Annotated in this window: 104 protein-coding genes and 3 tRNA genes (1 of these 107 running past the window's edge); 54 read left to right on the forward strand and 53 right to left on the reverse strand. The window is 64.4% G+C overall.

Annotated features, from left to right (window positions below; all coding sequences use genetic code 11):
* Both ggt and ACUJ47_RS10090 read right to left on the reverse strand, forming a co-directional pair.
* On the reverse strand, window positions 1–748 hold the beginning of the coding sequence (gene ggt, locus ACUJ47_RS10085) for a gamma-glutamyltransferase (protein ID WP_445538271.1). 989 nt of this gene lie to the left of the window's left edge; the window shows 748 of its 1,737 coding nt (coding positions 1–748); its start codon is at window positions 746–748; the stop codon falls past the left edge of the window.
* A 10-nt stretch (window positions 749–758) separates the two neighbouring features.
* Window positions 759–1,799: a quinone-dependent dihydroorotate dehydrogenase gene (locus ACUJ47_RS10090; RefSeq protein ID WP_445538272.1), complete on the reverse strand. Its 1,041-nt coding sequence runs from the start codon at window positions 1,797–1,799 to the stop codon at window positions 759–761.
* A 617-nt stretch (window positions 1,800–2,416) separates the two neighbouring features.
* On the opposite strand from ACUJ47_RS10090, the gene ACUJ47_RS10095 reads away from it, so the two are divergent.
* The 10 genes from ACUJ47_RS10095 (at window position 2,417) to ACUJ47_RS10140 (ending at window position 9,661) form a co-directional block, all read left to right on the forward strand.
* Window positions 2,417–3,331 (forward strand): helix-turn-helix domain-containing protein, encoded by a 915-nt coding sequence (locus tag ACUJ47_RS10095; RefSeq protein ID WP_445538273.1) that lies wholly within the window; start codon window positions 2,417–2,419, stop codon window positions 3,329–3,331.
* Window positions 3,332–3,435: 104 nt separating this feature from the next.
* Window positions 3,436–3,846: an SUF system Fe-S cluster assembly regulator gene (locus ACUJ47_RS10100; protein ID WP_445538274.1), complete on the forward strand. Its 411-nt coding sequence runs from the start codon at window positions 3,436–3,438 to the stop codon at window positions 3,844–3,846.
* A 14-nt stretch (window positions 3,847–3,860) separates the two neighbouring features.
* Entirely contained in the window at window positions 3,861–5,354 is a 1,494-nt protein-coding gene (sufB, locus tag ACUJ47_RS10105) for a Fe-S cluster assembly protein SufB (protein WP_445538884.1), read from the forward strand.
* Window positions 5,351–5,872: an endonuclease domain-containing protein gene (locus ACUJ47_RS10110; protein ID WP_445538275.1), complete on the forward strand. Its 522-nt coding sequence runs from the start codon at window positions 5,351–5,353 to the stop codon at window positions 5,870–5,872. The genes sufB and ACUJ47_RS10110 overlap by 4 nt, the downstream gene beginning before the upstream one ends.
* Window positions 5,869–6,063: a hypothetical protein gene (locus tag ACUJ47_RS10115; protein ID WP_445538276.1), complete on the forward strand. Its 195-nt coding sequence runs from the start codon at window positions 5,869–5,871 to the stop codon at window positions 6,061–6,063. Before ACUJ47_RS10110 ends, ACUJ47_RS10115 begins: the two co-directional genes overlap by 4 nt.
* Before the next feature lie 32 nt (window positions 6,064–6,095).
* The gene (sufC, locus tag ACUJ47_RS10120) at window positions 6,096–6,839 is read left to right on the forward strand and encodes a Fe-S cluster assembly ATPase SufC (RefSeq protein WP_445538277.1); all 744 of its coding nucleotides are present in this window, start codon (window positions 6,096–6,098) and stop codon (window positions 6,837–6,839) included.
* Complete coding sequence (locus tag ACUJ47_RS10125) at window positions 6,836–7,585, forward strand: SufD family Fe-S cluster assembly protein (RefSeq protein WP_445538278.1); 750 nt, start codon at window positions 6,836–6,838, stop codon at window positions 7,583–7,585. The genes sufC and ACUJ47_RS10125 overlap by 4 nt, the downstream gene beginning before the upstream one ends.
* A gap of 5 nt (window positions 7,586–7,590) precedes the next feature.
* A complete protein-coding gene (locus ACUJ47_RS10130; RefSeq protein ID WP_445538885.1) occupies window positions 7,591–8,808 on the forward strand; it encodes a cysteine desulfurase in 1,218 nt (405 codons plus the stop codon).
* Window positions 8,805–9,305: an SUF system Fe-S cluster assembly protein gene (locus ACUJ47_RS10135; RefSeq protein ID WP_354144896.1), complete on the forward strand. Its 501-nt coding sequence runs from the start codon at window positions 8,805–8,807 to the stop codon at window positions 9,303–9,305. The genes ACUJ47_RS10130 and ACUJ47_RS10135 overlap by 4 nt, the downstream gene beginning before the upstream one ends.
* On the forward strand, window positions 9,305–9,661 hold the full coding sequence (locus ACUJ47_RS10140) for a HesB/IscA family protein (RefSeq protein ID WP_445538279.1): 357 nt from the start codon (window positions 9,305–9,307) through the stop codon (window positions 9,659–9,661). The genes ACUJ47_RS10135 and ACUJ47_RS10140 overlap by 1 nt, the downstream gene beginning before the upstream one ends.
* 28 nt (window positions 9,662–9,689) lie before the next feature.
* On the opposite strand, the gene ACUJ47_RS10145 is transcribed toward ACUJ47_RS10140, so the two are convergent.
* Window positions 9,690–10,631 (reverse strand): hypothetical protein, encoded by a 942-nt coding sequence (locus tag ACUJ47_RS10145; RefSeq protein WP_445538280.1) that lies wholly within the window; start codon window positions 10,629–10,631, stop codon window positions 9,690–9,692.
* Window positions 10,632–10,712: 81 nt separating this feature from the next.
* Entirely contained in the window at window positions 10,713–11,162 is a 450-nt protein-coding gene (locus tag ACUJ47_RS10150; RefSeq protein ID WP_445538281.1) for a hypothetical protein, read from the reverse strand.
* A 126-nt stretch (window positions 11,163–11,288) separates the two neighbouring features.
* Between ACUJ47_RS10150 and ACUJ47_RS10155 the strand changes: the two genes are divergently transcribed.
* Window positions 11,289–12,284 (forward strand): adenosine kinase, encoded by a 996-nt coding sequence (locus tag ACUJ47_RS10155; protein WP_445538282.1) that lies wholly within the window; start codon window positions 11,289–11,291, stop codon window positions 12,282–12,284.
* 6 nt (window positions 12,285–12,290) lie between these two features.
* On the opposite strand, the gene ACUJ47_RS10160 is transcribed toward ACUJ47_RS10155, so the two are convergent.
* The 3 genes from ACUJ47_RS10160 to purD all read right to left on the reverse strand — a co-directional run bounded on the left by ACUJ47_RS10160 (window position 12,291) and on the right by purD (window position 14,924).
* Window positions 12,291–13,109: a hypothetical protein gene (locus ACUJ47_RS10160; RefSeq protein WP_445538283.1), complete on the reverse strand. Its 819-nt coding sequence runs from the start codon at window positions 13,107–13,109 to the stop codon at window positions 12,291–12,293.
* Window positions 13,110–13,188: 79 nt separating this feature from the next.
* A complete protein-coding gene (locus tag ACUJ47_RS10165; RefSeq protein WP_445538284.1) occupies window positions 13,189–13,560 on the reverse strand; it encodes a c-type cytochrome in 372 nt (123 codons plus the stop codon).
* Window positions 13,561–13,643: 83 nt separating this feature from the next.
* Window positions 13,644–14,924 carry a phosphoribosylamine--glycine ligase gene (gene purD, locus ACUJ47_RS10170; RefSeq protein ID WP_445538285.1) on the reverse strand — a complete coding sequence of 427 codons (1,281 nt, stop codon included), beginning with the start codon at window positions 14,922–14,924 and terminating at the stop codon, window positions 13,644–13,646.
* Between purD and xseA the strand changes: the two genes are divergently transcribed.
* The 3 genes from xseA to ACUJ47_RS10185 are packed head-to-tail and all read left to right on the forward strand — an operon-like array spanning window position 14,923 to window position 17,543.
* On the forward strand, window positions 14,923–16,386 hold the full coding sequence (gene xseA / locus ACUJ47_RS10175; RefSeq protein WP_445538286.1) for an exodeoxyribonuclease VII large subunit: 1,464 nt from the start codon (window positions 14,923–14,925) through the stop codon (window positions 16,384–16,386). The two genes, purD and xseA, sit on opposite strands and share 2 nt — an antisense overlap.
* A 36-nt stretch (window positions 16,387–16,422) precedes the next feature.
* Complete coding sequence (locus ACUJ47_RS10180) at window positions 16,423–16,626, forward strand: DUF2093 domain-containing protein (protein WP_445538287.1); 204 nt, start codon at window positions 16,423–16,425, stop codon at window positions 16,624–16,626.
* A complete protein-coding gene (locus ACUJ47_RS10185) occupies window positions 16,623–17,543 on the forward strand; it encodes a M23 family metallopeptidase (RefSeq protein ID WP_445538288.1) in 921 nt (306 codons plus the stop codon). The genes ACUJ47_RS10180 and ACUJ47_RS10185 overlap by 4 nt, the downstream gene beginning before the upstream one ends.
* A 143-nt stretch (window positions 17,544–17,686) precedes the next feature.
* On the opposite strand, the gene rpmB is transcribed toward ACUJ47_RS10185, so the two are convergent.
* The gene (gene rpmB, locus ACUJ47_RS10190; RefSeq protein ID WP_354144907.1) at window positions 17,687–17,974 is read right to left on the reverse strand and encodes a 50S ribosomal protein L28; all 288 of its coding nucleotides are present in this window, start codon (window positions 17,972–17,974) and stop codon (window positions 17,687–17,689) included.
* Between the two features lie 148 nt (window positions 17,975–18,122).
* Here rpmB and ACUJ47_RS10195 point away from each other — a divergent pair, with 148 nt between their 5' ends.
* Window positions 18,123–18,578, forward strand: a complete 456-nt coding sequence (locus ACUJ47_RS10195; protein ID WP_445538289.1) for a nucleoside deaminase — start codon at window positions 18,123–18,125, stop codon at window positions 18,576–18,578.
* A gap of 351 nt (window positions 18,579–18,929) precedes the next feature.
* Here the strand turns inward: ACUJ47_RS10195 and ACUJ47_RS10200 are convergent, their stop codons facing one another.
* The 5 genes from ACUJ47_RS10200 to ACUJ47_RS10220 all read right to left on the reverse strand — a co-directional run bounded on the left by ACUJ47_RS10200 (window position 18,930) and on the right by ACUJ47_RS10220 (window position 22,980).
* Complete coding sequence (locus tag ACUJ47_RS10200; RefSeq protein WP_445538290.1) at window positions 18,930–19,226, reverse strand: DUF6966 domain-containing protein; 297 nt, start codon at window positions 19,224–19,226, stop codon at window positions 18,930–18,932.
* A gap of 56 nt (window positions 19,227–19,282) precedes the next feature.
* The gene (locus tag ACUJ47_RS10205) at window positions 19,283–19,972 is read right to left on the reverse strand and encodes a ribonuclease T2 family protein (protein WP_445538291.1); all 690 of its coding nucleotides are present in this window, start codon (window positions 19,970–19,972) and stop codon (window positions 19,283–19,285) included.
* A gap of 47 nt (window positions 19,973–20,019) precedes the next feature.
* Window positions 20,020–20,880: a carboxylating nicotinate-nucleotide diphosphorylase gene (gene nadC, locus ACUJ47_RS10210; RefSeq protein WP_445538292.1), complete on the reverse strand. Its 861-nt coding sequence runs from the start codon at window positions 20,878–20,880 to the stop codon at window positions 20,020–20,022.
* 85 nt (window positions 20,881–20,965) lie between these two features.
* Window positions 20,966–21,763, reverse strand: a complete 798-nt coding sequence (locus tag ACUJ47_RS10215; protein WP_445538293.1) for a LytR/AlgR family response regulator transcription factor — start codon at window positions 21,761–21,763, stop codon at window positions 20,966–20,968.
* On the reverse strand, window positions 21,760–22,980 hold the full coding sequence (locus tag ACUJ47_RS10220; protein WP_445538294.1) for a sensor histidine kinase: 1,221 nt from the start codon (window positions 22,978–22,980) through the stop codon (window positions 21,760–21,762). The genes ACUJ47_RS10215 and ACUJ47_RS10220 overlap by 4 nt, the downstream gene beginning before the upstream one ends.
* Window positions 22,981–23,075: 95 nt before the next feature.
* Here ACUJ47_RS10220 and ACUJ47_RS10225 point away from each other — a divergent pair, with 95 nt between their 5' ends.
* Window positions 23,076–23,672 carry an HD domain-containing protein gene (locus tag ACUJ47_RS10225; RefSeq protein WP_445538295.1) on the forward strand — a complete coding sequence of 199 codons (597 nt, stop codon included), beginning with the start codon at window positions 23,076–23,078 and terminating at the stop codon, window positions 23,670–23,672.
* 3 nt (window positions 23,673–23,675) lie between these two features.
* Here the strand turns inward: ACUJ47_RS10225 and ACUJ47_RS10230 are convergent, their stop codons facing one another.
* The 9 genes from ACUJ47_RS10230 to ACUJ47_RS10270 form a co-directional block, all read right to left on the reverse strand.
* Window positions 23,676–24,659, reverse strand: coding sequence for a hypothetical protein (locus tag ACUJ47_RS10230; protein WP_445538296.1), 984 nt, complete (start codon window positions 24,657–24,659; stop codon window positions 23,676–23,678).
* Window positions 24,659–25,360 (reverse strand): DsbA family protein, encoded by a 702-nt coding sequence (locus ACUJ47_RS10235; protein ID WP_445538297.1) that lies wholly within the window; start codon window positions 25,358–25,360, stop codon window positions 24,659–24,661. Before ACUJ47_RS10235 ends, ACUJ47_RS10230 begins: the two co-directional genes overlap by 1 nt.
* Window positions 25,361–25,377: 17 nt before the next feature.
* On the reverse strand, window positions 25,378–26,733 hold the full coding sequence (locus ACUJ47_RS10240; protein WP_445538298.1) for a M48 family metalloprotease: 1,356 nt from the start codon (window positions 26,731–26,733) through the stop codon (window positions 25,378–25,380).
* A 12-nt stretch (window positions 26,734–26,745) separates the two neighbouring features.
* A complete protein-coding gene (locus ACUJ47_RS10245) occupies window positions 26,746–27,660 on the reverse strand; it encodes an alpha/beta hydrolase (RefSeq protein ID WP_445538299.1) in 915 nt (304 codons plus the stop codon).
* A 95-nt stretch (window positions 27,661–27,755) separates the two neighbouring features.
* The gene (locus ACUJ47_RS10250) at window positions 27,756–29,519 is read right to left on the reverse strand and encodes a PAS domain-containing protein (RefSeq protein WP_445538300.1); all 1,764 of its coding nucleotides are present in this window, start codon (window positions 29,517–29,519) and stop codon (window positions 27,756–27,758) included.
* Window positions 29,520–29,654: 135 nt separating this feature from the next.
* Window positions 29,655–30,101, reverse strand: coding sequence for a DUF2141 domain-containing protein (locus tag ACUJ47_RS10255; RefSeq protein WP_445538301.1), 447 nt, complete (start codon window positions 30,099–30,101; stop codon window positions 29,655–29,657).
* Entirely contained in the window at window positions 30,098–30,817 is a 720-nt protein-coding gene (locus tag ACUJ47_RS10260) for a sterol desaturase family protein (RefSeq protein ID WP_445538302.1), read from the reverse strand. Before ACUJ47_RS10260 ends, ACUJ47_RS10255 begins: the two co-directional genes overlap by 4 nt.
* A 49-nt stretch (window positions 30,818–30,866) precedes the next feature.
* Window positions 30,867–31,370: an MmcB family DNA repair protein gene (locus tag ACUJ47_RS10265; protein WP_445538303.1), complete on the reverse strand. Its 504-nt coding sequence runs from the start codon at window positions 31,368–31,370 to the stop codon at window positions 30,867–30,869.
* A gap of 38 nt (window positions 31,371–31,408) precedes the next feature.
* Window positions 31,409–31,810: a hypothetical protein gene (locus ACUJ47_RS10270; protein ID WP_445538304.1), complete on the reverse strand. Its 402-nt coding sequence runs from the start codon at window positions 31,808–31,810 to the stop codon at window positions 31,409–31,411.
* 151 nt (window positions 31,811–31,961) lie between these two features.
* Here ACUJ47_RS10270 and ACUJ47_RS10275 point away from each other — a divergent pair.
* Together ACUJ47_RS10275 and ACUJ47_RS10280 are read left to right on the forward strand one after the other, a co-directional pair.
* Window positions 31,962–32,038: transfer RNA gene (locus ACUJ47_RS10275), tRNA-Arg, on the forward strand.
* A 189-nt stretch (window positions 32,039–32,227) separates the two neighbouring features.
* The gene (locus tag ACUJ47_RS10280) at window positions 32,228–33,070 is read left to right on the forward strand and encodes a phytanoyl-CoA dioxygenase family protein (protein WP_445538305.1); all 843 of its coding nucleotides are present in this window, start codon (window positions 32,228–32,230) and stop codon (window positions 33,068–33,070) included.
* Window positions 33,071–33,194: 124 nt separating this feature from the next.
* On the opposite strand, the gene ACUJ47_RS10285 is transcribed toward ACUJ47_RS10280, so the two are convergent.
* The 5 genes from ACUJ47_RS10285 to ACUJ47_RS10305 all read right to left on the reverse strand — a co-directional run bounded on the left by ACUJ47_RS10285 (window position 33,195) and on the right by ACUJ47_RS10305 (window position 36,740).
* Window positions 33,195–33,899: an HGGxSTG domain-containing protein gene (locus ACUJ47_RS10285; RefSeq protein WP_445538306.1), complete on the reverse strand. Its 705-nt coding sequence runs from the start codon at window positions 33,897–33,899 to the stop codon at window positions 33,195–33,197.
* Between the two features lie 91 nt (window positions 33,900–33,990).
* Complete coding sequence (locus ACUJ47_RS10290) at window positions 33,991–34,578, reverse strand: hypothetical protein (RefSeq protein WP_445538307.1); 588 nt, start codon at window positions 34,576–34,578, stop codon at window positions 33,991–33,993.
* 226 nt (window positions 34,579–34,804) lie between these two features.
* Window positions 34,805–34,993, reverse strand: a complete 189-nt coding sequence (locus tag ACUJ47_RS10295; RefSeq protein ID WP_445538308.1) for a helix-turn-helix domain-containing protein — start codon at window positions 34,991–34,993, stop codon at window positions 34,805–34,807.
* A 587-nt stretch (window positions 34,994–35,580) separates the two neighbouring features.
* Window positions 35,581–36,483, reverse strand: a complete 903-nt coding sequence (locus ACUJ47_RS10300; protein ID WP_445538309.1) for a tyrosine-type recombinase/integrase — start codon at window positions 36,481–36,483, stop codon at window positions 35,581–35,583.
* Window positions 36,484–36,491: 8 nt separating this feature from the next.
* Window positions 36,492–36,740, reverse strand: coding sequence for a hypothetical protein (locus tag ACUJ47_RS10305; protein ID WP_445538310.1), 249 nt, complete (start codon window positions 36,738–36,740; stop codon window positions 36,492–36,494).
* An 80-nt stretch (window positions 36,741–36,820) separates the two neighbouring features.
* Between ACUJ47_RS10305 and ACUJ47_RS10310 the strand changes: the two genes are divergently transcribed.
* Window positions 36,821–36,937: transfer RNA gene (locus ACUJ47_RS10310), tRNA-Arg, on the forward strand.
* A gap of 37 nt (window positions 36,938–36,974) precedes the next feature.
* Here ACUJ47_RS10310 and ACUJ47_RS10315 read toward each other — a convergent pair.
* Complete coding sequence (locus ACUJ47_RS10315; protein ID WP_445538311.1) at window positions 36,975–38,498, reverse strand: tryptophan halogenase family protein; 1,524 nt, start codon at window positions 38,496–38,498, stop codon at window positions 36,975–36,977.
* Between the two features lie 268 nt (window positions 38,499–38,766).
* Between ACUJ47_RS10315 and ACUJ47_RS10320 the strand changes: the two genes are divergently transcribed.
* The 6 genes from ACUJ47_RS10320 to ACUJ47_RS10345 all read left to right on the forward strand — a co-directional run bounded on the left by ACUJ47_RS10320 (window position 38,767) and on the right by ACUJ47_RS10345 (window position 49,149).
* Window positions 38,767–41,889, forward strand: a complete 3,123-nt coding sequence (locus ACUJ47_RS10320) for a TonB-dependent receptor (protein WP_445538312.1) — start codon at window positions 38,767–38,769, stop codon at window positions 41,887–41,889.
* Between the two features lie 136 nt (window positions 41,890–42,025).
* Complete coding sequence (locus tag ACUJ47_RS10325) at window positions 42,026–42,994, forward strand: glycoside hydrolase family 16 protein (protein ID WP_445538313.1); 969 nt, start codon at window positions 42,026–42,028, stop codon at window positions 42,992–42,994.
* Between the two features lie 3 nt (window positions 42,995–42,997).
* A complete protein-coding gene (locus tag ACUJ47_RS10330; RefSeq protein ID WP_445538314.1) occupies window positions 42,998–44,062 on the forward strand; it encodes a LacI family DNA-binding transcriptional regulator in 1,065 nt (354 codons plus the stop codon).
* Window positions 44,052–45,254, forward strand: coding sequence for an MFS transporter (locus ACUJ47_RS10335; RefSeq protein WP_445538315.1), 1,203 nt, complete (start codon window positions 44,052–44,054; stop codon window positions 45,252–45,254). Before ACUJ47_RS10330 ends, ACUJ47_RS10335 begins: the two co-directional genes overlap by 11 nt.
* 111 nt (window positions 45,255–45,365) lie before the next feature.
* On the forward strand, window positions 45,366–47,747 hold the full coding sequence (locus ACUJ47_RS10340; protein WP_445538316.1) for a glycoside hydrolase family 3 N-terminal domain-containing protein: 2,382 nt from the start codon (window positions 45,366–45,368) through the stop codon (window positions 47,745–47,747).
* 112 nt (window positions 47,748–47,859) lie between these two features.
* Entirely contained in the window at window positions 47,860–49,149 is a 1,290-nt protein-coding gene (locus ACUJ47_RS10345; RefSeq protein WP_445538317.1) for a sugar MFS transporter, read from the forward strand.
* Window positions 49,150–49,252: 103 nt separating this feature from the next.
* Here the strand turns inward: ACUJ47_RS10345 and ACUJ47_RS10350 are convergent, their stop codons facing one another.
* Window positions 49,253–50,464: a M20 metallopeptidase family protein gene (locus ACUJ47_RS10350; RefSeq protein ID WP_445538318.1), complete on the reverse strand. Its 1,212-nt coding sequence runs from the start codon at window positions 50,462–50,464 to the stop codon at window positions 49,253–49,255.
* A gap of 151 nt (window positions 50,465–50,615) precedes the next feature.
* Here ACUJ47_RS10350 and ACUJ47_RS10355 point away from each other — a divergent pair, with 151 nt between their 5' ends.
* Together ACUJ47_RS10355 and ACUJ47_RS10360 are read left to right on the forward strand one after the other, a co-directional pair.
* A complete protein-coding gene (locus ACUJ47_RS10355) occupies window positions 50,616–51,653 on the forward strand; it encodes a diacylglycerol/lipid kinase family protein (protein WP_445538319.1) in 1,038 nt (345 codons plus the stop codon).
* Complete coding sequence (locus ACUJ47_RS10360) at window positions 51,653–52,546, forward strand: hypothetical protein (protein WP_445538320.1); 894 nt, start codon at window positions 51,653–51,655, stop codon at window positions 52,544–52,546. The genes ACUJ47_RS10355 and ACUJ47_RS10360 overlap by 1 nt, the downstream gene beginning before the upstream one ends.
* 25 nt (window positions 52,547–52,571) lie before the next feature.
* On the opposite strand, the gene ACUJ47_RS10365 is transcribed toward ACUJ47_RS10360, so the two are convergent.
* Window positions 52,572–53,075 (reverse strand): DUF2141 domain-containing protein, encoded by a 504-nt coding sequence (locus ACUJ47_RS10365; RefSeq protein ID WP_445538321.1) that lies wholly within the window; start codon window positions 53,073–53,075, stop codon window positions 52,572–52,574.
* A 255-nt stretch (window positions 53,076–53,330) separates the two neighbouring features.
* On the opposite strand from ACUJ47_RS10365, the gene rpe reads away from it, so the two are divergent.
* From rpe to purH, 3 genes are read left to right on the forward strand one after another with little or no spacing between them, the layout of a single operon-like run.
* Window positions 53,331–53,993 (forward strand): ribulose-phosphate 3-epimerase, encoded by a 663-nt coding sequence (gene rpe, locus ACUJ47_RS10370; RefSeq protein WP_354143574.1) that lies wholly within the window; start codon window positions 53,331–53,333, stop codon window positions 53,991–53,993.
* The gene (locus ACUJ47_RS10375; RefSeq protein WP_445538322.1) at window positions 53,993–55,867 is read left to right on the forward strand and encodes a heparinase II/III family protein; all 1,875 of its coding nucleotides are present in this window, start codon (window positions 53,993–53,995) and stop codon (window positions 55,865–55,867) included. The genes rpe and ACUJ47_RS10375 overlap by 1 nt, the downstream gene beginning before the upstream one ends.
* A gap of 7 nt (window positions 55,868–55,874) precedes the next feature.
* Window positions 55,875–57,464, forward strand: coding sequence for a bifunctional phosphoribosylaminoimidazolecarboxamide formyltransferase/IMP cyclohydrolase (purH, locus tag ACUJ47_RS10380; protein WP_445538323.1), 1,590 nt, complete (start codon window positions 55,875–55,877; stop codon window positions 57,462–57,464).
* Window positions 57,465–57,606: 142 nt separating this feature from the next.
* On the opposite strand, the gene ACUJ47_RS10385 is transcribed toward purH, so the two are convergent.
* Window positions 57,607–59,175: a phytoene desaturase family protein gene (locus ACUJ47_RS10385; RefSeq protein WP_445538324.1), complete on the reverse strand. Its 1,569-nt coding sequence runs from the start codon at window positions 59,173–59,175 to the stop codon at window positions 57,607–57,609.
* A gap of 133 nt (window positions 59,176–59,308) precedes the next feature.
* Between ACUJ47_RS10385 and ACUJ47_RS10390 the strand changes: the two genes are divergently transcribed.
* From ACUJ47_RS10390 to ACUJ47_RS10410, 5 genes are all read left to right on the forward strand, one after another.
* Window positions 59,309–59,479 (forward strand): hypothetical protein, encoded by a 171-nt coding sequence (locus ACUJ47_RS10390; protein ID WP_445538325.1) that lies wholly within the window; start codon window positions 59,309–59,311, stop codon window positions 59,477–59,479.
* Complete coding sequence (msrA, locus tag ACUJ47_RS10395; protein WP_445538326.1) at window positions 59,479–60,165, forward strand: peptide-methionine (S)-S-oxide reductase MsrA; 687 nt, start codon at window positions 59,479–59,481, stop codon at window positions 60,163–60,165. Before ACUJ47_RS10390 ends, msrA begins: the two co-directional genes overlap by 1 nt.
* Before the next feature lie 56 nt (window positions 60,166–60,221).
* Complete coding sequence (locus ACUJ47_RS10400) at window positions 60,222–60,689, forward strand: Fur family transcriptional regulator (RefSeq protein ID WP_445538886.1); 468 nt, start codon at window positions 60,222–60,224, stop codon at window positions 60,687–60,689.
* Between the two features lie 67 nt (window positions 60,690–60,756).
* Window positions 60,757–62,679, forward strand: a complete 1,923-nt coding sequence (gene dxs, locus ACUJ47_RS10405) for a 1-deoxy-D-xylulose-5-phosphate synthase (protein ID WP_445538327.1) — start codon at window positions 60,757–60,759, stop codon at window positions 62,677–62,679.
* Between the two features lie 3 nt (window positions 62,680–62,682).
* Entirely contained in the window at window positions 62,683–63,480 is a 798-nt protein-coding gene (locus tag ACUJ47_RS10410; RefSeq protein WP_445538328.1) for a crotonase/enoyl-CoA hydratase family protein, read from the forward strand.
* A 9-nt stretch (window positions 63,481–63,489) separates the two neighbouring features.
* On the opposite strand, the gene ACUJ47_RS10415 is transcribed toward ACUJ47_RS10410, so the two are convergent.
* The 5 genes from ACUJ47_RS10415 to ACUJ47_RS10435 form a co-directional block, all read right to left on the reverse strand.
* Entirely contained in the window at window positions 63,490–64,470 is a 981-nt protein-coding gene (locus tag ACUJ47_RS10415) for an MlaA family lipoprotein (protein ID WP_445538329.1), read from the reverse strand.
* 173 nt (window positions 64,471–64,643) lie between these two features.
* Window positions 64,644–65,318 (reverse strand): NnrU family protein, encoded by a 675-nt coding sequence (locus ACUJ47_RS10420; protein ID WP_445538330.1) that lies wholly within the window; start codon window positions 65,316–65,318, stop codon window positions 64,644–64,646.
* A 77-nt stretch (window positions 65,319–65,395) separates the two neighbouring features.
* The gene (locus ACUJ47_RS10425; protein WP_445538331.1) at window positions 65,396–66,685 is read right to left on the reverse strand and encodes an amidohydrolase family protein; all 1,290 of its coding nucleotides are present in this window, start codon (window positions 66,683–66,685) and stop codon (window positions 65,396–65,398) included.
* Window positions 66,682–68,073 carry an amidohydrolase gene (locus ACUJ47_RS10430; RefSeq protein WP_445538332.1) on the reverse strand — a complete coding sequence of 464 codons (1,392 nt, stop codon included), beginning with the start codon at window positions 68,071–68,073 and terminating at the stop codon, window positions 66,682–66,684. Before ACUJ47_RS10430 ends, ACUJ47_RS10425 begins: the two co-directional genes overlap by 4 nt.
* A 72-nt stretch (window positions 68,074–68,145) precedes the next feature.
* Entirely contained in the window at window positions 68,146–69,648 is a 1,503-nt protein-coding gene (locus ACUJ47_RS10435) for a peptide MFS transporter (RefSeq protein ID WP_445538887.1), read from the reverse strand.
* A 336-nt stretch (window positions 69,649–69,984) separates the two neighbouring features.
* On the opposite strand from ACUJ47_RS10435, the gene ACUJ47_RS10440 reads away from it, so the two are divergent.
* From ACUJ47_RS10440 to ACUJ47_RS10475, 8 genes are all read left to right on the forward strand, one after another.
* Window positions 69,985–70,323 carry a GntR family transcriptional regulator gene (locus ACUJ47_RS10440; RefSeq protein WP_445538333.1) on the forward strand — a complete coding sequence of 113 codons (339 nt, stop codon included), beginning with the start codon at window positions 69,985–69,987 and terminating at the stop codon, window positions 70,321–70,323.
* A gap of 215 nt (window positions 70,324–70,538) precedes the next feature.
* On the forward strand, window positions 70,539–70,820 hold the full coding sequence (locus tag ACUJ47_RS10445; protein WP_445538334.1) for an integration host factor subunit beta: 282 nt from the start codon (window positions 70,539–70,541) through the stop codon (window positions 70,818–70,820).
* 103 nt (window positions 70,821–70,923) lie between these two features.
* Window positions 70,924–71,006: transfer RNA gene (locus ACUJ47_RS10450), tRNA-Leu, on the forward strand.
* Window positions 71,007–71,157: 151 nt separating this feature from the next.
* Window positions 71,158–71,754, forward strand: coding sequence for a PilZ domain-containing protein (locus ACUJ47_RS10455; RefSeq protein ID WP_445538335.1), 597 nt, complete (start codon window positions 71,158–71,160; stop codon window positions 71,752–71,754).
* Window positions 71,755–71,850: 96 nt separating this feature from the next.
* Window positions 71,851–73,437, forward strand: coding sequence for an NAD(P)/FAD-dependent oxidoreductase (locus ACUJ47_RS10460; RefSeq protein WP_445538336.1), 1,587 nt, complete (start codon window positions 71,851–71,853; stop codon window positions 73,435–73,437).
* Between the two features lie 10 nt (window positions 73,438–73,447).
* Window positions 73,448–73,882, forward strand: coding sequence for a GtrA family protein (locus tag ACUJ47_RS10465; protein ID WP_445538337.1), 435 nt, complete (start codon window positions 73,448–73,450; stop codon window positions 73,880–73,882).
* A 96-nt stretch (window positions 73,883–73,978) separates the two neighbouring features.
* Window positions 73,979–74,392, forward strand: coding sequence for a GtrA family protein (locus tag ACUJ47_RS10470; protein ID WP_445538338.1), 414 nt, complete (start codon window positions 73,979–73,981; stop codon window positions 74,390–74,392).
* Window positions 74,392–76,236 carry a hypothetical protein gene (locus ACUJ47_RS10475; RefSeq protein ID WP_445538339.1) on the forward strand — a complete coding sequence of 615 codons (1,845 nt, stop codon included), beginning with the start codon at window positions 74,392–74,394 and terminating at the stop codon, window positions 76,234–76,236. The genes ACUJ47_RS10470 and ACUJ47_RS10475 overlap by 1 nt, the downstream gene beginning before the upstream one ends.
* Here the strand turns inward: ACUJ47_RS10475 and msrB are convergent.
* The 4 genes from msrB to ACUJ47_RS10495 form a co-directional block, all read right to left on the reverse strand.
* On the reverse strand, window positions 76,202–76,699 hold the full coding sequence (msrB, locus tag ACUJ47_RS10480) for a peptide-methionine (R)-S-oxide reductase MsrB (protein ID WP_445538340.1): 498 nt from the start codon (window positions 76,697–76,699) through the stop codon (window positions 76,202–76,204). The two genes, ACUJ47_RS10475 and msrB, sit on opposite strands and share 35 nt — an antisense overlap.
* A 68-nt stretch (window positions 76,700–76,767) precedes the next feature.
* Window positions 76,768–78,102, reverse strand: a complete 1,335-nt coding sequence (locus tag ACUJ47_RS10485; RefSeq protein WP_445538341.1) for a cytochrome P450 — start codon at window positions 78,100–78,102, stop codon at window positions 76,768–76,770.
* Between the two features lie 98 nt (window positions 78,103–78,200).
* A complete protein-coding gene (locus tag ACUJ47_RS10490) occupies window positions 78,201–79,484 on the reverse strand; it encodes an ABC transporter permease (RefSeq protein ID WP_445538342.1) in 1,284 nt (427 codons plus the stop codon).
* Entirely contained in the window at window positions 79,481–80,476 is a 996-nt protein-coding gene (locus ACUJ47_RS10495; protein ID WP_445538888.1) for an ABC transporter ATP-binding protein, read from the reverse strand. Before ACUJ47_RS10495 ends, ACUJ47_RS10490 begins: the two co-directional genes overlap by 4 nt.
* A 65-nt stretch (window positions 80,477–80,541) precedes the next feature.
* On the opposite strand from ACUJ47_RS10495, the gene queG reads away from it, so the two are divergent.
* Window positions 80,542–81,603 (forward strand): tRNA epoxyqueuosine(34) reductase QueG, encoded by a 1,062-nt coding sequence (queG, locus tag ACUJ47_RS10500; protein ID WP_445538343.1) that lies wholly within the window; start codon window positions 80,542–80,544, stop codon window positions 81,601–81,603.
* Here the strand turns inward: queG and ACUJ47_RS10505 are convergent.
* From ACUJ47_RS10505 to ACUJ47_RS10525, 5 genes are all read right to left on the reverse strand, one after another.
* Entirely contained in the window at window positions 81,587–82,816 is a 1,230-nt protein-coding gene (locus ACUJ47_RS10505; protein WP_445538344.1) for an NAD(P)/FAD-dependent oxidoreductase, read from the reverse strand. The genes queG and ACUJ47_RS10505 overlap by 17 nt on opposite strands.
* 59 nt (window positions 82,817–82,875) lie before the next feature.
* A complete protein-coding gene (locus ACUJ47_RS10510) occupies window positions 82,876–87,588 on the reverse strand; it encodes an NAD-glutamate dehydrogenase (RefSeq protein WP_445538345.1) in 4,713 nt (1,570 codons plus the stop codon).
* Window positions 87,589–87,769: 181 nt separating this feature from the next.
* Window positions 87,770–88,753, reverse strand: a complete 984-nt coding sequence (locus tag ACUJ47_RS10515; RefSeq protein WP_445538346.1) for an LLM class flavin-dependent oxidoreductase — start codon at window positions 88,751–88,753, stop codon at window positions 87,770–87,772.
* Window positions 88,750–89,604 carry a tetratricopeptide repeat protein gene (locus ACUJ47_RS10520; RefSeq protein WP_445538347.1) on the reverse strand — a complete coding sequence of 285 codons (855 nt, stop codon included), beginning with the start codon at window positions 89,602–89,604 and terminating at the stop codon, window positions 88,750–88,752. The genes ACUJ47_RS10515 and ACUJ47_RS10520 overlap by 4 nt, the downstream gene beginning before the upstream one ends.
* A gap of 12 nt (window positions 89,605–89,616) precedes the next feature.
* Window positions 89,617–90,351 carry an alpha/beta fold hydrolase gene (locus ACUJ47_RS10525; protein ID WP_445538348.1) on the reverse strand — a complete coding sequence of 245 codons (735 nt, stop codon included), beginning with the start codon at window positions 90,349–90,351 and terminating at the stop codon, window positions 89,617–89,619.
* 95 nt (window positions 90,352–90,446) lie between these two features.
* Here ACUJ47_RS10525 and ACUJ47_RS10530 point away from each other — a divergent pair, with 95 nt between their 5' ends.
* The 3 genes from ACUJ47_RS10530 to ACUJ47_RS10540 all read left to right on the forward strand — a co-directional run bounded on the left by ACUJ47_RS10530 (window position 90,447) and on the right by ACUJ47_RS10540 (window position 95,152).
* Window positions 90,447–92,111 carry an alkaline phosphatase D family protein gene (locus ACUJ47_RS10530; RefSeq protein ID WP_445538349.1) on the forward strand — a complete coding sequence of 555 codons (1,665 nt, stop codon included), beginning with the start codon at window positions 90,447–90,449 and terminating at the stop codon, window positions 92,109–92,111.
* A 286-nt stretch (window positions 92,112–92,397) separates the two neighbouring features.
* Window positions 92,398–94,401, forward strand: coding sequence for a threonine--tRNA ligase (gene thrS / locus ACUJ47_RS10535; RefSeq protein ID WP_445538350.1), 2,004 nt, complete (start codon window positions 92,398–92,400; stop codon window positions 94,399–94,401).
* 7 nt (window positions 94,402–94,408) lie between these two features.
* Window positions 94,409–95,152: a TSUP family transporter gene (locus ACUJ47_RS10540; RefSeq protein ID WP_445538351.1), complete on the forward strand. Its 744-nt coding sequence runs from the start codon at window positions 94,409–94,411 to the stop codon at window positions 95,150–95,152.
* A gap of 4 nt (window positions 95,153–95,156) precedes the next feature.
* On the opposite strand, the gene ACUJ47_RS10545 is transcribed toward ACUJ47_RS10540, so the two are convergent.
* The 3 genes from ACUJ47_RS10545 to ACUJ47_RS10555 are packed head-to-tail and all read right to left on the reverse strand — an operon-like array spanning window position 95,157 to window position 98,034.
* Window positions 95,157–95,297, reverse strand: a complete 141-nt coding sequence (locus ACUJ47_RS10545) for a hypothetical protein (RefSeq protein WP_354143602.1) — start codon at window positions 95,295–95,297, stop codon at window positions 95,157–95,159.
* Window positions 95,298–95,332: 35 nt separating this feature from the next.
* Window positions 95,333–96,313, reverse strand: coding sequence for an agmatine deiminase family protein (locus ACUJ47_RS10550; RefSeq protein ID WP_445538352.1), 981 nt, complete (start codon window positions 96,311–96,313; stop codon window positions 95,333–95,335).
* 32 nt (window positions 96,314–96,345) lie between these two features.
* Window positions 96,346–98,034 carry a M28 family metallopeptidase gene (locus ACUJ47_RS10555; protein WP_445538353.1) on the reverse strand — a complete coding sequence of 563 codons (1,689 nt, stop codon included), beginning with the start codon at window positions 98,032–98,034 and terminating at the stop codon, window positions 96,346–96,348.
* 110 nt (window positions 98,035–98,144) lie between these two features.
* Between ACUJ47_RS10555 and glnE the strand changes: the two genes are divergently transcribed.
* The 6 genes from glnE (at window position 98,145) to ACUJ47_RS10585 (ending at window position 105,982) form a co-directional block, all read left to right on the forward strand.
* On the forward strand, window positions 98,145–100,841 hold the full coding sequence (gene glnE, locus ACUJ47_RS10560) for a bifunctional [glutamate--ammonia ligase]-adenylyl-L-tyrosine phosphorylase/[glutamate--ammonia-ligase] adenylyltransferase (protein ID WP_445538354.1): 2,697 nt from the start codon (window positions 98,145–98,147) through the stop codon (window positions 100,839–100,841).
* Window positions 100,838–101,311, forward strand: a complete 474-nt coding sequence (locus ACUJ47_RS10565; RefSeq protein ID WP_445538355.1) for a peroxiredoxin — start codon at window positions 100,838–100,840, stop codon at window positions 101,309–101,311. The genes glnE and ACUJ47_RS10565 overlap by 4 nt, the downstream gene beginning before the upstream one ends.
* A gap of 22 nt (window positions 101,312–101,333) precedes the next feature.
* Window positions 101,334–102,125, forward strand: coding sequence for a ferritin-like domain-containing protein (locus tag ACUJ47_RS10570; RefSeq protein ID WP_445538356.1), 792 nt, complete (start codon window positions 101,334–101,336; stop codon window positions 102,123–102,125).
* Window positions 102,126–102,265: 140 nt separating this feature from the next.
* Window positions 102,266–102,967 (forward strand): M23 family metallopeptidase, encoded by a 702-nt coding sequence (locus ACUJ47_RS10575; protein WP_445538357.1) that lies wholly within the window; start codon window positions 102,266–102,268, stop codon window positions 102,965–102,967.
* A gap of 167 nt (window positions 102,968–103,134) precedes the next feature.
* Window positions 103,135–104,685 carry an acyl-CoA synthetase gene (locus ACUJ47_RS10580; RefSeq protein ID WP_445538358.1) on the forward strand — a complete coding sequence of 517 codons (1,551 nt, stop codon included), beginning with the start codon at window positions 103,135–103,137 and terminating at the stop codon, window positions 104,683–104,685.
* Window position 104,686: 1 nt separating this feature from the next.
* Window positions 104,687–105,982 (forward strand): cytochrome P450, encoded by a 1,296-nt coding sequence (locus tag ACUJ47_RS10585; protein WP_445538359.1) that lies wholly within the window; start codon window positions 104,687–104,689, stop codon window positions 105,980–105,982.
* Here the strand turns inward: ACUJ47_RS10585 and galU are convergent.
* Complete coding sequence (galU, locus tag ACUJ47_RS10590; RefSeq protein ID WP_445538360.1) at window positions 105,979–106,857, reverse strand: UTP--glucose-1-phosphate uridylyltransferase GalU; 879 nt, start codon at window positions 106,855–106,857, stop codon at window positions 105,979–105,981. The genes ACUJ47_RS10585 and galU overlap by 4 nt on opposite strands.
* Before the next feature lie 101 nt (window positions 106,858–106,958).
* Here galU and murA point away from each other — a divergent pair, with 101 nt between their 5' ends.
* Entirely contained in the window at window positions 106,959–108,242 is a 1,284-nt protein-coding gene (murA, locus tag ACUJ47_RS10595; protein ID WP_445538361.1) for a UDP-N-acetylglucosamine 1-carboxyvinyltransferase, read from the forward strand.
* Between the two features lie 132 nt (window positions 108,243–108,374).
* Here murA and ACUJ47_RS10600 read toward each other — a convergent pair whose 3' ends face one another.
* The 4 genes from ACUJ47_RS10600 to ACUJ47_RS10615 form a co-directional block, all read right to left on the reverse strand.
* On the reverse strand, window positions 108,375–108,620 hold the full coding sequence (locus tag ACUJ47_RS10600) for a ribbon-helix-helix domain-containing protein (protein ID WP_445538362.1): 246 nt from the start codon (window positions 108,618–108,620) through the stop codon (window positions 108,375–108,377).
* A 164-nt stretch (window positions 108,621–108,784) separates the two neighbouring features.
* Window positions 108,785–110,209, reverse strand: coding sequence for a peptide MFS transporter (locus ACUJ47_RS10605; RefSeq protein ID WP_445538363.1), 1,425 nt, complete (start codon window positions 110,207–110,209; stop codon window positions 108,785–108,787).
* A gap of 133 nt (window positions 110,210–110,342) precedes the next feature.
* Complete coding sequence (gene phbB, locus ACUJ47_RS10610; RefSeq protein WP_445538364.1) at window positions 110,343–111,065, reverse strand: acetoacetyl-CoA reductase; 723 nt, start codon at window positions 111,063–111,065, stop codon at window positions 110,343–110,345.
* Window positions 111,066–111,307: 242 nt separating this feature from the next.
* Entirely contained in the window at window positions 111,308–112,060 is a 753-nt protein-coding gene (locus tag ACUJ47_RS10615) for a hypothetical protein (protein WP_445538365.1), read from the reverse strand.
* Window positions 112,061–112,464: the final 404 nt, after the last annotated feature.

Here is a 112,464-nt window from a genome sequence, read left to right on the forward strand (position 1 = left end):
CTTCGGTAACGAGCTTCTCGCCCATGTCCGCGAGATAGAATGCGTCAGGGCCTTCGCTGGCAATCCGTTCGAATGTCTTCGCCAGCTGCTCGTTTTTGACCAGGCTCCCGGCAGGAAGGACCTTTCCGTCGGCGCCGAAATAGAGCTCCCGTGCGGCTTCGGTGAAGCCCGAACGCCCGGGGCGGGCGCCCAACGCGTTATAGAGGCGGTTGTTGATCTGGAACCCGTCGCGCGCCAGGGCTATCGCGGGTTCGAACAGCTTGGCCCAAGGCAGCTTGCCATGTTCATGGTGCGCCATTGCCGCCATGCGGATATTGCCCGGCACACCCACGCTGAGGCCGCTCTCAACCGATTCCTCGAAGCTCGGCAAAGATCCGTCCGCGCGGAGGAACCAGTCAGGGCTTGCGCCCGACGGCGCTGTCTCGCGACCGTCGTAAGACGTGACATCGCCATCGGCTGCACCGTGCACAAGGAAGCCGCCGCCCCCGATCCCCGAGCTTTGCGGCTCGACCACGGTCAGCGCCAGCATTACTGCGATTGCCGCATCGGTGGCATTGCCGCCAGCTGCCAGCATTGCTTCGCCTGCTGCTTGCGCGCGCGGATCGGCGGCGCTCACCACGCCATGGGCCGATTGCGGCGCAGCGCTCTCGGCAATGGCGGGGGTTGAGGCGGTGGTGGCGCAGCCCGACAGGGCAAGGCCGAATATCAGCGGAGCGGCGATCAATCGCGCGATGGGCTTGGCGTGCATGCCCGCTGGATTATTCGCTTCCGACGGCTTCGGCAATGCTCGCGAAGCCTTCGCGCCGCATCAGCCGTTCAAGTCCGCGCACGATGCGCGCGCCCAGCCCCGGTCCTTCATAGACCATTGCGCTGTAGATCTGGACCAGGCTGGCCCCGGCCTTGATCCGCTCCCACGCGTCTTCGGGACTGGCGATCCCGCCCACGCCAACCAGCGGGATCGCGCCGCCGGTCGCCTTGCGGAAATCGCGCACACGCTGGAGCGCGAGCGGACGCAGCGGCGCGCCGGAGAGCCCGCCCGTCTCGCCCGCATGGCGCGAACGGAGCGCCGGGCGTGAAATGGTGGTGTTGGAGACGATCAGCGCACCGAGCCGCTTATCGAGCGCAATCCGCGCAATGGCATCGATGTCGGCGGGTTCGAGGTCGGGGGCGACCTTGAGGAACACCGGCGGCGCACCCTCGGGCATGGCCTCGTCGCGCGCGGCCAGAACGGCGTCGAGCAGCGCAGTAAGCGCCGCCTCATCCTGCAGCGCACGCAGGCCGGGTGTGTTGGGGCTGGAGATGTTGACCGCAAGATAGCTGGCATGCGGCGCCATCAGCCGCGTCATCAGTGCGTAATCGGCGATTCGGTCGGCAGAATCCTTGTTCGCCCCGATATTGATGCCGAGCACACCCGGGCGGCCTTTGCGCCGGGCCAGTCGCTCAAGCGCGGCTTTGGCGCCGCCATTGTTGAAACCCATGCGATTGATCACTGCGTGGTCTTCCGAAAGGCGGAACAGGCGCGGCTTGGGATTGCCCGCTTGGGGGAGGGGCGTGATCGAGCCCACTTCAGCGAAACCGAAGCCCAGGCCGAGCAGCGCGTCGGGCACTTCGGCATCCTTGTCGAACCCGGCAGCGACACCGACCGGGTTGGGAAATGTGATTCCGGCGACCTTTGTAGCGAGCAAGCCGGGTTTGGCAGACGCAAGGCGTGGCATTATCTTCAGGCCTTCGATCGCGATTCGATGAGCCGCTTCCGACTCGAGGGCAAAAAGTGCAGGGCGAAGCAGGCTGAAGATCATTGCGCAGTGCCTATGGCAAGCGCGCGCCGTGCTGTCGAGCCACAGCATTCCTTTACGGCTTTAGTTAATTATTTCAATTCAATGACGAAGAAATTCGTGATTCAAATCAACTCTTGTCGTTTGCATACAATTCGCGTGGCGTTGAATCGGTTAGTTGGGATCTGCGACCCGAAGGGCTCGGAGCAGCGATGCGAAGAGTTCCTCAACTTCAAAGGCGGTCCCGGAAGGGGCCGCCTTTTTTTCGTTGGTGGGGCTTGATGGATCGGGTGATCGAGGCCACGGGTGTAGTGCCTACAGGACATGGCTGCCCCGCGTTCACGCCACGCAAACTGTTCTAAATCGATTTTGTCGCCCCTCCTTTCGAGCTGAGCGATTACATCGCGACGCACGATGATTTCCTCTGCGACGAGTCGGACATTCGTGAGTTCCAGCCTGCAGCACCTCTGCTTTGGCAGTGCCTTTCCATGCGATTGGCACAGCGACAGCGCCATCTATCCTGATGCCGACCCCCGATTGGAAGGCGCAGCTGGCCGAAGCCCTCTATGACCAGTCGCCTGTGACACTCGCCGATCGAATTGCAAAGAATGCGAGCTTCCCTGTCGACCGCGAGGCGACTAGTGTCGCTGCGTATGGTGGGGGGGCAGCCATTCAGTTTTGAGTTCGTACCGGCTCCGGCCGACCTGTCGCCATACCTGAATTCGCTCTACATCCTGCGGATCGGCCCGCATCGCATCGAAGAGGTCCTTCCCGCCTATTCGGGCCAGCTGATGCTGGCGAGTTCGGGCCAGGGGCGGATGGATTTCGGGGGCGGCTTTGTCGAAGCGCCCGAGGATGTGTTTTTCACCGGCCCGCTCACAGCCGCGCGCCCGTTCGCCATCGACGGGCCCGCGCTGGTGCTCGGCGCTTCGTTCACTTTCCATGGCTGGGCGGCACTAACCCGCCTGCCGACGGTCCAGAACAGCGACCGCTTCCTGACCGCCGAACAGGGGCTTGGCGGCCCTGCGGGGGGAGATACGCATTCCCTGACCAGGCGTGTGCGGAAGGGCGAGATCGACGCGCAGGCGGCGCTCGATGAACTCGCGGCAATCCTGCGCATGGCGATCAAACCGCTGCCCGCTGGCCATGCCGACCTGATTCAGGCGACTTATGACTGGCTCAGCAGCAGCCTGAACCCCGAACCCGAGAAGCTTTACGCGTCGCTGCCGCTTTCGGAGCGGCAGGTGCAGCGGCTTGTCAAACGGTTCTTCGGCCTCGCGCCTTCGCGCCTGCGTCGGCGCTATCGCGCGATCCGCGCAGCGACATTGCTGGCCGATCCCGAACTCAGCGACGCGCGGCGGCTCGAAGTGCTCCAGTCCTTCTATGACCAGGCGCATATGATCCGCGAGATCCGCGAATTCACCGGGCGCACGCCGCGGCTGCTCGCCAGCGGGAAGGATGCTGTGGGGGTCGAGACGCTCGGGCCGCAGGGCTATGGCGTGGTCGAACTGTTCGCGGGCGAAGAGGCGGAACAGCTCGGCAAGGAGCCCGGCTAGGCTCGTTTGAGAGTGACTCGCAACAGGCGATTCGCATTGAAACCTCGCATTCGCGCCCCTAACTGCAAATCGGAACGAATCAGTCCGATTTGAGCTGGAGTGCCATGCGCCTGTCCAATCTTGCCGATTATGCCGTCGTCACGATGGGTGCGGCCGCGCGCCATTGCGGCGGCGGACGCACTTCGGCGACCGAGCTGGCGGAAGAGACCGGCCTGCCGCTGCCGACGGTGCAGAAGCTCGTCAGCGTCCTTGGTAAGGCCGGGCTGCTGCGCAGCGTACGCGGCGCGGGCGGCGGGCTGCAGCTGGCGCGTCCGGCAGCCGCGATCACCGTGGCGGATATCGTCGAGGCGGTGGAGGGGCCGATCGCGCTCACGCAATGCGTCGAAGGGCAGGATTGCGCAGTCGACCACGCCTGTTCGGTCAAGCCGCACTGGCCGGTGATCAACCAGGCCCTGCGCGACGCGCTGGCGGGGATTCCGCTGACGCAGCTCGTGGTGCAGCGAGAAGCGGCATGAGCGAGAACGCCAGCATGCATGACACCGGAGTCCAGGACGCCGAGGTGCAAGACCGGGAAGCGCGCGAAGCCGCGGCCAAGGCCGCCGAGTATGAGCACGGCTGGTCGGCGGACATCGAGACCGAGTTCGCCGAAAAGGGCCTGACCGAGGATACGGTCCGCTTCATCAGCGCGAAGAAGAACGAGCCCGAATGGATGCTCGAATGGCGGCTCAAGGCGTTCCGCCTGTGGCAGACCATGGAAGAACCCGATTGGGCCAAGCTCGGCTATCCTGCGATCGATTACCAGGACGCCTATTATTACGCCGCACCCAAGAAGAAGGTGCAGCTCGAATCGCTCGACGAGCTCGATCCCGAAATCAAGGCGGTTTACGACAAGTTGGGCATCCCCGTTGCGGAGCAGGAAGTGCTCGCCGGGGTGAAGGGCGCTCGCAAGGTCGCGGTCGATGCCGTGTTCGACAGCGTCAGCGTTGCGACGACGTTCCGCGAAGAGCTGAAAAAGGCGGGCGTCATCTTCCTGTCGATCAGCGAAGCGATCCGCGAACACCCGGAACTGGTGAAGAAATGGCTCGGCAAGGTCGTGCCGCAGCATGACAATTTCTTCGCTACGCTCAATCGCGCGGTCTTTTCGGACGGCACTTTCGTCTATGTGCCCGAGGGGGTGCGCTGCCCGATGGAGCTCAGCACCTATTTCCGCATCAATGCCGAGAATACCGGCCAGTTTGAGCGCACGCTGATCGTGGCGGCGAAGGGCAGCTACGTCTCCTACCTCGAAGGCTGCACCGCACCGATGCGTGACGAGAACCAGCTCCACGCCGCCGTGGTCGAGCTGGTCGCGCTTGAGGATGCCGAGATCAAATATTCGACCGTGCAGAACTGGTATCCGGGCGATGCGCAGGGCAAGGGCGGGATCTACAATTTCGTTACCAAGCGCGGGCTGTGCCAGGGCGCGCGGTCCAAGATCAGCTGGACCCAGGTCGAAACCGGCAGCGCGGTGACGTGGAAATATCCCAGCTGCGTGCTCAACGGCGAAAACAGCGCGGGCGAATTCTACTCGGTCGCGGTGACCAACAATTTCCAGCAGGCCGATACCGGCACCAAGATGATTCACAATGGGAAGAACACCCGCTCCACGATCATCTCCAAGGGCATTTCGGCGGGCAAGAGCAACAACACCTATCGCGGGCTGGTGCGCGTCGCCGCCAATGCCGATGGGGTGCGCAATTTCACCCAATGCGACAGCCTGCTGCTGGGCGACCAGTGCGGGGCGCACACCGTGCCCTATATCGAGGTCAAGAACCCCTCGGCCCAGATCGAGCACGAGGCGACGACGAGCAAGATCAGCGACGACCAGCTGTTCTACGCCATGCAACGCGGCTTGCCCCAGGAAGAGGCGGTGGCGCTGATCGTCAACGGTTTCGCCAAGGAAGTGTTGAAGGAATTGCCGATGGAATTCGCGGTCGAAGCGCAGAAGCTGCTGGCGATCTCGCTGGAAGGGAGCGTGGGGTGACCGAAAAGAAAACCCTCAAGCTTCGTGATCCGTCCGAGGCTCCCACCGAAACCCCAGCGCTCAAAAAAAAGGGCCGCGGCTGGGAAATCTCCGAAAAGCGGCTTGATGCGCTGCACGAGCAGGCGCGCGAGATGCGCCGCCATTCCTCCGTGGCGCACAAGGCGCTGGCGGAGCGTTTCGCCAAGGCGGACATGGGGCGCTACAAGTTTACTCGCCACGCAGTGATCGGTTCGGCCATTGTCGATTTCGGCTGCCACAATCTCGGCATGGCCATCGCCATCGACGAAGTGGGTGCGAACGAGGCTATCGCCAAGCGCCGCGACAAGAGCCTCGAAGCGGTCGGCATCCGCGTGATGCGCATCAAGGCGCAGGACATTCTCGAAAACATGGATGCGGTGCTGCAGCGGATCACCGCCGGGATGCGCATGCGCATCGGCGACAAGCAGGAGGCGCGCCGCGCGCATCAGGCAAGCTCGCGTCCGCGCCACCCCGCCGCCCGTAAGGGAGAGGCGCAATGATGCCCACAATCAACGATCTCATGGCGCCCGACATGCAGAAGATCATGCTGTTCGTGGTGCCCGCCATCGCGCTCGTCGCCGGCCTCACCATGAACCTAAGCCGTGGTTTCTCGACCCTGGGCGTGGTGTTCTTGGTCGTGTGCGGGCTGGCCGCGCTCTATTTCCTGCCACAGTTTCTCGAGCTTTTTTGAGCCTTCGGGCCGACGGATGATGACCCGCTGACATGTTGACAATCGACAACCTCCATGCCGAGATCGACGGCAAGCAAATCCTCAAGGGCCTCTCGCTCACAGTGAACGCGGGCGAGGTGCACGCGATCATGGGCCCCAATGGCGCGGGCAAGTCCACGCTGGCCTATGTGCTGGGCGGCAGGCCGGGTTACGAAGTGACCGCGGGCTCGGTCGAATTCGCGGGCGAGGATTTGCTCGAACTCGAACCCTATGAGCGCGCCGCCGCGGGCCTGTTCCTCGGTTTCCAATATCCGGTCGAAATCCCCGGCGTGTCCAATGTCCAGTTCCTGCGCGAAGCGCTCAACGCCCAGCGCAAGGCGCGCGGCGAAGAACCGCTTTCGGGCGGCGATTTCCTCAAGCTGGCGAAGGAAAAGGCCGGGCTGCTGCGGCTCGACATGGACATGCTCAAGCGCAATGTGAATGTCGGCTTTTCAGGCGGCGAGAAGAAGCGCGCTGAAATGGTCCAGATGGGCATCCTCGATCCGAAATTCGCCGTGCTCGACGAAACCGACAGCGGGCTCGATATCGATGCGCTGCGGATCGTGGGCGAAGGCATCAATGCAATCATGCGCAAGCCCGACAAGGGCGTGCTGCTGATCACGCACTACCAGCGCCTGCTCGATTACGTGAAGCCCGATGTGGTGCATGTGATGGTCGCGGGCCGGATCGTGAAGTCGGGCGGCCCCGAACTTGCGCTCCAACTCGAACAGGAAGGCTACGAAGCGGTCGCGGCATGAGCAAACTGGCAACCCTTCCGACCACACGAGACGAGGATTGGCGCTATGCCGATTCCGGCTGGCTCGCTGCGGCCGATGCCGAGGCGCTGGCCCACTGGGAGGAAATTGCCGTTCCCGCAGGCGAAACGCTGGTCGAAACGCGCCTTGCCGGCGAAGGGGTTGCGCGGCTGCGCGTTGCCGTGGGCCGCGATGCCCGCTTCGAACTCTACGCGATCAATGCCGCCGGGCCATATGCCCGCCTCGAAGTCGAAGTGACGCTGGAAGAAGGCGCGCATTTCGAGTTCGGCGGAGTGACTATCGGCGGCGGCGACAACCGGCAGGAATTCGTCACCCGCACGATCCACGCGCATCCGGGTGCGACCTCGAACCAGGTCGTGCGCGCGGTGCAATGGGGCCATGCGACGGGCAATTTCCTTGGCCGGATCGAAGTGGTCCGCCACGCGCAGAAGACCGACGCGGCGCAGAATTTCCGCGCGATCCTGCTCGAAAAGGGCGCTTCGGCCAATGCCAAGCCCGAGCTCGAAATCTTCGCTGACGACGTCAAATGCGCGCATGGCGCGGCGATCGGCCAGCTCGACCAGCAGGCGGCCTATTATATGGCGGCGCGCGGGATTCCGCCCGAAGTGGCACGCAAGCTGCTGGTGCAGGCCTTCATCGGCGATGCCTTTGTCGCCATGGCCGACGAAGCGCAGGCCGAAGCCATGCTCGAACGCGCGCTGGCGAAGCTCGACGAGGCGGCGCTGTGAACGAGCTGTCGACCTTGGCGCGGCTTGGCGATGTGCGGGCGCAGTTCCCCGGGATGGTGACGGGCGAGGGCAAGCCCTGGCACTATCTCGACACTGCCGCGACCGCGCAGAAGCCGCGCGTAGTGATCGATGCGATGGCGCGCGCATTGGGCGAGGATTACGCCACGGTCCATCGCGGGGTCTATGCCCGCTCGGCCGAAATGACGCTCGCCTATGAAGGTGCGCGGCGGCGTGTGGCGGAGTTCATTGGCGGCAGCGAGGACGAAATCGTCTTCACGCGCGGCGCGACCGAAGCGATCAACCTCGTCGCGGCGACCTGGGGCATGGAGAACATCGGGCCAAGCGACCGCATCCTGCTTTCCACGCTCGAGCATCATTCGAACATCGTGCCGTGGCAGATGCTGGCCGAGCGGACCGGCGCGCAGATAGATATTTGCCCGCTCACCGCCGATGGCTGCATCGATCTCGACGCGGCGCAAGCCATGCTGACAGAGCGGCACAAGCTCGTCGCGCTGGCGCATGTCTCGAATGTGCTCGGCTCGGTGCTCGATGCGAAACGCGCTGCCGCTCTGGCCCACGGCGTTGGCGCAAAGCTGCTGCTTGACGGCTGCCAGGCCGCACCGCGGCTCAAGGTCGATGTTTCGGCGATCGGCTGCGATTTCTACGTGTTCAGCGCCCACAAGCTCTATGGCCCCACCGGCATCGGCGCGCTGTGGGCACGGAGCGAGATCCTTGCCGCCATGCCGCCCTATCAGGGCGGCGGTTCGATGATCGACCGCGTGACTTTCGAGAAGACCACCTATGCCCCGCCGCCGCAGCGCTTCGAGGCGGGTACTCCGGCAATCGCTGAAGCCATCGCGCTGCATGCCGCCGTGGATTTCATCGAAGCCATAGGGCTCGACAATGTTCACGCCCACGAACGCGCGCTGGTAGCGAGGCTGCGCGAAGAGCTCGGCGCGATGAACGACATCACCCTGTTCGGCCCGGCCGACAGCGCGGGAATCGTCAGTTTTGCGCTAGACGGGGTTCATCCACACGATCTGGGCACGATATTGGATGAAGCGGATGTGGCGATCCGCGCCGGGCATCACTGCGCGCAGCCGCTGATGGACCATCTGGGCGTGCCGGCGACCGCGCGCGCCAGTTTCGGGATCTATTCGGATGAAAGCGATATTGCGGCGCTGCTCGAAGGCATCGCCCGCACGCGGAGGATATTCGCATGAACAAACCGGCCGAGGAAAAGCAGTTCGTGGCCGCACCAGCGCCCAATGAAGAGGTGGTCAAGCCTCCCCGTGCGCGCGTGGAAGACGCGGTCGATAACGACGAGACGCCTGCCGAGAAGCTTGAGCGCAAGCGCGATTACCTCGAGGGGTTCCTGCAGAAGAAGCCCGAGAATCTCGGCGCGGGCGAACCGGGCGGCGAGCTTTACGAAGCGGTGGTGGCCGCGCTCAAGGAAATCTACGATCCGGAAATCCCGGTGAACATCTACGATCTCGGGCTGATCTACGGGGTCGAGATCACCGACGAAGCCGATGCGATCATCACCATGACGCTCACCACCCCGCATTGCCCGGTGGCCGAAAGCATGCCGGGCGAAGTCGAGCTGCGCGCCTCCAGCGTGCCCGGCATTCGCGATGCGGAAGTGAGCCTGGTGTGGGACCCGCCATGGGGCCCCGACAAGATGAGCGACGAGGCGCGGCTCGAACTGGGGATGTTGTGATGACCGAAACCAAGATCCGCCAGATCCCGGCTGCCGTAAAGCTTACCGCTGCCGCCGAGGCGCGGATTGCCGAGCTGATGTCCAAGGCGCCCGAGGGCGCGATCGGCGTGAAACTGTCGACTCCGCGCCGCGGCTGTTCGGGCCTCGCCTATTCGGTCGACTACGTCACTGAGGAAGCGAAGTTCGACGAGAAGATCGAGACGCCGGGCGGAACATTCTACATCGACGGCGCCAGCGTGCTCTATCTCGTCGGCTCGACCATGGACTGGGTCGAGGACGATTTCACCGCGGGCTTCGTGTTCGAGAATCCCAATGCCAAGGGCGCCTGCGGCTGCGGCGAGAGTTTTATCGTCTGACCGTCGCCTGCCTCGGAGGTTCGCGTTCTCAACCTTCGTCGATAATCCGGGCCAGCAGGGCGCGCTCGAGATCGTCGACCTCGCCATCGGCGCCGATCATCTTCTCGAGCCATTCCTGCTCGAAATCCTCGACCAGGTTTCCGGCGGCGGCCGCTTCGACATAGCTCTGGCCCTTGTCGTTCTTGCCGAAGACCTTGCCGAAATGGTTGCGCGCCTGCGGCACTTCGCGCGCCATCGCGCCAAAGAAGCGGCCGACGCGGGCGCGGTTGTCAGCGACGAAGCTTTCGAGTTCCTTCACCCGCTCATGGCTGAGTTGGGCGTTCTGGAGCTGGAACCCCTTGAGGTAGTTGGCCACGCCATCGACGAAGAGCTCGTCCCACAGCGGCGAGTTCTCATCCTGCAGGGTTGCATCCTTCAGGCGGAACAGCAGCTCGGCATCCTTGCGGGTGACTGCTGCCGGGCCGTGCCCCCCGCTGGCGAAGATCACGCGGCGCAGGATGCGGCATTCGGCAGCGCTGATATGCGTGGCCGAAAGCTCGCCACCGCAGCGCGTGGGGCCGAAGCCGGTCATGATCTCGCGTTCGACCTGGCGCAGCACGTAATCCTTGAAGAATTCGGGCACATTCTGCGCGCGTTCGATCACGCGGACGAGCAGTTCGAGCTCGGCCATGCTGTCGACCTTGCCGTCGTCATCGATGGCTCCGATCAGCCAGCGCGCCTCGTCATCGCTGCACATGCCCCTGGGCTCGCTGCCGTTGAGCACAAACTCGCCGATCGCTTCGACGAAGAAATCGACCCATTCGGTCGAAGGCTGCTTCAGCGCGCGATTGATCGCGAAGATCGCTTCGGCTTCCTCGCGATAGATCTTTCCGTCGCCCCAACCCAGCTGGCGCAGCGAGAACAGCTCCTCGGCGCTCACTTGGCCGTCATCGGCGACGCGGCGGGCCAGATCGGCAAACTGGATGCTCATGATGCACTGATCCCCTGAATTTCCATGGGGACCGCTATCGCAGAACAGGCTTAAGACGGGGTTACCGCCGAAATCCGGCGATCATCCGCCTCCGAGCGCGGCAACACAGGCTGCGCGATCGACATTGCGACCGTCGCTGGCGCGGCGCGCCTCGACATGGGTGGCGACGGGAGCTGCGCCGGGCTGCATCGGGTAGAGGAACACGTCGAGCACGCAGGGTTCGCCCGCGAATTGCAGCTTGCGCGCATCGCCCTCCAGCACGTCGAGGCGCGGTTTGCCAAAGCGCCGCTCCAGCTGGGCTGCGCCTGCTCCGATGACATTCTCGAGTCCGGGCAGGCGCATCACTTGCGGCACGATGAAGCCTGAAGTTGGCGGCGCAGGATTGCTCGGCGGCACGCGCACTGCAGGCGGCGCGGTAGTGACGGGCCCCGGACGCGGCTGGCTTACTGGCGGCGGGCTGCCGGCGGAAACGCAGGCGACCAGCAGAGGTAGCGGAGCGAGCGAAATGAGGAGTTTGCGCAGATCGGGCATGGCGCCGTTTCCTAGCGATCTCGCGCCAAGTCAACGCCTGCGCGACAATCCGCCCTTGGCGCGCGCGCTGCGGGGCGCTAGGCGGCGCGGACTGCAATAGTTTCGGCAACAGAATCAGGAATTCGCGTGACCAAGCCCCGTTATGACGTGATCGCCATCGGCAATGCCATTGTCGATGTGATGTCCCCCGCCTCCGACGAACTGATCGAAGAACTGCAGCTCAATCGCGGCGGGATGACTTTGGTCGATGCCGAGCGGGCCAAGGAGCTTTACGACGCGATGGGGCCGGCGCGCGAGATTTCGGGCGGATCGGCGGCCAATACGCTGGCGGGTCTCTCGGCGCTCGGCGCGCAATGCGCCTTCATCGGCCAGGTCGCGGACGACCAGCTGGGCGAGGTCTTCGCGCATGACATCCGCGCGGTGGGCATCGATTTCGACGTTGCCCCGCGCGAGGGAAACCCTCCTACGGCGCGTTGCCTGATCTTCGTCACCCCCGATGCACAGCGCACGATGAACACTTTCCTCGGCGCGAGCCAGTTCCTGCCGCCATCGGCGCTCGATGCCGAAGCGGTGGCAGCGGCCAGGGTGCTCTATCTTGAAGGTTACCTGTGGGATCCGGAAGAACCACGCGCCGCGATGCGCCGCGCGATCGAGGCGGCGCGTGCCGCCGGGCGCGAGGTGGCCTTCACCCTGTCCGAAGTGTTCGTGATCGATCGCCATGGCGACGATTTCCGCGCACTGATCGAGGATGGGCTGATCGACATCTTGTTCGCCAATCACCTTGAGCTGTTCGCGTTGACGGGCGCCGATACGATTGAAGACGGTATCGCCGCGCTTCACGGCAAGGTGCCGACGCTGGTGGTTACCCGCAGCGCCGACGGTGCCGTTGCGATCCGCAATGGCGAGCGTGCCGAAGTCGACGCGGAACCGATCGACGAAGTGGTCGACACCACCGGCGCGGGCGACCTCTTTGCTGCCGGCTTCCTCTATGGCCACGTCAATGGCGAGCCGCTCGAGCGGTGCCTGCGGCGCGGCGCGATTGCCGCAGCCGAAATCATCTCGCATTATGGCGCGCGGACCGAGGTCGACCTCAGGGCGCTGATGGACGAAAAGCTCGGCTAAATCCGCTCAGGCGGTTGCCGCAGCTCTCTTGGCTGGAACGCCCCCTGCGCGCCAGCCAAGCCATCCTGCCAGCCCGCCCGCAGCGATCCCTGCAATTGCAGTCGCGCCGAGTGGGATCTGCGCATAGGCGCCGAAAAGCGCGCCGAATTGCGGTATGAAGGGCGCGTTCCACATCACCACCGCCTGCAGCGCCATGAAGAAGGATGCGACCAGCCATGGCGCGCCATTCTTGCGGTCCATGAAATAGAGCGTCATCGCAAAGACGACCGCCATCCCGTCGGAAATGACGATCGTATCCTGCACCGTGTGCAGGCCTCCGCTCCCGATGACGTTCATCCATGGGAACAGGCTGTCCATCACCCGGCTAAAGGGCGATTCGAACAGGATCAGCGGGGTTGCCAGCATATATCCGGCGTGCAGCTTGATATTCCGGCGGTTCTTGAGCGCCTGGTAGAACAGTGTGAGATAGGCCGCGATCGCGATCACCATGCCGATCCCGAAAGCCGGGCCATTGTGCAGGATGAACTCGCTTTCGCCTTTGACATAGCGCTGCGCCGAGACGTCGATGATCATCACGAAGCCAAGGATCAGGAAAGGGAACAAAGCGAAGCTGGCCCGGCCCATCTGCTTGTGGAAGGCGTTGGATCGACGATGGATCGCGACGCTCTGGATGATCAGCAGCAGCAGCCAGGTGGTCGAACTGATCGCGTGGACATGGAATGCCAGCGGAACATTTGCGATCGGCGACCAGTAGCTGGCCCAGAAACCGACCAGGATGACCAGCAAGACAAAGCCGACGTAATAGTGGCCATGGCGATAAGGCATCGAGAAATCCCCCCTCGATGCGACCCTGCAGGCGATGTATCACAAAGCGTGTGCGCGAGCCAAACCGGCTTTTCGGCGTTTAGTCCGGCACCCGTTTGTAGCCTTCGCTGCGCAGAGTGAGGATATAGTCGGCAATCTCTTCCACTTGCGGCTGGTCGAGATCGAAATCCATCACTTCGGGATAATTATGCGCATCGGTGAGCCAGGTGACCAGCGTTGCGCGGGTCAGGCCTTCGCGATTGGCGATGTCGGCAAAGGGCGGAGATTGGGGGTTGGGCGAAAGGCCCGGAGCCTCGACCGCGTGGCACCCGCCACAGGCGGCCTGCACGAAGGCTAGCCGGTGATGCTCGGCCTCGCTGGCCGGCGCAGGCGGCGGGGCACTTTCGACGCTGCTCGCGCCATAGGCCTGCTGGCACGCCGTGGCCGCCAGCAGGATGAGAACAGGGATCATTTTCCGCCGCATATGCCTAACCTCGCTTCTCGCGCATTCGAGCATGCCCCGCACCACGGGGCATTGACCGCGATCAACCCGTCCTAACTACGCTCGCGCTCGACTTCGCGCCAGCCGATGTCGCGGCGGCAGAAACCCGAAGGAAAGTCGATTGCATCGACCGCGCGATAGGCTGCTGCCTGCGCTTCGGTAACATTGCGGCCGCGAGCGGTCACATTGAGCACGCGCCCGCCATTGGAGATCAGTTGCCCGTCTTTCAGCGCGGTGCCTGCGTGGAACACCTTGGCGCCTTCCGATTCCGCGTCGTCGAGGTCGATCGTGCCACCCTTCTCGGGCGTGCCGGGATAGCCCTTGGCCGCCATCACCACGGTGAGCGCAGTCGCGGTGTCAAACTTCGGAGAGCCGCTGCCCAGCTGGTCGAGCTCGCCGCGCGCGCAAAGCCACATGATCCACGCCAGATCGTCGTCCAGCCGCATCATCAGCACCTGGCATTCGGGATCGCCGAAGCGGGCGTTGTATTCGATCAGCTTGGGCCCATCGGCGGTCAGCATCAACCCGGCATAGAGAACGCCAGAATAGGGCATGCCTTCGGCCGCCATGGTGCGCACGGTCGGCTCGATGATCTCGCGCATGGCGCGCGCCTGCAGCTCCGCGGTCAGCACCGGCGCGGGCGAATAGGCCCCCATGCCGCCAGTGTTGGGGCCGGTGTCGCCGTCGCCCACGCGCTTGTGATCCTGAGCAGTGCCGAAGGGCACGATCGCGCTGCCATCGGTGAGCGCGAAGAAGCTCGCTTCCTCGCCGGTCAGGAATTCCTCGATCACCACTTCCGCGCCCGCTGCACCGAAAGTGCCGCCAAACATGTCTTCCAGCGCCGCTTCGGCTTCCGACCATGTCTCGGCGATCACCACGCCCTTGCCTGCGGCCAGCCCGTCAGCCTTGAGCACATAGGGCGGGTCGAAACGGTCGAGCGCTTCCAGTGCCTGCTTGAGCGAGCTGGTGCGGACATAGCCCGCCGTGGGGATCCCTGCGCGTTCGCACAAATCCTTGGTGAAGCCCTTGCTGCCTTCGAGTTGCGCGGCATCCTTGGATGGGCCGAACACAGGGATGCCCTCAGTGCGCAGGCTGTCGCCCAGCCCGGCGACCAGCGGCGCTTCCGGTCCCACCACCACCAGCGCGATTTCATGGGCCTTGCAGAAAGCGATGACTGCACCGTGGTCCGTCGCGTCGAGCGCGACCAGCTCTGCTTCCTCGGCGATCCCGGGATTTCCGGGCGCGGCATGCAGCTTTGTGCAGCTCGGGGATTGCGCCAGCTTCCAGGCCAGCGCATGTTCCCTGCCGCCCGAGCCCAGAAGAAGGATGTTCATGACCGCCCCCGATGAGAGTGAAGAAGATGGCGGGCTGGTAGCGCGCAATCGGCAAGGCGACAACGCTGCGCCGCTCTCGATCACCGAGATTTCGAACATGCTGAAGCGCGTGGTGGAAGATCGCTTCGGCTTTGTGCGGCTGCGCGGCGAGCTGTCGGGGGTCAAGCGCGCGGCATCGGGCCATCTCTATCTGGCGCTCAAGGACGAGAATGCCGTGCTCGACGGGGTGATGTGGCGCGGCAGCGCCCAGCGCCTGCAATTCTCGCCCGAAGACGGGATCGAAGTGATCGCCACCGGAAAGCTCACGACTTATCCCGGGCGCTCGAAATACCAGATCGTGATCGACAGCCTGGAAATCGCGGGCGAAGGCGCGCTGCTCGCGCTGCTCGAGAAGACCAAGGCCAAGCTCGAGGCCGAAGGGCTGTTCGCGCGGGAACGCAAGCGCCCACTCCCGTTCCTCCCGCGGGTGATCGGGGTGGTCACTTCTCCCACCGGATCGGTGATCCGCGACATATTGCACCGCCTGGCTGACCGTTTTCCTTTGCATGTGCTGGTCTGGCCTGTGCTGGTGCAGGGGCAGGGCGCTGCGGAGCAGGTCGCCAACGCATTGCGCGGCTTCTCCGCGCTCGGCCGCGGAGGGCCGGTCCCGCGTCCGGACGTGGTGATCGTCGCGCGCGGGGGCGGATCGATCGAAGACCTGTGGAGCTTCAACGAGGAGGTCGTGGTCCGCGCCATCGCGGAGTGCTCGATCCCGGTAATCTCGGCGGTGGGGCATGAAACCGACACGACGCTGGCGGACTATGCCGCCGATCGCCGCGCACCCACTCCCACAGCTGCAGCGGAAATCGCCGTGCCGGTGCGTGCGGACCTGGTCGCCACGGTGGCCGACCTCGCCAATCGCCAGCGGCGGGCGGTGCTGCGCCCGGTCGAGCTGGGGCGCGAACGGCTGGAGGCACGGGTGCGGCGCATGCCGCGGCTCGACCAGCTGCTGCAGCCGCATTCCCAAAGGCTCGACGAGCTCGGCGAACGCTTGCGCCGAGGATTGATGGACCGCGCGGGCCGTGGGCGCGAGCAATTGGCGGGCACTTCGGCGCGGCTTTCGCCCGCGCTCCTGCGGCGCAGTGCGGGGGATGCGCAGCGCCAGCTCGAACGCGTGCGGCTGGTGCCCGAGCTGGTCACTCGCCCGATAGAGCGCAAGCGCGAGGCGCTCGGCGCGCTTGCCCGGCTCGCGCAGCAATTCCACCCCGAGGAACCGCTGCGGCGCGGCTATGCGATTGTGCGCGATGCCAATGACAAGGCGCTGACCAGCCGCGCGCTCGCCGCGAAAGAAGCCGCGCTGGTGCTGCAATTCGCGGACGGGCGGCTCGATGTGGTTCCGGCAGACGCTCCACCTCCCCCGCCGCGCAAGCCGGCGCGCAAGCCCGCAGCGGATTCGCCCCGTCAGGACGATCTCTTCGGTTAATTGCCCGTTCGGCAAGCACTTGCTAAAGGCTAGCCCATGCTGATGTCGTCAAGCGATGGAGAGGCCAAGCTCTATTTCGGGCCGAGCACGTTCAGGGTGCTGCGCGGCGGCAAGTTCGTGCGCTGCGCGGTGAGCGGCGAGCCGATTGCGCTCGAAGAGCTGCGCTATTGGAGCGCCGAACTGCAAGAGGCCTATGCCTCTTGCGAAATCGCGACGCGGCGGCTGCTAGGGCAACGATGAGCGGCGCGCGTTCAGCCCGCCTGGCTCCGCCGGTGGCGGCGCTGGCGCTGCTTGCGGCATGTGGCGACGATCCAGAGATCAAGGAAGCGCCGCGCCAACTCCCTACGCTCGCGCTTGCCAGCATGGCCATGGACGCGCTGCCTTCCAGCGACAACGCCGAACCGCAGCAGCTGAGCTATCGCGGCGAAATGACCCAGGGCGGCTGGATCACCGGGCAGGCCATGGCGGGCACACGGTCGCTGCGGCTGGGCGAGACCGAAGTGCAGCTGGCGCCCGACGGCAGCTTTTTCGCCGCCTTCGATCGCGACGCGGCGGGTGAAGCGGTATTGTCGGGCGAACTGGCCGATGGCTCGCGCTTCAGCGAGGTGCTGGCGGTTTCGCCGCGGGCCTGGAACATCGAACACGTCAATGTCGCGCGCCGACCCGGCGGCGCGGCGAGCGAGGCCTTCCTTGCCCGCCGCATGCCCGAGCTTGAGGCCATTGCCGCGGCGCGCGCGCAAGAGACCGGCGCGCAGGGCTGGCGGCAAAGCTTCCGCTGGCCGGTGAAGGGGCGGATCTCGGGGCGCTTCGGCTCGCAGCGGGTCTATCGCGGAGAGCCGGGCAGCTACCACTCCGGGCTCGACATCGCACCGGGCGCAGGCACGCCATTCGTCGCTCCGGCCGATGGCGTGGTGGTGCTGGCGGTGGATGATTTCTCGCTCGAAGGCAAATTGCTGATCATCGACCACGGGCAGGGGCTCAACAGCGCCTTCCTTCATGCTTCGCAACTGATGGTGAAGCTGGGAGACCGTGTCACGCAAGGCCAGCATATCGGCAATGTCGGGGCGAGCGGGCGGGCAACCGGCCCGCATCTGCACTGGAGCCTGAAGTGGCACGACGCGCGGCTCGATCCGCTGTTGTTTGTCAGCCCAGAGTAGCTTTGGCGACGATCCGGTCATCGCGATGCGATGACCTGCGCCCGGTTCCGGCCTAGGACGCAAGTCCTGACACTAGACGCAAAAAAGCGCGCGAGTTTCCCCGCACGCCCATTGCTTTGAACCATGCCCTTGCGGGCAGGGAATCAGGCGGCTTCGCCGGCCTTCTTCAGCTCGCGCTTCACCTTCAGCGCATTGGCCGAAAGCTTTTCGTCGCTGGTCTTGAGCAGCCAGTTGTCGAGCCCGCCATTGTGCTCGACCGAGCGCAGGCCATGGGTCGACACGCGGAACTTGAAGCTGCGGCCCAGCTTTTCGCTCAGCAGGGTGACGTTCTGCAGGTTCGGCAGGAACACCCGCTTGGTCTTGTTGTTGGCGTGGCTCACATTGTGGCCCACCTGGCGGCCCTTGCCGGTCAGTTCGCAAATGCGCGACATGATATCTCTCGTTCGTTCAAAGTGGAGGGCAGCCGATTCGACGGCCCGCAATTCGCCGGGATTTCCCGAAAGGCCGCGCGCATAGCGGCGACCTGCCGAATCGTCAAGCAAAGTTGCGGCTTTGCCCGAGTGCGGCTAGCGCGCGGATATGACGAAGTGGCCGATCCCGCATGCGATGCAGCTGGCGCTCGACGCCGCGCGCGTTGCGGCGGCGGAAGGCGAGGTGCCGATCGGCGCGGTGGTGACCCGCGGTGACGAGGTGCTTGCCGTCGCCGCCAACCGCACCCGCACCCCGCCCGACCCTACCGGCCATGCCGAGATCGTGGCGCTGCGCGAAGCGGCGGCGAAGCTGGGCAGCGAGCGGCTGATCGGCTGCGACCTCTATGTCACGCTGGAGCCTTGCGCCATGTGCGCGGGGGCGATCAGCCACGCGCGGATCGCGCGGCTCTACTATGCGGCACCCGATCCCAAGGGCGGCGCGGTGGAGCACGGTGCGCTTGTGTTCGAGCAGAAGCAGTGCCTGCACAAGCCAGAGGTCTATGTCGGCATGGGCGAAAGCGAAGCGGCCGAATTGCTGCGCGATTTCTTCAAGGCGCGGCGGTGAATCGAGTTGTTCAGCCTGCGTGACGGCGCGCTGAACGATGCGACACATGCGACATAGTCCTGAAAGAGAAAAACCTTCCCCGCATGTGACCGCGAGGGCTGGTTTTGGGGCGATACGACGATGGCAAAGAGCCCGTCTCTCTTGCCAGAACGCAGCCAAGTAGGAAAATCGGATTGTCCGGTGACGATTCAGAACTCGTCATTCCCGCGGTTGCGAAGCACAGCCGGAGGCTGAACGCGGGAACCCACGAGCGATAACCGACGGCAGGCTTATGGATTCCCGCGTTCGCGGGAATGACGAGGGGAGGGCTCGCCCACTGATTTCCGCTAGCGAGCCAATTGCGGACGTCCTTCAGCCTATCTCGTGTCGCAAATTATTTGCGAGGTCCCATGCCTTTGACCTGAGTGCGTCCAATTTATCATTCTCGACCATAAGCTTGGCGTCGTCGCGGCTTAGAACCAAATCGTTCAACGAACCCATCCCACCGAAGAAGCCGAGAAAGCGTTGGAGACCGCGCGCGTCAGATCTCGAAACCTCATCTGCCGCTCTCCGCACCTGATCTGCCCAAGGAGCATCAAAATCCTCCAAGTGGCACTGCAATGCCCGCAACGCGTCTAGAAATGCTTGAACGTCGGGGTGTAACTCCATCCAGTCGCTCTAGCAGTCAAACGTCCGCTTTCCACCCAAAAGCGGACTGCTTCTCCCTACAACCCGCGCCAGATCTTTGCGGGTGCGCTGTCTTTCGGCCCGAACTGCGCGCGGTCGCATTTTGTCGGCATGAAGTCCTTGCCGAAGCAGAGCCGCAATTCCTCCAGCCAGCCGCGTGAATTGAGCTTCACGCCGACCATTTCGGGCTGCCAGTGCCTGCCGTTCGCATCGGAGAATGCGCGGCGGATATCACCCGCGGTCAGGCCGTCCTGCCGCGAAAGCCGGTCGTAATCGGGGAGGCGCAAGCTCTCCCACAGGACGCGCGTGATGCGGAAATAGGGCTCCGGCCGCGCGGCCATGCAGCTGCCGTGCTTGGCCCATTGCCGCGCCATCAGCGCGGGTGATGGCATCATGCAGAGGTTGCGGCGTGCCTCGACCGGGCTGACGGCGAGCGCGGTGCGGCACCATTGCGGCCAGGTGCCGTGTCCCTCTGGCCAGAGCCCGTGCACCACCAGCCCGAACCGCCCGTTGCGGCCCGAACATTGCAGGCGCTGGCGCGCATCCATCTCGCGCGCCTTGCAGAATTCGGGGCTCCAGCTGAGCGCCAGCGTATAGCCGGTGACGGGCAGGCGCCGCTCGGGCGCTTCGGGCGCGACCTGCGGCACGCTGACGCTTTGCGGCATGCGGCATTGATAGGCCTGGGCCTGCGCGTCGGACGGAACAAGTAGGGCAAGTGCTAGCAACACGCCGCCCCCTCGGAGGCAATTGCGCCAGCAATTGGCCGCGAGAGAATTCACAACGGCGTGAAGTCCAGCCCGATATCGGCGGCGGGCGCGCTTTGCGTCAGCCGCCCGACGGACACGTAATTCACCCCGCTCGCCGCCTTGGCCTTGATCGTGTCGAGATTGATCCCGCCCGATGCCTCGGTCGGGACGCGCCCGTTCACGATCCCCACCGCCTCGCGCAGCGTTTCGGCGGACATATTGTCGAGCAGCAGGCGGGTCGCCCCGGCTGCAAGCGCCGGTTCGATCTGGTCGAGCCGGTCGACTTCGCAGATGATCTCGGTCACGCCTGCTGCGACCGCGCGCCGCACGGCTTCGCCGACCGAGCCGGCAACCAGCACATGGTTGTCCTTGATCATCGCCGCATCCCACAGCCCCATGCGGTGATTGCTGCCGCCGCCCATGCGCACCGCGTATTTCTCGAGCATGCGCAGGCCGGGGATGGTCTTGCGCGTGTCGAGCAGCGTGCAGTGGGGATTGTCCATCGCATCGACATAGGTGCGCACCAGTGTGGCGATGCCGGAGAGGTGCTGCACGGTGTTGAGCGCGCTGCGCTCCGCAGTCAGCATGGCGCGGGCATTACCGCTGAGGCGCATCAGGTCTGTCCCGGGGCCGACCTGCGCACCCTCTTCGACCAGCAGTTCGATTTCCATCGCCGGGTCGAGCGCACGGAAGAAGGCTTCGGCAATCGGCAGCCCCGCGACCATGATCGCGTCGCGGCTGTCCATCACGCCCGAAAAGCGCGCATCGGCCGGGATCACGCTTTCGGATGTGACGTCATGCCCGCCGCCGGGCAGGCCCGTTCCAAGGTCTTCGGCCAGCGTGGCGCGCACGAATGCGGCGAGGTCGAAACCGGGGAGTTGAAATGCCATTCTTGCTCCGTTCGGGCTGAGCCTGTCGAAGCCCCGTCTTTCATTTCAGGAAAAGCAGCCCTTCGACAAGCTCAGGGCGAACGGCTCAGTGCACAAACCTAGCCACCACGTCGCGATAGCTGCGGCTCACTTTCACTTCGGCCCCGCTCTCAAGCACCAGGAAGCATTCGCCATTGGTGTGCGGGCGCACCTGGCGCACGAGGTTGAGGTTGACGATCCAGCTGCGATGCACGCGCTGGAACACGCGCGGATCGAGCCTTCGCTCGAGATCCTTCATCGTCTCGCGCAGGATCAGCGAATTGTCCGCAGTGTAGATGCACATATAGTCGCCGGCCGCTTCGATCCGTTCGATCGTGTCGACATCGACGCGGAAAATCTGGCCGCGATCCTTCACATTGATGAGCTTTTCGAAACGGTCGCTCGCTTCGCCATCGGCGGCGGAGAATTCCTCGGCCTTGTCCGGCGCGACTTGCGCCAGCACGGTCATAAGCTTGTCGGCTTCCTCGGCGGACTTCTTTTCCGCCAGCCGCTGGCGCACGCGTTCGATCGTGTCGGCCAGCTTGTCGGGATCGACCGGTTTCATCAGGTAGTTGACCGCATTGGCCTCGAACGCGCGGATCGCATGTTCCTCATAGGCGGTGACGAACACGAACAGCGGCGGCTCGATCTCCATCACGCCCTTGACGACGCCGAAGCCGTCGAATCCCGGCATCTGGATGTCGAGGAACACCAGGTCGGGCTTCTCGGTCTTGATCGTGCGGATCGCTTCGCGCCCGTTCGAGCAGGTGGCGATCACTTCGATGTCCTCGAACGGTTCAAGCCGGAGCTGCAGGCCCTGGATGGCCAGTTTCTCGTCATCGACCAGGATGGTGCGGATAGTCATGCGTTGGGTTCCATGCTGCGCCCGCGTGCAAGGCTTGCGGCGGGCGTCTGTTTGGCCGGCAATGCCGACTGGGTGGGGGGTGCCGCTTCGGGATCGGGCGTTTCGGCCGTTGCTGTCTCGTAAGGGATTTCGATCAGCACGGTGAAGCCGCCGCCCGCGCCGGAGCGGGTTTCGAACCGGTGGTTGGGGCCATAGGCTTGCGCCAGCCGGTTGCGGATATTGGCGAGGCCGACCCCGGTCGACATCGGCTGGCCGGGGGCGCCGTGCGAGCGCAGCATGTCTCCCTGCCGCGGCCCTGCCAGGCCGGGCCCGGTATCCTCGACCTTGATCTGCAGGCGGTGCCCCCGCACGCGGGCGCTGAGCGAAATGCGCGCACCCTCTTCCTGCGGCGAGACGGCGTATTTGACTGCATTCTCCACCAGCGGCTGGAGCAGCATCGAAGGCAGCAGCGCGTCGCGCGCCGCGTCGTCGATCTTGAAATCGGTCCTGAGCCGTTCTTCGAACCGCATCCGCTCGATATCGAGATAGAGCTGCAGCGTTTCAACCTCCTGCGCCAGGGTCACCTGGCTGCCGGGCTCCATGATCAGCGTGTGGCGCAGGAAGGCGGACAGGCGCGAGAGCATGGCATTAGCCGGTTCGGTTTGCTTCAGCAGCACCAGCGTGCTGATCGAATTCAGCGTGTTGAACAGGAAATGCGGGTTGAGCTGGTAACGCAGCATGGCCAGCTGCGCGCTGGTCGCCTGCGCTTCGAGCCGTTCGAGCCGGTCGGCCTGTTCCTCCACGGTGAGGAAGTAGTTGATCGCGTAATAGAGCGCGCTCCAGCCGCCCAGCAGCGTCAGCGGGATGTAGCTGAGGCCGATGAAGCGCTGCGCGAAGGTGGTTTCGCGGATCCCCGCGTAATAGATGCCCTGCACCCAGGCGTCGATCGAGGCATAGATCGTCACCGCCACCACCAGCGCCAGCACGGTAGCGGTCCAGGTCACCAGCGGCTGCTTGCTGATCAACTGGCGATAGATCACCGACAGCACCAGGCTGATCGAGAAGCCGGTGATGGTCGCCACGAGAATCACCGCGACCAGGTCCCACGGCTGGCCATTGGCGATTGCCGCGCTTGCGCGCAGCAGGAACGCGCCCCCCCAGCCGGCGAGCTGGAGGTTCCAGAATGCCCGATTCTTGTTTGCGAAGAAGGGCGTAGGGCGGAAAGGCAACATGGCCATTGCCAATCCCTTAGCCGATTTGAGCGGCAGGGTGCAGTTTGTTTTGCCGCCTGCCGTCGCGCGGGTTACACTGTCCGTCTGCAAGGAGAGGTACGATGGCCACTTTGGAACATCCGGGCGAACACGCCAAATTCACCGCCATGACCGAAGGCACTGCCGAGGATTGGGCGATCATCGGGCGCGAATACCGGGATTTCGCGAAGGGCGTCGCCGATCGTGTGCTCGACCATCTCAAGCTGCTCAAGGGCGATTTCGGTGGCTTCCCGGTGTGCCGGCTCGAACATTCGCTGCAGACGGCCACGCGCGCACACCGCGACGGGCGCGACGAGCGCTATGTGGTGATGGCGCTGCTGCACGACATTGGCGACACGCTGGGCACCTACAACCACCCCGATGTGGCTGCGGCGATCATCAAGCCCTTCGTGCCAGAGGAATATCACTGGATCTGCGAGAAGCACGGCGCGTTCCAGGGCTATTACTATTTCCACCTCGTCGGCATGGATCGCGATATCCGCGAGCAGTATCGCGGCCATCCGCATTTCGAAGCCTGCGCGCATTTCTGCGAGAAATACGACCAGGCCGCGTTCGACCCCAGTTACGACAGCGCGCCGCTGAGTTTCTTCGAGCCGATGGTGCGCCGGGTGATGGAGCGGCCGATGAATTCGATGTACGCCAATATCACCGAGGATTGACGCCTAGCTTGCGGGCGCGATCTCGCGGCGGAAGTGCGCGCGCCAGTCGGCAATGCCTTCACCGCGCCACAGCTGCCGGACCAGCGCCGTTTCGGCCTCGATCGCTTCGGCGCGCTCGTCCCACCCGTCATGGCTGCGCTTGCGCAGGATGCCGCCCGAATGGCGCGGGCCCCACAACTGCATGAAGCGCATGGCGGCGCCGGGATCGTAACCGGCATTGGCGAGCAGCCACGGCATCATCCGGTCGGCCTCGCGCTCGGTCAACCGGATGTTCCCCTGCCTGCGGCCTTCGCCATCGAGCCAGGCGCGATGCCTCAGCAGATTGTGCGCGAGTTCATGCGCGATTGCGGCGGCCAGTTCGTCTTCGGCATAATCGAAGCCGGGAAAATCGCGGTCGATGATCACGCGCGTTCCCTCCGCGACTGCGCGCTTGCCGCTGCCGCCCAGCTCGAAGCGCGAGGCGCAGGCCATCACCGGAGCGAGCGTGACCGGCGCGCCGCCAATGGGCGTCACGGTGACGGACCCGTTCTCCACCAGTCGCGCGTCGATCAGATCGTGCGCGCGGACCGTTCGCCGCCAGTCGCGCGAACCGCTTGTCTCCCAGTGATTGGGTTCGACCTCGTCGATCGCCGCGATCTCGCTGCCCGGAGCCAGTCCCGCCGCAGCTGCCGGCGAGTCCGATGCCACCGTCAGCAACGCGAAATCGTGCGTGAGGCCAAGCAGCAGGCGCATCGCGGCGGGGTCGCCATAGCTCGCCATGTCGTGCAGCTGCAGGCCGACCGCGGGGATCGCCTTGTCGCAGAAGGGAGCGTTGGCGGTCGCGAGTTTCCAGCCGATGTCTTGCAGCCGCCCTTCGAGCGCTTGCCGTTCGGAGAAGATTTGCAGCGCCTTGGCCGACCCGACCTGCTGTGCCGCAGCCCCGGGCGGCGCGGCGAAGGCCAGCGCCATTGCCGAAGCGATCAAGGCCAGGCTGCACCTGCCAGCCATCAGCTGTCGCCCGGCTCAAGCGCCTCCTTGAGCGCGCCAAATCCCACTGCGCCTTCGAAGGCGCGATCCTTCGTCACCCAGCTGGGCGTGCCCGAAAAGCCGAGTTGCCCGGCCAGCGCATGGTTGCGTGCCAGTTCCTGCGCCACTTCGTCCGAGGCGGCGTCGGCGCGCGCGCGCTCAAGGTCGAGCCCGGCTTCGCGCGCGGCGGCCTCGACGCTTTCGGGCGAGACAGGGCCAAGCCGGAACATGGCGTCATGGAAGGCGGCGTATTTGCCCTGTTTCGCGGCGGCGAGCGCCATTTGCGAAGCGACTTCGCTGCCCTGGAAGATCGACCATTCGCGAACCACGATCTTCACTTCGGGGTCTGATTCGACCAGCCGGTGCACGTCGGCCTGGCTCATCGCGCAATAGGGGCAATTGTAGTCGGTGAACTCGACCAGCACTTTCGAGCCGTCGGGATTGCCCAGCACCGCGCCGGGGAACGGCGTCATGACCTGCGCGGAAATGCCCGCCAGCCGGTCCTTCGCCTGCTGCGACTGATAGGCTTCGGCCATCTGCGGCAGGATATCGGGATTGGCGAGGAGGTAGTTCTTGGTGCGCGCATCGCCCAGGCCCGAATAGGACCAGAGCGCGGCTCCGGCGAAGCCAAACAGCAGCGCCAGCGCGGCGGTGCGAAGCGAAGTCTTGAAATTGTCGGTCATTCTGCCCCCGTTTGAACTCACTTTCGGTCGCGTATGCGCTCAAGCTCGGCGCGTGCCTGCAATGCGATATCCTGCGCGCGGATCCAGTCGGGCGTGCCGCGCTCCAACCCCATTTCGGCGGCCTGCGCGCTGCGCAGCGCCTCGGGATAGCGGCGGCTCATCACCTGCTGTTCGGCGCTGGCGAGCCGCGCCCGCGGCATGTCGCCGCGCGCGGCATAGACCACGCCGAGCTGGTACCATGCAAAGGGATTGAGCCGGTCGCGCGCGACGGCGGCCTTGAGCACTTTTTCGGCTTCCTCGAAGCGCGACGGGTCTTCGGTCGCGATCAGCGCATGGCCGAACATGGCGGCGATCAGTGGCTGGCTGCCGCTGTTGTCGGTGGCCTTGCGCAGATAGGGCAGCGCGCCTTGCGGGTCGCCCGATTCGAGCCGCACCTGCCCGGCCAGCTCGAGGAAATAGGGGTTTTCCGGATCGGTCGCGAGCAGGCCCTCGGCCTCTTTCATCGCGTCATCGATCAGCGCGCTCTTGTGATAGGCATAGGCGCGGGCATAGCGCGCGGGGACACTGGTGTCGTATTTGGGATAGGCCGAGAGCGTCTTTTGCGGCTCGGCCAAATAGCCGTAGAGCTTGGCCTTTACCCGCTCGAAGCGCGCCTGCAGCCGGGGATCGTCGGGCGCATTCCATGCCGGGTCGACGATATAGGCCTCGCGCAATCGCGCGATGCGATCACCCGAAAGCGGGTGAGTGCGGGTGAAGGCGGCATCGTCATCCTGGCTCACGCCATAACGGAATTCGAGGCTCTGCAATTTGCCGAAGAAAGCCAGCGATCCGCGTCCCGAAATGCCCGCCTTGGACAGATATTCGACGCCTGCCGCGTCGGCGGAGGATTCCTGCACCCGGCTGAAGGCGAGGAACTTGCCCAGCGCCGCACGCTGCCCGGCCTGCATGATGCCGATGGCGGCGTCGCCTGCCCCGGCTAGCGCCGCGCCCACGCCCAGCAGCAAGCTGAGGATCGAGATATTGCTGGCCGCAGCCATGCCTTCGTCGAAGCGCACGATATGGCCGCCGGTGATGTGGCCCAGCTCGTGTGCGATCACGCCTTGCACTTCATTGGCGGTGTCGGCCGCGTTGATCAGCCCGCTGTGGATGTAGACGGCCTGCCCCCCGGCAACGAAGGCGTTGATGGTGGGGTCGTTGATCAGGATGATGTCGACATTGCCCGGCTCGAGCCCGGCGGCCTTAACCAGCGGCGCGGCCATGTCGTTGAGCAGCGCTTCGGTCTCCGCATCGCGCAGTACCGATTGCGCGGCAGCGGGATGGACCGACAGCAGCAGCGCGGCGATGAAAGCGACGAAATGGCAGAACAGGCGCATGTTGATGACGAGCTAGCCGATTTCGTCCTGAACCGGAACTGAAGCCCGCACGGATCGTGCGAATTCCACCATGTCTTTCAGCACCGGGCGCTTGCTGCGCCACGGGCTGGCGAGCGAAACCAGCACATCGGTGTGGTCCATCCCCGGATAGATGCGGGTGGCGGCGCTTGTGCCAAGCGCTTCAAGCGCTGCGGCGAGCACATGGCTGTTGCGCGGGCGCACAACCGTGTCCTTGTCGCCATGCAGCAGCAGCATTGGCGGCGCGCCGGGGTGCACGAAACGGATCGGCTGGGTCGTCTCGCCATCGGGAACATGGCCGAAGGCGTTGCGCGCGGACTCATTGGTGAAGGGGAAGAAATCATACGGCCCGGCAAGGCCGATCACCCCGGCGATGGCATCGGGCGCCAGCCCTTCGCGCGCCAGCCATTGCCGGTCGAGCGCGCTCATCACAACATTATAGGCGCCCGCCGAATGGCCCGCGAGCACGATCCGGTCCGGATCGCCACCCAGCCGCGCGATATTTGCGCGGGTCCAGCCGATTGCGCTGGCGGTATCCTCGAGCATGGCGGGGAACACGCCTTCGGGATGGAGGCGGTATCCGGCGGTCACCACCACGAAGCCTTCGGGCGCGAAGGCGCGGCCGATAAATCCGTAATCTGCGGGGTTGCCGCTGTTCCACCCGCCGCCGTGGAGGAAAAGCAGGACAGGTTTCGGTTCGGATGAGGCGGCAGCGATGCCGTAAACGTCGAGCACTTGCCTGCCGCCCTGGCCGAAGCGCGCCTGTTCGAGCAGCGCCACTTCGCGCGAGCCCCCGGCAATCCGGTCGACCCGGTCGAGCACCGCCGCGCCGTTGATGCGGATCGCGATCAGCAGCGCAATGGCAAGCGCGAACGCGAACGCCAGCAGTGTTCCAAGGATCCAGATCATCGCGCGCCTTGCCCGAACAGACATTGGCGCGCCCTATCGCGCACCGGCACGGCTGGCCAGTGCGAAGTGTCGGAACTTTGAGGTGCGGCGGCTGTCTAGCCGAGCAGCTTGCGCGCGGCGCGTTCGATCAGCGGGATGTCCTGCTCGACTTCGCCCAGCACCACGATCTCGCCATCTTCGGTCCGGCGGATCATCACCAGCGCGAATTCGCCGCCCTCGGGCTCGAGCTCGCTGAAGTCCTGCGGTTCGAGTTCGCGCAGCTTCTTCGCCAGCGCTTCGCGCACGCCGTCTTCGGCTTCGACTTCCTTGCCGGCCTGTTCGCGGCGCCATTTACGCTCGGCATTGACCACGCCCTTGAGGCCGCCCTCGGCCTCGCAGAGATAGCTCGACAGCGCGCCATGCGCGATGCCGACGCGGTGCGCATAGCTGAGCGCCGCGGCATATTCGGTGAGGCGGGTCTTGTCGTAATCGGCGCCGAATACGAGCTTGACCACCGGCGTCATCGGCGCGCGTTCCTGCGCCGCGATGCCGCATTCGTCGAGCAGTTCGGCATAGTCCTCGGGCGATTCCTGCGCCGCGAGCGAGAAGTCATAGGCCTGGCCGACTGCGGCATAGAGCGAATGGCGGCTGCGATCCTCGCTGTTGCGGGCGCTTTCGGCGGCTTCGCGCGCGGCGGCGAGATAGTCGTAAAGGCCGGCATCGGCGGGCAGTTCGGCGACGAATTCCTCTTCGTCCTCACCATCCGCTTCGACGTCGCCGCTATCCGCGCCATTGTCCGCGCCGTTCTCGGCCTGCTCGCTCCATGAGTAGCTGGCGGGCGCTTCCTCGAGCGAGCTGTCGTCGCTTTCCGCCTCTTCGTTCCACGAGAAGTTGGCGGGCGCCGTATCGAAGGCGCTGCTATCATAGCCGATCTCGCCCGAGGTTTCGGGCAGCGGCGGCAATGCCGCGAGTTCGTCAAGGTCGAGCGACAGCGCCTTCTTGGTCGGCGGCGCGATATGGTCGGTGAGCGAAGCGAAATCGTAATTCGCTTCCTCTTCTTCCTCATCCTCGTAATCGACGTCGAGGCCATATTGGCCGAAATCGGGCTCGGGGAGTTCGAAGACGTCTTCGTCCTCTTCGTCGCCGAACTGGCCGAACTGGCCGATGTCGCTGACATTGCTGGCTTCGCCCACGCTCTCCGGCGCTTCGGAATCGTCGGCGCTCGGGCCATCGGCCCACTCGGTCACGGGGTCGCTGTCTCGCATGGCCGGTTCGTCTTCCTCGGTTTCGAGAGCCTGGTCGATTTCGAGCAGCAGCTCGTCGGCGGCGGCCTGGTCGGCCATCTCCTTCCAGTTGATCACACCATAGATGAAATCGATCGTGTCATTGTCGGAGGAATAGGGCAGCAGGATGCCGCGATAGAGGATCGTCACGCCGCGCTGGTTCACGAATTCGGCTTCGAAGCCGATCGGGGCCTGGTTGGCGAGGATCTGCAGATAATGGTCGGTGATGCGGCTCAGCAGCGAGCGGCTGGGCACGTCCGACAGCTTGTCGATCTGCCCTTCGGCGCCGCATTCGGCGGCCAGCTGGTCGCCCAGGAACTGGATCGCCGGGTCTTCGATCCCGGTCGAGAAGTCGAGCAGCACGCTATAGGGGCCGAAATCGGTCAGGTTTTCCGGATCGAGTTCTTCGATCGAAGGGAAGTTGCGTTCGCCCAGCAGGCTCGCCCAGTGATTATAAGCGCGCACCTGCATGCGGCGCTCGTCCTGGCCGATCGCTGCCGGCGGCAGGTCGCGAGCGATATCCTCGTCGGCGAGGTCGAAATCAGTCGAGACGTCGGTAAAGTCCGGCGTATCGAAGCTGCCGCGCAAGCTATCCATGGCCCAATCATGCTCCTGACTAGTGAGTCAGCCATGGGTTTTGGCGCGACATGGTAAACTTACCGTTAAGTTGCGCAGAAAAGCATGATGTCGCGGTTTATCGGCGGCGTGACGTCACGCCGATGGCGGTCCGCCTCAGAGCATGTAGCGCATGCGGATCGTCAGCGTGGCCGCATCCCCGGCATAGTCGAAAGCGGCGTCATCGAACTTGGGCGGACCCATCTGCACTTTCGCATCGCGCGAGAAGCCGAAGCCTTCCTTGGGCATCATTCCCAACGCGCGGTCGGCCTTGCCATTGTCGTTCTCGTCATGGAGCAAGGCCACGGCATAGCGGCCCGGCTTGACGCCGCTGAACAGCAGCTCGACCCTGGTGCCCGCAGGAACCACCACCCGATGCGAGGCCGGATCCTCGCGGCATCGGGGGAAGACCTTCGCATTGGTGGTCATGCAGGCGCGGACCACGCCCTTGGCCGAGCGCAGGTCAGTTACAGTGATGGCGACTTCGCCCGGCTTGGGCGGCGTGGCCCCCACCAGCAAGGCGGCAGAAGCGGCGGCAAGGCCGAGAGCGGCGACAGGTTTCATCCGAATTTCTCCGTCAGTCCGCGATCGGTGCCGCACGCGCGGTCCCAGAAGCGGAAATAGAGGCCGTAATTGCAGCGATATTCCTCGTGATGGCGCTCGTGATGGCTCGCGGTGATCAGCCAATTGCCAAGCCGCGAGTGGACCAGCCGGCGCGGAAACATCTCCCAACCCATATGGTTGGTGACGCCCATCACCGTCATGATCGCCAGCACCAGCGCCAGCACGCCCAGATGGATCGGCACCACGAACACCAGCGCGGGGATCACCACGGCGCCGGTGATCGCCTCGAGCGGGTGGAAGCTCATGGCGGTCCATGCCGTTGGCGGGCGGCTGGCGTGATGGACGGCATGCGCCAGCCGGAACAGCCGCGGCACATGCATCCAGCGGTGGGTCCAGTAGAACCATGTGTCGTGCGCGAAGAGATAGATGAACAGCGAAAGCGGCAGGTACCACAGGGGGTAGGCGCCAATGTCGCTGTAGATTCGCGTCCATCCAAGGTTCTGCCAGGCCCAGGCCACCAGCCCTGCGGGCACGCCATAGATCGCCGCCGAGGCGAGCGACCAGCCGATCTCGCGGCGGATCTGCGTGCCCAGCGCTGCGTATTGGCCGGGGCGCTTGCGCCCGGTGAGCCAGGCGAAGAACCCGCTGCTGATGAAATAGCGCAAGGCGACGATCGCAGTCATCGACAGCGCGGCAATGGCGAGTGCGAGCAGCATGGTGGCGTTCTAGCCGCGCCGATCGCAAATTGCGACGGGTTCGAGGAGTCTATTGCGCGCCGGACAGCTTCGCGCAGAGCGGATCGATCAGCCCGGCGTGGCGGCGCAGCGCCGCGCGGGCGAGCCGCTGCAGCTCCTTATTCCGCCGCGCGGCGTTGAGCGGCTGCAGCGGTGCCGGGCGCAAGATCTCGGCATCATAACCGTCGGCCACGATCACGCCGCAGCAATCGGGGCGGAATGCCTCTCCTTCGAGCGGGGCGCGATCGAGCGAGGGGGGCAGCGCCCAGAAGAACCGGTCGCAGAAATCGAGATATTCGCCCCATTTCGCGTCGCCCAGCAAATCGCTGCGTGCGACCTTTATCTCCACGATCACGATCTGCCCCTTGGCATCGACTCCCATCAAATCGGCGCGGCGGCCGTTGCGCAGCGGCATTTCAGTGAGGCACCAGATGTCGTTGCGCGCGAACAGCCGCCCCACGCCGCGCGCGACCGCAGCCGCGTCATGCACTGTCGATGGTGGCGAATCGGGATTGGCGATCAGGGGTGTCGGCATCCAGCCAGACTGGAACAGATCACGAACGCGGTCAAGCGTCAGGCGGCGACCGGCGGATTCGCAGTTTCGGCTTCCGTTTCAACTTCGGTTTCGGGCGCAAGGCTGAGCAGCGCCGTGCGCAGGGCATGGAATTCGCGCCAAAGCGCCAGCGCCGGCGCGGTGGTGTCCTGCCCCCGGGCCAGGATCGTGCGCAGCGCGATTAGGCCCGGCTGGAGGATCGCGTCGAGATCGGCGATGCCGTCGCTGGCGAGCACAAGCCGCGCTCCGCCCCTGGCCTCGATCCGGGCGGGGAAGCCTTCAAGCCCGGAATCGAACGGCTCTGGCGCGAGTGCGGCCATGGTGCCGATTTCCTGCCCGGCGGCGTGCAATGCCTGCCAACGCGCGGCGAGCACCTCGGCGCGGGCGGTTGGAGTCGTTTCGGTGTTGGCGATTCCCGACATGGTCCTGCCGGATTAGCGGGCCAGAATTGCCAAATCCCTAATGCGCGGGGCTGCTGCGTTAACCGCGAGGCGCAAGGGCGCGCGATTTTCGGCTGGCAGGCGGGACAGCGCTTTGCTAAGCGCGCCGCTCGCTTGTCGCTGACGGCGCCACGCACCCGTAGCTCAGCTGGATAGAGCGCTGCCCTCCGAAGGCAGAGGTCACAGGTTCGAATCCTGTCGGGTGCGCCAATACTTCAAATATTTAGAGTTCTTCCGCGCGCGCCGTATGGAATGCGTACAGAAAACTTGGTTGTTGCTTTCAAGACTTGCCCGGAAACTCGCGTCTGATCCTCAATTACAGTTGCAGCAGGTAATCCATTGTTTTCAGAATAATCCGCAGTTGCTAACGGGGCCGCGTGGAAATAAATGGGAGCCCACATGGAAGCAGCTACTCTGTCAAATCTCGCCGACCAATTCGCTCGCGATGGCTATGTCGTGATCAATGTTCCAGAGGCGCTCCCTCTGACAGATCGAATCACAGCCCAGCTCGCTGGTCGATTCGACGATCAGCACCGCATCGAGAACGCATGGCGAATGTGCGAAACTGTAAGAGAGCTGGCGACGTTGCCAGTCGTGCTCGAAACGCTCGCTGCACTTTACGGGCGCCCCGCTTTCCCCTTTCAGACGCTAAACTTCGACCGCGGGACGGAACAGTTAGCGCATAGCGATACGATCCATTTCGACAGCAACCCGAAAGGCTACATGGCTGGTGTTTGGTTCGCACTAGAGGACATCGACGCGAACAACGGGCCCCTGCGCTACTACCCCGGCTCGCACAAATTGCCGCAAAAGACCTTGGTAGATTTTGGCGTTGAACGTCTTGAGGGTCGCAATCCGTACGTTCTCTATCAGACTCACTATGAGCCCGGCATTGCTCAAGTAATTGAGGACAATGGCTTGGTCTCTGAGGACGCTCACATAAAGAAGGGACAAGCCCTGATCTGGGCTGCGAACTTGCTACATGGTGGCTCTGCGATCTCTGATCCGGCGCGAACGCGACATAGTCAGGTCACACATTACTACTTCGAAGGGTGCTCTTATCACACGCCTCTCCTCGCGGACGGCGGAATCTATCGGCGTTACCCTGTAGACATTCGGACGGGACATAACATTGGCGGCATTGAAGACGGGAAACCGCTTCGAGTGCCGCTTGTTCAGCAAGCAAAAAGCGCTGCCAAGCGCATCTTGCGCTCAGGAACGACCTATGACCGAGTTCGCTGACAAAAGGACCGTTGCATCGAACATGGCCAGCTTCTGATCTTTCTTGCTGCAGCAGTTCGATTGAAAACTAAAGGCATCTAATCAGCGGCACTCGAACAATCCCTCAGGTGGCGTGCCATCACCTTCACCTCGTTGGATCGCCCACCGTGCTTCCATGCGTTGCGATTGCCCCTAGGCGCCCCGGATTTACGCCGCCGTGCATTCGACAGCGTCTTAGCCCCTTCACGGCTGGAGATTGACACACTGACCCCTTCCGGGAACGGGGTGCTGACGCGAGGTTCTTCGGTTGCATGGGATTGATCGTCGCATTTTCCATTTCGGGGGCCCCGGCCATGATGATGGATATGATCGGCAATGACTGCCTGCCCCCTTCATTGACGTGGACGTGCCGCACTGTTTGCATTCGACCGTGTACCAGCCGCTCCAACGCCTCGATTGTCGCTCGACTTTGCGCCTGCGCCTTGCGCGCCAAACGTAGGTAGGTTTCGACAGCACCCAGGCTTTCGCCGAGGTTGAGTGCGGCGCGTCGGGTCAATTCCGTGAACAGGCCGTGCAAAGCGAAAGCTTGGCTGACCAGCATCTCGCGCTGCTTTCCGAGATCGCCGCGCTTGGCGGCCTCTGCCTCACGCCAAATCGAATCCGAGAATGCGAGCATTGACTGCGGTCCCCATTCGCCACGATTCAGCAACTCCACGATCGGGGCCGTGCTGTTGCTGGGAGGCAGGAGAACGCTCGCTAGTTCCTTTTCGCGATCGGTCGCAGTCGGCAATTCGTCCCTCTTATGGCCGCGCGATTTCTTCCGACTTCCATTCATGATTTTGGCTCGCATCGATGTGCAGGGTTCGATCACCCCATGGTGACAGCTGTATGTGTGGCGATTTCCGAAACGCGGAGAGCGTTTGCAACCCGGCAGTTCCCCGTTAAGGCGGTATGGGATTCCCATACTGCTTGCCGCCTCCCGGTGGCGAGAAGTCCCCCAGCGTTTCGGAATCCAGAACAGGGTATTGATTGCGGTCTCGCGCCTTACGGTAGGTCTTGAGCGATCGCAGTCCGCGCTCCATGCGCTTTCGCTCCGGGGTGCCGGGTGCAGGTTCCTTGTCGCAATAGTCATGCGTCGCGAGTTTTCGTCCGGGGCCATTTCCAAATGCCAGTCGCCAGCAACGGGCCCTCGAAGTGCTCGACGATCCGCCGCGAAAAGCGGAATCCACGGTCATCTCGATGAAACCCAGCGCCTGCAAGTCGTCGAATTCCCGGCTTGCCGCAGTGAGATCGGCCACCCCCATTCTAGCGGCAGCGTCGCGCATGCTCAGATAGAGGCTGCCGTTGTTCTCGCCGTTGTAAATCGAGATCAACTCCAAAAGCAGGGACCGGGCATTGGGCGAGAGTGATTGGCACGCGTTGCCAAACTGGACCCCTTGCGGCAGGCGCGAGAAGCGTCCGGTGTGTCCCTCGCTCCGCCCGGTCGCGTTGACCCGTCGCTTTTTGGCCTTCCGCCTAGTGACCATCATTCGAATCACGGTTGGAAGGGGATTCGGAGGAGTGCCGTTTGCTCGCAACCGCGGCTGCCTCGGCCCGTTGAGCGAGATGATCAACTCCGATATGGAGCGCGATCAGCGGACGAATTCCTTGCGGCGAGTGCAGCCGATCGGTATCCGGATTGCGGACCAGGCCTCCAAAGCTATTCCGCGATGCCCGCGCCTTGCCCGCGCGGGTTTCGCATATCTCGGCCATGGCTCATCCCTCCGCAGCGAAGGCGGGCAGGTTTGCCAGATACGATTCCAGGTCGGCAAAGCAGATCAGCGTTCTTCGTCCGGCCTTGAGGGCCGCGAGATCACCGCGCTTCAGGGCTTCGTACAGAGCGCTGCGCGATAGTCCGGAAGCTCTCACGGCATCCGGTATCGTTACTGCTATCGGTGTCTGCATGGGAATGTGTCCCGCAAGGTCCGTGCGGGATTGCCTGGACGTTGCGAGTCACTCTTTGATCGGCTGGAGCGAGAGCAACCGGGTAAGAATTTTGGGAAATCCAGCCGCCGAAAGAATCAGGATTCGTGAAATCCCCAAAGTGCGTCGTCCAACTCTCTTGCTATCTCGGCTGCCCGTTCATCTTCTCTGACGCGCTTTCGAAGTCGACGTTCATACCGTTCATCGCCACCCTTAGCAGGGTATCCCACATGCTTGGCCGCAACGCCCGCCAAAGTCAGTCTTTTGAGTTTGGGACCTCTTTTGCGCGAATAGACTCGTTCGTGACAGCGCCGCATAGCTTCATCAGCGCCTACGCCATATAAAATCGCTCTCGCCGCCTCTACGGGCATAGCCGCCAGCTGCTCGTTCGTTGGAAATTCCCCGGCCCACAGAACTAGCGGCAGGCATGGGGGTGACTGCACCCATAAAATTTTCGAAGCTAGCCACCACGCCATCGCCCGGCAGTGGTGCCTTGAAAGCGGAACGGCCAGCGATCCCACCTTGGTCACACGCAAGTCAAACCTAAGGGAGCGATCCGTTTGGACCTCTCAAAGCGCCAGCTCTCCCAGTGCTTTTAGTGCCGCATCACTAGCAAGAAGCCCGTAGTGGCGCTCGATCATTTCCGCGCTGGTTCCCGAAATCTGGGCGATTGTGAGTAGTGGAAGCCCAGCACTCACGAGGTCGGCAATCGTGCTGTGACGAAGCGTGTAAGCCGTGGTACCGCTCGGGAGGCCAGCCGCCTTCACCGCCGCCGCAATCGGAAGTTTCCACGTGTTCCTATCCCACCGCTTGCCATTGTTGCGCCGAAACAGCAGCGCGGCAGGCAGCTTGTCATTCACATTCTTAGTGAACAAGCTCGCGGCTTCGGCTGGCAACTGGATGCGCCGAGGCTTGCCGGTTTTGTCCTTTCCTACGGTGAGCTCCGCTGTGCGCTTGTCGAAGTCGGCAGCCGAGAGCGCTGCCATCGCGCCGAGGCGTAGCGGCAATAAACAGAGCGCCCGCACGAAAGGCACGGCTTCCTCTCCAGTTTCCTCCAGCAACTTTCGCCGTTGGTCACGGTCTAGATAAAGAGTCCTTCGTCCGTTCGCGTTCGGATTGGCTTTCAGCGCCTCTTGCCACGCGGCCTCGCTATTTCGTGCACCGGGCGAAAGCACCTTAGGTAGTGCCGCGCGCAATACGGCCATATCGCGATTGACGGTGGAAGCGGCGCGTTCGCGGTGAGTCGCCTCACCCCCCTTCCTGCGGCTCACCAGCGCGGGCAACCGCTCCAGCCGCTCGCGCCATTCTTTCAAGTGACGACGGCGTAGCTTGGCCAGCTTCACCTCCCCGAGCGGGTCCGAATAGACATAGCGCTCGAAGCGGCTTTCAACCTCGGGACGGCTCTTGCCGTATTCGCGGCAAGCGTCGGCAATAGTCTCGATCCTCGCGCGAACCTCTCCGCCCGTTTCCACCAGCTCGGCTATGCTCTCTGCCTCTTTTTGGCGGCGGCGAATATCTCATTGCCGGGGAGGGAGCCAAAATCGCCAAGTGCTTTCACGCGATATTTGCCCGCGTCTTCGTCGTACGCGCGGGCGATCCACGTTCCCTTTCCGCCGCGCTTGGAAGGTCGGAACCCGAGAAAACATCCTGTGCGGAGCCGCTGCCAATGCGGCTCCCGCCGGGGCTTGAGCCGTTCTCGCTCGCCGACTTTGCTCAGGTCCAAAGCCATTTAAAAACGCCTCCAACCATCCCGTACGGAATGCGTACGGAATGCGTATGGAATACATGTGAGGACGGATCGGGACTACTGCAAACGAAAAACGGCGGAATTACGAGGGCTTCATCGTCCGAGCATATCCATGATTGCCGTCATTTCCTGCCCTCCGAAGGCAGAGGTCACAGGTTCGAATCCTGTCGGGTGCGCCAAGGGGAGCGTCTCGCGAGGGGCGCTCCCCTTGGCGTATCAGGCGATAGCGCGCGCCGGGCAGTAACGCTTCAAATAGTCGCCATGCCCGGGCATGTGCTGGACGACGAAGCGGATCGACTTCTCCATCTCGTCGAGTTCCTTGCGGGTCGAAACCTCTTCTAGCGTGTCGGCCACGGCATTGTGCCCGCCCATCACGATCCCCTGGCCCATCATCACCGCTGCCCAGCTAGTTTCGGTGAACAGCTCGTCATCCTCGCGGAAGATCTGGCCGTTCATGCGGAACAGTTCGAGTTTCTCGGTCAGCGTGTCGGGCACGCTCATGGTGCGGCAGTAGTTCCAGAACTTCGAATCGTCGCGGCTGGTGGCGTTGTAATGCAGGATCAGGAAATCCCGGATCCGCGCATATTCCTTGGCCGTCAGCCGGTTGAAAGCATCTTCCTGCGCCTGGGTCACGCCATCGAGCGACAGCAGCGAAACCAGCTTGTTGATCCCGGTGTTGATGAGGTGGATCGATGTCGATTCGAGCGGTTCCATGAAGCCCGCCGACAGGCCGAGCGCGACGACATTCCTGTTCCAGAACTTCTTGCGCCGCCCGGTCACGAAGCGCAGGTGATTGGGATCGGCGGTGGGCTTGCCCGCGATATTGCTGACGAGGATGTCATGTGCCTCGTCGGCCGACATGAAGGCGTCGCAATAGACGTGGCCATTGCCGTTGCGGTGCTGCAGCGGCACTTGCCATTGCCAGCCCGCCGAATGAGCGGTTGCGCGAGTGTAAGGCGGCGGGGGGCTGCCATCGTCGCGGTTGCAGGGCAGCGCCACTGCGCGGTTGCAAGGCAGCCAATGCGTCCAGTCTTCATAGCCGGTCTGGAGTGCCTGCTCGATCAGGAGCCCGCGAAAGCCCGAGCAATCGATGAACAATTCGCCTTCGAGCTCGCCGCCATTCTCCAGCTGGACCGAAGTGACGAAACCGCTTTCGCCATCGAGCCGCACGTCGTTGATCCGGCCTTCGTGGCGCACAACGCCGCGCGCTTCGGCATATTTGCGCAGGAACTGCGCATAGCGCCCTGCATCGAGATGATAGGCGTAATTGACCGGCGGCAGGTCGTCGCGCGCGTAATCCTGCGTGCGCGCGAACTTGCCGAAATGCGCGGCCATGGTTTCGAGGTTGAAAACCTGGATCGGGCGGTTGTCGCCCGCTTCGCGGAACTTATGCCAGACGTGATGGAAGGAGATCCCGCCCATTTCGTAGCCATAGGCGCCGAAGGGGTGGATATAGCTGTCGCCCTGCTTGCCCCAATTTACGAACTGGATGCCCAGCTTGAAGCTGCCTTGCGAAGCGGCCAGCATCTCGCGCTCGTCCACTTCGAGCAGGCGGTTGAAATCGACGAAAGGCGGAATGGTTGCCTCGCCTACGCCGACCGTGCCGATCGCTTCGGATTCGACCAGGGCGATGTCGAGCTGGCGACCCGTCTTGAGGCGCGAGAGCACCGCGGCCGCCATCCAGCCTGCCGTGCCACCTCCCACAATGACGATCTTCTTGATTGGCTTCTTTTGCGTCATCCTGCGCCTCTCTTCGCATGCCAGCCCATTGAACGCCAGTGGCAGCGGTGCCACGCTTTGCAGCGAAACCGAGGGCGGTAATGTGAACGTTCATTTTTATTCTTGTGAACGTTACCATTATGCGTTATGCCTGCTTCTCACAAGGGCAAAACAAAGCTGTTTGCCGTGATCCGGGGAGGATAACTTGTCTCGTACCAACTCTAACGCTTCGGCGCGTGCGCGCCGTTTTCTCGCGCTTAGCACTGCTTCCAGCATCGCTCTGTCCGCCATGATCGCTGCGCCGGCGATGGCGCAGGACGCTGACGCAGAGGAGCAGCCGGCGGAGGAAGAAACCGCCATCGTCGTTACCGGTTTCCGCGCTTCGCTCGAGAATGCACAGAACATCAAGCGCAATGCCGATACCTTCGTCGATGCGATCACCGCCGAGGATATCGGCGCCCTGCCCGACCGCTCGGTGGCGGAATCGCTCCAGCGCGTTCCCGGCGTCAACATCGGCCGCTTCGAAAAGACCACCGACCCGGACCGTTTCTCGGTTGAGGGCACCGGGGTGATCATTCGCGGCCTGCCTTTCGTGCGCTCGGAATTGAACGGCCGCGACATCTTCTCGGCAACCGGTGGGCGCGAACTGAGCTTCAATGACGTTTCGCCCGAGCTGCTTGGCCGGGTCGAAGTGTTCAAGAATGTCACTGCCGATATGGTCGATGGCGGCATTGCCGGTACGGTCAATCTCGTCACGCGCAAGCCGCTCGACTCCGATGGCTTCAAGATCGCGGGCTCGATCGGCGGCAATTACGGCGATCTCGCCGAAGAATGGTCGCCCGAATTTTCGGTGCTCGGCTCGGGCACGGTCGAAACCGATGGCGGCAGGCTCGGGTTCCAGCTGGGCTATGCCAAGTCGGAGCTGGTCAGCCGCACCGATGCCTCGCAGCTGACCGACCCCTGCTACCGCGCCGCTTCGCTCGATACGACCTGTATCCGTGTGCGCGATGTAGGTTCGGGCGGCTTCGGTGACCAGAACTTCGATGACACCAACTTCCCGCCGGCTGGCACGGTGATCTCGCCGAAGGGCGCTGGCGTACGCACCACCCGGCTTGAGCGCGACCGAGAAGCATGGTCGGCCGTGCTCCAGTATGAAGATCCCACCGGCGATTTCCGCGCGACTTTCGAATGGCTGCGCTCCAATACGCAGTTCTTCACCGACGAGCACGCGATGCTGGCTCTGGTCAACAATGATGCCGGCTTCCCGGTCCAGGCCGCTGGAAGCACATGGACGTTCGATCAGAACGGCATCTTCCAGACCGGCGTGCTGACGCAGTCGACCGGCGATTCGGGCTTCTCACCGTGGGGCGGTCTGCCGCTTGAGCTGCTCCGGTTCCAGCGCCAGACTGGCGCGACGACCGAAGACTTCTCGTTCGACGTGGAATGGAACATCACCGACCGCTTGCGCGCAAATTTTGAAGCGCAGCACATCTCGTCCGACCTGCGGCAGGATTCGATCATCGGTGCAATGGCGTCGTTCGCCGATGTCAGCATCGATGCCACGGGCAAGCTGCCCAAGGTGCAGTTCCTGGCTCCGGCCGGCGCACCGGCGAATTTCTACAGCGATCCGGACTACACCTATTTCTGGTTCCTGCTGGACAGCCAGGCGCGCAACGATGGCGAGCTCGACAGTCTTCGTGCCGATTTCGAATATGACATAAGCGACGATGGCTTCTTCAAAAGCGCCCGTTTCGGTGCACGCTGGTCCGATCGCAATCGCGTGACCCGTGACAGCAACTTCGGCAATTGGGGTACGCTTGGCGCACCCTGGACCGGGCGCGGCGGCAATTGGAACTGCGGCGACTACCAGGCCTATGGCTGCGGCGGCGCCTACGCCAAGGACTTCACTGACGCTTCGAAGTACCGCAATCCGTTCGCGGATGGCTTCCAGCGCGGCAATGTGCCGACTCCGATCGAGGCCGGTGGCGCCTTCTTCTATGGCGGCGACAACTTCATCGGCGAATATCTGAACGGCACCACCGCCGCCCAGGGCGCAGCGATTACCGCATGGTCGTTCCCTGACCGGCTGGGCGAAGCATGGGAGCCGATCACCGATCGCCTGAATGCCGACGGCACTCCGTGCGATCCCTTCTGCACCGCCGAAATCTCCGACGTGACGGAGAAGACCAAGGCTGCCTATGCCCGAGTCGATTTCGGGCATGACTTCAGCAATGGCTGGGCGCTCGAAGGCAATTTCGGCCTCCGCTATGTCGATACGACGGTCAAGAGCGGCGGTGTCATCACCCTGCCCAACCCGGATCGCTTCGATGCGACCGATGCTGGCGGCAATGGCGATGGCATTGTCCAGGTGTCTGAAATTGAATTGGCTTGCGCGAATGTCGTGGTTGGCCAGCAGGCCCCCGGTTTCTGCTCGCTCTCCTCGGCGCGACTGGCGGAATTCGCGGCCGCGCATACCGGCGAAGTGATCATCGATGATCGCGACATCACCTTCGATCATTGGCTGCCAAGCTTCAACGCCAAGCTCGACGTGGGTGATGGCTTGCTGTTCCGCGTGGCCGTGTCGAAGGGCATTTCCCGCCCGGATCTCTCGCTGTTCCGTGCGGGCGGTACGATCGCGGATAACACGACCGACCTGCGTTCCGAAGGCACGCTTGAGACTGGCCCGCTGTTCCAGCTTTTCACCGGCAACCGCAACGTTCGCGCGGTCCGGTCATGGAATTACGACATTTCGGCCGAATGGTATTTCGATGCGGTTGGCTCGGTCACGGTGTCAGCCTTCCTGAAGGACCTGAAGGGCATCGTCAGCTCCGGCGTCAATGTGGTCGACTATCCGTCCGCGAATGGCAACATTCCGGTAGAGGTCAACGGCCCGAGCAACGAGCTGGGCGGCACACTCAAGGGCGTCGAGGTCACCTACCAGCAGACCTATGACTTCCTGCCCGGGCTGCTCAGTGGGCTCGGCACTCAGCTGACCTACACCTATGTCGATGCGGGGGACTTCTCCAATCCGGACCTGATCGGCAACCGCGGTTCGTTCGCTTCGATCCAGCCGCTGCAGGGCGTCTCGAAGCACACCGTCAATGCCACCGTGTTCTATGAAAAGGGACCGCTGGCGATGAGGGCTGCCTACAACTGGCGCTCAGACTTCCTGATCACTCCGCGAGACGACATCTTCCCGTTCTCGCCGATCTGGCAGGAATCGACAGGCCAGCTTGACGCGTCGATCTTCTATGCGGTCACCGACCAGATCAAACTGGGCGTGCAGGGCGTGAACCTGCTCGACGAAGTGACCCAGACAACGCAGGTGGTGGATTTCGACGGGACGCGGATCACACGCTCGGCGTTCCGCAACGATCGCCGCTTCACCTTCATGGCGCGTTTCGACTTCTAAGCAATGCCTTGAGGCTGCAAACCGAGCGGGCCCCTGCCTTTGGGCGGGGGCCCGCTTCGGCATTGTGGCCTACGCGATTGGCCCGTGAACGGATTGTGCCTTGCCCTGCCGCTTCTCGTCGGGCCAATTGGGGAGGATGAATATGAAGAAATTCGCTTTGCTGCCGCTCGGTGCGATGCTGCTTGCCTCTTGCGCGGCATCGGCGGTCGAACCCGGCACCACACAAGACGCCGGTTGGGAGCTTGCCTGGTCGGACGAATTCGACGGGTCCGAAATCGACCGCACCAAATGGGACTTCGATGTCGATTGCTGGGGCGGCGGCAATGACGAGCGCCAATGCTATACCGACAGCCCGCGCAACGCGGCGATCGAGGATGGCAAGCTGGTCATCACTGCCCGCAAGGAACGCAGCGAAGGGCTTGCGTTCCCGCCTGCGATCGCCGCACAGCCCGGAAATGCGCAGGCGACCAAGGTCCAGCCGTTCAGCAGCGCGCGGCTGGTAACGCGCGGCAAGGCCGCCTGGAAATACGGCAAGATCGAAGTGCGCGCGAAACTGCCGCAGGGGCAGGGGACATGGCCCGCGATCTGGATGCTTCCGGAAGACAATGCCTATGGCGGCTGGGCGCGCTCGGGCGAAATCGACATCCTCGAAGCGGTCAATCTCGGCGTCCCATGCGAGGGTTGCGAAAGCGGGCGCGAGGACACGATCCTGGGCACATTGCATTTCGGCGGCGGCTGGCCGGACAACAAGCTGGCGAGCACCGAGATCAGCTATCCCCCCATGCTCGACGGCGGATTTCACACCTTCGGCGTGATCTGGGCGGAGGGCAGCTTCACCTGGACGGTCGACGGCAAGCCCTTTGCCAGTCGCACTGCCGACGAATGGTTCACCACGGAAAGCGACGATCCCAACGCTCCGTTCGACCAGCGCTTTCACCTGATCCTCAACCTCGCCATCGGCGGCGGGCTGGCCGAAAGGCGCGGCCTTGGCGGCGTTTCCGATGCGGGTTTTCCCAAGCGGATGGAAATCGATTGGGTTCGCGTCTGGCAATGCTCGGAAGATAAGGCTACCGGCAAGGCCTGTATCCGGGACGGGGATCAGTAGACTATGGCGCGCAGGCGGCAGGCAGTTACCATTCGGCACGTAGCCGAGGATGCGGGGGTTTCCCTGCAAACGGTCAGCCGCGTCATCAATAATGAGCCCAATGTCCGCCCCGCGATGAAGGAGCGGGTGCAGGAAGCGATCGACCGGTTGGGCTATGTTCCTTCGATCGCGGCGCAGCGGATGAGCGGATCGCGCTCCTACCTCATCCTTGCACTCAACGATCGCGAACGCACGATCGAGGACTGGAAATCGCGCCAGGGCACCGACTGGGTCGACCAGATGTTGCTCGGCGGCATGCTCAAATGCGCCGAGCATGGCTATCGCATGATCTTCGAACTGGTCGACACGCATAACGACCATGTCGAGCGCGAGCTAAAGGCGGCGATTGCCGCGCTCCAGCCCGACGGGATCATCCTGACCCCGCCGCACTCGGACAATCCGCTGATCACGGGCCTGCTCGCGGCGCAAAAGATCCCCTTCGCGCGGATCGGTTCGCGCGAGCCCGGCCCGGGCCTGCCGATGACGATGGATGACGAAGGGGCGGCCCGTCTCGCGACCCGTCGCCTGATCGAACTGGGCCACAAGCGTATCGGATTCATTGCCGGACCAACCGACTACCACATTGCCGACTGGCGCATCGACGGATGGCGCAGCGCGATGGAAGGGGCGGGCCTTGCCACCGAAGACCTGTGCGAGCGCGGCGATTTCGGTTTCGCCAGCGGCCTTGCAGCTGCGCGCAAGCTGCTCGACCTTGCCGACCGGCCCACAGCCATCATCGCTTCAAGCGACCAGATGGCCACGGCGACGCTTGAGATCGCGCGCGAGCGGGGCCTGCGCATCCCAGACGACCTTTCCCTGATCAGTTTCGACAACACGCCCATCGTGCGCTTCACCGAGCCGCCGCTGGCGGCCATCGATCAGCCGATCGCCGCTACGATTTCGCGCGCGGTCGAGTTGCTGATCCAGGCCGCGAGCGGCGAGCCGATGCCGAGCGAGCCGGTCAATGTCGCCGCCGCCTTTGTCGAACGCGCTTCGATCGGACCGGCGCCGGGAACGAATGACGCCTGACGCTTCGCCGCCAGCGCCCCAGCCGCTGTGGTTCATCCTGCTGCTGGCGCTTGCCGCCGCTGGCGGAGCGGTCGCCTATGTCCCTTTCCTGACCGTGCTGCTGCCGGTGCGCATTGCCGACCTGACCGGCAGCGACGATATAGCGGCGCTTTCCTATGCGACCTTCGCCGGGGCAATCGTGGCCAGCTTTGCCAATATCGGCTTCGGCTGGCTCAGCGACCGCAGCGGCAGCCGCCCGGGGTGGATCGCGGCGGGGCTGCTGCTTTCGAGCGTGCTGCTGGTGGCGGTTCGATACGCCGACAGCGTCACCGAATTGATCCTCGTGATCATGGCCTGGCAGCTTTGCCTCAACATGATGCTTGGTCCGCTCGCGGCCTGGGCCGGGGACTGCGTGCCCGACGAGCAAAAGGGGCTGCTCGGCGGATTGTTCGCCTTCGCTCCTGCGCTCGGTGCGCTTTCGGCGGCACTGGTCACGACGCCCGGATTTTTCGGGAATGATGCGCGCCTGGTTGTGGTGGCGATGCTGGTGGTCGCGATGGTCGCCCCGGTCCTGATCGTGGGGCGGGGCCATGAATTGCCGCGACTGATGCAGCCGACAGCTCCCGTCGTTGGCGAACCGGTCGAACCGTGGCGCTCGCGCTCAGCTGTCGCCCGCATGTGGCTGGCGCGGTTGCTGGTGCAGATTGCCGAAGCCGCGCTGTTCGCCTTCCTGCTGTTCTGGCTGCGCTCGCACGCGCCCGGCTATGGCGAGAACGACGCGGCGCGGCTCTTTAGCACGGTGCTGGTCGTGGCGGTGCCGCTGGCGCTGGTCGCCGGGCGATGGTCCGACCGGGTGCGCCGGCCGATGCTGCCGCTGGCTGTCAGCGCAGGCACATCTGCAGCGGGGCTGGCAATGATGGCGCTCGCGCCGAGCCTCGAATTCGCCATCGCGGGCTATATGCTGTTCGGCGTCGCTTCGATGCTGTTCCTGGCGCTGCATTCGAGCCAGACCTTGCGGGTCCTGCCGCGGCCGCAAACGCGCGGGCGCGATCTCGGCCTGTTCAACCTCACCAATACCGTTCCTTCGATGATCATTCCGTGGCTTACGCTCTCGATGGTGCCGCTCTTCGGCTTTGCCGGGCTGTTCTGGGTGCTGGCGGCGCTTTGCGCCTTGGCCTCGCTGCTGGTCGCTGCAATCGCACGGCCGATCTAGCCATCTGATTTTGCGCCAATCGTTCATCGGCACTTGCCATTGAGAACGTTCTCATTTAACGTTCCCATAAATGGGATGGGGTGAGTTCATCCTTCGGGAGGGGATGTTTCGATGCGATTTGGTGCACTGGTTCTTGCGGGCGCACTCGGCTTGGGTGGCTGCACGACAGCGCTGGACACACTGGCAGAGCCTGCCCGGCCCGCGCCGCTTTCCACCGCGTCCGCTGAAGATGCGCAAGTCGCCGATTTGCTTGCGCGGATGAGCCTTGAGCGCAAGGTCGCCCAGCTCATCCAGCCGCAGATCAATTCCTTCACCGCCAAGGACATGGAGCGTTATCGCTTCGGCAGCTACCTCAATGGCGGCAATGGCGGGCCCTATGGCGACGAGTTCGCCCCGGCTTCGGAATGGCTCCGGCTGGCCGACGAGATGTGGGAAGCATCGGCAAAGCCGCTTCCCGGCAATGAGCCCGTCATTCCCACCATGTGGGGCACCGATGCGGTGCACGGCCACACCAATGTGGTCCAGGCCACGATCTTCCCGCACAACATCGGGCTGGGCGCGACGCATGATCCCGATGTCGTGCGGCAGATCGGCGCCGCCACCGCGACCGAGATCGAAGTGACCGGGATCGACTGGAACTTCTCGCCCACGGTCGCCGTGGCGCGCGATGACCGCTGGGGCCGCACTTACGAAAGCTATTCCGAAGACCCCCAGCTCGTGGCCCGCATGGGCGCGGCCCTGGTCGAAGGGTTGCAGGGCCGCAAGGGCGCAGGCGACTTCCTCGGCAGCGGAAGGGTAATCGCCACCGCCAAGCATTTCTTCGGTGATGGCGGGACCGAGCAGGGCGTCGACCAGGGCGAAGTCAATGGCGACATCGGCCAGCTCAAGGCGATCCATGCCGTGCCGTACCCCGCTGCAATCGACGCTGGCGTCGAAGCGGTCATGGCCAGTTTCAATTCGATCAATGGCGTGAAGATGCATGGCAACAAGCCGTTGCTCACCGACGTCCTGCGCGAGGAAATGGGTTTTGACGGGCTGGTCGTCGGCGACTGGAACGGGCACGGCCAGATCGCGGGCTGCACCGTTACCGATTGCCCGCAGGCGCTGCTCGCCGGGCTCGATATCTACATGGTGCCTGACGACTGGAAGGGGCTGCTCGAAAGCCTGGTCGCGCAGGTGAAGGACGGAACGATCCCGATGGCACGGCTCGACGAAGCGGTCGGGCGCGTATTGCGGGTGAAGCTGCGTGCCGGGATCATCGGCCCGGCAGCGGTCAAGCCCTCGGCCCGGCCGAACGCAGGGGACATGGGCAAGCTTGGCTCTGCCGAGCACCGCGCCATCGCGCGCGAAGCCGTCGCCAAGTCGCAGGTGATCCTCAAGAACAATGGCGTTTTGCCGCTGAAGCAGGGCGCTTCGATCCTCGTGGCCGGGCGCGCAGCAGACAGTATTGCGCAGGCCGCAGGCGGCTGGACGCTGACCTGGCAGGGCGGTCGCGAGCTGACCAATGACTATTTCCCCGGCGCGACGTCCATCTTTGCGGGGATTGCACAGGCGGCAGCCGAAACCGGTGGAACTGCCTTGCTTTCAGAGGATGGCAGCCTCCAGTCCCGCCCCGACGTCGCGATCGTGGTGTTCGGCGAACAGCCCTATGCCGAGTTCGCGGGCGACCGGAAGAACCTCCTGTTCGACGACGAAGAGGGGCTGGAGCTGCTGCGCAAGTTCAAGGCCGAAGGCATTCCCGCGGTCGCAGTGTTCCTCTCGGGTCGCCCCTTGTGGATGAACCGCGAGCTCAATGCCGCCGATGCTTTCGTCGCTTCATGGCTGCCGGGCAGCGAAGGGGCGGGCGTGGCAGATGTGCTGTTCGGCAAGCGCGAAGCGACCGGGCGGCTTTCGTTCAGTTGGCCCGCGCAATGCACCGGCACGCCGGTCAATGGCGCGGATGGCGCACTGTTCCGCCTTGGATACGGCCTCTCGCTGTCCGATCGCGGCGGGTTCTCGCAGCTTGACGAAAGCTGCGCGTTGCAGAACGGCGCCGCGGCCACCGATTGGTATGGCAACGGCAGGCTTGCCGCCGGGATTGTCGCCAAGGCGGGAGGTGTCGAACTGCCAAACCTGCGCGGCCAGGGCGGCGGCATAACCGCGCGCGGCATCGACAAGGATCGCCAGGAGGATGCCCGCGAAATCGCATTCGAGCCGGGTGCCGAGCTTACCATCGCGCAGGATGGCGAAGGAGTGGGCGGCTTCCGCATACTCTATGCGATTGCCGAGCGTCCGCGCGCGCCCGTCACGCTGAAGATCGGCGAAACTGCAATCGACATCACCAGCCAGCTTGCCCATGCCGAAGGCAAAGACTGGCGCGAGATGGTGATCACCGCGACATGCGCTCCAGGCCTGGGCGACGGCATCACGATCGCCTCTGAAGGCGCCGTGAGTTTGAGCGTGGCAGCGATTGCGCGGCAGGACATGCCCGAAGGGACCGAGTGTTCGTTCTGAACAGGGAAACAGCGGTGCATTCGTATACAGGTAGACTGCGGCACCGGCGCCGCTAGTTTGCCGGACCAATAGATCAAGGCCGGCAACGAGCGGCCTTTGGGGGAGAATCTGAATGGCATTGGTACCTGACGTCGCGTCGAGTACGGATCCGGTTCCTGTCGAGGAACACGGCACTCCGATCGACGCGCCCGGCCTCAACTACTTCGTCTTCGGCCTGTTCTTCATCTTCGGCGGGATCACTTCGCTCAACGACGTGATCATCCCCAAGCTGAAAGAGCTGTTCACGCTGAGCTTCTTCGAAGCGAGCCTCGTCCAGTTCTGCTTCTTCATCGCCTATGCGGTGGTGGGCATTCCGGGCGCACGTTTCGTGAAGAAGATCGGATATATGCGCGGGGCAGTGGCCGGGCTGCTGACGATGCTGGTGGGTTGCCTGCTGTTCATTCCGGCGAGCCAGTCGGCCGTGTTCGGCGTGTTCCTGTTCGCCTATTTCATCCTCGCGACCGGCGTTGTGCTGGTCCAGATCGTGGCCAATCCGCTGATCAGCCTGCTCGGCCCGGTCAAGACGACCCACAGCCGCTTGACCTTCGCGCAGGCGTTCAACTCGCTGGGCACCACGATCTTCCCCTTCTTCGGGTCGATCCTCATCCTCGGCAGCCTTGCCTCCATCACTGCTGCCGAGCTGTCCGGGGCCGAACTCGACGCCTATCGCACCGCCGAAACGCAAGCGATCGTCAATGGCTACCTTGGCTTGGCCGCCGCGCTGGCGGTGGTCGCCGGGGTGGTGTGGATGTTCCGCAACCGGCTCAAGGGCGAACGGCATGAGGAAACCAGCTTCAGCGAAGGGCTGACTCTGCTCAAGCGCCCGCGCTTCGGCTACGGCGCGGCGTGCATCTTCCTCTATGTCGGGGCAGAAGTGGCGATCGGCAGCTTCATCGTGAACTATCTGATGCAGGCCGAGGTGCTCAACATTCCCGAGCAGGAAGCGGGCAAGCTCATTTCGATCTACTGGGGCGGCGCGCTGGTGGGCCGGTTCATCGGTTCGGGCCTCTTGCGCATAGTCAGCCCCGGCCTGTTGCTGGCGACCGTTGCCACAGGCGCAATCACGCTGATCGCAATTTCGGCCAATTCGACCGGTGAGCTGGCGGGCTATTCGCTGCTGGCGGTGGGCCTGATGAACTCGATCATGTTCCCCACAATCTTCTCGCTCGCTTGCGAGAAGCTGGGGCCGCGCGCCGCCGACGGATCGGGCATCATCAATGTCGCGATTGCAGGCGGCGCAGTGATCCCCGCGATCTATGGCGCACTTGCCGATGCCACCAGCCTTGCAACTGCACTGGCTTTGCCGGCATTGTGCTATGCGATCATCGCTGGATTCGGGATATTCGCCCGCAGGCCGGCCTGATGATTTCTCCGGCCTGCGCTTCGGGGGGAGCGCAGGCACCCTCGACCGGGGCTGCCCAAGGGCGGCCCCGGTTTTTGTTTGTCTGCGCAAATTGGCTTGGGGCTTAGCCCTCCCAGCCGCTCTCTAGGAATTTGAGCGCGCAGCCCGCCAGCATCGCGGTCCCTTTCGGCAGCGCCTTCTCGTCGACATGCATGCGCGGCGAATGGATCGCGCAGCACTGCCGCCAATCCTCGCCTTCATTGGCGACGCCCAGGAAGAACATCGCGCCGGGCACTTTCTCCAGCACGTAGGAGAAATCTTCCGCCCCCATGATCGGGTCGGCAAGGTCGCGCCAGCCAGCCTCGCCGCCGATCTCGGTCGCCACCGATTTGCCCAATGCCACTGCGCGCTGGTCGCAGATCGTCACCGGGAATCCCCGGTTCACGGTGCATTCGGCGGTGAGGCCATGTGCACGCGCGACATGATCGGAAGTTTCGCGCAGCAGCGCTTCGGCCTTTTGCCGGTGTTCGGGGCTGAGAGTGCGGATCGTGCCCGCCAGCATCACATCGTCGGGGATGACGTTGAACGCAGTCCCCGCATGAACCTGCGTCACGGTGACAACCACCGCGCTCGCGGCATTGAAGCGGCGCGTCACCATCGCCTGGATCGCGCCAACCAGCGCCGCCGCGCCGGGGATCGGATCGACGCAATCATGCGGCATCGAGGCATGGCCGCCCTGCCCGCTGAGCGTGATGGTGAACTGGTCCGCCGCCGCCAGCAGCGGCCCTGCGCGCCCGGCCAGCACGCCAAAGGGCGCGTTCGGCATGATGTGCAGCGCAAAGGCGGCATCGGGCAGCGGATCGATCAGCCCGTCCTCGAGCATGAAGCGCGCGCCGTGATAGCCCTCTTCGCCCGGCTGGAACATGAAGTCGATCGTGCCCGCGATCTCGTCGCGTCGCTCGCACAAAAGCCGCGCCGCGCCCGCCAGCATGGCGGTGTGCGTGTCATGGCCGCAGGCGTGCATCCGGCCTTCGATGGTCGATGCGAAGTCGAGATTGGTTTTCTCGTCCATCGGCAGCGCATCCATGTCGCCGCGCAGCAAAACGCGGCGGCGCTGTCCGTCGCTGGGCTTGCCGCCTTCGAGCGTGGCCACCTGCCCGGTGGTGGAAGGGCCTTCGCGCCATGTCAGCGGCAAGTCCGCCAGCGCCGCCCTAACCTTGGCCATGGTCTTCGGCGTATGCAGGCCCAGTTCGGGTTCGGCGTGGATGGCGCGGCGCAGGGCGACGATGCCGTCGCTGAGGCCGCGGGCGGAATCGAGCAGGTTTTCGGTCAGCATGCGCGCAATCTATCTGATCGCGGCGTATTGAACAGAGATTTCACACCGCAGCGGCAGCGGTGCAGCCGGGTCACTTGGGGCCTGCGAAATCCCCCGCATTCCAAGAAAACCCTAGTGGTCCCCACCCGTTTGGCGTTAAAGGCCGAGCGCGATGGCCAATCCGATCCATGAATTCGCCAATTTGCCGCGCAAGCGGGCGGAAGGCGCGCCTGCCTGGCGCGAACGCGCCGCCGCGCGCGGCGAAGGCGCGGCACCCACGGTGGGCCTGATCTACAATCCGCGCAGCCACCGCAACAAGGGGCAGGACCTCGACAGCCGCGTGGCGCCCGATGTGATCGTGGCGCAGCCGGGCGACCGCTCGCAATTGCCCGAAGCGCTCGCCCGGCTGGCAGAACGCGGGATCGACCTGCTGGTGATCAATGGCGGCGACGGCACCGTGCGCGACGTGCTGACCTGCGGCGATGCGATTTTCGGTGACGACTGGCCCGCGATCGCGGTTTTGCCCAAGGGCAAGACCAATGCCTTGACGGTCGATCTCGACGCACCCGGCGACTGGACGCTGCAAGGCGCGATCGATGCCTTCGAGAATGGTCGCCGCATCCTGCGCAGCCCGATCGCCATCACTCCGCTCGACCAGCCCGGCAATCGCGCGCTTGGCTTTATCCTTGGCGCGGGCGCTTTCACCATCGGCACGCGCGCCGGGCAAAGCGCGCACCGGCTGGGCGCATTCAACAGCCTGGCAGTTGGCGTCACGACGCTTTGGGGCGTGTTGCAGACCGTTTTCGGCACGCGCCGCAACCCGTGGCGCAGCGGCGTGCGGATGGAGCTGCTGCTGGGCCAGGCGCGCGCGCCGTTCCAGCACAGCGGCAAGGGCGATGCGGCGCGGCGCCAGTTCCTGCTGGCTTCGACGCTCGAGCGCCTGCCGGCCCGGCTCAAGCCCTTCGGTGCCTTGCGCAAGGGGCTCAAGCTCGCGGTACTCGACCAGCTCGACCGGCGCACCACGCTGCTCGTGCCGATTGTGATGATGGGCTGGACCAATCCCGGGCTGCGCGATCGCGGGTTCCACCAGGTCAGCGCGGCACAGTTCGAGATGGAGCTGGACGACCAGTTCATCCTCGACGGCGAGGCCTTTCCGGCCGGCCGCTACCGCATCGAGCCGGGGCCCGAGCTCGAATTCGTCGCTCCCTGATGGGCGCGCTCGCTGCGCGCATTGCCGAGCGTTGTGCCATGCCGGTCGATCCGGCGGTGGCCGATTTCGCTGAGCGGCTGGCGCAGGAAAGCGGCGCGCTGGCGGTGCTGTTTTACGGTTCGAACCTGCGCACCGGATCGCGCGAAGGCGTGCTCGACTATTACGTACTGCTGCCAGGGGCGCAGCGTGAGAAGGTCTGGCCGCGGGTAAGCTATCGCGAATGGGAGCATGGTGGCGAAGTGCTGCGCGCCAAGATCGCGACCATGGCGCTGGCGACCTTTGGCGAAGCGGCACGCGGCGAATTGATCGACACGACGATCTGGGCGCGCTTCGTCCAACCCTGCGCGCTGGTGTGGCAGCAGGACGAGCAGTCAGCGCAAGCCGTGCTGGGCGCACTGGCCGATGCAGCGCAAACGGCGGCACGGCTGGCGGTTGCGCTTGGTCCCGATCGCGGCACTGCCGAAGACTATTGGCGGGCGCTGTTCCGGGCCACTTACCAAGCCGAATTCCGCGTCGAGCAGCCGGGGCGCGAAGACAGCATCCTGACGGTCAATGCCGCGCATTTCGATGGGCTGTTGCCGCTGGCGCTCGAAGCGCAAGGGATCGGCTTCGCGCAGGATGGCCCGGCGCTCACTCCTGAGATGGCGGCGAGCGAGCGCAGCAGGATCGGAGGCTGGTGGCGCAAGCGGCGGCGGCTGGGCAAGCCGCTCAACATCCTGCGGCTGGTGAAGGCGAGCACCACCTTCGATGGCGCGGCGCGTTATGCCGCGTGGAAGATCGAGCGCCACACCGGGGTGCCGGTGGAGCTGACGCCATGGCGCGAGAAGCACCCCGTGCTCGCAGCGCCGGGCGTGCTGTGGCGCGTGTGGCGGGCGCAGAAGCAGGAGCGCTGACGCGCTTCAACCGGCCCAGACCAGCTTACAGATACTTCATGTTGATGGTGATCGAAGTGACCCCGGGGCCCACTTCGAACGCGGTCTTCCTGTAGCTCGGCTTGCCGAGATTGAAGATGTTGATCGAGGGATTGTTCGACATGCCCCCGCCATCCTTGCTGATATCGGTCTTGCCATTGCCATTGGCATCGTGCCGCACCGCGATGCCATAGGTGCCCGCCTGCGGCACGGGCAGGCAGAAGGTCATCGTGCCCGCGCGCGCCGGGGTTTCGATGCGGTTGATCCACTTGCCCTTCTCGAGCCATTCGGCCTTGGTGCCGCGATAGCTTTGCACCCGCACAAGGCCTTCGGCGGCCTTGACCCCGTGCACGGTCACCCGCACCGCAGGCCCGCCGCCGGGCGCGCATTTGCGCATGTCATTGGTGATTTCCTGGCGATAGTCGACCGCGCTTTCGGCGGCCTGCGCCCAGCCGGCCGCGCCCAGCGGGGCAAGCGCCAGGCTGGCAAGCACTGCGCTTGTCTTCGCCATTTCCGATCGCATAATCATCTTCGCTCCGGTGAGCCCCTTACGGCCGCCATATAGGCGGCACTGGAAATTCGGCCAAGCAATTGCACGAGAGGGGCTGAATTGCCGCTGAATTGCGCTGTCGGCTTGGCTTAATGCGCGCCGCCTGCTGCTTGGGGTGCGGCGGCGCTCTGCGCGTGTGGAAAAGGAAGGCGCGCCGCTTGTGATGAGGGCGCGCGCTTCGTTACTGGAGGAATTCGCGCGATCCGGAAGCACACCATGGCGGCACCGCTCATTTCACCTTCGATCCTCTCGGCCGATTTTGCCCGGCTGGGCGAGGAAGTGCGCGCGATCGACGCTGCGGGTGCTGACTGGATCCATGTCGACGTGATGGACGGGCATTATGTGCCCAATATCACCATCGGCCCGATGGTGGTGAAGGCGCTCAGGCCGCACAGCGCCAAGGTGTTTGACGTCCATTTGATGATCTCGCCGGTCGATCCCTACCTTGAAGAATTCGCGGAGGCGGGGGCGGACATCATCACGATCCACCCCGAGGCCGGGCCGCATGCGCATCGCACGGTGCAGGCGATCAAGGCGCTGGGCAAGAAGGCGGGCATTTCGCTCAACCCCTCGACTCCGGTCGAAGTGCTCGATTACCTGATCGGGGATATCGACCTGGTGCTGGTGATGAGCGTCAATCCCGGCTTCGGCGGGCAGAGCTTCATCCATTCGCAGCTGGACAAGATCCGCCGCGTGCGCGCGATGATCGACGCCAGCGGTCGCGACATTCACCTCGAAGTCGATGGCGGGGTTAATGCCGAAACGGCCAAGCTATGCGTCGAGGCGGGGGCCGATGTGCTGGTCGCGGGCTCGGCCACCTTCAAGGGCGGGCCCGATCACTACGCAGCCAATATCGCCGCGCTGAAGGGGCTTGGCTGATGGACGCGCTGCTCTCTGGCCAAAGCGAGCACAAGCCCGAAGAAGATTTGTTCGGCGAGATTCACGCGGATGCGCCCGCGCTGCCGCTGAAGCGCGGCGACGCGCAACCGGTTGCGAGGGTAACGGACGAGGCTGCAGCCCCGCCGGTGACTGAAGCGCGCGCGCTGGTGCTGAGCGATTTCGTGCCGCCCAAGGCCGATTTTACCGAGAAGCTGGTGCGCTTTGCCTATCGCCTCGGTGTAGGCGGGGCGACGCTGACCGCGCCGTTCCGCAAGCCTGCGCGCCCGCGGTTGCTGGCGACGGTCGAGAGCCCCCTTGCGGGCGACCGTACGGCGGGAATGGCGCTGCGTGCGGGCCATTTCCTCATCCACGGCGCCAAGGCGCCGATCGGTGAAGTCGATTATGCTTCGTCCTCGCGCATGGCTCCGCCGTTCGAGCGGGTGATCCATGGCTTTGCGTGGCTGCGCGACCTTGCCGCTGCGGGCCAGCGCGAGCAATGCATCGACACAGCCGAGCGGATCACAAGGCTGTGGCTCGACGCCAATCCGAAGCCGGGCAAATGCGCCGCCTGGCAGGTCGAACACGCGGCGCATCGCCTGATCGCATGGCTGGTCCATGCGCCGCTGGTGCTGTCGGGCCAGAACGAGAAATTGCGCCCGCGCCTGCTGGCAGCGATCGACGACACTGCGCGCTGGCTCGATCGCGAAGTCCGCCGCGCGCCCGACCCCTTGAGCGAGGTTCTCGGCTGGGGCGCGATCACCGCCGCCGGGCTGCTGATGCCGCAGGGCAAGCCGCGCCGCCTCTTTGGCGAGGCGGGCCTGATCGCAGCGCTGGGCGATTTCGTCGGCGAAGATGGCGGCGCGCTCTCTCGCAGCCCGATGGCGCAGATGGATGCGATCGCCATGCTGACCGACCTAGAGGCCTGCTACAAGGCGACCGGGCGCGACCTTCCGACATCTCTCGGCCTGATGCGCGAATTGCTGGTGCCGCCGCTTCTGGCGATGCGCCATGGCGATGGTGGCTTGGGCAGCTGGCAGGGCAATGGCGCGACGCGGGCCGACCGGCTGGCCGCGCTAGTCGATGCCAGCGGCGTGCGGACGCGCCCGCTCAAGGACGTGCGGCACTGGGGCTATCACCGGCTGGCAGGCGGCAAGGCCGTGGTGCAGATCGATGCCGCGCCGCCGCCGCGTGCGCGCCACGCGCGCTGGGGCTGCGCATCGACACTGGCCTTCGAAATGTCGGACGGGCCGCACCGGCTGATCGTCAATTGCGGCGGCGCCGCGTTGGCCGGCGGGCAAGTTCCCGCGCGGATCGAGCAGGGGCTGCGCGCCACGGCGGCGCATTCGGCACTGGTGCTCGACAATGCCAATTCCACTGCGGTTCTGCTGGGCGGCAAGCTCGGCAAGGGAGTGGAGCAGGTCGAGGTCGAACGCGGCGAGATCGCGCGCGCCAGCGGCGAAGTCCAGCGGATCGAAGCCAGCCATGATGGCTATCTCGCGCGCTATGGGCTGATCCATCGCCGCATACTGATGCTGCGCGGTGACGGCACCGAATTGCTCGGCGAAGACATACTGCTTCCGCCCGCGAAGAAGGGGCAGCGCGGCAAGGTCGGCTTTGCGATCCGCTTCCATCTCGGGCGCGGGGTCGAGGCACGGCTGGCCGAAGACCGGCGCGGCGCCAGCCTGGTGCTGCCCGATGGGGGCTTGTGGCAATTCCGGCTTGGCGGCAATGACGCCGGCGCTGGAGTCGAGATCGAGGACAGCATGTGGGTCGACGGCGACGGGCGGCCGCATGCGATCGAGCAATTGGTGATCCAGGGCATGGCATCGCGCGGCGGGGGTCAATTCTCCTGGCTGCTCAAGAAAATGGGGTGACTTCGCGGTGAGCGACATCGAAATCAAGCGGGCACTGCTGTCAGTGTCCGACAAGAGCGGATTGGTGGAACTGGGCCGGGCGCTGGCCGCGCGCGGAGTGGAGCTGGTTTCGACTGGCGGCACAGCCAAGGCGTTGCGCGATGCGGGGCTGGAGGTGCGCGACATTTCGGACCTCACCGGCTTTCCCGAGATGATGGACGGGCGGGTCAAGACGCTCCATCCCAAGGTGCATGGCGGCTTGCTGGCAGTGCGCGACAACCCGGAACACGCCGAGGCGATGGCGGAGCACGATATCGGTGCGATCGACCTGGTGGTGGTGAACCTCTATCCCTTTGAAGCGACCGTGATGCGCGGCGCGACGCGCGACGAGATCATCGAGAATATCGATATCGGCGGGCCCAGCATGGTTCGTTCCTCCGCAAAAAATCACCAATTCGTCACGATCGTGACCGACCCTGCCGACTATGCCGAACTGCTGGGCGAGCTCGATGCGCATGGCGGCGCGACCTCGTTCGATTTCCGCCGCAAATGCGCGGCCAAGGCCTTCGCCGCCACCGCATCCTATGACAGCATGATCAGCCAGTGGTTCGCCTTTGCCGACCAGCAGCAGCTGTTCCCCGACATGCTGGCGATCAACGGGCGTTCGCCGGTGATCCTGCGCTATGGCGAGAACCCGCACCAGCAGGCCGCGCTCTACACCCCAGTCGGGCCGCATGGCCGCGGGATCGCGCAGGCCGAGCAGCTGCAGGGCAAGGAGCTGAGCTACAACAATTACAACGATGCTGATGCCGCGCTCGAGCTGGTTGCCGAGTTCGGCGGCGGCGATCCGGCTGTAGTGATCGTCAAGCACGCCAACCCCTGCGGCGTGGCGCAGGCGGCAACGCTCAGCGAAGCATGGGAAGCGGCGCTGCAATGCGACAGCGTGTCCGCCTTTGGCGGGATCGTGGCGGTCAACCGGGAACTTGACGGCGCGACAGCGGAGGAGATCGCGAAGATCTTTACTGAAGTGGTGATCGCCCCTTCAGTGAGCGACGAGGCGCGCGAGGTCTTCGCCAAGAAGAAGAACCTGCGGCTGCTGACCGTGGGCGACCTGCCCAATCCGCGGCGCGGCGGGTTGCTGGTCAAGCCGATCACCGGCGGCTTGCTGGTGCAGACGCGCGACAATGGCGCGATCACCGAAGCCGATCTCAAGGTCGTGACCGAGCGCGCGCCGACGCAGCAGGAACTGAAGGATTGCATGTTTGCATGGATCGTGGCGCGGCATGTGAAGTCGAACGCGATCGTCTATGCGAAGGATGGCGCAACCGCAGGCATTGGCGCGGGGCAAATGAATCGCCGCGACAGCTCGCGCATCGCTGCGATGAAGGCTGCCGAAGCCGCCGAGACCTATGGCTGGAGCGCGCCGCGCACCGTAGGCAGCGCGGTTGCGTCCGACGCCTTCTTCCCCTTCGCCGATGGCTTGCTGGCCGCTGCGGAAGCGGGCGCGACGGCGGTGATCCAGCCGGGTGGCTCAATCCGCGACGACGAAGTGATCGCAGCAGCCGACGAGGCCGGGCTGGCGATGGTCTTCACCGGGATGCGGCATTTCCGGCATTAATTCTGTCCTACCGCTTCGCCACTTGAGGGTGTGACATTTTTCGAGCGCGCCTCCGCGTGCTCGTCCTCGGTGCTGTTTCTCGCTGCGCTCGAGCACCTGCGGGCGCCCGGTCGGGCTTGCGGCGCTTCGCGCCGTTACAGCACTATTTCGCCCAGAACCTGCGCGATTTCAGGATCGCATGAGCTGCGTTGTGGCCGGGTGCGCCGGTCACCCCGCCGCCCGGATGCGTGCCCGCGCCGCATAGCCACAGCCCTTCGAGCGGGGTGCGATAGCTGCCCGCGCCCAGCGCCGGGCGCGCGGCCCACAGCTGGTCGAGGCTCATCCTTCCGTGGAAGATGTCGCCGCGCCACAGGCCGAACTTGGCTTCGAGCGCGCGCGGCGTGTGGATTTGCCGATGCAGCACCAGCTCGCGGAACCCGGGGGCGTGATATTCGATCACGTCAAACACCGCTTCCACCGCAGCGGCCTCCTGCTCCTCGGGCATGTCCGGATCGACATGCTGGCAGAACAGGCTCGCGACATGCTGTCCTTCGGGCGCAAGGCTGTCATCCACCAGGCTCGGGATCAGCATCTCGACGATTGGCTTGGCGCTGAAGCCCTGCGATCGCGCATCGAGCCAGGCGCGGTCCATGTAATCGAGCGATGGCGCCATGATGATGCCCGAGCGCAAATGCGCGTCGCCTTCGGGCGCATGGCGGAAGCGCGGCAGGCCGCTCAGCGCGACATTCATGCGCAGGCTTCCCGAACCGCCGCGATAGCCGTCCATCGCGCGCGCGAAATCTTCGGGTAGCGCGCTGCGCGGCACCAGCCGGTCGAACAGTGGCTTGGGTCCCATGTTCGAAATGACCCGCCTGGAGCGCAGCTCTTCCTCATTCGCCAGCCGCACGCCCACCGCCTTGCCATGCTCGACGAGTACTCCGCTCACCGGCGCCCCGGTGCGAATCTCGACGCCTTGCTCGCGCGCGGCAGCAGCCATCATCTGCGTGATCGCGCCCATTCCGCCAATCACGTGGCCCCACGCGCCCTTCTTGCCGTTCACTTCGCCGAACACATGGTGCAGCAGCACATAGGCGCTGCCCGGCTCGTCGGGCGAGGCATAATGGCCGACACAGGCATCGAAGCCGAACGCCGCCTTGACCGGCTCGCTCTCGAACCAGTCGTCGAGCACTTCGCGCGCCGAGCGGGTGAACAATTGTAGCACTTGCCGCTGGCGCTCGACGCTCAGTCGGGCGAGGCCGCGCGCCTGCATGGCCGCATCCACCAGCGAACGCAGCCCGCCCTTGGGATCGGGCGGAGCCTTGAGCGCAAGCCCGCGCAGCACCTCGGCGGCATCTTCGAGCATGTCGAAATAATCGGACAGGCGCTCGGCATCGGATTTCGAGAAGCGCGCGACTTGTGCTTGTGAAGCCTCAAGCCCGCCGCCCATCAGCAAATAGTCGCCTTCGAGCGGGAGATAGTTCGACACCGGCCGCTCGATCACGCGGTATCCGCGTTCGGGCAGCCGCATGTCCGCGATCACCTTGGGCTGGAGCAGGCTGACGGTGTAGCTCGCGGTAGAATTGCTGAAGCCGGGCGCGAATTCCTCGGTCACGGCCGCGCCGCCCAGCACGTCGCGCGCTTCGCATACGGTCACTTTGAGCCCGGCCCGGGCGAGGTAGAAAGCGCAGGTGAGGCCGTTGTGCCCACCGCCGATAATCACTGCATCGATCATTCTGTCAGGCTGTAAACACATCCTGCCGCAGCGCGAATAGACTTTTGCTGTAAACCGTGTTCACCGCGCCTCAATCAATCGGAGCTAACAAGACTCCGACGACAAAATGATTCGATTCACGAGCAACCAAGCCATGCGCCTCTTCAAACCTGACCTCTATCGCAGCTTCGGCATCGGCTTCGGCATCGGTGCGCTTCTGGTCGGCGCAAGCATTGCTCCGCATTTCGAAGCCGATCTCGCCACGCCGGCCAAGGCCGCGACGGCGGACACCCAGGCAGAAGGCGTTTTCGCCCCTACCCCCTGATGAATATTCGTTTCGCTCTCTTGGCTGCTGCCGGTGCATTGGCGCTGAGCGGCTGCCAGGTCGCGTCCGCAGCGGGCGAGAAAGTGGTCGAAGCGCCGGAGGCGAGCGTGAAGGCGCAGGAGCCGGACAAGCTGCGGGTCGCGATATTCGCGGGCGGGTGCTTCTGGGGCGTCGAAGGTGTATTCAGCCATGTGAAGGGCGTGAAAGCGGCGGTCTCGGGCTTCCACGGGGGCACGGCGGCGACCGCGAGTTACGACAAGATCTCCACCGGGCTGACCGACCATGCCGAAGCGGTGCGGATCGTCTATGACCCGCGCGAAGTGCGCTATGACGAGCTGCTGCAGATCCTGTTCTCGGTGGTGGCCGACCCAACGCTTAAGAACCGGCAGGGCCCCGATGTCGGCACGCAATATCGCAGCGCGATCGTTCCGATGAACAAGGAGCAGGCGCGGGTAGCGCGCGCCTATCTCAAGCAGCTCGGCGCCTCGGGGTTGTGGGACAAGCCGGTGGCGACCAGGATCGAACCCTATCGCGCGTTCTACGAGGCTGAGGACTACCACCAGGATTTCATGGCCCGCAATCCGCGCCACGGCTACATCGTGCGGTGGGACAAGCCCAAGGTCGAAGCGCTCGCCCGGCTCTTTCCCGAGCATTATCGCAGCAGCTTCCTGCGCGACCACAGCTAGTTTTTAGCGAAGCTGCAGGAGTGGCGCTCGCCGTGCAGCGCGCCTATATGGGCGGCATGGCCAGACACGATCACGCACATCACGAACATTCGGGCATGGACCTTGTCGGCGCGGCGCGTTCCGCGCTTACCGCGGCGGGCGAACAATGGACCGGCATGCGCGAAGCGGTTTTTGCCGAGCTGGCGCGGCACGATTGCCCCGTCTCAGCCTATGACATTGCCGACAATCTCTCGCGCAGCCGCGGCAAGAGAGTGGCGCCCAACAGCGTCTATCGCATCCTCGACCTGTTCGTGACGAACAACCTTGCGTTGCGGGTCGAAAGCGCCAACGCCTTCCTCGCCAACACCCACCCCGGATGCGAGCACGACTGTATTTTCCTGGTCTGCGACGAGTGCGGAGAGGCGACCCATGTCGACGATGACGACGTGTCGCGCCGGGTGCGCGAACTGGCCAAGGCACGCGGTTTCCAGGCGCGCCGCCCGGTGATCGAAATCCGCGGCGTCTGCGCCGGTTGCCAGGCCTGAATCTCCGCCTGCTGGACGGCCAAGCCTTGATCGACACTTCCCCAATTCGCGTGTAAGCCCCTGATCCATGAGTCAATCACCGAATACTCCACTGCTAGATACGGTTGCCTACCCCGCGGACCTGCGCAAGCTCGACAAATCCGAGCTGCGCCAGCTTGCCGATGAGCTGCGGGCCGAAACGATCGATGCCGTCGGCACCACCGGCGGGCATCTGGGCTCGGGGCTGGGCGTGGTCGAGCTGACCGTGGCGATCCACTATGTGTTCAACACGCCTGAAGACAGGCTGGTGTGGGACGTGGGCCACCAGTGCTATCCTCACAAGATCATCACCGGCCGGCGCGACCGCATTCGCACCTTGCGCCAGGGTGGCGGCCTGTCGGGCTTCACCAAGCGCGCCGAAAGCGAATACGATCCCTTCGGCGCGGCGCACAGTTCGACTTCGATCTCGGCTGCGTTGGGCTTTGCCGTCGCGAACAAGCTCAACGACAAGCCCGGCCGCGGAATCGCAGTGATCGGCGACGGCGCGATGAGCGCCGGCATGGCCTATGAAGCGATGAACAATGCCGAACAGGCGGGCAATCGCCTTATCGTGATCCTCAACGACAATGACATGTCGATCGCACCGCCGGTGGGCGGGCTTTCGGCCTATCTCGCGCGGATGGTTTCCTCGAGCGAGTATCTCGGGCTGCGCCACCTCGCATCGCGCATTTCGCGCAAGCTCAGCCGCCGCGTCCATCACGGGCTGGAAAAGGCCGAGGAATATGCGCGCGGTATGGTGACCGGCGGCACGCTGTTCGAAGAGCTGGGCTTCTATTACGTCGGCCCGATCGACGGGCACAATCTCGATCACCTGATACCGGTGCTGGAGAACGTGCGCGATTCCGACCAAGGGCCTGTGCTGGTCCATGTCGTGACGCAGAAGGGCAAGGGCTATGCCCCGGCCGAAAACAGCGCCGACAAGTACCATGGCGTCGCCAAGTTCGACGTGATCACCGGCGAACAGAAGAAGAGTGCGGGCGGGCCACCGGCCTACCAGAACGTGTTCGGCGAGACGCTTGCCAAGCTGGCGGAGGCCGACGAAAGGATCTGCGCGATCACCGCCGCCATGCCTTCGGGCACCGGGGTCGATCGCTTTGCCAAGGCGCACCCTGAACGCAGTTTCGACGTCGGCATCGCCGAACAGCACGGTGTGACTTTCGCAGCGGGCCTCGCCGCGCAGGGCATGCGGCCTTTCGCGGCGATCTACTCCACTTTCCTCCAGCGCGCCTATGACCAGGTGGTGCATGACGTTGCGATCCAGAACCTGCCGGTCCGCTTTGCGATCGACCGCGCCGGGCTGGTCGGGGCCGATGGTTGCACCCATGCGGGCGCGTTCGACATCGCCTATCTCGCCACGCTACCCAACATGGTGGTGATGGCCGCTGCGGACGAGGCCGAGCTCGTCCACATGACCTATACCGCCGCCGAATATGACGACGGCCCGATTGCTTTCCGTTATCCGCGCGGCAATGGCGTGGGCGTGCCGCTGCCCGAGGTTCCGCAGAAGCTGGAAATCGGCAAGGGGCGCGTGGTGCGCGAAGGTTCCAAGGTGGCGATCCTGTCGCTCGGCACGCGGCTGGCCGAAGCGCTCAAGGCGGCAGACCAGCTCGAAGCCAAGGGCCTGCCGAGTACCGTTGCCGACATGCGCTTCGCCAAGCCGCTCGATACCGAGCTGATCGAACGCCTGATGCGCAGCCACGAAGTGGTGGTTACGGTCGAGGAAGGCGCGATCGGCGGGCTCGGCGCGCATGTGCTGACCTTCGCTTCGGACGAAGGGCTGACCGATGCCGGGCTGAAGGTGCGCACCATGCGCTTGCCCGACATCTTCCAGGACCATGACGATCCTCAGCGGCAATATGACGAAGCGGGGCTCAACGCGCCCGATATCGTCGCGACGGTACTGCGGGCACTGCGGCATAATTCGGCGGGCGTCGAGGAAGCGCGGGCTTAAGGAGTGGCCCTCCTCCAGATCGAAACCGCCGGTCACGTCACCACCCTCACGATCGACCGTGCTGAGATCATGAACCCGCTCGGGCAGGCGGGCGATGGTGACGAATTCACCGCCGCCTGCGATGCGATCAATCGCGATCTCAATGTGCGCTGTGTGATCCTCACCGGCGCGGGGCGAGCTTTTAGCGCGGGCGGTGACATCAAGGCGATGAAATCGCGCAGCGGCAGCTTCGGCGGCACTCCGCCGGGCATTTCGGACAGCTATCGCGACAATATCCATCGCATGCTCCGCGCGCTCTATGGCCTGCGCGTGCCGCTGATTTCGGCGGTCAACGGGCCCGCGATCGGGCTTGGCTGTGATGTCGCCTGCCTGGGCGATCTTCGCATCGCGTCGGACAAGGCAAAATTTGGTGTCACCTTCCTCAAGCTCGGCCTCATCCCCGGCGACGGCGGCACATGGATCCTGCCGCGCATCATCGGCGAAGCGCGCGCGGCAGAGCTGTTCTACACCGGCGACGTGATCGACGCGGCAATTGCGCTCGACTGGGGTCTCGTCAGCCGGGTGGTGCCGCACGAGGCGCTGATGGACGAGGCGCGGGCGCTCGCGGCCAAGGTCGCCGCCATGCCGCCGCATGCGCTGCGCCACGCCAAGAATTTGATGCGGCAGGGGCGCGAGGTGAGTTACGATACCGCGCTCGAACTCGCCGCAAATGCGCAGGCGCTGATGCATTTGACCGAAGACCACATGGAAGGGGTCGACGCGTTGATCGAGAAGCGCGCGCCCGATTTCAAAGGCAAATAGCCCGGCAGATCAGCTCTCGGGCAGAGGCTGCACCACTTCTTTGCTGATGTAGACGATCGCCGGCGGTTCAGGCTCGGGCACAGTTTCGGGCTCCACCTGCTCGACCGGCTCGGCGGTGATCGTTTCGACTGTCTCGGCAAGCACCCCTTCGGGAAGCGGCGGGCCAGCCATGATCGCTTCGATGCTGCAATCGCGCGGCGGCGGGCGGTTCTTAAGCGCGGCGATATCGGCTTCGCGCTGGCACAGATATGTCTCGCGCATCGCATAATAGGGATCGTCGCTGGTGTTGATCTGCGTGATCTGGTCGTCGAACTTGATCCGGTATTCGAGCGAATTCACCGTGAAGGCGGGGATCGCGTAATAGGGCGTGTTGAAGGGCTTGCCGACTGCAAAGGGCAGGATCGACTGGTCGATCCCGGTGCCGATAAGGTCGCGCAGCGTGGTCGCGCCTACCAGCGGCACCACCAGGAACGGCCCCGGCCCGACCCCGTAATAGCCCAGCGTATTGCCGAATCCGTTGCGGCGATAAGGCAGCTTGAACGGTTCCTTCTTCGCGACATCGAACAGTCCACCCACCCCGACGGTAGTGTTGATCGCGAAGCGGCCGACAGTCTCAACGGCCTTGCCCGGCTTGAGCTGCAGCAGGAAGTTGAGCGCGTTGACCGGCTCCATCAGGTTGCGAAAGAAATTCCGCAGGCCCTTGCGCACCGGACCCGGCAGGTCTTCCTCGTAGACCTCGGCAATCGGCGCGACCACGGCCTGGTCCACCTTCTGCGTAATTTCGAAGGTTGCAGCGTTGACGTTCTCAAGCGGGTCCTTGAGTGGATTCCGTGCCTCGGCGCTGACAACGATGACATTGCCCTGGGTCGGGTCCCCGGCTTCCGCCTGGGGCTCGGCTGTGACGGGCTGCTCCTCAGGCGGAACCTCCTGTGCTGCCTGCACCAAAACCGGCTGCGGGCCAGTGAACGCAAGCGGGGCCGATGAAGCCATCAGGGCCGCGGATGCGAGCGAAAATACCATGCTTCACCTTTCTGCCCCTGGCCGCCTCTCTGTAGGCTATTGGCCGCTAAGACAAATAAAAGGTTAGCATCCAGTGCCCGAATACGATTGCCCGTGGCGCAGCGGTGACACCTTGCCCCTAGTGAAGCCACCTCTCCCGAAGGTCAGAACCAGCGCCAGATGCCGCCTTCGATGCCGCCCAGCGGGCCGTGCGCCCAACTGATCGCCAGCCACAGGCCCAGCCCGATCGCCCACCACAGCAGGCCGACCGAAAGCAGCTTGCCCGGCTTCGGCCAATAGCTGGTGTGGCTCTCCCAGCTGGCCCAGGCATCGCCCATCTGCTCGCGTTTCTTGCGGTCCTGCAGATGCGCGCCGACCAGCGCGAGTATGCCCATCGCCAGCGCGGTAATCACTCCGCGCCAGCTCCACCACAGCACGATGTGCGAAAGCGCCCACAGGCCGAAACCCCACATCATGGGATGCCGGGTGACTAGGAAAACACCTTTGGGTTCGGCCATTGCCTGCGTGGCGGCGGCAGGCGTCGGCAGTGCGGGATTGCCCGCCATCGATCCGGCGAACAGCACCATTGCCGGAAGGGTCAGGGCGGTTGCGACGATCCATCCCGCCTCGCCAGAGCCGCCCAGGTCGCCCGCCGGAGCCTTGGTGAAGGCGGCATAGACCCAATAGAGCGTGGCGAAGCTGACCAGCGTGTAGGCGAGGCTGAAGCCGCCTTCGCGCAGCAGCTTCACCATCGGCGCGCGCAGCGGGTGCGACATCGCGAAATGCGAACCGACAAAGGCCACATTTGCTGCGACCACTTCAACCAAGGCATTGTCCATGACCAATTCCCCCTTGCAGGGAATTGGTCACATGGAGCCGCAAAAGGCAAGCCGGCGCTGCCGGCTCGCCGTGGATGCTACCAGTCGAAGGCTTTGGGCAGGTCGCTCTCGTCGAGGTCGCGATAGCGGTCGCGCAGGCGAGTGCGATGGTTGTCGAGCGGCTGCTCGACCCCATCGATAAACACCCGCACGGCCGCGCTCGACACTTCGAGCGGATCGCCGCTCCAGATCACCACATCGCCCACCGCGCCCGGCTTGAGCACGCCGATCTTGCCGCCCATGCCAACCGCTTCGGCAGGCCGCGAGCTGATCGTGGCGAGCGCCTCGCCCCAGCTCAGCCCGGCAGCGCCCGGCATGCGCCCAAGCGCAACCAGATTACCCGCGTGCTGCTTCAGATGGTCGGTGAAGCGGATCGAATCCGCATTGATCGACACATTGACCCCGGCGGCGCGCATGCGGCCGATATTGCTCTGGGTGGCGGCGATCTGTTCGAACCGTTCGGGCAGGTCCTGCAGGCTTTCGGCCATCACCGGAATGCCCGAGGCGGCCAGCTCCTGCGCCACCAGCCAGCCTTCGGTCGCGCCAACCAGCACCAGGCGCAGCCGCGGGAATTCCTTGCCCAGCGCGATCACGGTGCGGATGTCGGACGCGCGATGCGCCTCGATGAAGAGCTGCTGCGTGCCCGCGACGACGGGGGTCAGCGCTTCGGCATCGGCGCGGGTGAGGAGGTTGCCGTCTCCGCTCCAGCGCCCGGCGGCGAAATCCTGAGCTTCGCGAAGTGCGTTGCGCAGCTCTGCATGGCTTGCCTTGCGGCTGCCGCCGGCGATCCGCGCGCCACTTTCAGACAGCGTCACCATCTGGAACGCTTTTGACTTCGTGATCGGCGAAGGGTCATCGCCCAGGTCGATCACTGCGCCCTGTCCCGCGAAGATCGAGTTCGACGCACCACCAGAGACCACCGCGCGGGTGATGCCATTGGCGCGCCCGACCTTGACGTGCTGCGAGGCAGGATTGATCGCGGGCATCACGTCGAGCGCGGCGTTGAAACGCGCCCGGCTTGCGCTGGTGTCATTGCTCGATTCGACGCCGTTCACGTCAACCAGGCCAAGCGTGGTGACGGCCGCGACCAGCCCGGGCGTGACCCAGAGGCCGGTCCCGTCGATCATCGGGAGCGAAGGATCGGGGCGCACTTCGGCGCCAACAGAAGCGATCTTGCCGCCGCGCACCACCACGGTGGCGTTGGCGACCGGTGCGCTGCCGTCACCGGTGGCGACAGTTGCATTGGTGATCGCAAAGTCCTGCGCCGCTGCGGGAGCGGCGATTGCGATGGCTGCAACACTGGCTGCGAGAAGCGAATCGCGGATCATTTCACGTCTCCTTCGCCTTGCTGGCCTAGCTCGAAGTCGCTCACCGGGCGTCGTTTCGGATCATCCGCATCGAACAGCAGTGCGCCATCGACCCACACCTTTTCGGGCCGCGAATAGACGCTCAGCGGGTCGCCGTTCCAAAGCACCACGTCGCCCATCTTGCCGGGTTCAAGGCTGCCGGTCATCGAATCGATCCCCATCGCCTTGGCGGCGTTGAGGGTGAACCAGCCGACCACTTGCCCGTCAGGGATGGCGATGCCCATGCGGGCACCCGCCGCCTGTGCCTTGGCGGCTTCCTGATTCAGGCGCTGGATGCCGTTTTCGTCGTCTGAATGGATCACCACACAGGCGCCTGCCTGCTGCAGCAGCGCGGCGTTCTCGGGAATCCCGTCATAGCTTTCCATCTTGAAGCCGTACCAATCGGCCCAGACCGCCGAACAGGCCCCGTTCTCGCGCAGGAGATCGCCGATCTTGTAGCTTTCGACCGCGTGATGGAATGCGGTGACGCGGTATCCCATCTCCTTGGCCATATCCATCACCAGCGCCATTTCATCGGCGCGGTAGCAGTGGTTGTGGACCAGGATCTCGCCTTCGAGCACGCCCTGCAGCGTTTCCTTGGCAAGGTCGCGCTTCTTCTTGTCATCCTTGGCATAGGCCTTGGCGTCGAGCCAGGTCTGGCGGTTGACCGCGAAATTGCCCATCCGCGTGGAAGGCATGCGGTTGCGCGAGCCATAGACACGCTTGGGATTCTCGCCGCAAGCCATCTTCATGCCATAGGGCGCGCCGGGGAACTTCATCCCCTGCACCGTGCGGCTGGGCACGTTCTTGAGCGTGACCGAGCGCCCGCCGACAAGGTTGGCCGAGCCGGGCAGGATCTGCAGCGAAGTGACGCCGCCATTGGCGAGTGCGCGAGTGAAGCCCGGATCCTGCGGCCACACCGAATGTTCGGCCCAGACATCGGGCGTGCTGGGCGAAGTCGCTTCATTGCCGTCCGAATGCGCGGGCACCGACGGGGTCGGATAGTCGCCAAGGTGCGAGTGAATGTCGATCACGCCAGGCGTCACGAACTTGCCGCGCGCGTCGATCACCGCATAACCCGACGTGTCGAGCCCCGCTCCCACCGCTTCGACCTTGCCGCCGCGCAGCAGCACGGTGGCATTGTCGAGCTGCGCCCCGGTTCCGTCGAACACTGTCGCGCCGACCAGCGCGGTGGGCGTGCCGGGGTAGGGGTGATAGGTGGAGGGGTAAGGATTCTTGTCGAATCCGGGCGAGACCGGCTTCGACGCGGAGGCTGGCTCCGCGCCGGATTCGGCCCCTGATGTTGTAGCGCAGGCGGCGAGCGCGAGTGCGCTCCCGAGGCCTGCGAGTGCGCGCGTCACACGTGGCATGTGCGTCCCCTTGAAGATTGCGACCAGGTTGAAGGAGCCCGGCGTACCGGGCTCCGCATTGCATTCATACTATCAGGATGAAGGGCGCGAAGTGGGGTGAACCCCGGCTTCCTGCGCTTCGAGGCCCGCTTCCGCAGCGCCTTCCAGCGTGTCGTCCCTCAGCGTGTCGAGGTGCATCAGCTTCTTGATCAGCGGGCTGATCACGATCACTGCCACGCCTACGCCAACCGTGATCCAGCCAATCTGGCTATAGACCGCGAGCACGGTTTCCTTCGCTGCGCCTTCGCCCGACGCCGCTTCCGAACCAGTCGCCGCCGCGATCAGCCCGGCCACGAAATTGCCGGTTGCCGAAGCGAAGAACCAGGTGCCCATGATGAGCGAGGCCATATGCGCGGGAGCCAATCGGTTCATCGCCGACAGGCCGACCGGGCTGAGGCAGAGCTCGCCCGTGGTGTGCAGCAGGTAGATCAGGAAGATGAAGATGACCGGGGTCATGTTCTCCATCCCGACCGTGTTGGCGCCCAGCACCAGCACGAGGAAGCCCGCGCCCAGCTGGATCAGCGCCAGGCCGAACTTGGCCGGGGTTGAGGGTTCGAGCCCCTTCTTGCCGAGCCAGGTCCAAAGGCCCGCGAACAGCGGGGCCAGCATGATGATGTAGATCGGGTTGATCGACTGGAAGATCGAAGCCGAAACGCCCTGCCGGTCGACATAGCGATCGGTGAACAGGTTAAGCGAAGAACCAGCCTGTTCGAACAGCGCCCAGAACAGGACCGAACCGATGATCAGGAACATTGCGGCAAAGATACGGTCGCGGTCGTGCCCGCCGATCTTGATCGCCTCCCAGATCACGAAAGCGACCAGCGCTGCGCCGAACACGCCGAGGATGGCCCCGACAACCGCCTGATTCTGCACCAGCCACCAGGTCACGGCCACTGCGGCGAAGCCCACGAGGTAGAGGAACCATTCGAACTTCATGCCCATGAACGGCGCTGCAAGCTTTTCGGGCACGGCGCTTTCGCCCTTGCCCAGCAGCAGCGGCTTGAAGACGATGAAGACGATCAGGCCGAGCAGCATGCCGATGCCTGCCGCGCCGAAGCCATAGGCCCAGCCATAGGTCTGGCCGAGATAGCCGGCGATGATCGTGCCGACTGCAGCGCCGACGTTAATCCCCATGTAGAAGATGGTGTAGGCGCCGTCGCGGCGGATGTCGGTGCGCGGGTAGAGCTGGCCCACGATCACCGAGATATTGGCCTTGAGGAAGCCCGAGCCGACGATGATGAAGGCCAGCGCGGCCCAGAAGACATCGATCATCGGGTTGTTCTGGCCCAGCGTGCCTTCGCCTTCGAAAGCCATCAGGAAGTGGCCGATCGTTAGCAGGACCGCGCCGAACAGCACCGCCTTGCGCTGCCCGAGATATTTGTCCGCGAGATATCCACCGAGCACCGGCGCGATATAGACCAGCGCCGTATATGCGCCGTAGATGACCGAGGCCTTCTCGTCATTGTAAAGCCAGTGCTGCGTCAGGTAGAAAATCAGCAGCGCGCGCATGCCGTAGTAGGAGAAACGCTCCCACATTTCGGCGAAGAACAGCACGAACAGTCCCTTGGGGTGCCCGGCGAATTCCGCTTTCGACGATGTAACGATGGTTGCGCCGCCGATCAGCAGCAGCAGCAGGAACGACGCCGCAATGGCGACGATGATTTCTTCAAGCGACACGAAGGCCCTCCCCGATAGTCCATTAAGGCAGCGCGCGGCGTGCCTCCCCTTCGGGCGGCACCCTAACGCCTCAATCGCTCATGTGAAGCCTTAGTTGCAGGCGAAACCACCTCTGGGAATGTCGTTCGTCGAAAGACCGGGAACTTGACGCGCATGGCTGTATTATGGCACTGAAGCACTTATCGCGAGGGAATCATGAGCCAGAACCGACCCGTTTACCTGAAACTGCGCGATCAGATCGCCGCCGCCATCATCGAAGGGCGCTATGCCGAAGGCGAGATGCTTCCGTCGGTGCGTGCGTTGGCAGCCGAGGAAGGCGCCAACCCGCTGACCGTCGCCAAGGCCTACCAGCAGTTCCAGAACGACGGGCTGGTCGAAGTCCAGCGCGGCGTGGGCATGTATGTGGTCGCGGGCGCCGCCGACCGGTTGCGCAATCGGGAGCGGGACAGCTTCCTTCGCAACGAATGGCCCGAAATCCGGGCCCGGATGGAACGTCTCGGAATCGACCTGGCTGAGCTCGTCGAGGAAGCCTGAATATTCGGCGGCTCGCTCCAGTCGCCTGCTGAAATTCCAAACGCCTATTGAAAAAGCAGAAAATCGCCTGCCGACCTTGCGACCGCGCCTCTTATCTGGCACGATAACAATGGGGGTCGGAGCTGCTTTCGGGTCGGAGCAGTGCCGTCAGGATTGCCACAGGATAGGCTCGCCGGTCTTCTTGATCGGCGATGGCACGCAGGCGGGAGGTGCACATGATCAGATCCGAATTGCTGCAGGCGCTTCACAGGGACAATCCCGAGTTGCGCGCGGAAGAAGTCGAGCAGGTGGTCGACATCTTCTTCGAGGAGATCGCCGAGCGACTAGCCGAAGGCGGAAGGGTGGAGCTGCGCGGCTTCGGTGCCTTCTCCACGCGGCAGCGCGAGTCGCGCCAGGGGCGCAATCCGCGCACCGGCGAAACGGTGGATGTGCCGTCGAAACGCGTTCCCTATTTCAAGCCCGGCAAGGAGATGCGCAAGCGCATCAACGAAGGCTAAGCGAAAGCCCAATCGACGACGTCGCCAACTTACAATGTAAAATATGTAGCGATTGCGCAGATGCGTTGTCGCGCCCGCCCGCTGCCGCTAGGAGGCTCGACGCGCGGGTGTGGCGGAATGGTAGACGCCGGGGACTTAAAATCCCCTGAGGTTTCCCTCGTGTGGGTTCGAGTCCCACCACCCGCACGCGGCCCGGAGCGCAATTAGCTCCGTTTTAACCCCTATGCCCTTAGATCGAATCCGATAAGCAAGGCCGTGGTAGCTACTGCATGCGGCCAGTTCGGGGCGCGTAGTACAGGGGTTTCCAGTGATGGATCATGCGGTTTTTCCGCGAGATGTGCAGACGGATCATGCCGAACCGGCAGAGCAGCGAAGCGCGCAACGCTATTCGCTGCTGATTCGTCCCGCCAAGCTGCTGTCCCCGCAAGGCGAGTTCGTTTGCATCCTGCGCGACGTTTCCAGCACCGGCGTCAGCACCAGGCTGTTTCACAGCCTGCCCGCTTGCACGAACTATACGCTCGAGCTGCAAAGCGGGCAGACCTATGAGATGGCGCGCGTCTGGGTGCGCGAACAGGAAGCCGGGTTCGAGTTCACCAGCCAGGTCGATGTCGATCGCCTTGTCACCGAAGCAAGCGAGTTCCCGAAGCGCGGATTGCGGCTGGCGCTGCAATTCCCGATCACTGTCACTGCAGGTGTCACGCGCTCGATGGCGGTGGTCGAGAATATCTCGCAGCAAGGCGCGCGGTTCGAATGCAAGGATCTGCTTGCACTCGACCAGAACGTCCGGCTCGAAGGCGATGGCCTGCGCGAAACCCGCGCCAAGGTCCGCTGGCGGCGCGGCACGCAATATGGCGTGGTGTTCGACGACACTTTCTCGCTGCGCGACTTCGCGCTGCTTGCTGCGCGCCTCCAGGCGCCCGGCCTGCTGGACTGAACCGCCCCAAGGGAAGCGCGCGCGTTGGCGCGATGTTAACCGCCCGCTAACCAATTTCCTTCACTCCCCAGGCTGCAATTGTTAACGGGGAAAAAGATGGAACAGCGTGCTGCCCACAGCCACGGCGCAATCGATGTCGATGTGGCGATTATCGGTGCGGGTCCGGCCGGCCTTACTGCCGGCTATCTGCTGTCCAAACAGGGCAAGTCGGTTGCGATCATCGAAAAGGACGCGACCTATGTCGGCGGCATCAGCCGCACCGTCGAGCACGAAGGCTATCGTTTCGATATCGGCGGCCATCGTTTCTTCTCGAAGAGCCAGCAGGTAGTCGACCTGTGGAACGAGATCCTGCCCGACGATTTCATCCAGCGCCCGCGGATGAGCCGCATCTATTACGAGGGCAAGTTCTACAGCTATCCGCTGCGCGCCTTCGAAGCGCTGTGGAACCTCGGCGTCTGGCGCTCGGCACTCTGCATGTTGAGCTATTTGCGCTACAAGCTGTTCCCGATCGGCCAGGTGAAGAGCTTCGAGGACTGGACCACCAACCAGTTCGGCCACAAGCTCTATTCGATCTTCTTCAAGACCTACACCGAGAAAGTGTGGGGTATGCCCTGCAACGAGATGAGCGCCGACTGGGCGGCGCAGCGCATCAAGGGGCTGTCGCTGTGGGGCGCGGTGACCGACGGCCTCAAGCGCAGCCTTGGGCTGAACAAGCGGCCCAATGATGGGCAGGCGGTGAAGACGCTGCTCGAGACGTTCCGCTATCCTCGGCTCGGCCCCGGCATGATGTGGGAAGCCGCGCGCGACAAGATCGTCGCCACCGACAAGGGCCGGGTGCTGATGGGCCATTCGCTGGCGCAGCTTGCGTCTGACGGTCAGGGCGGCTGGTCGATGACTGCCAAGGGTCCGCAGGGGGACGTCCAGATTCGCGCCCGCCACGCGATCAGCTCGGCCCCGATGCGCGAACTTGCCGCACGTCTCCACCCGCTGCCGGCCAGCAAGCTTCAGGCCAACGAGCTCAAATATCGCGACTTCCTCACCGTGGCGCTGATGATCCGTTCGGAAGACCTGTTTCCCGACAACTGGATCTATATCCACGACAGCAAGGTGAAGGTGGGCCGCGTCCAGAACTTCCGCAGCTGGTCGCCCGAAATGGTGCCCGATCCCGAGGTCGCCTGCGTTGGTCTCGAATATTTCTGTTTCGAAGGCGACGGCCTGTGGTCGATGGCTGACGGCGACCTTGTCGAGCTCGCCAAGCGTGAAATGGACATCCTCGGCCTGGTTGATCCCTCCAAGGTAATCGGCGGCGCAGTGGTGCGGCAGGAAAAGGCCTATCCCGTCTATGACGAGGATTATGCCGCCAATGTCGATGCCATGCGCCGCGAACTCGAAGCGAAGCATCCTTCGCTCCATTTGGTCGGACGCAACGGCATGCACCGCTACAACAACCAGGACCACGCGATGATGACCGCCATGCTCACGGTCGAAAACATCCTCGCCGGCGAACGCCGCTATGACACCTGGTGCGTGAACGAAGACGCCGAATATCACGAGGCCGGCGACGAAGGCGCGGAAAAGGCGTTGCCCGCTCGCGATGAATCGACCTCGCCGGTCAGCGACGACCAGGCGGCTGCGCTCGCTTCGGTGCGCGAGGTTCCCGAACGGATCAAGAAATCCGCGTGACGGTACGCAGGTGGCGCTGAAGGCTCTCGCCGCCCGCTTCTTCCGCTGGCGTTTTGCGCGCTACATGCTGGCGAGCGCGAGCGGCACTGTGATCGATCTGGGCAGCTTCCTTCTCCTCTATTCGGCAGGGATGGTCGCGGGCATTGCCGCTGCGATCGGCTATGCGCTGGGGACCATCATGCACTGGCTGGTATCGAGCAGGGTCGTGTTTCCTGACCGGCTGGCGGAGGCCGGGCTGAAGCGTGGTGGGCAGCAGGCGATGTTCGGTGTGTCGGCAATCCTTGGCCTCGGCCTGACTGCCGCGATCGTCACCGGGGCCGATGCGGCGGGCTTCGACCCGCGCCTGGCGAAGCTGGTCGCGATGGCGGTGAGCTTCCTAATCGTATGGCTGGTCCGGCTGAATTTGGTGTTCCAGCCGCAGCACGGCCCGGACCGCTCGGGCTAGCGGTTCACCGCGTCCCGGCGCTGCAATTTCGGAAATATTAACCTTGTTTTGCAACAGGGGTAATATGGCCTATCAAGCCCGAAGACAGGGGGCAATGTGATCTCGATCCTCGCCAAACTGCGCGATATTCGCCTGGTCCGCTATGGCTTGGCCAGCGTGGGCGCGCTCGCGGTCGACGTCGGCACGTTCCTGGGCCTGATGGCGGCAGGGACCGCAGCGCCGCTGGCGGCCGCATTGGGATATGCGTTCGGCATCGTGGTGCATTGGCTGCTCTCGAGCCGGAAAGTCTTCCATGACCAGGTCGCCGCAAGCGGCCGCGCGCGGACGCAGCAGAAGGCGCTGTTCGTCATCTCTGCCCTGGCTGGCCTCGCCTTGACCACCGCGATCGTCGCCGCGGGCGATCATGTCGGGATCGATCCGCGGATAGCCAAGCTGGCGGCCATTGTGGCGAGCTTCACTCTCACATACCTTCTGCGCGCCAAGGTGGTGTTTCAACGCGGGCTGGACTGATGCTGGCAGGTGATCGGCGATTGCGCGAAGGGGATCGGCCGACGCTGGCCATCGTCCTTACCTGGCTCGGGGTCAGCGCGATCTTGTTTGCCCTCGCCTCCACGCGCATCTTCGACAACCAGTTCCCCGACCCCGATGACGCCTTGCGGCTGGTCCAGGTGCGCGACCTGCTCGCGGGACAGGGCTGGTTCGACCTGCACCAATACCGCATGACCCCGCCCGAGGGGACGCTCATGCACTGGTCGCGGCTGGTCGATCTGCCGATCGCCGGGCTGATCCTGTTTTTCTCGCAGTTCATGGACATGGCCACGGCCGAATGGGCGGCCATGATCGTCACGCCGCTGCTCGTACTGCTGCTGACCATGCTGGTGATTGGCCGGCTGGCGTGGCGGCTGTTCGACAGGAAGACCGCGATCTACGCGTGCGTCGCGCTGGCGCTGATGCCGGTGGTTCCAGCCCAGTTCCAGCCGCTGCGGATCGACCATCACGGTTGGCAGATCTTCACCGTCGCTTTCGCACTTTGGGCGACGAGCTGGCGCAATGCCACGCGCGGCGGGATGGTGGCCGGCCTTGCCATGGCGGTTGGCCTGATCATCTCGCTCGAAACGATCTTCCTGTCGGCGGGGTTTGCGCTGGTGCTGGCGCTGCGCTGGCTGCGCGACCACCACCAGCGTTGGTGGCTGGTGAGCTATCTCCAATCGCTCGCTTTGGGATTGGTGATATTGTTCGGGGCTACGCGCGGCCTGCCCGATCTCGCGGCGCATTGCGATGCGATCTCGCCGCCCTACCTCGGCTTTTTCCTGATCGTAGCGCTGGGCACGGGCGCGCTTGCCGTCTTGCCTGCGCTGCCGCGGCTGACACTGCTCGTCGCTCTGGGCTTCTTTGGCCTTATCGGGATCGGCTTCATCGCCTGGTCGGCGCCGCAATGCATGGCCTCGCCCTTCGCAAACCTCGATCCGCTGGTGCGCGACTACTGGTACCTCAACGTCACCGAAGGCCGCCCGGTGTGGCACCGCGGGCTGAGCGAAGCGGTGCCGGCGGTGCTGCAGTCGCTGTTCGCGCTGGCGGTGGCCCTCTATCTCGCTTCGCGCAGCCGCGACTGGGTGCGTGGCTGGTGGTGGGAATATGCCGCACTGCTGTTCGTGGCATTCCTCGGCGGCGTACTGACCTATCGTTCGATGGCGTTTGCGGGCGTGCTCGCCGCAATCCCGATGGGCTGGTTCGTGACGCGGATAATCAAGCGCTGGCGCAGCTATGAGCACTTGCTGCCCAAGGCCGCGCTCGCGATTGTGCTCTATGTCGTTTTCCTGCCGGGCGCCTTTGTGGTTGTTCTCCAGAAACTCGCTCCGCCAGAACCGGTCCGCCAGAGTGTCAGGATTGCCGAATCCAGCTGCGAGCTGAACAGGAACGCGCAATTGCTCGACCAATTGCTGCCCTCCACGCTTTTCGCCCCGCTCGACCTCGGTCCGGCACTGCTGCTGAACACACATCACTCAGTGGCCGCATCGAACCACCACCGCGCGGCAAAGGCGATGCATGATGTGATCTATGCTTTCACGCACAGCCCCGATGAGGCGCGCAAATATGTCGAGGCCTACCATGCCGGATTTGTCGTGGCGTGCCTCGACCTGGCGGAGGTGACGAATTTCCGCAGGGGTGGCGGGAAAGACGGGTTGATGAACAGGCTATACGAGGGCGACATTCCCGCATGGCTCGAACCGGTCGATCTGGGCGGTCCGGATACGCTCAAGGTCTGGCGTGTAATCGCTCCTGTCGAAGCGAGCGAAACCGATGCAGCCGCCCCTGAGGCTACGCAGGGCGGAAATCCAACGCCAGCCCGTTGATACAGTGTCTCTGGCCCGTCGGTTCGGGCCCGTCGCTGAAGATATGCCCCAAATGCCCGCCGCAATCGCCGCAGTGCACTTCGGTGCGCGGATAGCCGATCTTGTAATCGGTCGAAGTTCCTACCGCGCCCTTGTCGATCGCCGCCCAGAAGCTGGGCCAGCCCGTCCTGCTGTCATATTTGGTGCGCGAAGAGTAGAGCGCGTTGCCGCAGCCTACGCAGCGGAAAACCCCCACCCGCTTTTCCTTGTTGAGCGCAGAGCTATAGGGGCGCTCGGTTCCGGCTTCGCGCAGGATCCAGTACTGGTCCTTGGTCAGCTTCTTGCGCCATTCGGCATCGCTCAACTGGACCCGATAGCTCTTGGCTTCGGCTCGCGACGATCCGCAAGCGGCCAAGACCGGCAGCGCAGCCCCTATGCCGAGCGCGGCGAGAAACTGGCGGCGGTGGGTGATGAATCCTTCCATGGCATGCGGTCCGTATAGAGGTCTCATGACACTATATACGAACCGGACGCCCGAATGGTTTCAAATATTCAGAAGCTGGTGATCTCGACTTCGAGCTTGCGGAAGCCGTGCACGAAGTTGGCGCGCACCCGCTCGACGTCGCCCGCGACATGCACCCGCATGCGGCGCTTGTGCATTTCCTCAAGCAGAACGCGCAGTTGCAGTTCGGCAAGGCGCGCACCGACGCAGCGGTGGATGCCATAGCCGAAGGCGATGTGGCGGCGGGCATTCTCGCGCGTGATGTCGAGCTTGTCGGCATCGTCGAACACTTCCTCGTCGCGATTGGCCGAAAGGTACCACAGCACCACCTTGTCGCCCTTCTTCACATGCTGGCCGAACACTTCGGTGTCTTCAGTGCAGGTGCGGCGCATATGCGCAAGCGGCGTCTGGTAGCGGATGCATTCCTGCACCGCATTGGGGATGAGATCGGGGTTCTCCTCGAACAGCTTGCGCTGGTCGGGGAACTTGTCGAAGGCATGGATGATCCCGCTCATAGTGTTGCGGGTGGTGTCGTTGCCGCCCACGATCAACAGGATGAGATTGCCCATGAATTCCTGCGGACTCATCTGGTTCATCGCGTCGGAATGGATCATCATCGAGATCAGGTCTTCGCCGCCGTCCTGATGGGTCCGCTCGATCCACAGCGACTGGAAATAGGCCAGCATCTCTTGCAGGATGCCCCAGCGCATTTCGTCGAGCTCGCGCACGGTGGCGAGTTCGGTATCGCCCGACCAGTCGGACCAGAAGGTCAGCAGGCGGCGGTCTTCCCAGGGGAAACCGAACAGGATCGCCAGCATGCCGGTGGTCAGCTCGATCGAGACCTTGTCGACCCAGTCGAACACTTCGCCGCGCGGCAGCGTGTCGAGCAATTCGCCGGTGCGCTGGCGAATCTCGGCTTCCATGTCGGTGATCGAGCTGGGGGTGAATTTGGGCGCAACGGTGCGGCGCTGGCCGGTGTGCTGCGGCCGGTCCATCGCGATGAACATCGGCAGTTCGCGCCGTTCTGCGCCGCGCGCTTCCAGCTCTTCGTCGCTCAGCCGCTCGAGGATGGTGATACCGCCATGCTCCCAGCTCGACGAGAAGATTTCAGGCAAGGCTTCGATATGCTGGATCGCCTTGTGCTGCACCACCGCCCAATAGGGGCCGAAGGGGCTTTCGGGGATGTAATGCAGCGGGCCGGCTTCGCGCATTTCCTTGAAGATCGGCTGCCAGGTGTCCTCGAAATAGATGTCGGAGCGGCTCACGTCCCATTTGTTCGTGTGCACCAGCCGGTCGTCAGGGTGCGTCTTCAGATGCTCGCGCAAAGCCTCGAAGGCGGTGGGCGAGCGACGCACTTGCGGGCGTTCGGGGGCGATCGTGGCCATTCTTCTCTCCGTGCTAAGCGACTCTGGCGGTCGCTGCGTTTCTGGCTCCATCCTGCCGCTATTGACAGCAATGTCAATAGTGAGTTGCGATTCGGAACCTATTTTGCGGCATCGGCCGCTCGCTTGCCGAATGCGAAGCGCCGCCGGGCGGGCTTGTCGCGCCCCGCCGCGCCCGATTTCATCACGCGGCGGCGGAACAGGGTTGATCCGCCCTTGACGATCAGCGCCACCATCAGCCCTTGCCAGGCAAGCGCCGCGGCATGGACCCACAGCGTCTCCTGCAGCGCCGCCCGCGCCAGCATGGCAAAGGGCGAGCTGAGCGGGAAGACGATGGCCAGCAGTTCCAGCGCCGAGCCGGGCTGAGTGATCACATAGGCAGCAAGGAAAAACACCATCAACTGCATCATGGTGACCGGCATCGACAGCGTCTGCACTTCGCGAACCGTCGCCGCCATCGCCCCGATGGTGAGGAACAGCGCCCCGAGTAGCAAATAGGCCATCGCGAAATAGAGCACACCCAGCACCACGAACATCGGCCAGCCGACCGCGGGCGCGGGCAGATTGGCGGGGTTGAAGCCGGTCGCGGCGGTGATCGCTTCGCCGCCCACGCTCCACAGGCCGAAGCCGACCGCGCCCCATACGCCGATCCCGACCAGCGAGACCGCCAGCATGGCGAAGAGCTTGCCCAGAAACACCGCATCCATCGGGATCGCGGCGGCAAGGATTTCGATGATCTTGTTGGCCTTTTCCTCGACCAGGTTCGACAGCACCATGCCGGCCAGCAGCATGGTCAGCAGGAACAGCATCATCTGCGCGGCCTGCGCAGTGCGAATCCGGTCGCTCCGTTCCGTCACTGCGGTCGTGGCGACCAGCTGTGGCGTCACCATGGGGAAACTCGCGGGCTCGGCTGCAGCGGCATTGGCGGCGAGCAGCGCTACCGGCCCTTGCCAGCGCGCGACCTGTCCGGCTGTGCCGAAAAGTTCCGGCTCGTCGAGCGAACCCGTGACGATCGCGGCGTAATTGCCGCGCTTTTCCTGCAGGAATGCGCGCGCATCGAATTCAGGATCGCCGCGTGCGCTCTCGATCTCTGCCAGATCGGGCAGCGAATTGCCCAGCTGCGGGCGCAAATGCGCGCGCGCCGCCAGCACGGCGGCATTGTCCTCGGCGCTCATGGCCAGGCCGACTTCGCTGCTCATCGCTTCGCGTTGGACCTGTCCGCCGATTCCGCCTGCGAGCCCGCCCACGATCACCGGGAACAGCGGCCCGAGCAGGAAGAAGAAGAACGCCCGGCTGAACAGCACCGCCACGAAATCGCGGCGTGCGATTACCCAGGCGGCTTGCAGCGCCGACAGGCGCGACTTGGGATGCGCGGCGTCGCTCATCGGCGCCCTCCTGCCAGATCGGCGGTCGATTCTTCTTCGAGCGCACGCGCTGCCGCCTCGCCCGCGATGTGGACGAAAGCATCGTGCAGTCCTGCACGTTCGATCGAGAGCGACAATATGCCTGCATTGCCTTCGATCAGCTGGCGCAGCAGCGGTTCGATCCCGCTTTCGGGCAAAGCGAACATGAAGAAATCGCCCTCACGGCGGGCTTCGGGCGGAAGCGCATTCAGCCAGGCGCCTTCGCGGGCCCGGGTTTCCAGCCGCACCTGCGCCGGAATCCGGTCGCGCGCGGCTTCGACCGATCCGGCATAGGGCACCTTGCCCCCGGCAATGATCGCCACGCCTTCGCACAGCCGCTCCGCATGGTGAATCACATGGGTCGAGAAGATTACCGTCACCCCGTCCTCGGCCAGCGCGCGGATCATGCGCTCGAGCTTGCCCTGGTTGATCGCGTCGAGCCCGCTGAAGGGTTCGTCGAGCATCACCAATCGCGGCTGGTGGACCAGTGTGCCGAGCAACTGGACGGTCTGCGCCATGCCTTTCGACAACTGGCGAATCTGGCGATCGGCCGCATGGCCAAGCTCGTGCCGTTCGAGCAGTTCGCGCCCGCGCCGCCGCCCTTCGGCCAACGGCAGGCCCCGCAGCGCGCCCATGAAGGCGATGGCCTCGATCGCCTTCATCGAAGGGTAGAGCCCGCGCTCTTCAGGCAGATAGCCGATCATCCGCGCAATATCGTGCGGCCGGTCATGCCCGAACACGCGGCGCACACCTTCGTCGGGATCGATGATGCCCAGCAGCATGCGCAATGTCGTGGTCTTGCCTGCGCCATTGGGGCCCAGCACGCCATAGATCGCGCCTTCGGGCACCGAGATGTCGACCCCGTCGACTGCCAGCGTGCCGTCGAACCGCTTCACAAGGCCGCGCGCTTCGATTGCCAGCGGGCGCGCCTCATCGGCGCGATTGCCCAGCTGTGCCTGATCGCCTACCGCCATGTCGCCAAACGCATTGTCCATCGAGCCCTGTTAACTGTGAGGGCTAAACGGGAGCAACCCCAAGCGTGGTTAACGCCGCAACAAATGCCGACCTGACGGAGAGGTTGAAGGCGGAAGCCAGGGCGCTCGGCTTCGCGGCGATCGGCATTGCCCCGGCGCGCGACGATCCGCTTGCCGCGCGCAGGCTCGACGAATGGCTAGGCGAGGGCTTGCACGGCACGATGGAGTGGATGGAAAGCCGCGCGGATGTACGGCGCGGGCCGCAATCGCTCTGGCCCGAAGCGAATAGCGTGATTGCCTTGGGCATGAGCTATGCCCCTGCGGACGACCCCTTGGCGCTCGAAACCCATCCGGAAAAGGCGCGCATCTCGGTCTATGCACGCGGGAAAGACTATCACGACACGCTGAAGAAGCGGCTCAAGGCGCTGGCACGCTGGCTGGTGGAACAAGCGCCCGGAACCGAGCTGAAGGTCTTCGTCGATACCGCGCCGGTGATGGAAAAGCCGCTGGGGCAGGCGGCGGGGCTCGGCTGGCAAGGTAAGCACACCAATCTGGTCAGCCGCACCCATGGCAGTTGGCTGTTCCTTGGGGCGATCTACACCACGCTCGAACTGGAACCCGATGCGCCGCATGGCGACCGTTGCGGCTCGTGCGATGCCTGCCAGGTGGCGTGCCCGACGGCAGCATTCCCCGCGCCTTACCGGCTCGATGCGCGGCGCTGCATTTCCTATCTCACGATCGAGCACAAGGGGCCGATCCCCGAAGAATTCAGGGCCGCGCTGGGCAATCGCATCTATGGCTGCGACGATTGCCTCAGTGTGTGTCCTTGGAACAAGTTTGCTTCGGCAGCGCATGCCCACCGCGACTTCCTGCCGCGCGCCGAGCTGGTCGCGCCGCGGCTTGCCGACTTCCTGCTGCTCGATGATGCGGGTTTTCGAGAGCTTTTCTCTGGTTCGCCGATCAAGCGGATAGGGCGCGATCGCTTCGTCCGCAATTGCCTCTATGCTGCCGGGAACAGCGCCGACCCTGCGCTGCTGGCACAAGTGGAACCCTTGCTGGGCGATCCCGATCCGGTAGTGGCGGAAGCAGCCGGATGGGCGACCGAAAGGCTCAGAGCAGTTCCTTGAGCTGCACTTCGGAGTCCGCCAACAAGTTCAGGTCAACCTCGCGCACATCGCTTTCGATCAGCTTGCGTCCCTGCACGTAATCCCTGGTGTTGTTGACGCAGTCGAAAGCGATCGGGCGGCCTTCCCTGAGATAGACCACGCTGAATTTCCGCTCCGCCAGGTCGCCGCGCACGATAGTCTGGTCGTAATCGATCGACAGGCCGGCGGTCTGCAGCTTGAGGTCATACTGGTTCGACCAGAACCACGGCAGCGCATGATAGGGCTGCTTGTCGCCCATGATCGCACGCGCGACGGTGGTCGCCATGTCATTGGCGTTCTGCACCGATTCGAGTCGGATCACGGCCTGGTCGGCAAAGGGATTGGCATGCGCAGCGCAGTCCCCGATGGCGAAAACGTCATCGAGTGTGGTGCGGCAATACATGTCGACGTCGACCCCGTTCGATCCCGCCGCACCGGCGGCGATCAGCGGCCCGACCGCCGGGACGATGCCGATCCCCACGATCACCGCATCGCAGGGGATCGTCTCGCCACCGCCGATCCGTACTCCGGTGACATTGCCATCCTCGCCCTCGATCGCTTCGACCATGGCGCCCAACCGCAGGTCGACGCCATGCGCCCGGTGTTCGCCTTCGATGAAGCGCGACAGTTCCTCGCCCGCGACCCTAGCCAGCACGCGCGGCAGGGCTTCGAGCAGCGTCACTTCGCAATCGAGCTTGCGCAGCACGGCGGCCGCCTCCAGCCCGATATAGCCACCGCCGATCACCACGAAGCGTTTCGCGCCGCCGTCAAGCTGCGCCATGATCGCATCGACGTCGCGCTTGTCTCGCACCGCATGCACGCCCTTGAGGGTCGCTCCGGCGCACGAAAGGCGGCGCGGGTCGCCCCCGCCTGCCCACACCAGCTTGCGGTAGCCGATCCGCGACCCGTCGCTGAGCCCGATTTCGTGTGCCGCCGGATCGATTTCGGTGACCGCGTGGCCGAGCCTCAGTTCGACATTCTTGTCCGCCCAGAATTGCGCCGGGCGGATCATGATCCGCTCGAACGGTTTCTCCCCGGCAAGGTATTCCTTGGAGAGCGGCGGGCGTTCGTAGGGCGGCTCGGAATCGCGGCCCACCATGATGATCGTTCTATCATGCCCCTGCTGACGCAGGGCGATCGCCGCCTGCGCTGCACCGTGGCCAGTGCCCACGATCACGACATCTGCTTTATCCATGGCGGCACTGGCTCGCTGCAAAAGCCCGCGCCGTCAAGTCTGCGATGCGCGGCGAGCGCTCAGCGTTCGAGCAGATTGCGTGCCTGGATGGCGATCTGCGCCAATACCGCCGGGGCAACGGGCGTGTGCAATTGCGCACGCCCGATCATCGAACGGAATTGCGCCACCGACAGCTGGTGCTGCTCGAGCCACTGCTCGACCGCGGCGAGCGGCCCGGCCTTGCGATTGGCCCGGCGCCGCAGGAAATCGAGCCGCATGTGCTGGAAGTCGCGCGCGAGGCCGTTGACCAGCAGGCGTTCCCACGGATCGGAAGGCGCCATGTCCTCGGCGGTCTGCTGCGCCCAGTCGAGCCCCAGCCTTGCGCCGAGTTCGATGAAGGCCTGCGTCAGCACATGCGGGGCGATGCCGCTGTCGCGCGCCAGCCCGGCGAGGCCGATCGAACCGTCGATCTCGAACAGGTGAACCACCTTGTTCGCAAGCGTGCGCGGCGAACCAAGGTCGACGAAATGCTCGCACAATTGCGCCGAGCGGCGGCGAATCGCAGGCGAGAGCAATTGCTCCGAATGCTGTTCGAGCGAAGCCATTCCCTTGCCCAGCGCCTTGACCTGCTCGCTTGGCGCGACGTTTGCGCCGCTGTGGCGGATAAGGTCGGCCATGTGCGAGCTCATCGCTGCGGCGGCGCGTTCGAGCAGCGTCAGTCGCGCCGTTTCCGACATGTCGGCGCTTTCGATCGCAGGCCAGATCTCGCCAATGCCGAGCAGGTCTTCGACCGCCACGAAGGCAGACGCGACCTGCGCCAGGCTCACGCCTTCTTCCTCCGCCAGTTCGAACGGGTGGATCAGCCCCATGCGGTTGATGATGCGGTTGGCCAGCTTGGTTGCGATCAACTCGTTGCGCAGCCGGTGGCCGAGGATTTCCTTGCGGTAGGAATGCTGGATCGCTTGCGGGAAGGCGCCGATCAGCAGCGGCTCCAGCGCCTTGTCGCGCACCAGGTCGCTTTGCTCGATCGCGTCCTGCAGCACCAGCTTGGCCGAGGACAGCAGGATCGCCAGCTCGGGGCGGGTCAGCCCCTTGCCTTCGCTCGCGCGGCGCGAGAAGGTGTCGTGATCGGCCAGCCCTTCGGTCTTGCGATCGAGCGCGCCCATCTCCTCGAGCTTCTCGATCAGCCGGACATGCGAGGCGGTGGCCTGCACCCCGCCCATTTCGGCGATCGACAGCGCCAGCGCTTGCAGCCGGTTGTCTTCGAGCACGATCGCCGCGACCTCGTCGGTCATGTCTTCGAGCAGCTTGTTGCGCTTCTTCGGCGTCAGCTTGCCGGCCTGTTCGGCGGCAGCCAGTGCGATCTTGATGTTGACCTCATTGTCCGAGCAATCGACACCTGCCGAATTGTCGATGAAGTCGGTGTTGATGCGCCCGCCCTTGAGCGAGAAGGCGATGCGGCCTGCCTGCGTCACGCCGAGGTTTGCGCCTTCGCCGATCACCCGAGCGCGCAGCTGCCCGGCATCGACGCGAAGCGCGTCATTGGCCGGATCGCCGACCTGGACGTTGTTCTCGCTTTCGGCCTTGATGTAAGTGCCGATGCCGCCGAACCAGATCAGGTCTACCGGACTCTTCAGAATCGCATTGATCAGCGCATCGGGATCGAGTTCGGTCGCTTCGATATCGAGTGACTCGCGCGCCTGCTTCGACAGCTTGATGCTCTTGGCGCTGCGCGGATAGACTCCGCCGCCCTTCGAGATCAGATCGCCCTTGTAGTCTTCCCAGCTCGAAGCCGGCAGGTCGTAGAGCCGCTGGCGTTCCTTCCAGCTCTTCGCCGGATCGGGATCGGGATCGATGAAGATATGGCGGTGGTCGAATGCGGCCACCAGCTTGATCGCCTTCGACAGCAGCATGCCGTTACCGAAGACGTCGCCCGACATGTCGCCGCAGCCGACCACGCGTACGGGGTCGCTCTGCACGTCGACGCCCATTTCGAGGAAGTGGCGTTGCACCGACACCCAGGCACCTTTGGCGGTGATGCCCATTGCCTTGTGGTCATAGCCGTTCGAGCCACCGCTGGCGAAAGCATCGCCAAGCCAGAAATTGCGCGCTTGCGCGATCCCATTGGCGACGTCCGAAAAGCGCGCCGTGCCCTTGTCGGCGGCGACCACGAAATAGGGGTCTTCGCCATCGAGCACTTGCACGCGCTCAGGGTGCACGACCTTGCCGCGCACAAGGTTGTCAGTGACCGACAGCAGAGTACGGATGAACACTTCGTAGCTGGCCTGACCTTCGGCGGCCCAGCCTGCCCGGTCCTTTTGCGGCGAAGGCAGCAGCTTGGGATAGAAGCCGCCCTTCGCGCCCGAAGGCACGATCACGGCGTTCTTGACCTTCTGCGCCTTCATCAGGCCGAGGATTTCGGTGCGGAAGTCATCGCGCCGGTCGGACCAGCGCAGGCCGCCGCGGGCGATCGGCCCGGCACGCAAATGGATGCCTTCGACCCGCCGCGAATAGACCCAGATCTCGCGCCATGGCACGGGCTTGGGCAAATTGGGGACCAGCGAGGAATCGATCTTGAACGCCAGCGCTTCCTCAGCTGCAGGGGCGAAGGCATTGGTGCGCAGGATCGCTTCCACCAGCGCGCGATAGAGCCGCAGCAACCGGTCGTCGTTGATCGCGCTAACCTTGGCGAGGCCGCGGCGGATGCCGTCGCGCGCGGTTTGCGCCGCCTTTTCGCGGTCGGGTCCAAATTTGGGATCGTGGCGCGCGCGGAACAGCGCGATCATTTCGCGCGTCACTTGCGGGGCATGCGCCAGCGCATCGACCACGGTGTAGATCGTGTAGCTGATCCCGGCCTGCCGCAAATAGCGATAGAAGGCGCGCAGCCAGTCCGCCTCATGTGCGAACAGGCCGGTGCCTATCACCAGCCGGTTGAACGGATCGTTCTCGTTTTCGCCGCTCAGTACGCCAGCGATCGCTTCCTCGATAATCGCTGAGCGTTCGAGCAACGCGTCACCGTCTTCGCCTTCGGGCAGGCCGAGCGTGAAATCGTGAATAGTGCCGAGCTCGCCGTGGTCGAGCGAGGTGGGGACTTCGGTAAGCACGCGGAAACCGAAATTCTCAAGCGCGGGGACAGCGTCGGACAGGGGAAGTGCGCCCTGCTGCTGGTAGACCTTGAGCCGGAGCTGGCCTGACGGATCGCCGGGCAAGTGGCACAGCCGCGCGTCGCGCGTGCGTGCTTCGTTGGCGATCAGCCTGCGCAACCGGCAGATGTCGATCGCCGCTTCGACCGCACCATGCTCGGTCCGGTAGCTGACAGGGAATGCCGGCGCATAGCGCGCTGCGATCGCCGCGGCGCGCGAAGGATCGTCGATTTCGGCAAGGTGCTGTTCGACCGCTTCGCGCCAGCCGCGCAGCATATCCTGCAAATGCGTTTCGAGCAGCGCTTCGTCGAGCGGCGAGGTCGAGCCGCGAATGTCGAGCACGAAGCGCAGCATCGCCAGATTCCCGCCCTCGACTTCGAGGCTCCAGTCGAGCAGTTCGATGCCCTCGTAATGCGTCAACATGTGTTCGATCTGCAGGCGGACCTGGGTCGAAACCATGTCGCGTGGAAACCACACGAATGCAAAAAGGTGGCGAGCCAAGGGTGCTTCGACCAGCGCCAGGCGCGGGCGGGGCCGGTCGACCAGGCTCATCATGGTGGTGACGATGCGTTCGAGATCGGTAGGCTTGAAGCCGATCAGCAGGTCGTGCGGCAGCGCGGTGAAGGCATGCACCAATGCCTTGTCGGCATGGCCACCCGAATGGAAACCAAGTTTGGTGCCGACTTCGCCCAGCGCATGGCGCAAATGCGGTATCTTGTCCGGCGGGCTGGCGAGCGCGGCGCTGGTCCAAAGGCCGGCGTGGACCGACAGCGCCGTGATCTTCCCGTTCTCGCGGATCGGCACGATGAAGAGGTCAAGCGGCACCCGGCGATGGACATTGGCCACTCGGTTGGACTTGACGATCAGCAGGTCGCACAGGCGACCGTCGCGATGGCCTTGCTCGAACCATTCAAAGGCGCGCTGATAGGAATTGTCGGCCAGCAGGTCGCGCGCGCTCTTGCGGCAGATGCCAAGCAGGTTGGAATGGCTGCCATCGCGCTTGCGGGTTAGGTGACCGAGCTGCGTGAGCATGCCCGAATTGAACCATTCGAGCAGCGCGACGTTCTCCGGATCGGCCAGTCGTTCCTTGTCCTCGGCCATGGCGGCCTGCATCTTCGTCCAGTCCTGCACCGCGGCACGCACATCGGTCAGCGTGGCGCGCAGCCGCTTCTCGAGCTCGCGGCGCTGGCGCGCATCGACCCGCTCGGTCTCGAGATAGATCATCGATTCGCGCGCCGCGCCTTCGGCGTCCTTGCCCTTGGGCAGCGCAACCAGCTTTCCGGCTGCATCGCGCTTCACCGGTATCACCGGATGGACCAGCCGGTCGATCGCAAGGCCTTGCGCCGAGATGGCGGCCGCAACCGAATCGACCAGGAAAGGCATGTCGTCATTGATGACCGCGATCCGCAGGAAGCGCCGGTCACCCGCGATCGAGACCATTGCCAGCGAGGAGCGAGCAGCCTCGCGCACGCTTGCCGCGTCGAGCACGAATTGTGCGGCCCGCTTCAGCGATGTTGGCGAGAAGGGCGTGTCACCCGGCAGGATCGACTCGCGCATGCACCGCGCAAGTTCACTCGCCATGGGTGAGTCGGGAGGCGCGGCGCTCGCCTTGGCAGATTTCCCGGGAACACCACTGGTCTTCGAAGCCATCGTCCTGCTTCCCCTGCGAGAGAAATATTATTCTCTTCTCGTGTAGCAATCATGCGCCGATAGGCTCATGCCTGCGCACCCGCAAGCGGCAATATCTGCCTGCAGGCGTAAGTGTCACTACAACAAAGCGACCTTGCTTGCATGGCCTTTCCCTTACGGCGCCGGCGCGAAGCGTGTGAGATCAGGAACGCATCGCCTCCATGGTCAGCTCGAGCGAGCGGATTCGCGCTGCGGGATCGAAAGTCGCACCCGAAACGATGATTTCGTCGGCCCCGGTGCGTTCGATGAAAGCCGCCACTTTCGCGCGCACGGTGCTGACGCTGCCAACTGCCGCCGCTTGCCCCAGATGGTCGAGCATCGCCTGCGCATTTGCAGGCAGGGTGTCGCGATATCCTTCGACCGGTGGCGGCAGCTTGCCGGGATTGCCGGTCCGCAAGCGCACGAAGCTCTGCTGCTGGCTGGTTGCGAGCAGCTCGGCCTCTGCATCGGTTTCCGCCGCGAAGACATTCATCGCTACCATCACATGCGGGCGATCGAACTGTTCGGACGGCTGGAAATCGCGGCGATAGAGCGCCAGCGCGTCGTCGAGCTGGTCGGGCGCAAAATGCGCCGCGAAGGCATAGGGCATGCCCAGCCGTGCGGCGAGCTGCGCGCCGAAGAGGCTTGAGCCGAGCATCCAGAATTCGACCTTGGCGCCGAGCCCCGGAGTGGCATGGATCGGCAATTCGACGTCGCCTGTGATGAGTGCGCGCAGTTCCGGCACATCCTGCGGGAACATCTCTGCGGCCTGATGCAAATTCTTGCGCAATGCGCGCTGCAGTTCCGGCCCGGCGCCGGGCGCGCGGCCCAGGCCCAAATCGATCCGCCCCGGAAACAGCGCGTCCAGCGTGCCGAACTGTTCGGCAATCTGGAACGGCGTGTGATTGGGCAGCATGATCCCGCCCGAACCGATCCGGATCGTGCTGGTGGCATTGCCGATGTGCGCCAGCACGACCGAGGTCGCGCCGCCTGCAATGCCGTCCATCGCATGGTGTTCGGCCACCCAGAAACGCTTGTAGCCATAGCGTTCGGCCGCCTTCGCCAGATCGGTCGTGGCATGCAGGCCCTCGGCCACGGTGCCGCCTTCGCGCACCGGGACGAGGTCGAGCACCGAAAGCGCAGTCATGGCTGCGGTTCCTGCACGGCGGGCGGCCCAAGCTGTTCGAGATAGCGTTTCGCGGTACCGGCCTCGTCGCTTTGCGGGTCGATATCGATCACCGACTGCCAGCTCGTGCGCGCCGCCGCTTCGCGTCCCGACAGCATGGCGATCACGCCTGCCTCGAGCCCGATCGCGGGATCGAGCGGAGCGAGCCGTGCAGCCTCTTCGATCTGCGCCTGGGCTTCGTCGAGCCGGTCCATCCGGCGCAGCAGCGTGGCCGAAAGCAGCCGCGTCTCGCTGTCTTCGGGTTGCAATTGGCGGGCTTCGGCCAGGCTCGCTTCCGCGGCTTCGAGCTCGCCTGCGCCGACCAGCGCCCGCGCACGGTCGAGCGCGATCAGCGCCTGCAAAGTACCGGCCTGGGCGGTGATGGCATCGGTGCGCGCGGTGTCGAGCAGGTCGAGTGCGCCCGCCATGTCGCCGGTTAGCAGCGCGGCATTGCCCGCCATCGCGCCGAAGCGGGCGCGCAGCCGCGGATCGTCATCTGGAGTTTCCTGCCGGGCAGCGGTGAAAGCGGCGCGCGCCTCTTCCCAGCGGCCGAGCTCGGTCGAAGCCAGCCCCAGGCAGTGGTTGGCGTAGACGCGCTCGTCGCCGGAAGTCGTGTCGCGGCGAATCTGCGCCTGCACATGCGCGCGCGCCGGGTCCTCGTCGAGCTGGGCGAGGCACTGCCCGAGCCAGCTGGTCGGCTGCGGGGCATCGATCACCGAAGTGGCGCGCGGCGGGCGATCCTGCACTTCGGCCGAATAGTCGGGAATCGCGCCCTGGGTCGGGTTGAACCCGACTTGCATGAGCAGCGGCAAGAGCACGGTGGTTAGGGGCATTGCGGGCATTTCCTAGTCGAACAGGCTCCATGCCTGGCGCAGCAGCAAGGCGATGTCCTTGTCGCGCGACAGGCGGTGGTCGCCGTCCTTGACGAGCGTTACCTGTATATCGTCCGAACGGAGCGCCTGCGCCAGCCGCATGCTGATTTCCCACGGCACATCCTCGTCGCGCTGGCCGTGGAGCAGCCGCACCGGGCAATCGAGCGGAATCTCGCTGTCGAGCAGCAGCTGGTCCTGCCCGTCGGCGAAGAAGCCCGGGTGCATCGGCGTGGGCTCGGGGCCATAGGGATTGTCGTCGAGCACGGTCTCGCCGACAGCGAGCCGCTGTTTGTCGGCCTCGCTGCGCCCCCAATCGGTGAAGTCGGGCGCGGCGGCAATCCCGACCAGCCCGGCCAGCCTATTGCCGAGTTTCTTGCCTGCCAGCAGCATGAGCCAGCCACCCATCGACGATCCGATCAGGACCACCGGGCCATCGACGATCGCACCGACCAGCGCCACGACCTCGTCGCGCCAGCGCGACAATGTGCCGTCGGAAAAATCCCCGTCGCTCGCCCCGCAGCCCGAATAGTCGAGCAGCAGGCAGGCGCGCCCTTCGCTGCGTGCCTTCTCGAACACTGCGGTCGCCTTGCCGCCTCCCATGTCCGACATATAGCCCGGCAGGAACACCAGTGCAGGGCCGGTGCCGGGCGTAAAGCGATAGGCGATGCGGCGCCCATCGGGCATCGAGTGGAACTGGATGTCGCTCATGCCGCGCTTCATGCCCGCGCCTTTGGCTACAGCGCAAGGGGGCGCATGCTTGCGATTGTCATTGACGCGCCACACCGGCGGCGTATCGCCATTCAATGATCAAGAACGACACCCCCGCTTCGCCCTCGCTTCCTGCCGCACAACTCACGCGGCGCAATCTGTTCAGGCTTGGCGGGCTGGCAGCCGCGAGCGCCGCGGCGCCGCTCGCCGCGCAGAGCTTCGGCACGGGCTTCACCCATGGCGTCGCCAGCGGCGAACCCGGACCTGACAAGGTGCTGCTGTGGACCCGCTATGTCGGGCAGCAGGACGTCGCGCTCGAATGGCAAGTCAGCGAGGATGCCGATTTCACCAATGTAGTGGCAGAAGGTAGCGCGCTGGCCCGCGCCGAGAGCGACTGGTGCGCAAAGTCCTGGGCCGACGGCCTCCGCAGCGGGCAATGGTATTATTACCGCTTCATCGCGGCGGATGGTTCGATGTCCGACGTCGGCCGCACCCGGACCCTGCCCGAAGGCAAGCTCGACCGTTTCCGCATGGCCGTGTTCTCCTGCTCGAACTACGGTTTCGGCTGGTTCAACGCTTATGCCCACGCAGCCGAAGCGAACGATGTCGAGCTGGCGCTGCACCTCGGCGACTATATCTACGAATATGGGCGCGGCACCTATCCGTCCGCGCAGGAAGCGCACCCCGACCGCTTGCTCTGGCCCGAAGGCGAGATCGTTGCGCTGGTCGATTACCGGCTGCGCTACGCTACCTATCGCAGCGATCCCGATCTGCGGCGCATCCACCAGTCGCTGCCGATGATCTGCATCTGGGACGATCACGAAACCGCCAATGACAGCTGGAAGGATGGCGCGCAGAATCACCAGAGCGACAGCGAAGGCGATTGGGAAATGCGCAAGGCCGCCGCCAAGCGCGCCTGGCGCGAATGGCTGCCGGTGTCCGACGAGACCTATACGCAATATGAGGTGGGCGATCTCGCCACCTTGTTCCGGCTCGATACGCGGCTGGAAGGGCGCGAGCAGCAATTCGATCTTGGCGCTGTCGTTGCCGGGGCAAAGTCGCCCGAACAGGTGGCCGCGGCGCTGACGGCGTTTCGTGACGGCCCCTATGCCGATCCCAAGCGGCAATTGCTCGGCGCGGCGCAGGAGGCTTGGCTCGGCGAAGGGCTCAAGGCATCGCGCGGCGCGGGCAAGCAATGGCAGGTGCTGGTCCAGCAAGTGCTGATGGGCCCGCTGTTGAGCCCGCCGGGCCTCGCCGAAGGGCTTGGCGATGGCGTGCCTGACTATGCCCGCCGCCGGGTGGCGCTCGCGGGACTGGCGAGCAAGGTGGGCCTGCCCTCCAACATGGATGCGTGGGACGGTTATCCGGCAGCCCGGGAGCGGCTGCTTGAGGCTTCGCTTGCCGCAGACGCGAATTTGGTGGTGCTCGCTGGCGATACACACAATGCCTGGGCCTTCGAGCTTGAACATGACGGCACGAAAGCGGGTGTCGAGTTCGGCGTGCAGTCGGTTGCCTCACCGGGCCTCGAAAGCTCGCTGCCTATGCTGAAGCCGGATGATTTCGCGAAAATGGTCGTTGCCGCGAGCCCGCAGCTCAAATGGGCGGACACTTCGCAGCGCGGCTATATGGTGCTCGAGTTGACGCCCGGGGCTGCGAGCAACGAGTTTCGCTTCGTGGACACCATCCGCCAGCGCTCCACGCGGCTTGCGGGAACGCATCGCATGGTGAGCAATGCCGGCTCGCAAGCCTTTTCCGCCTAGCTTTCCAGCGTGAGACGAAAGCAACAAGGGTCGGTTGCCGAAGTAAGTGACTCGCAACCATTACCCTGCTAATGGGCGCGCATGGCCAAGCTGCTGACCACTACAGTGACCACTACCACCTCGGATGCCCGGGGGCGGATGGTCGCGCGTTAATCGCAGATCCCGCCACCCGGTTTCGGGTGGCTTGGGTGTCAGCCTCCCGAAAATTTGCAAATTCACCGACACCGCTCTTCAAGCGCGCGCGCCTCTGTGCCATGGGCCAGCGCAAGTGAACACGGATGAGACGATGACGGAAATGCTCAAGATCAGCCTGCCCGATGGTTCGGTGCGCGAAATGGAACCGGGTTCGAGCCCGGCGGACGTCGCGGCTGCGATCGGCCCGGGCCTGGCCAAGGCGGCGCTGGCAGCGCGCGTGAATGGCGAAGTGCGCGACATCGGCCGTCCCTTCGATGGCGATGCCGAACTGGCGCTGATCACCGCGCGCGACGAGGCCGAAGCGCTCGAGCTGGTTCGCCACGATTATGCCCATGTGCTTGCCGAAGCGGTGCAGGCGCTGTGGCCCGGCACGCAGATCACTTTCGGCCCGGCGACCGACGACGGTTTCTATTATGACGTGATGGCGCCCGCCAGCCGCGATCCCTTCTCGATGGATGACCTGCCCGCGATCGAGGAAAAGATGCGCGAGATCATCCGTGCCGACAAGCCGCTGCGCCGCGAGGTGTGGAGCCGCGAAGACCTGATCGCCAAGTGGAAGGCCGATGGCGAAAGCTTCAAGGCTGAATGGGCGGCCGAACTGCCCGAAGGCGAGGAACTGACGGTCTATTGGTCGGGTGACGACTGGCTCGACATGTGCCGCGGCCCGCACCTCGCCAGCACCGGAAAGCTCGATCCGCAAGCCTTCAAGCTGATGCGCGTCGCGGGTGCCTATTGGCGCGGCGACCAGCGCAATGCGCAGCTGACGCGCATCTACGGCACCGGTTGGCTCAACAAGAAGCAGCTCGACGAGCATCTGACGCGCCTCGAAGAGGCCGCCAAGCGCGACCACCGCAAGCTGGGCCGCGAGATGGATTTGTTCCACCTTCAGGAAGAAGCGCACGGATCGGTCTTTTGGCACCCGCATGGCTACAAGGTGTGGCGCGCGCTCGAGGCCTATATGCGCCGCGCGATCGACGCTGCCGGCTATCAGGAGGTCAAGACGCCTCAGGTGATGGATGCGCGCCAGTGGGAACAGTCGGGCCACTGGGGCAAATATCGCGAGAACATGTTCGTCATCCCAGACGAAGTGCCCAATACCGAGGACGAAGGCCCGCTGGTGTCGGACGAGGCCGAGTGGATGGCGCTCAAGCCGATGAACTGCCCGGCGCACGTCCTGATCTTCCGCCAGGGCATCAAGAGCTATCGCGACCTGCCGCTGCGCCTCTACGAGAACGGCTGCTGCCACCGCAACGAACCGCATGGTGCGCTGCACGGGCTGATGCGGGTGCGCCAGTTCACGCAGGACGATGCGCATATCTTCTGCCGCGAGGACCAAATCGTCGAGGAAGTGCGCAAGTTCTGCGAACTGGCCGACCGGATCTACAAGGACTTCGGCTTCACCTACCAGATCAAGCTCGCGCTGCGCCCTGAGCAGCGTTACGGCTCGGAGGAAGACTGGGACAAGGCCGAAGCCGAGCTGCGCCAGGCGGTGATCGATGCTGGGCTAGCGACCGAGGAGTATGGCTGGGAAGAACTGCCGGGCGAGGGCGCCTTTTATGCGCCCAAGCTCGAATGGCATCTGACCGATGCGATCGGCCGCACCTGGCAGGTCGGCACGATCCAGTCCGACCGTGTGCTGCCCGAACGGCTCGATGCCAGCTATGTCGGCGAGGATGGCGAGCGCCATCGTCCGGTGATGCTCCATCGCGCCATCTTCGGCTCCTACGAACGCTTCATCGGCATTTTAATCGAGCACTTCGCCGGGCGGTTGCCGGTGTGGCTCGCGCCGGTGCAGGCAGTGGTGGCGACGATCGTGTCCGATGCGGACGGCTATGCTAAGGACGTGGTGGCCAAGCTTGAAGCGGCCGGGATCCGCGTCGACAGCGACCTCAGGAACGAGAAGATCAACTACAAGGTGCGAGAGCACTCGCTCGCCAAGGTTCCGCACCTGCTGGTGGTGGGCAAGCGCGAGGCCGAGGAAGGCACGGTTGCGGTGCGTACGCTGGGCGTCGAGCACCAGAAGGTGATGAGCCTCGAGGACGCGATTACCATGCTGACCGCGGCGGCGACGCCGCCGGATCTCGCGCAGGCCTGAACCCCGCTTGGAGCTGCTCGACGCCTATAGCACGGCGCAGCTCCTCGCCGGGCTGGGCGCCGCTTTCGGAGCCGCGGTGGTGCGCGGGCTTGCCGGATTCGGCATGGCGATCCTGCTGGTGCCGGTGCTCGCGCTGGCGCTCGACCCCGTCCATGCAGTGTTGGTCACCAATGCGCTGGGGGTGATGATCGGGCTGGTCGAATTGCGCCGCCTGATCGGCCATTCGGAACGCTCGGCTTGGATCATCGGTGGCTTCATCATGCTGGCGACCCCAGCCGGCCTGTGGCTGCTGGCAGCGACCGATCCGGCGCTGGCGAGGCTGGTGATCGCAATGATAGCGCTGCTCGCCTTCGCGGCGATCTTCCTTCCGCGCAGGTCATCCACTGCGCCGGGGACGTTCGCGACAGCCGGTGTGGGGACCGTTGCGGGCTTGCTGACGGGTTTCGCCGGAATGCCGGGCCCGCCGGTCGTGCCCTATTATGTTGGGCGCGAGCTCCCGCGCGAGGTGGTGAAGGCCTCGATGCTGCTGGTTTTCACGATCGCGTCGGTGTCGGGCTCGCTGGCAGGCATTGCGCTGGGCCATTTCGACCTTAGCATCGCCTTGCTCGCGATTGTGCTGTTCCCGGCAATCCTGCTCGGCAACTGGCTGGGCGAAAAGGCGTCGGACGCGATCGGCGATGCGACCTGGCGTTTCCTGGTGGCTGTGATTCTGGGCGGCACGGCTATCGCCGCGCTTGCGCGCCTGTCCTGACGGGTCAGAAAGGAAGCGCGCGGTCGGCAGCGATGAGTGCCACGGCGCAAGTGCATACCAGCATGGAGCGGAGCACTTCGATCCGGGCCTCTGCGACCTTGTCCGCCAACCGGACCGCGCGCGTAAGGGTAATGACCTTGGACATGGCCAGACTATGCGCGCCTGAATCCTAACGGGTCGTTAAATTCCCGTCAGAAGCGGCATCTGCTGGCTGGCGCAATGGAAGCCGCCGCCGCCTGCCAGTACGGCATCGCCGGGCAAGCCCACCGTATCCCGGTCGGGGAACAGCGCGGCGATTGCCGCAACCCCCTCCTCATCGTGCGGCGAGCCGAAGGTCGGTACAATGACGAGGTGCGTGGTGATGGCAAAATTGACGTAGCTTGCCGGTTCGATCGCACCGTCGCGGGTCATCAGGCCGGGCGAAGGGATTTCGTGCAGCTTGAGGTCAGCTTCCAGAATGCGTGCCTTCGCATCGGCATAGATCGCGGCATTGGGATCGTCGCTCCCGGTCGCATGCGGCAACACCACTGCGCCCGGAGCCACGAAGCGCGCAAGATTGTCGACATGGCCATCGGTGTGGTCGTTGATGAGGCCATCGCCCAGCCACACTGTCCGGGTGAAGCCGAGGTCGCGCGCCAGCCGATCTTCGATCTCGCTTCGCGAGAGCTGCGGGTTGCGGTTGGGATTGAGCAGGCATTGCTCGGTGGTCAGCACCGTGCCGGTGCCGTCGCCGTCGACCGCGCCGCCTTCCAAGACCCAATCGGATTCGATGACCGGCAGGCCTGCATCGTGCGCCAGCTCGGCACCGATCGTCTGGTCGCCCGGCATCAGATACTTGCCGCCCCAACCGTTGAAGCGGCAGCGCAGTGCAGTACCATCACCCAGCACCAGCGGGCCGGTGTCGCGCAGCCACACGTCGCCATAGGCCCGTCGCTCGAGCGTTACTTTGCTCGACACCAGTGCCCGCGCGCGCGCTTCATTGGCCTCGTCGCGTACCAGCAACCTCACCTGCTGCCCGCTTTCGGCCACGGCGCTGGCGAAAGCTGCGATTTGCTCTTGGGCAGGCTCAAGCCAGCCCGGCCATTCCTCGGCAAGGTGCGGGAAGCCGATCCACAGCCATTCCTGTGGCGCCCATTCGGGCGGCATTACACGGCGGGTCATCGGGCGACTCTCAGCAGCTGCGCGATGTCGGCTCAGCAGCCGACATCGCTCGCCGCGCATTCCGCATCGCGGGTGGCGCGGAATTCATCGCCTTCGTTCCAATTGGGCCAGCTGGCGCTTTCGGCCAGCATCCGGCTCAAGCGATAGACGAGCTGCAGATTGCTCATCACACCCGACCAGTCCCAATTTTCGTCGAACTCGTCCTTCGGTCCGTGGTAGCGGTTGGCGCGATAGTCTGAGTTGGCCGCGGCCCCGGCTTCCTTGCCGCCGTCGATCAGGTCCTGCCCGTCGCGCAAATAGAACATCGGCACGCCCTTCTTAGCGAGCGCGAAATGGTCCGAGCGATAATAGTAGCCCGCCTCGGGGTTCGGGTCCGGCGTCGCAACCTTTCCGACTGCCTTGAGGCCCGCCGCGAGGAAATCGTCGAGCTGCGACTTGCCCCCGCCGACAACAGTCACGTCGCGCGCTTCGCCCATCACCTGGAAGGCGTCCATGTTCAGGCCGCCCACGGTCTGCGCCAGCGGGAAAACGGGGTTTTCGGCATAGTAATTGGCGCCGAGCAGCCCCTGTTCTTCGGCTGTAACCGCCAGGAACACCAGGCTACGCGCGGGCGCGCCTGCCTTGGCATTGGCTTCGGCCAGCGCCACGAGCGCCGCGGTGCCGGTGGCATTGTCGACCGCGCCGTTGCAGATATCGTCGCCGTCGGCGGCCGGTGTGCAGCGGCCAAGATGATCCCAATGCGCCGTATGGATGACGTATTCGTCAGGCCGCTTGGTACCGCGCATCAAGCCGATCACGTTCTTCGAGGCATATGAGCGGATGTCGTTGGCGAAGCTGGTCCCGGCCTTCAGGCCGAGCGGGACGGGCTTGAAGCCCTTCTGCTTCGCCGCCGCGCTCAGTGCGTCGAGGTCTTGCCCGGCGGCGCTGAGGATTGCGCGCGCGACGTCCTTCTGCACCCATCCGTTCATCGCAGTCAGCGGCGGAGCGTTCTCGCCGCGCTGGGCATAGGCTTGCGGGCCGGTCCAGGAGGATTCGACTACGTTCCAGCCATAGGCCGCCGGTTCGGTGTCATGCACGATCAGCGCACCGGCGGCGCCTTGCCGGGCGGCTTCTTCATATTTGTAGGTCCAGCGCCCGTAATAGGTCATCGCCCGGCCATTGAAGGGTCCGGTCAGCCCCGGCGTTTCCCAATCGGGGTCGTTGACCAGGATGACCACGGTCTTGCCCTTGACGTCGACGCCTTCGTAATCGCTCCAGCCGCGTTCGGGCGCGTTGATGCCGTAACCTACGAACACCAGATCGCTGTCCTTGAGATCGGTCTTGGCATCCTCGCGATAGGTCACGCCGACCCATTCGGTTCCGAAATCATACGACAGGTTCACGCCGTCGCCCTTGATCGTGAGCGGGGCGAAATCCTTGCCGGTGATTTCCACCAAAGGCACTTCCTGCACCCATGAACCATTGTTGCCCGGCTCAAGACCGGCCGCCTTGAAGCGCTCGATCAGCAATGCGACGGTCTTTTCCTCGCCCGCTGTGCCGGGCATGCGCCCTTCGAATTCGTCCGATGCCAGCTGGCGAGTGACATCCTTCATCGTCGCTTCGGAAATGTCGCCATCGGCAACATCGGGGATGTCCAGTCCGGCATCGCCGCTGAGCCCGCTGCACGCGGTGAGCATCAGGACGGCGGCAAGGGAGGCCATGCGGCTGCGGGGTATGATCATCGTCAGGTATATCCTCTTCGGGAAAGCTGCGGCGCCTCCATCGCAGAGCCGCGAGCGCGGGGCAAGCCATCGCGCTTGCGCAGCCGCGCGGCTGCGGGCAGGGAGCGCAGATGGCGAGCGAATGGCACAATGCGCTGGCGCGGGCGCGGGCAGAGGCACCTTTCCTTGCGCGCGCGCTCGATCGCCAGCCGGCACTTGCTTCGCTGCTTGAGGCGGGCGACGCCGATGCTGCGCTGGAATGGGCGCGCCGGGCAGGCGAGAATTGCACTTCGGTTGGGCTGGCCTTGCGGCGCGAGCGGCTTGCCTATGCGACCGCGCTGGCGATTGGCGACCTTGCCGGGGCCTTCCCGCTCGACATGGTCATGGTCGAACTGTCGGATCTTGCCGATCGCGCGCTCGACATCGCGATTACCGATGCGATCACCCGGCGGGTCGAAGGGGCAGAGCCGGCAGGGATGATCGGGCTGGCGCTGGGCAAGCATGGCGCGCACGAACTCAACTATTCGTCCGACATCGACCCGATCCTGCTCTACGATCCGCAAACATTGCCGCGACGCGAGCGGGACGAGCCGGGCGAAGCCGCGCAGCGCTATGCACGCGAAGTGGTCAAGACGCTGTCGGAGAACACCGAGGAAGGATATGTCTTCCGGGTCGATTTGCGGCTCCGGCCAGCGAGCGAAGTGAGCCCGCTGGCGATCTCGGTCAATGCCGCGCTTACGCATTACGAAAGCTCGGCGCTGGCGTGGGAGCGCGCAGCGTTCATCCGCGCTCGGGCCGCTGCCGGCGACATTGCCGCGGGTGAGCGCTTCCTCGACATGATCGGTCCTTTCGTTTGGCGTTCGAGCCTCGATTTCGGCGCGATCGATGAAATCCGGCGGCTCACTGCGCGGATTCGCTCGAACTACAAGGGGCCGCGCGACGTGGGGCCCGGCTTCAACCTCAAGCACGGGCGCGGCGGGATTCGCGAGGTCGAATTCTTCGCGCAGACGCACCAGTTGATTCACGGCGGCCGCGATCCGTCATTGCGGCTGCGCGGCACTCGCGCCGCGCTCAACGCGCTGGCCGCTGCAGGCCGGATCGAGGCTGAGGAGGCCGTGACGCTAGGAGAGGCATATGACCGGCTGCGCGTGATCGAGCACCGGTTGCAGATGGTGGAGGACCACCAGACGCATGCTTTGCCTGCCGGAGCTGCGCTCGACTCGGTTGCGCGGCTGGACGGGCTGAAGGATGGCGCTGCTCTGGTCGAGGAATTGCAGGCGATCACAGCGCGCGTAGCGCAGGCCTATGACCGGCTGCTCGATGGCGACAGCCCGGCTGAGCCGGTAGATGCCGCACCGGCGCCGCTTGCGCAGCGGCTTGGCAAGCTTGGCTTTGCCGAGCCCGAAAAGGTGGCGGAACGGATCGGCGAGTGGCGCGATGGCCGCTACCAATCGCTGCGATCGCCCGCCGCGCTCGAGGCCTTTGACGCGATGCTGCCCGCGCTGGTCGAGGCTTTCGCGCATGCCGACGATCCCGAGCGGGCGCTGTTGCGATGGGAAGGCGTGCTGGCCAATGCATCGTCCGCGATCAACCTTTTCCGCTTGCTCGAAGCGCGCCCCGGCATGCTCGAGCAATTGATGGCGGTGCTTACGCTGGCGCCGACGCTGGCTGAAGATCTGGGAAGGCGACCGGGACTGCTGGACACGCTGATCGACGCAAGCGCACTCAACTTGCCTGGCGATGTCGACGATATCGCGGCGCGGATGGAAGCGGGGGGCGCCTCGCGCGATTACGAACGGCAGCTTGACCGGATCCGCATCGTCACAGGTGAGCTGCGCTTCGCGCTGGGGCTGCAGTTGATTCAGGCGGTGCACGATCCGCTCGACATCGCGGCCGCGTTGTCGCGCACGGCAGAGGCGGCGCTGCAAGTGGCGCACCGCGCGGCTTGCGAGGAATTCGCCCGCAAGCATGGCCGCATCGCAAACAGCGAACTGGTGGTGCTGGGACTCGGCAGGTTCGGCGGGGGCGCGCTTACCCATGCCTCCGATCTCGACATCATCTATTTGTTCAGCGGAGAGTCCGGCGCGGAATCCGACGGCGAACGCACGCTTGGCGGCACGCATTACTATAATCGGCTGGCGCAGCGGCTCAGTGCCGCGTTGTCGGTGCCGACGGCGCATGGCGCGCTTTATGACATCGACACGCGACTGCGACCGCAGGGGGCACAGGGCCCGCTCAGCGTGACGATCGACGCCTTCGCCAGATACCAGCGCGAGGATGCCTGGACATGGGAGCACATGGCGCTCACCCGGGCGCGAGTGCTGGTCGCATCGGACGAAGCGCGCGCCAAGCTTGAAGCCATCATCTCGGAAGTGCTCGCGAAGGAGCGCGAACCCCACAAGCTGCGTGAAGACGTGCTCGCGATGCGCAGCGAAATGGCGCAGCACAAGGCGCCGGGCGGTCCGCTCGACGCCAAACTGCTGCGCGGCGGGCTGGTCGACCTCGAGTTCGTGATCCACTTCCTGCAATTGCGCGACGGCGTGGGCTTAACGCCTGACCTTGCGCATGCGATCGACGCGCTCGTTGCAGCCCGGTTGCTCCCGCCGGAGCTGCGTGAGGCGCACGACTTCATGACGCGGCTGCTCGTATCGACGAGGCTGCTTGCTCCCGATCTCGCCGAACCGCCGCCCGCTGCAGCACGGGCATTGGCGCAAGCTTGCCGCTGCGAAACCTATGATGCGCTCTTGCGTAGTCTGAACGAGGCACGCCATGCGGTGGCCGCCGCATGGCAGCAGGTGTTCGGACTGGAACTGGAGATGGAAGAATGAGCAAATTTCCCGCAGCGGGCGATGCCCTGCCCGATATCGCGCTGGAGACCCCCGATGGCGGCACGGTGAAGCCGTCCGACTTCAAGGGCAAGAAGCTGGTCCTGTTCTTCTATCCCAAAGACGACACGCCGGGCTGCACGACCGAGAACAAGGATTTCTCCGCGCTGGCCGGCGATTTTGCCAAAGCGGGCGTGGCGCTGCTTGGCGTCAGCAAGGATCCGCCGGCCAAGCATGCCAAATTCATCGCCAAGCACGGGCTTGCTGCTCCCTTGGCGAGCGATGCGCTCGAGGGCGGCCTGTCGGATGCACTCGGCATCTGGACCGAAAAGAGCATGTACGGGAAGACCTATATGGGGATGGTGCGCACTACCTATCTGGTCGGCGCCGACGGCAAGATCGCGCGGGTGTGGGACAAGGTGAAGGTAAAGGGCCACGCCGAAGAAGTGCTCGCTGCAGCCAAGGCACTGTGAGGCGGGATTGACGTCACCCGAAATGCCAACGCTTGCCGGCGCGATCCGCGCCGCGCTGCTCACCGCCGATCCGCGCGCCAAGGCCATGGCGACTCGCGACGTCGCGCGGAGATGGCGGCTTGGGCAGCTGGCATGGCGGTTTGACGTCACTATGCCGGACGAACCGGCCCGCCCTGCCCAGCCCGAGCTTCTGCCACCGAATCGCATGCCCAAGCGCGGGAAGGGCGGTTCGGAGCGTGGGCGGATCGCCCTGTGGCATTCGCTGGCACATATCGAATTCGTCGCGATCGACCTCGCACTCGACATGGCGGGCCGCTTCGGGGAAGCGATGGGTGAGGAATTCGTGTCGGACTTCCTCTCGGTCGCGGCCGATGAGGCGATGCACTTCGCCTTACTCGCCCGCAAACTCGAAAGCCTGGGCAGCCATTATGGCGCACTGCCCGCGCATGGCGGGCTGTGGCAGGCTGCAGATGAAACGCGCGATGACGTGCGTGCGCGGCTGGCGATCGTCCCGATGGTGCTGGAGGCGCGCGGGCTTGACGTCACGCCGGCAACGCTTGAGCGGGTTCGCGCACGGGGTGACGAACATGGCGCAAGGATCCTCGAACGAATCCTTGACGACGAAATCCGGCATGTCGCGATCGGCACCAAGCACTTTGTTGCGCTGTCGGATGCGGCAGGCGATTCTCCGCAACAATGCTGGCAGGGACTCGTTTCGCGCCACTTTCGGGGGGCGGTTAAGCCACCGTTCAACGACTCGGCGCGTCTTGCAGCCGGTCTGTCGCGCGACTTCTACGCCGCTATTGCTTCGTAAATTCTTCGCCGCTTAACCCATGATCACACAAAGGCGGTTGGCATTGGGGCCTCCGCCGGGATCGCGGGGGCATCCCCCTTCGGGTTAGCTAAGAAATAAGGCGGCTTCGTTTCAGGAGCTGTCGCGAGGAACGGGTTTTGGTGGGATCGCATTTCAAGCAATACGGCATGCGGGTGGGCTTTGCGCTCGTTGCCGGCTGCCTTTCGATCGCCGCCAGCCCGGTGCTTGCCAATAGCAACGCCGTTGCCGTCGAAATTACCGATACGGTGCGTGACGCGCAGGACGATTCGCTGATCGCCGGCGATCAGGGCTTCCGCCAGCTGTTCACCAGCTGGGAAGCGCTCGAAACCCGCCCCGACGCCAACACAGTCCGTGCTTCAATTTCGGTTCCCTCGCGCATGCCGCTCGATGGCGCGCGGCTAAGCAGCGATTTCGGCATGCGCACCCATCCGGTGCTCGGCGGCCGCCGCAAGCACCAGGGCATCGATTTGGCAGCGCCCACGGGCACGCCGATCTACGCCACCGCCGACGGGATCGTCGATCGCGCCGAATGGTTCTCGAGCTACGGGCTGTTCATCGAAATCAATCACGGCGCCGAACTCGAAACCCGCTACGCGCACCTCTCGCGACTCGACGTCGCGGAAGGCGAGCGGGTCAAGAAAGGCGACATCATCGGCTACGTCGGATCGACCGGCCGCTCCACCGGCCCGCACCTGCATTACGAGGTTCGCGTCGCAGGTGTTGCGGTTAATCCGATTCCGTATATGGTGGAGTCGACAGTCCAGCAGCGTTTGGCGGTGCTGGACGAGAATTTCGAAGAAGGCGGCCAGGGGGGCGACTAGGCCGCAGATAGGATTTCCGCCTGGAAGCGGAATTCGGACAGAGGAGAGGATGTCCGATCATGGCGGCGGGTTTTCCCGCCGCCTTTTTTCTTGTCGCCTTTGACTAGTTAGCTAGGTTTCCAATCGCAGCCAGTCGGCCAATGTGCTGCGCTGGAGAGAGGAAACCCATGCATCCGATTGAGCACGCAAGAACTCGCCCAAACCATCCCGCCGTGATCATGGCGGGCAGCGGCGCGACCATGACCTTCGGTGAAATGGAAGCCGAATCGAATCGGTTCGCGCATTTGTTACGCGCTCGCGGCTTCAAGCCGGACGACGCCTTTGCTGTCCTGCTCGAGAACCGGATCGAATATTTCACGCTGATCTGGGGCTCGCAGCGCGCGGGCACGATGCTGGTGCCGATCTCGACCCGGCTGACTGCGCCTGAAATCGCCTATATCCTCAAGGACAGCGAAGCGAAGCTGCTGATCACGTCGCATTATTTCGACGAAGTCCTGCCCAGCGTTCGGGCGGAATGTCCCGACATCCCGATCCTGATGATGGACGAAAGCGGTGAGGAGGATTTCGCAGCCGCATTGGCCGCGCAGCATGCCGATCCGATTGCCGACCAGAGCGCAGGCCTGGTCATGCTCTATTCCTCCGGCACGACCGGCCGCCCCAAGGGTATAAGGCCCAAGCCGCCGGAAGATCCCGATCCGGCGGCGCCGGTGGCGCTGGTCGCGCTGGCCCAGATGGGGGCGGGCATGCCGGGCGACGGCAGCATGGTCTATCTTTCGCCCGCGCCGCTCTATCATGCTGCGCCGATCGGCTGGTGTTCGACTGTGCATCGGCTGGGCGGCACAGTGGTGATGATGGAAAAGTTCGATCCCGAGGCGGCGCTGGCTACGATCGAGAAGTATCGAGTCACCGACAGCCAGTGGGTCCCGACCCATTTCGTGCGTTTCCTCCGCCTGCCAGAGGAAATCCGGAACAAATACGATCTTTCGAGCCACAAGCGGGCGATCCATGCCGCAGCCCCGTGTCCGATCCCGGTCAAGCAGGCGATGATCGAATGGTGGGGGCCGATCATCATCGAATATTATGCCGGGTCGGAAGGGATCGGCATGACCATGGTGCACAGCCCTGACTGGTTGACCCACAAGGGAACGGTTGGCCGGGCGATATATGGCAAGCTGCATATCTGCGGTCCCGAGGGCGAGGAACTTCCCGCCGAGCAGGACGGGCTGATCTATTTCGAGAACGATATCCTGCCGAGCTATCACAAGGATCCCGGCAAGACGGCAGAGGCAATGCATCACGAAGGGTGGATGACGCTGGGCGACATCGGCCATGTCGATGCAGAGGGCTTCCTCTACCTGACTGACCGCAAGAGCCACATGATCATCTCGGGCGGGGTCAATATCTACCCGCAGGAAATCGAGAACCTGCTGGTGACGCATGAAAAGGTGATGGATGCGGCGGTGATCGGCGCTCCCGATCCGGATCTGGGCGAGAAGGTCGTGGCGGTGGTCCAGCCCGTCGACATGGCCTCTGTCGCTGGCGATGGCGGTGCCGCGTTCGAGCAGGAGCTGCGCGATTTCCTTGCGCCGCAGCTGGCGCGGATCAAGATGCCGCGGCTGTTCGACTTCCGCGCCGAGCTGCCGCGCGAAGCCAACGGCAAACTCTACAAGCGCGAACTGCGCGACGAGTACGCCGCCAAGGCGAAGGAGCAGGCGTAGCATGGCAGATCAGGCCAAGACCCTTCCGCCCGACGTTGCGCGGCAAGTGATCGATCCGCATTCCTATGCCGAATGGGACGGCTTGCTCGACGCCTTCGATCGCTTGCGCATCGAATCTCCGGTGGCGCGAATCGAACCCGAAGACGGCAAGCTGTTCGATCCGTTCTGGCTGGTTACGCGCTATGAAGATGTGATGCGGATTTCGAAGGACAATGGCACTTTCCTCAACAATCCGCGCCCGGTGGTATTCAGCTTTCGCGACGCGATCGAATTCTCGCGCCAGGCGACCGGCAGCGACATGCTGGTCGATTCGCTGGTGGTGTTCGACGCACCGATCCACCCCAAGTATCGCAGGCTGACGCAGGACTGGTTCATGCCGCGCAACCTCCAGAAGATGGAGGAAGAAATCCGCGCGATCGCCCATGCCACGGTCGACCGGCTGGTCGCCGCCGGGCCTGAAGTGGATTTCGTGAAGCTCGTTTCGGGGCCCTACCCTCTGCATGTCGTGATGCAGATCCTGGGTGTGCCCGAAGAAGACGAGCCGCGCATGCAGATGCTCACCCAGCAGCTGTTCGGCGGGCAGGACAAGGATCTGTCCGGCACCGGGCTCGACCAGATGACGCCCGAACAGGTGGTGCAACTCGTCGCAGGCGCGGTCCGGACCTTCGAAGACTATTTCGCCAAGCTGGCGGAAGACCGCCGCGCGAACCCGACAGACGATGTCGCCAGTGTCATCGCCAATGCCATGGTCGATGGCGAGCCGTTGCCCGCGCGCGACATGGCGGGCTATTACATCATCGTTGCCACCGCTGGACATGACACCACTTCGGCCTCGACCGCGGGCGCGATGATGGCGCTGGCGCAGGACCCCGAGCAATGGGCCAGGGTAAAGGCGGACCGCTCGCTTCTTCCGGGTATCGTCGAAGAAGCGATCCGCTGGACCACGCCGGTGCAGCATTTCATGCGCACGGCTGCCGAAGATGTCGAACTGGGCGGTCAGCAGATCAAGAAGGGTGACTGGTTGATGATCAACTATGTCGCGGCCAATCACGATCCGGCACAGTTCGAGAACCCGCGCAAGTTCGACGCGGCGCGCTCTCCCAACCGGCACTTGGCATTCGGCGCGGGGGCACACCAGTGCCTTGGCCTGCACCTGGCGCGCATGGAGATGAAGATCCTGTTCGAGACCTTGCTCGACCGGATCGAGAGCATCGAACTGGCGGGCGAGCCCAAGCGTGCGACGTCGACATTTGTCGGCGGCCTCAAGACGCTGCCGGTTCGTCTCGTGGCCAGTTAGTCCGCCAGCAATCGCTGGGCCATCGCGCGAACTTCCGCGCCGATGTCTTCACGCTCGAGTGCCAGTGCCAGCGTTGCTTCGACGAAGCCGGTCTTGCTGCCGCAGTCATAGCGCTTGCCGTCGAAGGTCACGGCGTGGAACGGCTGGCTGCCGATCATCTTCGCCATGGCATCGGTCAGCTGGATTTCGCCGCCGGCACCCTTTTCCTGCGCTTCGAGCACGCGCATCACTTCGGGCTGCAGGATGTACCGGCCCGAGATGATCTTGTTCGATGGCGCTTCGGCCACAGGCGGCTTTTCGACCAGCCCCTTCACTTCGGTCAGCGCTGCTGAAACCTGCACGCCCGGGTCGATCACGCCATAGCTTGAGACTTCCTCATGCGGGACTTCCAGCACGCTGATGAGGTTGCCGCCAACCTCCTCATAGGCATCGACCATTTGCTTCATGCAGCCGGGCGAGCCGATCATCAACTCGTCGGGCAGGAAGATCGCGAAGGGTTCGTCACCCACGATCGCGCGCGCGCACCAGATCGCATGGCCCAGGCCCAGCGGAACCTGCTGGCGCACAGTGATGATGTCACCCGGGGTTGCGCGGGTCGGCTTGAGCACGGCCATGTCCTTGCCGCGTTCGCTCATCGTGGTTTCGAGTTCGAACGCCATGTCGAAATGCTCGACGATCGCCGTCTTTCCGCGCCCGGTGACGAAGATCATTTGCTCGATCCCGGCTTCGCGGGCTTCGTCCACTGCATACTGGATCAGCGGCCGGTCGACGATGGCAAGCATCTCCTTAGGGATCGCCTTGGTGGCGGGCAGGAAACGCGTACCGAGCCCCGCAACGGGGAACACGGCTTTCTTGATCGGTTTGCGAGAGCTCATGGCGTTATCCGATAGAAGCCAATGGTTTCCGTCGCAAGTAAGCCGCGCATTCGCCGCGCTTGTCCATTTGCTCGGGCGCAAGGATTGGCTAAGGGCATTTCATGGACAAACTCGTCATCCGCGGCGGCAACCGGCTAGAAGGCACGATCCCTATTTCGGGCGCCAAGAACTCCGCGCTCACACTCATTCCTTGCGCGCTGCTTACTGAAGAGCCGCTGACGCTGAGGAACCTGCCGCGGCTCGCCGATATCGACGGGTTCCAGCATTTGATGAACCAGTTCGGCGTGACCACGGTGATCCAGGGCACGCGGCCTGAGGACTTTGGCCGGGTGATGAGCCTTGAGGCACCGCGGATCACTTCGTCGGTCGCGCCTTACGACCTCGTGCGAAAGATGCGCGCTTCGATCCTGGTGCTCGGGCCGATGCTGGCCCGGATGGGCGAAGCGACGGTTTCGATGCCGGGCGGCTGTGCAATCGGCAACCGCCCGATCGACCTGCATCTGAAGGCGCTCGAAGCTTTCGGGGCGACGATCGAACTGACGCAGGGCTATGTCCGTGCGATTGCACCCGATGGCGGCTTGCCGGGCGGCGAATTCGATTTCCCGGTGGTTTCGGTCGGCGCGACCGAGAACGCGCTGATGGCGGCTGTGCTCGCCAGCGGCACCTGCCGCCTGTTCAACGCGGCGCGCGAGCCCGAAATCGTCGACCTGTGCAATTTGCTGGTGGCGATGGGCGCGGAAATCGAAGGGATCGGCACCTCCGATCTCACGATCCACGGCGTGAAGCGACTGCACGGCGCGACCTATCGCGTGATGGCCGACCGGATCGAGGCCGGCTCCTATGCCTGCGCCGCGGCGATCACCGGTGGTGAGGTGCGGCTCGAAGGTGCGAAGGCGGACGAGATGGCCGCCACAATCCACGCGCTGCGCAATATCGGGGTCGAGGTCGAGGAGGACCCGCGCGGCATCCGCGTGCGCGCCAGCGGCCCGCTCAAAGCGACAAACCTTACCACCGCGCCCTATCCGGGCCTTGCGACCGACATGCAGGCCCAGCTGATGGCGCTGCTGTGCAAGGCCGAAGGCACCAGCGTACTCAAGGAAACGATCTTCGAGAACCGCTACATGCATGTGCCCGAACTGCGGCGCATGGGCGCGGATATCGAAACCGAAGGCCGCACCGCGATCGTCAAGGGCGTCCAGCGGCTGACCGGCGCCGAAGTGATGGCGACCGATCTGCGCGCTTCGTTCAGCCTGGTGCTCGCCGGGCTTGCAGCCGAAGGCGAGACGACCGTGCGGCGGCTCTATCACCTCGATCGCGGCTATGAGCGGCTGGAAGAGAAGCTGCAGCTGGTCGGAGCGGATATCGAGCGCGTTGGCGACGATTAGCCCTTGCACATGCTGGGCTGCAAATTGCGATGACCCGGCCTTCCGGTGCTCACGACCGTCAACGGTCGCTGCGCGCCGGGTGCAGTCTCATCATGATTTTCGCCGAAGCCTGAGCAAGGCCTTTGGAACGACCTAGGCCCGGCTTACCAGCCAGATGCGCACAGCTCCTGCGAGCCCGCAGGGGTTGGCCGAGCGGATCCGCTCTGCGTCGATCCGCGCCACGAGCGCGTTGATCGGTACGCCTTCCGCCTCTGCCGCTTCGCGCAGCATGTCCCAGAAGACCGGCTCGAGGCTGATCGAGGTCTTGTGCCCGGCGATTTCGACTGAGCGCTTGACCGGAGGATGGTAGGGCGGGGGGCTGTTTTGCGTCACGCTCAAGTTGATAAAGCACATACGAAGCGCAGGCTAAGGGAATTTGCAAAGAGGGGCGCCGGAACGCGATAGCCCCGCCGGGCTGGCGGGGCTTTGGGAAATCGAATTCACGGATTCAAGGAACCGGCGCGACCATAACAGGCCAACCGCCTGTAGGAAAATGGCGGCGATCAGCCCGGGGCCGCGACCGGCCCGGTCCCGGCCATGCTGCCATTCTCGGCCTGCTCCTGCCGGTCGAGCTCGTTCATCCGCCGCCTCAGCGCCGCGCCGAACAGCACGATCGCCGCTGCCCCCGCGAGCGAGATGCCCGAATTCATAAGCCAGAACGCCCAGGCCGGCATCGCTTCGTAGAAGCGGGCGATCGTTCCCGACCCGATCCCGGAGGCAAAGGCGACGAAATAGACGCAGGCCATCATCGTCGAATTGATCCGTGCCGGTGCGCGGCGCGAGACCAGCGCGAGCAGTGTGGGCCAGCCCCACATGAAGCCCACCCCCGAGAGGAAATAGGCGATGATCGGGAAGGCGATAGACACCTCGCCGCCGTCCGCCAGCCAGTCTCCCAGCGCCAGCGAGCCCGTCGACAGCGCCAGGATCACCGAACAGGTCGCGATCTTGCTCAGATCGTCCGGCTCCCTGCCGCGGTCCGCCTGCCAGCGCCACAACACGATCAGCACCGGAACGATCAGCACCGAAGCCGCCGCATCTTCGGATGCGAACCACGGCACCGGTATCGAGCCCAGCGGCGTATCGAGCGCCACCCGTTCGGCCACGAACAGCAAGCCGACATTGGCAAGCTGGTCATAGGCGAGCGACCACATGACCGAGATCAGCATCACCACTCCCAGCAGCGCCATCATCTGCCAGTCGCGCCCGGTCATCGGCGGGTGATTATGGTGCGCGCCCACCCCGGGCTTGACCCGCTCGGCGGCGAAATGCGGCAGGCCGGTGAAGTAGACCACCGCCGCCACCAGCATCATCGCCCCGGCCAGCCCGAACCCGAAATGCCAGCCATAGACCTGCGCCACCAACCCGCACACCAGCGGCCCCAGGATCGCGCCGACATTGATCCCGGTGCTGAAGATGGTGAAGCCGCGCGAACGCCGCCCCTCTTCGTCGCGCGGATAGAGATGCCCCACCTGCGCGGCGATATTTCCCTTGAGGCAGCCCGATCCGAGCACCAGCAGCAGCAGCGCGAGCAGGAAGCTCCAGTCGAAGATCATTGCGAAATGGCCCGCGGTCATCAGCGCGATGCCGATCATCACCGTCTTGCGCGATCCCAGCCAGCGGTCGGCCAGCAAGCCGCCGAACAGCGGAGTGAAATAGACGAAGCCCGAATAGAGGCCAAAGGTCTGGCTGGCGAAGGCCTGCGTCGACAGCGGGCCGAACACCGCTTCCACCACGCCGCGGTATGCATCCATCCCGGCGACATTCTCGATCCGGCCCGGCAGCAGCAGTTCCTGCACCATGTACAGGATCAGCAGGCCGCGCATCCCGTAGAACGAGAACCGCTCCCACATTTCGGTAAAGGCAAGGAAGGCGAGCCCCTTCGGATGCCCCCACAAGGTCTCGCTTTTCGCCGCTGCGCCAGATTCCATCCGGAAACTCCCCGTCCGCGCGACCGCGTGGAGAGTGCGCAGAGTCTGGAGCCGGGGTCAATGCCGTGGACAATCTTGGCGGGTGATCGGCGATTTCAGATGCCATGCCGCAGCCCAAAGCGCCGTCGCCGCATCAATACATGTGCTGGCCACCGTTGATGCTCATGGTCGAGCCGGTCACGAAGCCCGCGTCTTCCGAGCACAGGAACGCCACGCCGCGCGCGATTTCCTCGGCATGGCCAAGGCGGCCGACCGGAATCTTGGCGATGATCTTTTCCAGCACCGGTTCGGGCACGGCGGCGACCATGTCGGTGTCGATATAGCCCGGCGCGATCGCGTTCACGGTCACGCCGAACTTGGCGCCTTCCTGCGCCAGCGCCTTGGTGAAGCCGTGGATGCCGCTCTTCGCCGCGGCATAATTGACCTGGCCATATTGCCCGGCCTGCCCGTTGATCGAGCCGATGTTGACGATCCGGCCCCAGCCGCGCTCGCGCATGCCGGGGAAGCAGGCCTTGGCCATATTGAAGCAGCCGCCAAGGTTGATCCGCATCACCTCGTGCCAGTCTTCATAGCTCATCTTGTGGAGCACGGCGTCTCGGGTGATCCCGGCATTGTTGACCACCACGTCGACCGGGCCGACTTCTTCGGCCACGCGCGCGCAACCCGCGATGGTGGCTTCGTGGTCGCCCACGTCCCATTTGTAGCAGCGGATTCCGGTGTCGGCCTTGAGCTGGTCAGCGGCGGCGTCATTGCCCGCGTAATTGGCCACCACGGTGAATCCGTCGGCCTGCAGCTTTTCGCAGATCGCGCGGCCGATGCCGCGGGTCCCGCCGGTGACGATTGCTACGCGCGCCATATCCCAGTCTCCCAAATTATTGTGTGGAGGCAGGTTAACCGCGCCATTGCGTCAAGCAAATGAAAAACCCCGCCGAAGCGGGGTCCTGAAATCGAATTCATGGCTTTCGATTGTTCGGTGCCGGCCCGCTCCCCCTCCCAGCCACCCGTTAGGCTCGCCCGACACGATATCGGGTGGCTGGGAGGGGGAGCGGGCTCGAGCCGTTATTCGGGAATTGCCCAAGGCAGTTCCCGCAAGAAGCGTCAGAAGCGCAGCTGCGTGCCGACGTAGACTGCCTGGCTGTCCTGCACCGAATCGGTGATCGGGCTCAACCGGTCGCGTTCCTGCGAAAGCCGCACACCCGCAGTCACGTTGAGATTGCCGGTGATGCGATAGGCGCCGCCGAGATCGACCGTCTGCGCGGCGAGCGAATCGAGCGTGTTGGGCGAACGGCCCGCCACCTGCTCGCCTTCGAGCGCGATGCGCGGCTGGAACCGGCTGGGCTTATCCGCAGCGCCGGGCTGGCTCGGTTCGAAGGTCGAAAGATCGGCCATGGCGATCTCGCGCACGCCGCCTGCCAGCGTGACATGCGTGTCGGGCCGCTTGAAGCTCGTGTAACCGCGCGCGGTGCCGAGGTTGTAGCGGCTTGCTGACAGTGCGGTCAGCCCGCCGCCCGCGCCCGGTGCGATGTCGAGCGCCTGGCGCACCGAGATGGCGCGCGCGATGTCCTGGTCGACGCGGACCGCCACCGTCACCGTGCGGTCGCGCTTGATCGCGCTGCCGGCGGGGGTGAAACGCATCGCCGCATTGTCGGCGCGCTGCGCCACGCGGCGGGCGAGCTGCGGATCGACTTTCGTCGGAGTGAAGATTGCGAAAGAGGGGGCTGCGATCGCGCCGGCATCGTCCGATAGCGCGGCGACCGCCAACCCAGCCGAAGGCACGCCGAAAGCGAGGCCGACGGCAGCCAGCAGCAAGGGCAGCTTGCGCGCCGAACTTGCCGAGTGCCCTTTCGCCATTGCTTCGATCCCCTGCCTCTTTTCCATGGCCACCATTGTGACCGGCTGAAAACGAACGAACCTGTAAAGGTTCTGGTTTACCTAAACTCAACCATGATGAACCGCCGCTGACCGTGCTTTCCGCGCGTAAACGACTCGGACCACCAAATTATGACAATAGGAGCGTGATCGGCGATTCTGCAATGCCGAGTAACACGGTGGTGAAGTTGCGGCAGCGAGGTGTTGCCTTGAACACACAATGACTTGAGTTGGGACTTGGCTTGGGCCTGGCCTTGCGGCGCCAATCGGCGCTTCGGGGGCAGGCAAAGCGGCTCGCTCCCTTGCATGTTCAGCAAGCATAAAGCCGCGCGCGGCTCACAAATACGGGCATGGCTAAGCCGCACCCCGGTTTCCCGCCTTGTCGC

The organism is Altererythrobacter sp. Z27 (genome assembly GCF_052683155.1).

Excerpts from the sequence above, each read along its gene's own strand:
- ACUJ47_RS10375 (WP_445538322.1), top strand. The coding sequence starts at position 53,993 with ATGGACGCGCTGCTCTCTGGCCAAAGCGAGCACAAGCCCGAAGAAGAT.
- purD (WP_445538285.1), bottom strand. The coding sequence starts at position 14,924 with ATGAACATCCTTCTTCTGGGCTCGGGCGGCAGGGAACATGCGCTGGCC.
- dxs (WP_445538327.1), top strand. The coding sequence starts at position 60,757 with ATGAGTCAATCACCGAATACTCCACTGCTAGATACGGTTGCCTACCCC.
- ACUJ47_RS10100 (WP_445538274.1), top strand. The coding sequence starts at position 3,436 with ATGCGCCTGTCCAATCTTGCCGATTATGCCGTCGTCACGATGGGTGCG.
- ACUJ47_RS10415 (WP_445538329.1), bottom strand. The coding sequence starts at position 64,470 with ATGGCTTCATCGGCCCCGCTTGCGTTCACTGGCCCGCAGCCGGTTTTG.
- ACUJ47_RS10460 (WP_445538336.1), top strand. The coding sequence starts at position 71,851 with ATGGAACAGCGTGCTGCCCACAGCCACGGCGCAATCGATGTCGATGTG.
- ACUJ47_RS10510 (WP_445538345.1), bottom strand. The coding sequence starts at position 87,588 with ATGGCTTCGAAGACCAGTGGTGTTCCCGGGAAATCTGCCAAGGCGAGC.
- ACUJ47_RS10305 (WP_445538310.1), bottom strand. The coding sequence starts at position 36,740 with ATGGCTTTGGACCTGAGCAAAGTCGGCGAGCGAGAACGGCTCAAGCCC.
- rpe (WP_354143574.1), top strand. The coding sequence starts at position 53,331 with ATGGCGGCACCGCTCATTTCACCTTCGATCCTCTCGGCCGATTTTGCC.
- ACUJ47_RS10185 (WP_445538288.1), top strand. The coding sequence starts at position 16,623 with ATGAGCGGCGCGCGTTCAGCCCGCCTGGCTCCGCCGGTGGCGGCGCTG.
- ACUJ47_RS10420 (WP_445538330.1), bottom strand. The coding sequence starts at position 65,318 with ATGGACAATGCCTTGGTTGAAGTGGTCGCAGCAAATGTGGCCTTTGTC.
- galU (WP_445538360.1), bottom strand. The coding sequence starts at position 106,857 with ATGAGCTCTCGCAAACCGATCAAGAAAGCCGTGTTCCCCGTTGCGGGG.
- ACUJ47_RS10585 (WP_445538359.1), top strand. The coding sequence starts at position 104,687 with ATGGCAGATCAGGCCAAGACCCTTCCGCCCGACGTTGCGCGGCAAGTG.
- ACUJ47_RS10555 (WP_445538353.1), bottom strand. The coding sequence starts at position 98,034 with ATGATCATACCCCGCAGCCGCATGGCCTCCCTTGCCGCCGTCCTGATG.
- ACUJ47_RS10230 (WP_445538296.1), bottom strand. The coding sequence starts at position 24,659 with ATGGCTGGCAGGTGCAGCCTGGCCTTGATCGCTTCGGCAATGGCGCTG.
- ACUJ47_RS10515 (WP_445538346.1), bottom strand. The coding sequence starts at position 88,753 with ATGACTGCGCTTTCGGTGCTCGACCTCGTCCCGGTGCGCGAAGGCGGC.
- ACUJ47_RS10265 (WP_445538303.1), bottom strand. The coding sequence starts at position 31,370 with ATGCCGACACCCCTGATCGCCAATCCCGATTCGCCACCATCGACAGTG.
- ACUJ47_RS10345 (WP_445538317.1), top strand. The coding sequence starts at position 47,860 with ATGGCATTGGTACCTGACGTCGCGTCGAGTACGGATCCGGTTCCTGTC.
- ACUJ47_RS10260 (WP_445538302.1), bottom strand. The coding sequence starts at position 30,817 with ATGCTGCTCGCACTCGCCATTGCCGCGCTGTCGATGACTGCGATCGTC.
- ACUJ47_RS10355 (WP_445538319.1), top strand. The coding sequence starts at position 50,616 with ATGGCCAATCCGATCCATGAATTCGCCAATTTGCCGCGCAAGCGGGCG.
- nadC (WP_445538292.1), bottom strand. The coding sequence starts at position 20,880 with ATGGCATTTCAACTCCCCGGTTTCGACCTCGCCGCATTCGTGCGCGCC.
- ACUJ47_RS10400 (WP_445538886.1), top strand. The coding sequence starts at position 60,222 with ATGGCCAGACACGATCACGCACATCACGAACATTCGGGCATGGACCTT.
- ACUJ47_RS10315 (WP_445538311.1), bottom strand. The coding sequence starts at position 38,498 with ATGACGCAAAAGAAGCCAATCAAGAAGATCGTCATTGTGGGAGGTGGC.
- ACUJ47_RS10135 (WP_354144896.1), top strand. The coding sequence starts at position 8,805 with ATGAACAAACCGGCCGAGGAAAAGCAGTTCGTGGCCGCACCAGCGCCC.
- sufC (WP_445538277.1), top strand. The coding sequence starts at position 6,096 with ATGTTGACAATCGACAACCTCCATGCCGAGATCGACGGCAAGCAAATC.
- ACUJ47_RS10505 (WP_445538344.1), bottom strand. The coding sequence starts at position 82,816 with ATGGATAAAGCAGATGTCGTGATCGTGGGCACTGGCCACGGTGCAGCG.
- ACUJ47_RS10245 (WP_445538299.1), bottom strand. The coding sequence starts at position 27,660 with ATGATCTGGATCCTTGGAACACTGCTGGCGTTCGCGTTCGCGCTTGCC.
- ACUJ47_RS10340 (WP_445538316.1), top strand. The coding sequence starts at position 45,366 with ATGCGATTTGGTGCACTGGTTCTTGCGGGCGCACTCGGCTTGGGTGGC.
- ACUJ47_RS10270 (WP_445538304.1), bottom strand. The coding sequence starts at position 31,810 with ATGTCGGGAATCGCCAACACCGAAACGACTCCAACCGCCCGCGCCGAG.
- murA (WP_445538361.1), top strand. The coding sequence starts at position 106,959 with ATGGACAAACTCGTCATCCGCGGCGGCAACCGGCTAGAAGGCACGATC.
- ACUJ47_RS10495 (WP_445538888.1), bottom strand. The coding sequence starts at position 80,476 with ATGGCGGTAGGCGATCAGGCACAGCTGGGCAATCGCGCCGATGAGGCG.
- ACUJ47_RS10145 (WP_445538280.1), bottom strand. The coding sequence starts at position 10,631 with ATGAGCATCCAGTTTGCCGATCTGGCCCGCCGCGTCGCCGATGACGGC.
- ACUJ47_RS10255 (WP_445538301.1), bottom strand. The coding sequence starts at position 30,101 with ATGAAACCTGTCGCCGCTCTCGGCCTTGCCGCCGCTTCTGCCGCCTTG.
- ACUJ47_RS10520 (WP_445538347.1), bottom strand. The coding sequence starts at position 89,604 with ATGCCCCTAACCACCGTGCTCTTGCCGCTGCTCATGCAAGTCGGGTTC.
- ACUJ47_RS10090 (WP_445538272.1), bottom strand. The coding sequence starts at position 1,799 with ATGATCTTCAGCCTGCTTCGCCCTGCACTTTTTGCCCTCGAGTCGGAA.
- ACUJ47_RS10195 (WP_445538289.1), top strand. The coding sequence starts at position 18,123 with ATGACGAAGTGGCCGATCCCGCATGCGATGCAGCTGGCGCTCGACGCC.
- ACUJ47_RS10385 (WP_445538324.1), bottom strand. The coding sequence starts at position 59,175 with ATGATCGATGCAGTGATTATCGGCGGTGGGCACAACGGCCTCACCTGC.
- ACUJ47_RS10365 (WP_445538321.1), bottom strand. The coding sequence starts at position 53,075 with ATGGCGAAGACAAGCGCAGTGCTTGCCAGCCTGGCGCTTGCCCCGCTG.
- ACUJ47_RS10390 (WP_445538325.1), top strand. The coding sequence starts at position 59,309 with ATGCGCCTCTTCAAACCTGACCTCTATCGCAGCTTCGGCATCGGCTTC.
- ACUJ47_RS10180 (WP_445538287.1), top strand. The coding sequence starts at position 16,423 with ATGCTGATGTCGTCAAGCGATGGAGAGGCCAAGCTCTATTTCGGGCCG.
- ACUJ47_RS10295 (WP_445538308.1), bottom strand. The coding sequence starts at position 34,993 with ATGCAGACACCGATAGCAGTAACGATACCGGATGCCGTGAGAGCTTCC.
- ACUJ47_RS10285 (WP_445538306.1), bottom strand. The coding sequence starts at position 33,899 with ATGCGAGCCAAAATCATGAATGGAAGTCGGAAGAAATCGCGCGGCCAT.
- rpmB (WP_354144907.1), bottom strand. The coding sequence starts at position 17,974 with ATGTCGCGCATTTGCGAACTGACCGGCAAGGGCCGCCAGGTGGGCCAC.
- ACUJ47_RS10475 (WP_445538339.1), top strand. The coding sequence starts at position 74,392 with ATGCTGGCAGGTGATCGGCGATTGCGCGAAGGGGATCGGCCGACGCTG.
- ACUJ47_RS10330 (WP_445538314.1), top strand. The coding sequence starts at position 42,998 with ATGGCGCGCAGGCGGCAGGCAGTTACCATTCGGCACGTAGCCGAGGAT.
- ACUJ47_RS10215 (WP_445538293.1), bottom strand. The coding sequence starts at position 21,763 with ATGACTATCCGCACCATCCTGGTCGATGACGAGAAACTGGCCATCCAG.
- ACUJ47_RS10235 (WP_445538297.1), bottom strand. The coding sequence starts at position 25,360 with ATGACCGACAATTTCAAGACTTCGCTTCGCACCGCCGCGCTGGCGCTG.
- ACUJ47_RS10570 (WP_445538356.1), top strand. The coding sequence starts at position 101,334 with ATGCCAACGCTTGCCGGCGCGATCCGCGCCGCGCTGCTCACCGCCGAT.
- ACUJ47_RS10250 (WP_445538300.1), bottom strand. The coding sequence starts at position 29,519 with ATGGATAGCTTGCGCGGCAGCTTCGATACGCCGGACTTTACCGACGTC.
- ACUJ47_RS10360 (WP_445538320.1), top strand. The coding sequence starts at position 51,653 with ATGGGCGCGCTCGCTGCGCGCATTGCCGAGCGTTGTGCCATGCCGGTC.
- ACUJ47_RS10335 (WP_445538315.1), top strand. The coding sequence starts at position 44,052 with ATGACGCCTGACGCTTCGCCGCCAGCGCCCCAGCCGCTGTGGTTCATC.
- ACUJ47_RS10440 (WP_445538333.1), top strand. The coding sequence starts at position 69,985 with ATGAGCCAGAACCGACCCGTTTACCTGAAACTGCGCGATCAGATCGCC.
- glnE (WP_445538354.1), top strand. The coding sequence starts at position 98,145 with ATGGCGAGCGAATGGCACAATGCGCTGGCGCGGGCGCGGGCAGAGGCA.
- ACUJ47_RS10525 (WP_445538348.1), bottom strand. The coding sequence starts at position 90,351 with ATGAGCGACATCCAGTTCCACTCGATGCCCGATGGGCGCCGCATCGCC.
- ACUJ47_RS10615 (WP_445538365.1), bottom strand. The coding sequence starts at position 112,060 with ATGGCGAAAGGGCACTCGGCAAGTTCGGCGCGCAAGCTGCCCTTGCTG.
- ACUJ47_RS10280 (WP_445538305.1), top strand. The coding sequence starts at position 32,228 with ATGGAAGCAGCTACTCTGTCAAATCTCGCCGACCAATTCGCTCGCGAT.
- ACUJ47_RS10150 (WP_445538281.1), bottom strand. The coding sequence starts at position 11,162 with ATGCCCGATCTGCGCAAACTCCTCATTTCGCTCGCTCCGCTACCTCTG.
- ACUJ47_RS10165 (WP_445538284.1), bottom strand. The coding sequence starts at position 13,560 with ATGATCCCTGTTCTCATCCTGCTGGCGGCCACGGCGTGCCAGCAGGCC.
- msrA (WP_445538326.1), top strand. The coding sequence starts at position 59,479 with ATGAATATTCGTTTCGCTCTCTTGGCTGCTGCCGGTGCATTGGCGCTG.
- ACUJ47_RS10160 (WP_445538283.1), bottom strand. The coding sequence starts at position 13,109 with ATGCCTTATCGCCATGGCCACTATTACGTCGGCTTTGTCTTGCTGGTC.
- sufB (WP_445538884.1), top strand. The coding sequence starts at position 3,861 with ATGCATGACACCGGAGTCCAGGACGCCGAGGTGCAAGACCGGGAAGCG.
- ACUJ47_RS10140 (WP_445538279.1), top strand. The coding sequence starts at position 9,305 with ATGACCGAAACCAAGATCCGCCAGATCCCGGCTGCCGTAAAGCTTACC.
- ACUJ47_RS10240 (WP_445538298.1), bottom strand. The coding sequence starts at position 26,733 with ATGCGCCTGTTCTGCCATTTCGTCGCTTTCATCGCCGCGCTGCTGCTG.
- ACUJ47_RS10545 (WP_354143602.1), bottom strand. The coding sequence starts at position 95,297 with ATGTCCAAGGTCATTACCCTTACGCGCGCGGTCCGGTTGGCGGACAAG.
- msrB (WP_445538340.1), bottom strand. The coding sequence starts at position 76,699 with ATGGAAGGATTCATCACCCACCGCCGCCAGTTTCTCGCCGCGCTCGGC.
- phbB (WP_445538364.1), bottom strand. The coding sequence starts at position 111,065 with ATGGCGCGCGTAGCAATCGTCACCGGCGGGACCCGCGGCATCGGCCGC.
- ACUJ47_RS10435 (WP_445538887.1), bottom strand. The coding sequence starts at position 69,648 with ATGTGGGAGCGTTTCTCCTACTACGGCATGCGCGCGCTGCTGATTTTC.
- ACUJ47_RS10325 (WP_445538313.1), top strand. The coding sequence starts at position 42,026 with ATGAATATGAAGAAATTCGCTTTGCTGCCGCTCGGTGCGATGCTGCTT.
- ACUJ47_RS10430 (WP_445538332.1), bottom strand. The coding sequence starts at position 68,073 with ATGCCACGTGTGACGCGCGCACTCGCAGGCCTCGGGAGCGCACTCGCG.
- ACUJ47_RS10225 (WP_445538295.1), top strand. The coding sequence starts at position 23,076 with ATGGCCACTTTGGAACATCCGGGCGAACACGCCAAATTCACCGCCATG.
- ACUJ47_RS10550 (WP_445538352.1), bottom strand. The coding sequence starts at position 96,313 with ATGACCCGCCGTGTAATGCCGCCCGAATGGGCGCCACAGGAATGGCTG.
- ACUJ47_RS10490 (WP_445538342.1), bottom strand. The coding sequence starts at position 79,484 with ATGAGCGACGCCGCGCATCCCAAGTCGCGCCTGTCGGCGCTGCAAGCC.
- xseA (WP_445538286.1), top strand. The coding sequence starts at position 14,923 with ATGACCGCCCCCGATGAGAGTGAAGAAGATGGCGGGCTGGTAGCGCGC.
- ACUJ47_RS10320 (WP_445538312.1), top strand. The coding sequence starts at position 38,767 with ATGATCGCTGCGCCGGCGATGGCGCAGGACGCTGACGCAGAGGAGCAG.
- thrS (WP_445538350.1), top strand. The coding sequence starts at position 92,398 with ATGACGGAAATGCTCAAGATCAGCCTGCCCGATGGTTCGGTGCGCGAA.
- ACUJ47_RS10350 (WP_445538318.1), bottom strand. The coding sequence starts at position 50,464 with ATGCTGACCGAAAACCTGCTCGATTCCGCCCGCGGCCTCAGCGACGGC.
- ACUJ47_RS10485 (WP_445538341.1), bottom strand. The coding sequence starts at position 78,102 with ATGGCCACGATCGCCCCCGAACGCCCGCAAGTGCGTCGCTCGCCCACC.
- ACUJ47_RS10200 (WP_445538290.1), bottom strand. The coding sequence starts at position 19,226 with ATGGAGTTACACCCCGACGTTCAAGCATTTCTAGACGCGTTGCGGGCA.
- ACUJ47_RS10220 (WP_445538294.1), bottom strand. The coding sequence starts at position 22,980 with ATGGCCATGTTGCCTTTCCGCCCTACGCCCTTCTTCGCAAACAAGAAT.
- ACUJ47_RS10425 (WP_445538331.1), bottom strand. The coding sequence starts at position 66,685 with ATGATCCGCGATTCGCTTCTCGCAGCCAGTGTTGCAGCCATCGCAATC.
- ACUJ47_RS10445 (WP_445538334.1), top strand. The coding sequence starts at position 70,539 with ATGATCAGATCCGAATTGCTGCAGGCGCTTCACAGGGACAATCCCGAG.
- ACUJ47_RS10605 (WP_445538363.1), bottom strand. The coding sequence starts at position 110,209 with ATGGAATCTGGCGCAGCGGCGAAAAGCGAGACCTTGTGGGGGCATCCG.
- ACUJ47_RS10565 (WP_445538355.1), top strand. The coding sequence starts at position 100,838 with ATGAGCAAATTTCCCGCAGCGGGCGATGCCCTGCCCGATATCGCGCTG.
- ACUJ47_RS10125 (WP_445538278.1), top strand. The coding sequence starts at position 6,836 with ATGAGCAAACTGGCAACCCTTCCGACCACACGAGACGAGGATTGGCGC.
- ACUJ47_RS10530 (WP_445538349.1), top strand. The coding sequence starts at position 90,447 with ATGATCAAGAACGACACCCCCGCTTCGCCCTCGCTTCCTGCCGCACAA.
- ACUJ47_RS10580 (WP_445538358.1), top strand. The coding sequence starts at position 103,135 with ATGCATCCGATTGAGCACGCAAGAACTCGCCCAAACCATCCCGCCGTG.
- ACUJ47_RS10290 (WP_445538307.1), bottom strand. The coding sequence starts at position 34,578 with ATGATGGTCACTAGGCGGAAGGCCAAAAAGCGACGGGTCAACGCGACC.
- ACUJ47_RS10115 (WP_445538276.1), top strand. The coding sequence starts at position 5,869 with ATGATGCCCACAATCAACGATCTCATGGCGCCCGACATGCAGAAGATC.